Source organism: Microbacterium sp. NPDC058342 (assembly GCF_042723935.1).
Classification (GTDB): domain Bacteria; phylum Actinomycetota; class Actinomycetes; order Actinomycetales; family Microbacteriaceae; genus Microbacterium.
This window is the reverse complement of record NZ_JBHXID010000001.1, coordinates 229,432-342,003: the sequence shown is the minus strand read 5'-3', so window position 1 is coordinate 342,003 and position 112,572 is coordinate 229,432. Positions and strand designations below refer to the sequence as shown.

General features: G+C 69.5%; 104 protein-coding genes (2 of these 104 cut by a window edge). 40 read left to right on the top strand and 64 right to left on the bottom strand.

All coding sequences use genetic code 11. The features are described from left to right. Together ACFWHT_RS01550 and ACFWHT_RS01545 are read left to right on the top strand one after the other, a co-directional pair. Nucleotides 1-820, top strand: partial view of a glycoside hydrolase family 13 protein gene (locus ACFWHT_RS01550; protein ID WP_378824820.1) — the end only. The gene continues 842 nt to the left of window position 1, outside the view; only the last 820 of its 1,662 coding nucleotides appear in the window; its start codon lies beyond the left edge, outside the window; its stop codon occupies nt 818-820. 102 nt (nt 821-922) lie between these two features. Beyond that, on the top strand, nt 923-1,927 hold the full coding sequence (locus ACFWHT_RS01545; RefSeq protein ID WP_378824818.1) for a LacI family DNA-binding transcriptional regulator: 1,005 nt from the start codon (nt 923-925) through the stop codon (nt 1,925-1,927). Nucleotides 1,928-1,960: 33 nt separating this feature from the next. On the opposite strand, the gene ACFWHT_RS01540 is transcribed toward ACFWHT_RS01545, so the two are convergent. The 6 genes from ACFWHT_RS01540 to ACFWHT_RS01515 form a co-directional block, all read right to left on the bottom strand. Continuing rightward, on the bottom strand, nt 1,961-4,201 hold the full coding sequence (locus ACFWHT_RS01540) for a glycoside hydrolase family 3 N-terminal domain-containing protein (RefSeq protein ID WP_378824816.1): 2,241 nt from the start codon (nt 4,199-4,201) through the stop codon (nt 1,961-1,963). Beyond that, nucleotides 4,198-5,211, bottom strand: a complete 1,014-nt coding sequence (locus ACFWHT_RS01535) for an ABC transporter permease (RefSeq protein ID WP_378827852.1) — start codon at nt 5,209-5,211, stop codon at nt 4,198-4,200. The genes ACFWHT_RS01540 and ACFWHT_RS01535 overlap by 4 nt, the downstream gene beginning before the upstream one ends. Before the next feature lie 64 nt (nt 5,212-5,275). After that, nucleotides 5,276-6,346, bottom strand: a complete 1,071-nt coding sequence (locus ACFWHT_RS01530) for an ABC transporter permease (protein WP_378824814.1) — start codon at nt 6,344-6,346, stop codon at nt 5,276-5,278. Further along, nucleotides 6,343-7,167: an ABC transporter ATP-binding protein gene (locus ACFWHT_RS01525; protein ID WP_378824812.1), complete on the bottom strand. Its 825-nt coding sequence runs from the start codon at nt 7,165-7,167 to the stop codon at nt 6,343-6,345. The genes ACFWHT_RS01530 and ACFWHT_RS01525 overlap by 4 nt, the downstream gene beginning before the upstream one ends. After that, complete coding sequence (locus ACFWHT_RS01520) at nt 7,164-7,988, bottom strand: ABC transporter ATP-binding protein (protein WP_378824811.1); 825 nt, start codon at nt 7,986-7,988, stop codon at nt 7,164-7,166. The genes ACFWHT_RS01525 and ACFWHT_RS01520 overlap by 4 nt, the downstream gene beginning before the upstream one ends. Nucleotides 7,989-8,079: 91 nt before the next feature. Beyond that, nucleotides 8,080-9,747: an ABC transporter substrate-binding protein gene (locus ACFWHT_RS01515; RefSeq protein WP_378824809.1), complete on the bottom strand. Its 1,668-nt coding sequence runs from the start codon at nt 9,745-9,747 to the stop codon at nt 8,080-8,082. A gap of 164 nt (nt 9,748-9,911) precedes the next feature. Between ACFWHT_RS01515 and ACFWHT_RS01510 the strand changes: the two genes are divergently transcribed. Continuing rightward, nucleotides 9,912-10,556, top strand: a complete 645-nt coding sequence (locus ACFWHT_RS01510) for a TetR/AcrR family transcriptional regulator (protein WP_378827850.1) — start codon at nt 9,912-9,914, stop codon at nt 10,554-10,556. A gap of 3 nt (nt 10,557-10,559) precedes the next feature. On the opposite strand, the gene ACFWHT_RS01505 is transcribed toward ACFWHT_RS01510, so the two are convergent. The 3 genes from ACFWHT_RS01505 to ACFWHT_RS01495 all read right to left on the bottom strand — a co-directional run bounded on the left by ACFWHT_RS01505 (nt 10,560) and on the right by ACFWHT_RS01495 (nt 13,026). Continuing rightward, nucleotides 10,560-11,765: an MFS transporter gene (locus tag ACFWHT_RS01505; RefSeq protein WP_378824807.1), complete on the bottom strand. Its 1,206-nt coding sequence runs from the start codon at nt 11,763-11,765 to the stop codon at nt 10,560-10,562. Between the two features lie 123 nt (nt 11,766-11,888). Beyond that, nucleotides 11,889-12,092, bottom strand: a complete 204-nt coding sequence (locus tag ACFWHT_RS01500) for a cold-shock protein (RefSeq protein ID WP_378824805.1) — start codon at nt 12,090-12,092, stop codon at nt 11,889-11,891. Nucleotides 12,093-12,357: 265 nt separating this feature from the next. Beyond that, a complete protein-coding gene (locus tag ACFWHT_RS01495; protein WP_378824803.1) occupies nt 12,358-13,026 on the bottom strand; it encodes a GTP pyrophosphokinase family protein in 669 nt (222 codons plus the stop codon). Between the two features lie 110 nt (nt 13,027-13,136). Here ACFWHT_RS01495 and ACFWHT_RS01490 point away from each other — a divergent pair, with 110 nt between their 5' ends. Continuing rightward, the gene (locus tag ACFWHT_RS01490; protein ID WP_378824801.1) at nt 13,137-13,937 is read left to right on the top strand and encodes an SDR family NAD(P)-dependent oxidoreductase; all 801 of its coding nucleotides are present in this window, start codon (nt 13,137-13,139) and stop codon (nt 13,935-13,937) included. A 60-nt stretch (nt 13,938-13,997) separates the two neighbouring features. Beyond that, the gene (locus ACFWHT_RS01485) at nt 13,998-14,744 is read left to right on the top strand and encodes a FadR/GntR family transcriptional regulator (protein WP_378824798.1); all 747 of its coding nucleotides are present in this window, start codon (nt 13,998-14,000) and stop codon (nt 14,742-14,744) included. Nucleotides 14,745-14,778: 34 nt separating this feature from the next. On the opposite strand, the gene ACFWHT_RS01480 is transcribed toward ACFWHT_RS01485, so the two are convergent. The 10 genes from ACFWHT_RS01480 to ACFWHT_RS01435 all read right to left on the bottom strand — a co-directional run bounded on the left by ACFWHT_RS01480 (nt 14,779) and on the right by ACFWHT_RS01435 (nt 27,354). Further along, nucleotides 14,779-15,756 (bottom strand): sugar phosphate isomerase/epimerase family protein, encoded by a 978-nt coding sequence (locus ACFWHT_RS01480; protein WP_378824797.1) that lies wholly within the window; start codon nt 15,754-15,756, stop codon nt 14,779-14,781. 8 nt (nt 15,757-15,764) lie between these two features. Beyond that, the gene (locus tag ACFWHT_RS01475; protein ID WP_378824795.1) at nt 15,765-17,810 is read right to left on the bottom strand and encodes a hypothetical protein; all 2,046 of its coding nucleotides are present in this window, start codon (nt 17,808-17,810) and stop codon (nt 15,765-15,767) included. Continuing rightward, nucleotides 17,807-19,225 (bottom strand): sialate O-acetylesterase, encoded by a 1,419-nt coding sequence (locus tag ACFWHT_RS01470; protein ID WP_378824794.1) that lies wholly within the window; start codon nt 19,223-19,225, stop codon nt 17,807-17,809. The genes ACFWHT_RS01475 and ACFWHT_RS01470 overlap by 4 nt, the downstream gene beginning before the upstream one ends. Further along, nucleotides 19,222-20,148: an aldo/keto reductase gene (locus ACFWHT_RS01465; protein WP_378824792.1), complete on the bottom strand. Its 927-nt coding sequence runs from the start codon at nt 20,146-20,148 to the stop codon at nt 19,222-19,224. The genes ACFWHT_RS01470 and ACFWHT_RS01465 overlap by 4 nt, the downstream gene beginning before the upstream one ends. Then, entirely contained in the window at nt 20,148-21,044 is an 897-nt protein-coding gene (locus ACFWHT_RS01460; protein ID WP_378824791.1) for a dihydrodipicolinate synthase family protein, read from the bottom strand. The genes ACFWHT_RS01465 and ACFWHT_RS01460 overlap by 1 nt, the downstream gene beginning before the upstream one ends. After that, entirely contained in the window at nt 21,044-22,291 is a 1,248-nt protein-coding gene (locus ACFWHT_RS01455) for a DegT/DnrJ/EryC1/StrS family aminotransferase (RefSeq protein ID WP_378824789.1), read from the bottom strand. Before ACFWHT_RS01455 ends, ACFWHT_RS01460 begins: the two co-directional genes overlap by 1 nt. Before the next feature lie 31 nt (nt 22,292-22,322). Then, on the bottom strand, nt 22,323-23,519 hold the full coding sequence (locus tag ACFWHT_RS01450; RefSeq protein WP_378824787.1) for an exo-alpha-sialidase: 1,197 nt from the start codon (nt 23,517-23,519) through the stop codon (nt 22,323-22,325). Nucleotides 23,520-23,602: 83 nt separating this feature from the next. After that, on the bottom strand, nt 23,603-25,279 hold the full coding sequence (locus ACFWHT_RS01445) for a hypothetical protein (protein ID WP_378824785.1): 1,677 nt from the start codon (nt 25,277-25,279) through the stop codon (nt 23,603-23,605). A 96-nt stretch (nt 25,280-25,375) separates the two neighbouring features. Next, nucleotides 25,376-26,350 carry a carbohydrate ABC transporter permease gene (locus tag ACFWHT_RS01440; RefSeq protein ID WP_378824784.1) on the bottom strand — a complete coding sequence of 325 codons (975 nt, stop codon included), beginning with the start codon at nt 26,348-26,350 and terminating at the stop codon, nt 25,376-25,378. Continuing rightward, nucleotides 26,350-27,354 carry an ABC transporter permease gene (locus tag ACFWHT_RS01435; RefSeq protein WP_378824782.1) on the bottom strand — a complete coding sequence of 335 codons (1,005 nt, stop codon included), beginning with the start codon at nt 27,352-27,354 and terminating at the stop codon, nt 26,350-26,352. Before ACFWHT_RS01435 ends, ACFWHT_RS01440 begins: the two co-directional genes overlap by 1 nt. 155 nt (nt 27,355-27,509) lie before the next feature. On the opposite strand from ACFWHT_RS01435, the gene ACFWHT_RS01430 reads away from it, so the two are divergent. The 6 genes from ACFWHT_RS01430 to ACFWHT_RS01405 are packed head-to-tail and all read left to right on the top strand — an operon-like array spanning nt 27,510 to nt 35,640. After that, nucleotides 27,510-28,898, top strand: coding sequence for an L-fuculokinase (locus ACFWHT_RS01430; RefSeq protein WP_378824780.1), 1,389 nt, complete (start codon nt 27,510-27,512; stop codon nt 28,896-28,898). Beyond that, nucleotides 28,895-30,280 carry a hypothetical protein gene (locus tag ACFWHT_RS01425; RefSeq protein ID WP_378824779.1) on the top strand — a complete coding sequence of 462 codons (1,386 nt, stop codon included), beginning with the start codon at nt 28,895-28,897 and terminating at the stop codon, nt 30,278-30,280. The genes ACFWHT_RS01430 and ACFWHT_RS01425 overlap by 4 nt, the downstream gene beginning before the upstream one ends. A gap of 28 nt (nt 30,281-30,308) precedes the next feature. Beyond that, nucleotides 30,309-31,850, top strand: coding sequence for an aminotransferase class III-fold pyridoxal phosphate-dependent enzyme (locus tag ACFWHT_RS01420; protein ID WP_378824777.1), 1,542 nt, complete (start codon nt 30,309-30,311; stop codon nt 31,848-31,850). Next, nucleotides 31,847-33,631, top strand: coding sequence for a sialidase family protein (locus ACFWHT_RS01415; protein WP_378824775.1), 1,785 nt, complete (start codon nt 31,847-31,849; stop codon nt 33,629-33,631). Before ACFWHT_RS01420 ends, ACFWHT_RS01415 begins: the two co-directional genes overlap by 4 nt. Before the next feature lie 45 nt (nt 33,632-33,676). Beyond that, nucleotides 33,677-34,483, top strand: coding sequence for a class I fructose-bisphosphate aldolase (locus ACFWHT_RS01410; protein ID WP_378824773.1), 807 nt, complete (start codon nt 33,677-33,679; stop codon nt 34,481-34,483). Then, the gene (locus tag ACFWHT_RS01405; RefSeq protein WP_378824771.1) at nt 34,483-35,640 is read left to right on the top strand and encodes a Gfo/Idh/MocA family protein; all 1,158 of its coding nucleotides are present in this window, start codon (nt 34,483-34,485) and stop codon (nt 35,638-35,640) included. Before ACFWHT_RS01410 ends, ACFWHT_RS01405 begins: the two co-directional genes overlap by 1 nt. Here the strand turns inward: ACFWHT_RS01405 and ACFWHT_RS01400 are convergent. The 4 genes from ACFWHT_RS01400 to ACFWHT_RS01385 form a co-directional block, all read right to left on the bottom strand. Then, complete coding sequence (locus tag ACFWHT_RS01400) at nt 35,610-36,503, bottom strand: intradiol ring-cleavage dioxygenase (protein WP_378824769.1); 894 nt, start codon at nt 36,501-36,503, stop codon at nt 35,610-35,612. The genes ACFWHT_RS01405 and ACFWHT_RS01400 overlap by 31 nt on opposite strands. A gap of 121 nt (nt 36,504-36,624) precedes the next feature. Continuing rightward, nucleotides 36,625-38,700, bottom strand: a complete 2,076-nt coding sequence (locus ACFWHT_RS01395) for an iron ABC transporter permease (RefSeq protein WP_378824767.1) — start codon at nt 38,698-38,700, stop codon at nt 36,625-36,627. Beyond that, nucleotides 38,697-39,728: an iron-siderophore ABC transporter substrate-binding protein gene (locus tag ACFWHT_RS01390; protein ID WP_378824766.1), complete on the bottom strand. Its 1,032-nt coding sequence runs from the start codon at nt 39,726-39,728 to the stop codon at nt 38,697-38,699. Before ACFWHT_RS01390 ends, ACFWHT_RS01395 begins: the two co-directional genes overlap by 4 nt. Nucleotides 39,729-39,775: 47 nt before the next feature. Then, nucleotides 39,776-40,630 (bottom strand): ABC transporter ATP-binding protein, encoded by an 855-nt coding sequence (locus ACFWHT_RS01385; protein WP_378824763.1) that lies wholly within the window; start codon nt 40,628-40,630, stop codon nt 39,776-39,778. A 29-nt stretch (nt 40,631-40,659) separates the two neighbouring features. Between ACFWHT_RS01385 and ACFWHT_RS01380 the strand changes: the two genes are divergently transcribed. Beyond that, nucleotides 40,660-41,556, top strand: coding sequence for a siderophore-interacting protein (locus ACFWHT_RS01380; protein ID WP_378824762.1), 897 nt, complete (start codon nt 40,660-40,662; stop codon nt 41,554-41,556). A 62-nt stretch (nt 41,557-41,618) separates the two neighbouring features. Then, entirely contained in the window at nt 41,619-42,203 is a 585-nt protein-coding gene (locus ACFWHT_RS01375) for a GNAT family N-acetyltransferase (protein WP_378824760.1), read from the top strand. Nucleotides 42,204-42,613: 410 nt separating this feature from the next. Here ACFWHT_RS01375 and ACFWHT_RS01370 read toward each other — a convergent pair whose 3' ends face one another. The 9 genes from ACFWHT_RS01370 to ACFWHT_RS01330 all read right to left on the bottom strand — a co-directional run bounded on the left by ACFWHT_RS01370 (nt 42,614) and on the right by ACFWHT_RS01330 (nt 53,208). Then, nucleotides 42,614-44,974, bottom strand: coding sequence for a heavy metal translocating P-type ATPase (locus tag ACFWHT_RS01370; RefSeq protein WP_378824758.1), 2,361 nt, complete (start codon nt 44,972-44,974; stop codon nt 42,614-42,616). Continuing rightward, on the bottom strand, nt 44,971-45,183 hold the full coding sequence (locus ACFWHT_RS01365) for a heavy-metal-associated domain-containing protein (protein ID WP_378824757.1): 213 nt from the start codon (nt 45,181-45,183) through the stop codon (nt 44,971-44,973). Before ACFWHT_RS01365 ends, ACFWHT_RS01370 begins: the two co-directional genes overlap by 4 nt. A gap of 85 nt (nt 45,184-45,268) precedes the next feature. Next, nucleotides 45,269-46,549, bottom strand: coding sequence for an alpha-L-fucosidase (locus ACFWHT_RS01360; protein WP_378824755.1), 1,281 nt, complete (start codon nt 46,547-46,549; stop codon nt 45,269-45,271). Further along, on the bottom strand, nt 46,546-48,294 hold the full coding sequence (locus ACFWHT_RS01355; protein ID WP_378824752.1) for a beta-galactosidase family protein: 1,749 nt from the start codon (nt 48,292-48,294) through the stop codon (nt 46,546-46,548). The genes ACFWHT_RS01360 and ACFWHT_RS01355 overlap by 4 nt, the downstream gene beginning before the upstream one ends. An 80-nt stretch (nt 48,295-48,374) precedes the next feature. Next, nucleotides 48,375-49,301, bottom strand: coding sequence for a siderophore-interacting protein (locus ACFWHT_RS01350; protein WP_378824750.1), 927 nt, complete (start codon nt 49,299-49,301; stop codon nt 48,375-48,377). After that, the gene (locus ACFWHT_RS01345) at nt 49,291-50,091 is read right to left on the bottom strand and encodes an ABC transporter ATP-binding protein (protein WP_378824748.1); all 801 of its coding nucleotides are present in this window, start codon (nt 50,089-50,091) and stop codon (nt 49,291-49,293) included. Before ACFWHT_RS01345 ends, ACFWHT_RS01350 begins: the two co-directional genes overlap by 11 nt. Continuing rightward, the gene (locus tag ACFWHT_RS01340; RefSeq protein WP_378824745.1) at nt 50,088-51,155 is read right to left on the bottom strand and encodes a FecCD family ABC transporter permease; all 1,068 of its coding nucleotides are present in this window, start codon (nt 51,153-51,155) and stop codon (nt 50,088-50,090) included. Before ACFWHT_RS01340 ends, ACFWHT_RS01345 begins: the two co-directional genes overlap by 4 nt. Then, nucleotides 51,152-52,192 carry a FecCD family ABC transporter permease gene (locus ACFWHT_RS01335; protein ID WP_378824743.1) on the bottom strand — a complete coding sequence of 347 codons (1,041 nt, stop codon included), beginning with the start codon at nt 52,190-52,192 and terminating at the stop codon, nt 51,152-51,154. The genes ACFWHT_RS01340 and ACFWHT_RS01335 overlap by 4 nt, the downstream gene beginning before the upstream one ends. Beyond that, nucleotides 52,189-53,208: an iron-siderophore ABC transporter substrate-binding protein gene (locus tag ACFWHT_RS01330; RefSeq protein WP_378824741.1), complete on the bottom strand. Its 1,020-nt coding sequence runs from the start codon at nt 53,206-53,208 to the stop codon at nt 52,189-52,191. The genes ACFWHT_RS01335 and ACFWHT_RS01330 overlap by 4 nt, the downstream gene beginning before the upstream one ends. 115 nt (nt 53,209-53,323) lie before the next feature. Between ACFWHT_RS01330 and ACFWHT_RS01325 the strand changes: the two genes are divergently transcribed. Further along, complete coding sequence (locus ACFWHT_RS01325; protein ID WP_378824739.1) at nt 53,324-53,989, top strand: DNA alkylation repair protein; 666 nt, start codon at nt 53,324-53,326, stop codon at nt 53,987-53,989. A gap of 8 nt (nt 53,990-53,997) precedes the next feature. Here the strand turns inward: ACFWHT_RS01325 and ACFWHT_RS01320 are convergent, their stop codons facing one another. After that, nucleotides 53,998-55,056 carry a DUF998 domain-containing protein gene (locus ACFWHT_RS01320; RefSeq protein WP_378824738.1) on the bottom strand — a complete coding sequence of 353 codons (1,059 nt, stop codon included), beginning with the start codon at nt 55,054-55,056 and terminating at the stop codon, nt 53,998-54,000. A 199-nt stretch (nt 55,057-55,255) separates the two neighbouring features. Here ACFWHT_RS01320 and ACFWHT_RS01315 point away from each other — a divergent pair, with 199 nt between their 5' ends. After that, nucleotides 55,256-55,798: a purine-nucleoside phosphorylase gene (locus ACFWHT_RS01315; RefSeq protein ID WP_378824736.1), complete on the top strand. Its 543-nt coding sequence runs from the start codon at nt 55,256-55,258 to the stop codon at nt 55,796-55,798. A gap of 126 nt (nt 55,799-55,924) precedes the next feature. Next, nucleotides 55,925-56,962, top strand: coding sequence for an aromatic acid exporter family protein (locus ACFWHT_RS01310; protein ID WP_378824734.1), 1,038 nt, complete (start codon nt 55,925-55,927; stop codon nt 56,960-56,962). Nucleotides 56,963-57,014: 52 nt separating this feature from the next. Here ACFWHT_RS01310 and ACFWHT_RS01305 read toward each other — a convergent pair whose 3' ends face one another. The 5 genes from ACFWHT_RS01305 to ACFWHT_RS01285 form a co-directional block, all read right to left on the bottom strand. Next, nucleotides 57,015-58,400, bottom strand: a complete 1,386-nt coding sequence (locus ACFWHT_RS01305) for a tripartite tricarboxylate transporter permease (protein ID WP_378824732.1) — start codon at nt 58,398-58,400, stop codon at nt 57,015-57,017. Next, nucleotides 58,400-58,834, bottom strand: a complete 435-nt coding sequence (locus ACFWHT_RS01300) for a hypothetical protein (protein ID WP_378824730.1) — start codon at nt 58,832-58,834, stop codon at nt 58,400-58,402. Before ACFWHT_RS01300 ends, ACFWHT_RS01305 begins: the two co-directional genes overlap by 1 nt. A gap of 13 nt (nt 58,835-58,847) precedes the next feature. Next, on the bottom strand, nt 58,848-59,789 hold the full coding sequence (locus tag ACFWHT_RS01295) for a hydroxymethylglutaryl-CoA lyase (RefSeq protein ID WP_378824728.1): 942 nt from the start codon (nt 59,787-59,789) through the stop codon (nt 58,848-58,850). Next, complete coding sequence (locus ACFWHT_RS01290) at nt 59,786-61,063, bottom strand: hydroxymethylglutaryl-CoA reductase, degradative (RefSeq protein ID WP_378824727.1); 1,278 nt, start codon at nt 61,061-61,063, stop codon at nt 59,786-59,788. The genes ACFWHT_RS01295 and ACFWHT_RS01290 overlap by 4 nt, the downstream gene beginning before the upstream one ends. 155 nt (nt 61,064-61,218) lie before the next feature. Continuing rightward, nucleotides 61,219-63,006 (bottom strand): helix-turn-helix domain-containing protein, encoded by a 1,788-nt coding sequence (locus ACFWHT_RS01285; RefSeq protein WP_378824724.1) that lies wholly within the window; start codon nt 63,004-63,006, stop codon nt 61,219-61,221. Nucleotides 63,007-63,151: 145 nt separating this feature from the next. On the opposite strand from ACFWHT_RS01285, the gene ACFWHT_RS01280 reads away from it, so the two are divergent. Further along, on the top strand, nt 63,152-63,997 hold the full coding sequence (locus ACFWHT_RS01280; protein ID WP_378824722.1) for a hypothetical protein: 846 nt from the start codon (nt 63,152-63,154) through the stop codon (nt 63,995-63,997). Next, nucleotides 63,994-64,797: a hypothetical protein gene (locus ACFWHT_RS01275; protein ID WP_378824720.1), complete on the top strand. Its 804-nt coding sequence runs from the start codon at nt 63,994-63,996 to the stop codon at nt 64,795-64,797. Before ACFWHT_RS01280 ends, ACFWHT_RS01275 begins: the two co-directional genes overlap by 4 nt. A gap of 27 nt (nt 64,798-64,824) precedes the next feature. Here ACFWHT_RS01275 and ACFWHT_RS01270 read toward each other — a convergent pair whose 3' ends face one another. Beyond that, nucleotides 64,825-65,475, bottom strand: coding sequence for a TetR/AcrR family transcriptional regulator (locus tag ACFWHT_RS01270; protein ID WP_378824718.1), 651 nt, complete (start codon nt 65,473-65,475; stop codon nt 64,825-64,827). Nucleotides 65,476-65,531: 56 nt separating this feature from the next. On the opposite strand from ACFWHT_RS01270, the gene ACFWHT_RS01265 reads away from it, so the two are divergent. The 4 genes from ACFWHT_RS01265 (at nt 65,532) to ACFWHT_RS01250 (ending at nt 70,426) form a co-directional block, all read left to right on the top strand. Then, entirely contained in the window at nt 65,532-66,344 is an 813-nt protein-coding gene (locus ACFWHT_RS01265) for an SDR family NAD(P)-dependent oxidoreductase (RefSeq protein ID WP_378824717.1), read from the top strand. Nucleotides 66,345-66,387: 43 nt separating this feature from the next. Beyond that, nucleotides 66,388-66,861, top strand: a complete 474-nt coding sequence (locus ACFWHT_RS01260; RefSeq protein ID WP_378824715.1) for a DUF1772 domain-containing protein — start codon at nt 66,388-66,390, stop codon at nt 66,859-66,861. Between the two features lie 71 nt (nt 66,862-66,932). Next, nucleotides 66,933-69,416, top strand: a complete 2,484-nt coding sequence (locus ACFWHT_RS01255) for a DEAD/DEAH box helicase (RefSeq protein WP_378824713.1) — start codon at nt 66,933-66,935, stop codon at nt 69,414-69,416. 149 nt (nt 69,417-69,565) lie between these two features. Then, nucleotides 69,566-70,426 carry an alpha/beta fold hydrolase gene (locus ACFWHT_RS01250; protein WP_378824711.1) on the top strand — a complete coding sequence of 287 codons (861 nt, stop codon included), beginning with the start codon at nt 69,566-69,568 and terminating at the stop codon, nt 70,424-70,426. 120 nt (nt 70,427-70,546) lie between these two features. Here the strand turns inward: ACFWHT_RS01250 and ACFWHT_RS01245 are convergent, their stop codons facing one another. The 5 genes from ACFWHT_RS01245 to ACFWHT_RS01225 form a co-directional block, all read right to left on the bottom strand. After that, nucleotides 70,547-72,127 carry an ABC transporter substrate-binding protein gene (locus tag ACFWHT_RS01245; protein ID WP_378824708.1) on the bottom strand — a complete coding sequence of 527 codons (1,581 nt, stop codon included), beginning with the start codon at nt 72,125-72,127 and terminating at the stop codon, nt 70,547-70,549. Nucleotides 72,128-72,262: 135 nt separating this feature from the next. Beyond that, entirely contained in the window at nt 72,263-74,134 is a 1,872-nt protein-coding gene (locus ACFWHT_RS01240; protein WP_378824706.1) for a dipeptide ABC transporter ATP-binding protein, read from the bottom strand. After that, on the bottom strand, nt 74,131-74,994 hold the full coding sequence (locus ACFWHT_RS01235; protein WP_378824704.1) for an ABC transporter permease: 864 nt from the start codon (nt 74,992-74,994) through the stop codon (nt 74,131-74,133). The genes ACFWHT_RS01240 and ACFWHT_RS01235 overlap by 4 nt, the downstream gene beginning before the upstream one ends. Next, the gene (locus ACFWHT_RS01230) at nt 74,991-75,953 is read right to left on the bottom strand and encodes an ABC transporter permease (RefSeq protein ID WP_378824703.1); all 963 of its coding nucleotides are present in this window, start codon (nt 75,951-75,953) and stop codon (nt 74,991-74,993) included. The genes ACFWHT_RS01235 and ACFWHT_RS01230 overlap by 4 nt, the downstream gene beginning before the upstream one ends. Next, nucleotides 75,950-76,900: a N(4)-(beta-N-acetylglucosaminyl)-L-asparaginase gene (locus ACFWHT_RS01225; RefSeq protein WP_378824701.1), complete on the bottom strand. Its 951-nt coding sequence runs from the start codon at nt 76,898-76,900 to the stop codon at nt 75,950-75,952. Before ACFWHT_RS01225 ends, ACFWHT_RS01230 begins: the two co-directional genes overlap by 4 nt. 119 nt (nt 76,901-77,019) lie before the next feature. Between ACFWHT_RS01225 and ACFWHT_RS01220 the strand changes: the two genes are divergently transcribed. Continuing rightward, nucleotides 77,020-77,970: a LysR family transcriptional regulator gene (locus ACFWHT_RS01220; protein WP_378824699.1), complete on the top strand. Its 951-nt coding sequence runs from the start codon at nt 77,020-77,022 to the stop codon at nt 77,968-77,970. Here the strand turns inward: ACFWHT_RS01220 and ACFWHT_RS01215 are convergent. From ACFWHT_RS01215 to ACFWHT_RS01195, 5 genes are read right to left on the bottom strand one after another with little or no spacing between them, the layout of a single operon-like run. Next, nucleotides 77,945-79,843 (bottom strand): CocE/NonD family hydrolase, encoded by a 1,899-nt coding sequence (locus ACFWHT_RS01215; RefSeq protein WP_378824697.1) that lies wholly within the window; start codon nt 79,841-79,843, stop codon nt 77,945-77,947. The genes ACFWHT_RS01220 and ACFWHT_RS01215 overlap by 26 nt on opposite strands. 45 nt (nt 79,844-79,888) lie before the next feature. Next, nucleotides 79,889-81,370 carry an aminobutyraldehyde dehydrogenase gene (locus ACFWHT_RS01210; RefSeq protein ID WP_378824695.1) on the bottom strand — a complete coding sequence of 494 codons (1,482 nt, stop codon included), beginning with the start codon at nt 81,368-81,370 and terminating at the stop codon, nt 79,889-79,891. Beyond that, nucleotides 81,367-82,431, bottom strand: coding sequence for a proline racemase family protein (locus tag ACFWHT_RS01205; protein ID WP_378824693.1), 1,065 nt, complete (start codon nt 82,429-82,431; stop codon nt 81,367-81,369). Before ACFWHT_RS01205 ends, ACFWHT_RS01210 begins: the two co-directional genes overlap by 4 nt. Then, nucleotides 82,428-83,345, bottom strand: coding sequence for a dihydrodipicolinate synthase family protein (locus ACFWHT_RS01200; protein ID WP_378824691.1), 918 nt, complete (start codon nt 83,343-83,345; stop codon nt 82,428-82,430). The genes ACFWHT_RS01205 and ACFWHT_RS01200 overlap by 4 nt, the downstream gene beginning before the upstream one ends. A 25-nt stretch (nt 83,346-83,370) precedes the next feature. Beyond that, entirely contained in the window at nt 83,371-84,666 is a 1,296-nt protein-coding gene (locus ACFWHT_RS01195) for an NAD(P)/FAD-dependent oxidoreductase (protein WP_378824689.1), read from the bottom strand. Nucleotides 84,667-84,914: 248 nt separating this feature from the next. Between ACFWHT_RS01195 and ACFWHT_RS01190 the strand changes: the two genes are divergently transcribed. Together ACFWHT_RS01190 and ACFWHT_RS01185 are read left to right on the top strand one after the other, a co-directional pair. Further along, a complete protein-coding gene (locus ACFWHT_RS01190; RefSeq protein WP_378824687.1) occupies nt 84,915-85,355 on the top strand; it encodes a hypothetical protein in 441 nt (146 codons plus the stop codon). Beyond that, nucleotides 85,352-86,347, top strand: a complete 996-nt coding sequence (locus ACFWHT_RS01185; protein ID WP_378824685.1) for a cation diffusion facilitator family transporter — start codon at nt 85,352-85,354, stop codon at nt 86,345-86,347. Before ACFWHT_RS01190 ends, ACFWHT_RS01185 begins: the two co-directional genes overlap by 4 nt. On the opposite strand, the gene ACFWHT_RS01180 is transcribed toward ACFWHT_RS01185, so the two are convergent. From ACFWHT_RS01180 to ACFWHT_RS01170, 3 genes are read right to left on the bottom strand one after another with little or no spacing between them, the layout of a single operon-like run. Beyond that, complete coding sequence (locus ACFWHT_RS01180) at nt 86,344-87,330, bottom strand: D-alanine--D-alanine ligase (RefSeq protein ID WP_378824683.1); 987 nt, start codon at nt 87,328-87,330, stop codon at nt 86,344-86,346. The two genes, ACFWHT_RS01185 and ACFWHT_RS01180, sit on opposite strands and share 4 nt — an antisense overlap. Further along, a complete protein-coding gene (gene alr, locus ACFWHT_RS01175; protein ID WP_378824681.1) occupies nt 87,327-88,463 on the bottom strand; it encodes an alanine racemase in 1,137 nt (378 codons plus the stop codon). The genes ACFWHT_RS01180 and alr overlap by 4 nt, the downstream gene beginning before the upstream one ends. Before the next feature lie 8 nt (nt 88,464-88,471). Further along, nucleotides 88,472-89,113, bottom strand: coding sequence for a M15 family metallopeptidase (locus ACFWHT_RS01170; protein ID WP_378824679.1), 642 nt, complete (start codon nt 89,111-89,113; stop codon nt 88,472-88,474). An 88-nt stretch (nt 89,114-89,201) separates the two neighbouring features. On the opposite strand from ACFWHT_RS01170, the gene ACFWHT_RS01165 reads away from it, so the two are divergent. Both ACFWHT_RS01165 and ACFWHT_RS01160 read left to right on the top strand, forming a co-directional pair. Beyond that, nucleotides 89,202-89,867, top strand: a complete 666-nt coding sequence (locus tag ACFWHT_RS01165; RefSeq protein ID WP_378824677.1) for a response regulator transcription factor — start codon at nt 89,202-89,204, stop codon at nt 89,865-89,867. Then, nucleotides 89,864-91,027: a sensor histidine kinase gene (locus ACFWHT_RS01160; protein ID WP_378824675.1), complete on the top strand. Its 1,164-nt coding sequence runs from the start codon at nt 89,864-89,866 to the stop codon at nt 91,025-91,027. The genes ACFWHT_RS01165 and ACFWHT_RS01160 overlap by 4 nt, the downstream gene beginning before the upstream one ends. Before the next feature lie 158 nt (nt 91,028-91,185). On the opposite strand, the gene ACFWHT_RS01155 is transcribed toward ACFWHT_RS01160, so the two are convergent. Then, complete coding sequence (locus tag ACFWHT_RS01155; protein WP_378824673.1) at nt 91,186-92,682, bottom strand: SDR family NAD(P)-dependent oxidoreductase; 1,497 nt, start codon at nt 92,680-92,682, stop codon at nt 91,186-91,188. A 79-nt stretch (nt 92,683-92,761) separates the two neighbouring features. On the opposite strand from ACFWHT_RS01155, the gene ACFWHT_RS01150 reads away from it, so the two are divergent. From ACFWHT_RS01150 to ACFWHT_RS01140, 3 genes are read left to right on the top strand one after another with little or no spacing between them, the layout of a single operon-like run. Further along, a complete protein-coding gene (locus ACFWHT_RS01150) occupies nt 92,762-93,841 on the top strand; it encodes a M4 family metallopeptidase (RefSeq protein ID WP_378824670.1) in 1,080 nt (359 codons plus the stop codon). Next, nucleotides 93,816-94,190, top strand: a complete 375-nt coding sequence (locus ACFWHT_RS01145; protein WP_378824668.1) for a protealysin inhibitor emfourin — start codon at nt 93,816-93,818, stop codon at nt 94,188-94,190. The genes ACFWHT_RS01150 and ACFWHT_RS01145 overlap by 26 nt, the downstream gene beginning before the upstream one ends. 23 nt (nt 94,191-94,213) lie before the next feature. Continuing rightward, a complete protein-coding gene (locus ACFWHT_RS01140; protein ID WP_378824666.1) occupies nt 94,214-94,432 on the top strand; it encodes a hypothetical protein in 219 nt (72 codons plus the stop codon). Between the two features lie 27 nt (nt 94,433-94,459). Here ACFWHT_RS01140 and ACFWHT_RS01135 read toward each other — a convergent pair whose 3' ends face one another. Then, entirely contained in the window at nt 94,460-94,963 is a 504-nt protein-coding gene (locus ACFWHT_RS01135; protein ID WP_378824665.1) for a hypothetical protein, read from the bottom strand. A gap of 46 nt (nt 94,964-95,009) precedes the next feature. Then, nucleotides 95,010-96,059: a mechanosensitive ion channel family protein gene (locus ACFWHT_RS01130; protein WP_378824663.1), complete on the bottom strand. Its 1,050-nt coding sequence runs from the start codon at nt 96,057-96,059 to the stop codon at nt 95,010-95,012. A 96-nt stretch (nt 96,060-96,155) separates the two neighbouring features. On the opposite strand from ACFWHT_RS01130, the gene ACFWHT_RS01125 reads away from it, so the two are divergent. Continuing rightward, entirely contained in the window at nt 96,156-96,902 is a 747-nt protein-coding gene (locus ACFWHT_RS01125; RefSeq protein ID WP_378824662.1) for a ribonuclease H, read from the top strand. A 25-nt stretch (nt 96,903-96,927) separates the two neighbouring features. After that, the gene (locus ACFWHT_RS01120) at nt 96,928-97,227 is read left to right on the top strand and encodes a DUF503 domain-containing protein (protein ID WP_378824660.1); all 300 of its coding nucleotides are present in this window, start codon (nt 96,928-96,930) and stop codon (nt 97,225-97,227) included. Nucleotides 97,228-97,287: 60 nt separating this feature from the next. On the opposite strand, the gene ACFWHT_RS01115 is transcribed toward ACFWHT_RS01120, so the two are convergent. Both ACFWHT_RS01115 and ACFWHT_RS01110 read right to left on the bottom strand, forming a co-directional pair. Further along, the gene (locus tag ACFWHT_RS01115; RefSeq protein WP_378824658.1) at nt 97,288-98,268 is read right to left on the bottom strand and encodes an SRPBCC domain-containing protein; all 981 of its coding nucleotides are present in this window, start codon (nt 98,266-98,268) and stop codon (nt 97,288-97,290) included. A 1-nt stretch (nt 98,269) separates the two neighbouring features. Further along, nucleotides 98,270-98,641: an ArsR/SmtB family transcription factor gene (locus tag ACFWHT_RS01110; RefSeq protein WP_378824656.1), complete on the bottom strand. Its 372-nt coding sequence runs from the start codon at nt 98,639-98,641 to the stop codon at nt 98,270-98,272. Between ACFWHT_RS01110 and ACFWHT_RS01105 the strand changes: the two genes are divergently transcribed. Next, complete coding sequence (locus ACFWHT_RS01105; RefSeq protein WP_378824654.1) at nt 98,591-99,334, top strand: integrase core domain-containing protein; 744 nt, start codon at nt 98,591-98,593, stop codon at nt 99,332-99,334. The two genes, ACFWHT_RS01110 and ACFWHT_RS01105, sit on opposite strands and share 51 nt — an antisense overlap. A gap of 482 nt (nt 99,335-99,816) precedes the next feature. Beyond that, nucleotides 99,817-100,461: a GntR family transcriptional regulator gene (locus ACFWHT_RS01100; protein ID WP_378824652.1), complete on the top strand. Its 645-nt coding sequence runs from the start codon at nt 99,817-99,819 to the stop codon at nt 100,459-100,461. Between the two features lie 27 nt (nt 100,462-100,488). On the opposite strand, the gene ACFWHT_RS01095 is transcribed toward ACFWHT_RS01100, so the two are convergent. Genes ACFWHT_RS01095 through ACFWHT_RS01075 form a run of 5 tightly spaced genes read right to left on the bottom strand, consistent with a single transcriptional unit; the run spans nt 100,489 to nt 104,695 of the window. Next, nucleotides 100,489-101,343: an alpha/beta fold hydrolase gene (locus ACFWHT_RS01095; protein WP_378824650.1), complete on the bottom strand. Its 855-nt coding sequence runs from the start codon at nt 101,341-101,343 to the stop codon at nt 100,489-100,491. 10 nt (nt 101,344-101,353) lie between these two features. Next, nucleotides 101,354-102,148, bottom strand: a complete 795-nt coding sequence (locus tag ACFWHT_RS01090) for an ABC transporter permease (protein WP_378824648.1) — start codon at nt 102,146-102,148, stop codon at nt 101,354-101,356. Next, nucleotides 102,145-102,915, bottom strand: a complete 771-nt coding sequence (locus ACFWHT_RS01085) for an ABC transporter ATP-binding protein (RefSeq protein ID WP_378824647.1) — start codon at nt 102,913-102,915, stop codon at nt 102,145-102,147. The genes ACFWHT_RS01090 and ACFWHT_RS01085 overlap by 4 nt, the downstream gene beginning before the upstream one ends. A 12-nt stretch (nt 102,916-102,927) precedes the next feature. Next, the gene (locus ACFWHT_RS01080; protein ID WP_378824645.1) at nt 102,928-103,749 is read right to left on the bottom strand and encodes an ABC transporter permease; all 822 of its coding nucleotides are present in this window, start codon (nt 103,747-103,749) and stop codon (nt 102,928-102,930) included. 7 nt (nt 103,750-103,756) lie between these two features. Continuing rightward, entirely contained in the window at nt 103,757-104,695 is a 939-nt protein-coding gene (locus ACFWHT_RS01075; protein ID WP_378824643.1) for an ABC transporter substrate-binding protein, read from the bottom strand. A gap of 171 nt (nt 104,696-104,866) precedes the next feature. On the opposite strand from ACFWHT_RS01075, the gene ACFWHT_RS01070 reads away from it, so the two are divergent. The 4 genes from ACFWHT_RS01070 to ACFWHT_RS01055 all read left to right on the top strand — a co-directional run bounded on the left by ACFWHT_RS01070 (nt 104,867) and on the right by ACFWHT_RS01055 (nt 108,369). Next, on the top strand, nt 104,867-105,898 hold the full coding sequence (locus ACFWHT_RS01070; RefSeq protein ID WP_378824642.1) for an amidohydrolase family protein: 1,032 nt from the start codon (nt 104,867-104,869) through the stop codon (nt 105,896-105,898). Between the two features lie 17 nt (nt 105,899-105,915). Further along, entirely contained in the window at nt 105,916-106,608 is a 693-nt protein-coding gene (ligK, locus tag ACFWHT_RS01065; RefSeq protein ID WP_378824640.1) for a 4-carboxy-4-hydroxy-2-oxoadipate aldolase/oxaloacetate decarboxylase, read from the top strand. Further along, on the top strand, nt 106,608-107,552 hold the full coding sequence (locus ACFWHT_RS01060; RefSeq protein ID WP_378824639.1) for an amidohydrolase family protein: 945 nt from the start codon (nt 106,608-106,610) through the stop codon (nt 107,550-107,552). The genes ligK and ACFWHT_RS01060 overlap by 1 nt, the downstream gene beginning before the upstream one ends. An 82-nt stretch (nt 107,553-107,634) precedes the next feature. After that, the gene (locus ACFWHT_RS01055; RefSeq protein ID WP_378824637.1) at nt 107,635-108,369 is read left to right on the top strand and encodes a substrate-binding domain-containing protein; all 735 of its coding nucleotides are present in this window, start codon (nt 107,635-107,637) and stop codon (nt 108,367-108,369) included. A gap of 555 nt (nt 108,370-108,924) precedes the next feature. On the opposite strand, the gene ACFWHT_RS01050 is transcribed toward ACFWHT_RS01055, so the two are convergent. Both ACFWHT_RS01050 and ACFWHT_RS01045 read right to left on the bottom strand, forming a co-directional pair. Then, nucleotides 108,925-109,590: a response regulator gene (locus ACFWHT_RS01050; RefSeq protein WP_378824636.1), complete on the bottom strand. Its 666-nt coding sequence runs from the start codon at nt 109,588-109,590 to the stop codon at nt 108,925-108,927. Between the two features lie 11 nt (nt 109,591-109,601). Further along, nucleotides 109,602-110,780: a sensor histidine kinase gene (locus ACFWHT_RS01045; RefSeq protein ID WP_378824635.1), complete on the bottom strand. Its 1,179-nt coding sequence runs from the start codon at nt 110,778-110,780 to the stop codon at nt 109,602-109,604. 150 nt (nt 110,781-110,930) lie between these two features. Here ACFWHT_RS01045 and ACFWHT_RS01040 point away from each other — a divergent pair, with 150 nt between their 5' ends. Next, on the top strand, nt 110,931-111,650 hold the full coding sequence (locus ACFWHT_RS01040; RefSeq protein ID WP_378824633.1) for an ABC transporter ATP-binding protein: 720 nt from the start codon (nt 110,931-110,933) through the stop codon (nt 111,648-111,650). Further along, on the top strand, nt 111,647-112,572 hold the 5' portion of the coding sequence (locus ACFWHT_RS01035) for an ABC transporter permease (protein WP_378824631.1). It continues 376 nt past the right edge of the window; 926 of the gene's 1,302 nt are visible here — the first part of the coding sequence; its start codon is at nt 111,647-111,649; its stop codon lies off the right edge, out of view. Before ACFWHT_RS01040 ends, ACFWHT_RS01035 begins: the two co-directional genes overlap by 4 nt.

Here is a 112,572-nt window from a genome sequence, read left to right as displayed (position 1 = left end):
GACCCTGCAGAAGACCGCGTTGTGGGTGCGTCCCGACGAGATGCACCAGACCTTCAACTTCCCGTATCTGATGACGCCGTGGGATGCCGAGGCGCTGCGCACGGTCATCCGCGACTCGCTCGACGCCTTCGGCGGCGTCGGCGCCCCCAGCACGTGGGTGCTCTCCAACCACGACGTGATCCGGCACGCCTCGCGTCTGGCGCTGACCGCTGACAGCCCGCAGGGCGACGGCATCGGCCCGCGCTCGGCCGGCAAGCCCGACCAGGCCGTCGGCCTCTCCCGCGGCCGCGCGGCGACCACGGTCATGCTGTCCCTGCCCGGGTCTGCCTACGTCTACCAGGGCGAGGAGCTGGGCCTACCCGAGGCGATGGAGATCCCCGACGAGTTCCGGCAGGACCCGACCTGGTTCCGCACCAACGGCGAGCGCTACGGCCGGGACGGATGCCGTGTGCCGCTGCCGTGGACGGCATCCGGCCCGGCGTACGGCTTCAACGACACGGGTGCGTCGTGGCTGCCGCAGCCGGCCGAATGGGCGGCGTTCGCCCGTGACGCCGAGGAGGTCGACGCCGATTCGACGCTGAACCTGTACAAGGCGCTGCTGGCCGAGCGCAGCGCGCGGTCGCTGGGCACCGGCTCGCTGGTGTGGGAGGACATCCACCCGTCCGCCGTGGCGTTCCGACGTGGCGACCTGCACGTGGTGGCGAACCTGGGCGAGGAGCCGGTCGAGCTCGGCGACGACGTGTCGTTCGTCATCCGCTCGGAGCCCTTCGACGGCACCGCGCTGCCCCCCAACACGGCCGCCTGGTTCACCCGAGCCTGACGCGCAGGCCCCCACCGTGAGAGACCATGTTCCGGGCGAGGAATCACGCAGGACGCGGTTCCCGAAGCGGGATGTGATCTCTCACGGGGAGGGTTCGCCGGCATGGTGAGCATCGACGAGGTCGCGAAGCTCGCGGGGGTTTCGACCGCGACCGTCTCGCGTGCGCTGAGCGGACGCGGGCACGTGTCGCCCGCATCGCGCGAGCGCGTGCGCACCGCCGCGGAATCCCTCGGGTACGTCGTGTCCTCGCGCGCGTCGAGTCTGGCATCCGGTCGCACCCGCAACATCGGGGTGATCGTGCCGTTCCTGGACCGCTGGTTCTTCTCGACGGTGCTCTCGGGCGTCTCCAGCACGCTGATGCGGGCGGGCTACGACATCACGCTGTACAACATCACCGCCGACGCCGATGTGCGAAGAGAGGTGTTCGCCACCTTCCTGCGTCGTCAGCGCGTTGACGGCGTGATCGCCGTGTCGATCGAGCTCGGCGAGCACGAGACGCGGCTGCTGCTCGATCTGGGGCTCCCGGTGATCGCGATCGGCGGCCCGAACCCCGGGCTGCGCACACTGACCGTCGACCACTCGGCCGTCGCGCGCCTGGCGACGGAGCACCTGCTCGGGCTGGGACACCGCGACATCGCGCACATCGGAGCGAGCCCCGAGTTCGACCTGGACTTCCACATCCCCTCCCGGCGCCGGCTCGGCTTCGAGCACGCGCTGGCGGATGCCGGGATCACCCCCGCCGCGGCCTTCCTCGAGCCCGCGGACTTCACCGTCGACGGCGGGTTCCGCGCCGCCGAGCAGCTGCTGGGCCGGCCGGGTCCGCGACCCACGGCGATCTTCGCAGCGTCCGACGAGATGGCGATCGGGGCGATCCTCGCCGCCCGCGATCTGGGCTTCCGCGTGCCGCAGGACCTGTCGGTCGTCGGCATCGACGGCCACGAGCTGGGCGAGCTCTTCCAGCTCACCACGGTCGATCAGTTCCCGATCGCCCAGGGAGAGCGCGCCGCGCACGCGGTGCTGGCGCTGCTCGACGCGGAGCCGGAGGCGGCATTCACCTCCCCGCTCCCCTTCGAGCTGATCGTCCGCGGCACGACCGCCCCCGCCTGACCCCGGCCCGGTCGATCGCCGCACGGCATCGCGTCAGCGCACCTCGAACCCCGCGGCCAGCAGCGCCTCGTCGCGCGACGACGGGCCCACCAGCAGCTGGAACCGACCCGGCTCGACGACCCGCGCTCCCGCTGCATCCACGATCGTGCACGCAGCGACGGGCAGCTCGATGCGCACGCGCTCCGAGCCGCCCGGGGCGAGGTGCACCTGCGTGTGCGCCTTGAGCTCCTTGTCGGCCCAGCTCACGCTGGTGACCTCGTCGCGCACGTACACCTGCACCGTCTCCAGAGCCGGCCTGTCACCGGTGTTGACGACCGTCACGTGCGCCACAACCGTGCCGGATGCCGAGAGCGACGCCTGCTCGATGAGGAGGTCGCGGTACTCGACGGTGGTGTACGAACGTCCCTCGCCGAACGCCCAGGCCGGAGACTGGGTGAGGTCGGCGTAGCGGTCGCCGTGCTGTCCGCGGATCTGGTTGTAGTAGGTCGGCTGCTGGCCGGCGTGCCGGGCGAAGGAGATGGGCAGGCGTCCCGAGGGCTCCACGGCGCCGGTGAGGATCTCGGCGATCGCGCGGCCGCCCTGCATGCCGGGGTTGGCGACCCACAGCATCGCCGCGGCCTGCGCGACCGACGGCGGCAGCACCAGGGGCTTCGATGCCAGCAGCACCACGATCACCGGCGTTCCCGTGGCGATCAGCGCGTCGAGCAGCGCGATCTGCCCGCCGATGAGCTCGAGCGTGGCGGTCGAGCGTCCCTCTCCGTACAGGCCGATGCGGTCGCCCACCACCGCGACCACGACGTCGGAATCGCGGGCCGCGGCGACGGCCTCATCGATGCGGTCGGGCTCGGCGGGGCAGGCGCGGACCACGGGGGGCCGCGGCTGACCGTCGGGAAAGCTCGCGCCGAGCGGATCCTGCTCCAGGGTGCAGATGTCCGCGCCGCGGACGTGCGACACCTGCCAGGGGGCGATCTGCCGGATGCCGTCGAGCACGGTGGTGATCATCTCTGCCGGCTGACCGTCGAGCCAGCCCGCCTGCCCCGAACCGCCGGCCCAGTCGCCGAGCTGCTCCTGGGCGTCGTCGGCGAGAGGTCCGACCACCGCGATCCGCGTCTGCGCCGTGGGCGCCAGCGGCAGCACGCCGTCGTTCTCCAGCAGCACGACCGACCGCCGGGCGACCTCGAGGTTCAGCTCGGCGTGCGCGTCGGACCCGACGATGCTGTGCAGGTCCTCCCGCGGCAGACGGGCGTCTTCGAACAGGCCGAGCTCGAACTTCAGGGTGAGGATACGCTCGACCGCGCGGTCGAAGGCGTCCTCGGCGAGCATCCCCTGCGCGACGGCCTCGAGTGCACCCTCGAAGAACCCGGGTGTGGTCATGATCATGTCGTTGCCCGCGTGCACCGCGGCCGTCGCGGCGTGCGCGTAGTCGGGCTGCACGTGCTGCTCCCACACCATGCGACCCACGTTGTCCCAGTCGGTGATGAGGGTGCCGGTGTACCCCCATTCGCCGCGCAGCACGTCGTCGAGCAGCCACTCGTTGACCGTGATGGGCACGCCGTCCATCGTCTGGTAGCCGAGCATGAACGCACGGCAGCCCTCGCGGGCGACGCGCTCGAACGGGGGCAGGAACCAGGAGCGCAGCTTGCGGCGCGAGATGTCGGCCTCGCTGGCGTCACGGCCGCCCTGCGTCTCGGAGTAGCCGGCGAAGTGCTTGGCCGTGGCCAGGATGGCCGTGGGGTCGTCCAGACCGTCGCCCTGGTAGCCGCGCACCATCGCCGCGGCGAGCTCGCCGATGAGGTGCGGGTCCTCTCCCAGGCTCTCGTTCACGCGACCCCAGCGCAGGTCGCGGGCGATGCAGAGCACCGGCGAGAAGGTCCAGTGGATGCCGGTGGCGGCGACCTCGACGGCCGTGGCGCGGGCGACGCGCTCGAGAAGCGCCGGGTCCCACGAGGCCGCCATGCCGAGCTGGGTCGGATAGATCGTCGCGCCGGGCCAGAAGGAGTGTCCGTGGATGCAATCCTCGCCGACCAGGAGGGGGATGCGCAGCCGGGTCTGCGCCGTGAGGCCGTTCGCCCTCAGGATGCGCTCGGGCGAGGTGTGCAGGATCGAGCCCGCATGCCGGCGCAGGATGTGATCGTCGAGGTCGTCCCTCGCGTCGAGCTGCAGCATCTGGCCGACCTTCTCCTCCAGCGACATGCGCTGGAGGAGATCGGCGACGCGGTCGGCGGTCGGCAGGGAGGTGTCGAGGTAGGGCAGGGTCAGCGTCTCGGAGCTCATCTTCTCGTGTTCTTGTTCTCGTTCGTGGTCGTGCCGGGCCGCACCGCCGTGACGGCGTCGTTGACGTCGAGGCCCTTCTTGCGCATCGCCCGTGCGCGCTCGCCGGCCGATCGCAGCCGGGGATTGACGTATTCGTCGATGCCGAAGTTGATCAGCGCCAGCGCGACTCCGATGGCGGCGATGCAGAGGCCGGGCGGCAGGTACCACCACCACTGGTTCTGCGCGAAGGCGCCCTGCGCAGAGGCCCAGTTCAGGATCGTGCCCCAGTTGTAGGTGGTCACCGGGATGACGCCGATGTACGACAGGGTGGTCAGACCGAGGATGGCGGCCGTGACGGTGCCGACGAAGCTCGCGGCGATGAGCGCCATGAGGTTCGGCAGCATCTCCATCGTGATGATGCGGCGCAGCGGCTCCCCGTTGGCGCGGGCCGCCTGGATGAAGTCGCGGTTGCGCAGCGACATCGTCTGGGCGCGCAGCACGCGCGCACCCCAGGCCCATCCGGTCAGCCCCAGCACGGCCGCGATGAGCACCAGCGGCGGCTCCTCGAACAGCGAGGCCACGATGATGATCAGCGGCAGCCCGGGGATGACGAGGAACACGTTCGTGAGCGCGGAGAGCGCCTCGCTGCGCCAGCCCGACAGGTATCCCGCGATCACGCCGATGGTGATCGCGATCACCGTCGCGATGACCGCGGCCAGGAACCCGACGACGATGATGCCTCGAGTGCCGTGGATGACCTGGCTGAGCACGTCTTCGCCGATGTGCGTCGTTCCCAGCCAGTGCGCGGCGGAGGGCGGCTGCAGCCGTGCCGTGTTGTCGATCTTCGTCGGGGAGTAGGGCGCCAGCACGTCGGCGAAGATCGCCACGAGCACGAAGAACGCCAGCACGGCGAGGCCGGTGATCGACTTGCCGTTGCGGAACATCGCGAAGGCGCCGGCGAGGCGCGCGCCGAAGCCCTGGCGCCGGGGCGGGCGCTGGCTCGGAGTGCGCAGGGTCGCCGTCTCGGGCATCCCTGCCCGGCCGGCCGGCGCCTCGACGGCGGTGGTCGCGTCTGCAGAGGGGGAGAGTGTCATGTCAGGCCTCCGTCTGACGGGTGCGCGGGTCGAGGAACGCGTACGCGATGTCGGCGAGGATGTTGGCGACGAGCACCGAGAGGGTGATCACCAGGAACACGCCCTGCATGAGCGCGTAGTCCTTCGCGTTGGTCGCGTCGAGCAGCAGCTTGCCGACGCCGGGATAGCTGAACACCATCTCCATGACGATGGTGCCGCCCACGATGAAGCCGATCGACAGTGCGAAGCTCTGGATCTGCGGCAGCACCGCGTTGCGGGCGGCATACCGCCAGAGCACGCGACGATTGGGCATGCCCTTGGCCTGGGCGACCGTGATGTAGTCCTCGTCGAGCACGGTCAGCATCATGTTGCGCATGCCGAGCATCCATCCGCCCAGCGACGCGATCACGATCGTCGCGGCGGGCAGCGTGCCGTGATGGATCACCTGGCCGATGAACTCCGGATCCCAGCCGGGCTTCATCCCCACGCCGTACGCCTTGCCGATGGGGAACCAGCGCAGGTTCACCGAGAACACCGCGATGGCGAGAAGGCCGAGCCAGAAGTAGGGGATCGTGCTGAGGAACGTCGTGATGGGGATCAGTGCGTCCAGCCTGCCCCCGCGACGCCAGCCGACCATCGCACCGCCGATCGTGCCGATCGCGAAGGACACGATCGTGGCGAAGCCGACGAGTCCGACCGTCCACGGCAGGGCCTGGCTGATCACCTCGGTCACCGGACGCAGCCCGTGCAGCAGCGAGACGCCGAGGTCGCCGTGCAGCAGCAGCGCCCAGTAGTCGAGGTACTGCTCCCACAGGCTCTTGTCGGTGTCGAGCCCCAGCAGCGCGCGCAGCGCGTCGGCCGCCTCGGGGGAGACGTTCCGGTTCCGCGCGAGATACTGGCTGACCGCATCGCCCTTCATGAACCGCGGCAGGAAGAAGTTGATGGTCAGCGCCGCCCACAGCGTGAACAGGTAGAAGAGCGCACGGCCACCGAGGAACCGCCAGGGGATGCGGGAGCGCCCGGCGACGATCGTCGTCGCCGTGGTCCCCGCCTCGATCGCGTCGACGGGCGGGTGGGGTTCGACCGCGGTCATGATGCGTCTCCTGCCGTGATCGATGCGTCGCTTCGCGCCGTGCTCAGGAACCAGCGCTCGGGGTCGGGCGAGGCGGCGCGAAGCTCCCGCGTGTAGGGGTCCTGCGGGCGCAGGATCACCTCGTCCGCCGACCCGTGCTCGACCACGCGCCCCTGGTTGAGCACCATGATCTCGTCGCTGAAGTGCCGGGCCGTGGCCAGGTCGTGGGTGATGTACAGCACGCCGAGCCCCTCTTCGCGCTGCAGGTCGGCGAGCAGGTTCAGCACCCCCAGGCGGATCGAGACGTCGAGCATCGAGACCGGCTCGTCGGCGACGAGGATCGCGGGCCGCGAGGCGAGCGCGCGGGCGATCGCGACCCGCTGGCGCTGCCCGCCGGAGAGTTCGTGCGGTCGGCGATCGATCACGGCGTCGGCATCGAGGCGCACCCGCTCGAGCAGGCGGCGCACCTCGCCGTCGGTCTCGTCCGCCGGCACGACGCGGTCGAGCAGAAGCGGCCGCTCGAGGTGGTACCGGATGGAATGGTAGGGGTTCAGCGAGGCGAACGGGTCCTGGAACACCATGCGCAGCTGCTGCCGGTAACTGCGCAGCCCGCGTCCGCGACGCGGGATCGGCCTGCCGTCGAGCAGCACCTCGCCCGTGGTGGGGGTCTCGAGCTGGGTCAGGATCTTGGCGATGGTCGACTTGCCGCTGCCGGACTGTCCGACCAGGCCGATCGTCTGGCCGGAGCGCAGCGTGAAGCTCACGTCGTCCAGGGCGGTGATGCGCCCCGCGCCGCGCACGTTGTAGGTCTTGGTGAGGTGACGCACGTCGAGGATGCTCATCGCACCACCACTCCCCTCTCCCCGGTCAGGCGGGGGAAAGACGCCAGCAGGGTGCGGGTGTACTCGTCCTGCGGGGCGTTCCAGATGCGCTCGGCGGTGTCGATCTCGACGATCTCGCCCTCGCGCATGATGGCGATGCGGTCGCTGATCTCGAGCAGCAGCGGCAGGTCGTGGGTGATGAAGATCACCGAGAAGCCGAACTCCTCGCGCAGCTGCGAGATCTGTCGGAGGATCTCGCGCTGCACGAGCACGTCGAGCGCCGTGGTCGGCTCGTCCATCACCATCAGCTGGGGACGCAGGGCCAACGCCATCGCGATCATCACCCTCTGGCGCATGCCGCCGGAGAGCTCGTGGGGGAACGAGCGGCTGCGCTGCGCGCCCACCCTGACGATCTCGAGCAGCTCCGCGACGGCGGCCCGCCGCTCGCGCCTGCTCATGCGCGGCCTGTGCACCTCGAAGACGTCCTCGAGCTGGGAGCCGATGGTCGCGACCGGGTTCAGCGCGTTCATCGCACCCTGGAACACCATCGAGACCCGGTCCCACCGGAACCGGCGCATCTGCTCGGCGCCGAGCGCGCTGACGTCGATGTCGCCGTCCTGGGCATCGTGGAAGGTGACCGATCCGCCGGTGATCACGGCGGGCGCCCTGAGCAGGCGCTGGATGCCATAGGCGAGGGTCGTCTTGCCGCATCCGGATTCGCCGGCGAGACCGAGGATCTCGCCGCGGTGCAGCTGCAGGTCGACGTTCTTCACAGCCGCCACGGGCGGGTCTGTGTCGTACACGACCGAGAAGTCGCGGACGGTGAGGAGGGGATCTGCCATGGGTTCGCTTTCGTGCGGATGGAGGATGCCGGAGGGCGCTCCCGTCGCCGAGCGAGGCACAGCGAACTCGCTCGGCGACGGGACGCCGGTCTCAACCCGCCGGGGTCAGCTTCGTGAGGATCTGCACGATGCCGGGCTGGGTGGGGTCAGCCGAGGCGTACTGGTCGTCCTCGCTGGGCCAGCCCTCGTAGTTGCGGGTGTTGAACTCCCCCAGCAGCGGGTGCGCACCCAGCGGGATGGCGGGGACGTTCTCGGCGAACGCCTTCTGCAGCACCGCGGACGCCGCCGCGCGATCGTCGTCGGAGCCGGCGTTCGCGTAGGTGTTCAGCGCCTCGGTCACCGCCGGGTCCTCGAAGCGTCCGAAGTTGAACTGCGCCTTGTCGTCGACGATCCACTTCGGGTCCATCGTCGAGGTGTACAGGCCGTACACGTTGCCGGTGTCCTCGAGCCAGTGGATGATCGCCTGGAAGCTGCCCTCCTGGCGGGCGGCGTCCCAGCCGCCCCAGTCGGGCTGGTCCACCTTGACCTCGATGCCCAGTGCCTCGTCGAGCTCTTCGGCGATGAGCGCCTGCTCGGTGTTCCAGTCGCTCCACCCGGACGGGACGGAGATCGAGAACGAGACGGGCTCGCCGTCGGGATCCATGAGCTTGTCGCTCTTCCAGGTGTAGCCGGCGTCGGTGAGGATGTCCTTGGCCTTGTCGACGTCGACCGAGTAGTTCTGGTCCTTGTACTCGGGAAGGATCTCGTCCGAGAGCAGGGTGCCCAGGCCCGTCACGTTCCACACCGCCTCGCTGGCGCCCTCTCGCGCGATGTCGACGTAGGCCTGGCGGTCGATGGTCCATGCCAGCGCCTCGCGCAGCGCGGGGTCATTGAACGGCTTGGTCTGCAGGTTCATGAACAGCGTGCCCGCGCCCGCGGTCGGCGACACGAGGAACTGGTTGTGCTCATCCGCGGACAGGTAGCTCGACTCGATCTGCGGGATGAACGCCTGCGCCCAGTCGGCCTCGCCGGATGCGAGGGCGGTGGTCAGAGCCGCGTTGTCGCCGTACGAGACGTAGTGCAGCTCGGGCACGGCGAGCTCGCCGCCCCAGTAGTCCTCGTTGGCGGTGAGGGTGACCGACTCGGTGGTCCAGTTCGAGAGCACGTAGGGTCCGGTGCCGACGGCCATGCCCTCGCCGGTGAGGGGATCGGCGTTGGGATCCTCGATGCCCTCCCAGATGTGCTTCGGCACGATCGGGGTGTGCAGCACGCGCGCCTGCGCGGTGTACTTCGAGTCGGCGAACTTCAGCGTGACATTGTCGCCGTCCACGGTCGCGCCCTCGTAGCGCAGTCCCGAGGCGTCTGCGAGCTTGCCGTTCAGGTACATGTCGAAGGTGAAGACGATGTCTTCGGCGGTGAACTCCTCGCCGTCGCTCCAGGTGACTCCGCTGCGCGGGACGACGGTGAGCTCGGTGTAGTCGTCGTTCCACTCGACCGATTCGGCCAGCCACGGGGTGGTGCCGAGGTCGCCGGTCGGGTTGACCAGGGCGAGCGGCTCGAAGATGGCCTTGGCGTAGCCGTACTTCGATGCCGACGAGTCGCCGAGGAAGGGGTTGTGGGATTCCGTGGTGATCGCGCCGTCGGGCTTCGCGATCGTGAGGGCGGCGCCGGTGCCGGGGTCGGCTTCGGCCGGGTCGCCGCCGGCCGAGCATCCGGCCAGGGCGGTGGCGCCGACCGCCGCGATGGCGAGGGCACCGATCAGTGATCTTCTGAGCTTCATTGCTTCTCCTTGGGCACGGTCCTTGTGCGGGGGATGCCGGGCGTCGCCGCTCGGCCGAAGGAAACTTACTGTCGGGAAAGTAACCGTCTTGTGGAGCTTACTGACAGGTAAGTATCATGGCAAGCATCGTGATCATCACGAAAGGGAAACGAGAGAGCGGCCAGATGGCGAACAGCAGTGCGGCGACTCAGCATCGCCCTGCCACACTCGAGAAGCGCGAGCAGATCCTCAAGGCAGCGGTCGAGATCTTCGGCAACAAGGGCTCCACCAACGGCACACTGGCCGACGTCGCCGAGCAGGTCGGCATCACCCACGCCGGTGTGCTGCATCATTTCGGGTCCAAGCAGAAGCTCCTGCTCGAGGTGCTCGACTACCGCGACCAGGCCGACGTCGCGGAGCTCGCCGAGCGGCACATCCCCGGCGACCTCGACCTGTTCCTGCATCTGATCCGCACGGCGTATGCGAACGCCCGTCGCCCTGGAATCGTGCAGGCCTACGCCGTGCTGTCGGCCGAGTCGGTCACCGATGGTCATGCGGGGCGGGAGTACTTCGAGGAGAGATATACGACGTTGCGGCGCGAAGTCGCGACCGCGTTCCAGTCGCTCTGCGCCCGGGCCGGCGTCGACGACGCCGACGCCGCGGTGGCGCATGCGTCGGCGGCGATCCTGGCCGTCATGGACGGGCTTCAGCTGCAGTGGCTGCTGCACCCGGAGATCGTCGAGCTGGGAGAGGCGAGCGAGTTCGCGATCCGTGCGATCGTGAACGGCGTGCTCTCCCCCGGCCCCGACCTGGAGTCGTACCGCGCGTGAGGCTCAGACCGCGGCGGTGAGCTCGACCGCGCGCGGCGTGGCCCTGGCCACTCCGAGGTGCACGACCATCGTGACCGCCAGCACCACCGCCGAGGCGGGCAGCAGCCCGTCGGCGGGGATCCCCGCCACCAGGAGCGCGCCGCCCAGCATCCCGCCCAGCGCCGACCCCAGCTGCATGCCGCTCCCGTTCAGCGCGAGCACGAGCGCCATCGAGTCCGGCGCGAGTGCGCTCAGCCGCGACTGCAGCGCCACGCCGGATCCGCCGTTGAAGAACGCGCAGCCGAAGAACCAGGCGAAGGCGGCGAGCGCCCCGCCCAGGCCGGGCAGCAGCAGGCCCGCCGTGCCGAGGAGGGCCACGGCGATCAGCACCGCCACGATCAGGGTGACCACGTGCACCGGCGCGAAGCGGTCGATCACGCGGCCCGAGACGAGATTGCCGGCCAGGCTCACCACGCCGTAGCCGAACATCGCGCCGATCATCGCGAGACCGTCGCCGATGCGCGGACCGAAGATGAGGGTCGCGTACGTGAAGCACAGATAGCTGGCGCACATGATCCCCGTCGCCACGAGGATGCCACCGATCAGCGCCGGCTGACGCAGCGGTCGCAGCGTCTGCATCAGGGTGCGCGCCGGCAGGTGCAGACGCGGAACCTTCAGCAGGATCCCCACGAGGGCGATCACGCCGACACCCGCGACGAGGAACAGCGGCAGGCGCCAGTCGTCCTGCCCGATCACCAGGCCCAGCGGCACACCCAGCGCCGTCGCCGCGAGAAAGCCGCCGAGCACGAAGGACAGCGCCCGTCCGCGGCGCTCGACGGGAGACTTCGCCACGACGTAGGCGCTCACCACCGCGCTCAGCAGGGCGCCGCCCAGGGCCGAGATCACCCGGCCCGCCATCGCCCACGCGTAGTCGGGAGCGAGCGCGATGAGCAGGTTCCCGAGCACGAACACGGCGAGGGATGCGGCGATGACCGCCTTGCGCTCCCAGGCGCCGGTCACCGCGCTGAGCACCGGACCGGCCACCGCCGCCGTCAGCGCGAAGACGGCCACGAGCTGCCCGGCCGCGGCATCCGCCACGCCGAGATCTTCGGCGATCTGCGGGAGCAGTCCGGCGAGCACGTAGCCGTCGATGCCCATCGAGAAGGTCGCCAGGAACAGCCAGAGCAGCGCCCCGAAGCCGGCCGTCGTGGTCTCGTCTCTCGTGCGCACCAGCTCATCCAACCAGAGTTCGGGACCCGTGCGGACCGCGGCGGTCCGGCAGGACGAGCGGCCCCCGAAAAGACGGAACCGGCCGGAGCCCGAAGGCTCCGACCGGTTCCGGATGCGATGCGCTCAGAGCGGACGGATGTTCGCCGCCTGCATGCCCTTGGGGCCGCGCTCGGGGTCGAACTCGACCTTCTGGTTCTCGCTCAGCTCCTTGAAGCCCGATGCGGCGATCGCCGAGAAGTGCGCGAACAGGTCGTCCGAGCCGTCATCGGGAGCGATGAAGCCGAAGCCCTTCTCCGAGTTGAACCATTTCACAGTGCCCGTGGCCATGTGTTTCTTCTTTCATCTGTGTGGCCGCCCATGGCGGCCGTGGCGCCGCGCTGGAGCATCCGGCGGGCGAGTATGTGCGATGCCGGTCGCCATCGCACAGGTGCGGCGGGAGACGGGATCGGGAGGATCCTCGTCCGCGGCACTCACACGCGGGCTGAGGATCGGGGTGAAGGCCGCACACGACGAAGTCGCGGGCCGGTTGGGAGTGAAGCCTCCGGTGGAGGGACACGCAACGGTACCACGCGCCGCCTGGGAGTGCGCCCGTTCAGGCCTCGATCACGCGACGACCGCCCTGGTGCGCCTCGTGGTGCAGGCGCTCCATGCGCAGGTCGAGCTCGCCGGCCGCCTCTGCCGCCTCGGTGAGGCTCTGCACCAGGTGCCCGGGCACCTGGCCCGCGAACTTGTAGTGGATCTTGTGCTCGAGGCTGGCCCAGAAGTCCATCGCGATGGTGCGGAACTGCACCTCGACGGGCACCTGCACGGTGCCGGTGGAGAGGAACACGGGCACCTCGACGATGACGTGCAGGCTGCGGTAGCCGTTCGGCTTCGGCGCGGCGATGTAGTCCTTGACGAGCCGCACGGTGATGTCGTCCTGCTGGGTGAACAGCTCGAAGAGCCGGTACACGTCGCTGACGAAGCTGCAGGTGACGCGGACCCCGGCGATGTCGGTGATCTCGCTCCGGATGCTCTCGAAATCGGGCTCGATGCCCTTGCGGGCCACCTTCTCGACGATGCCGTCGGGGCTCTTCAACCGGCTCTTCACGTGCTCGATCGGGTTGTAGGCGTGGTTGTGCGTGAACTCGTCCTGCAGGATCGAGATCTTCGTCTCGACCTCCCGCATGCCGAACTCGTACTCCCTGAGGAACCGCTGGAACTGGTCCCTGAGCTGCTTCGCCTCGGCGATCGCGTCTCGGTCGACGGGCACGGTGGTCATGCTCCGACGCTATCCAGCCGTCATCGGAATCGGCTGGATGTTCACGTCGCATGCCACTGTTCGGCTATCCGTGTGGCTAGACTGATAAATCATATGTTTATGGAGGGGCAATGCTGATTGACCTGAGCGGGAAGGTCGCGATCGTCACGGGCGCCGGTCGTGGAATCGGTCGCGAGATCGCACGCACACTGGCCCGAGAAGGTGCGATCGTCGCCTCTGTGGACCTGAACGAGCACGAGCTCACCTCGCTCGGCACCGAACTCGACGCGCAAGCCGGAGAGCACCGCGAGTACGTGTGCGACGTGCGCGACGCGGCGACCGTGAACGCCGTGGTCGATTCGGTCGTCGCGACCTTCGGCCGGATCGACATCCTCGTCAACAACGCCGGCATCGCCGGCGACGCGCCCATCGAATCCTTGGCGGAGCACACCTGGGACGCCATCCACGACATCAACCTGAAGGGCACCTTCCTCTTCTCGAAGGCCGTCATCCCGGCGATGAAGGCCCAGAGGTCCGGGCGCATCATCAATGCCGCCTCCTTCGCGGCGATCGTGCCCATCTACGGCAGCTCGGCCTATGCGTCGTCCAAGGCCGCCGTCGCACAGCTCACCCGGGGCCTGGCCGGAGAACTCGGCCCCTGGAACATCACGGTGAACGCCTACGCTCCCGGCATGGTGCCCACGTCGATCAACGGCTTCACCGAGCGCCCCGAGGAGGAGCAGGCGCGGCTGCTCAGCACGCTGACCCTGCGACGGTGGGGCAGCACCGACGACGTCAGCGACCTCGTCTGCTTCCTGGCCTCGGAGCGCGCGTCGTACATCACCGGGACGCTCATCGACGTCAGCGGCGGGAAGCTGGCCACTCAGGTGCCGGGGCTCGCATATGAGGCGGCCGCGGCCGCCGAACAGTAAGGTTCAACCGTGAGCAAACCGCAGCAATCCCCTGGGTCGCGCGAACGCCGGGTCTCTCGCATGGGGTCCGGGCTTCACGGGCAGATCGTCAGCACGCTCGGCCAGGAGATCATCGACAGCGTCGCCCCCACGGGCACGCTGATGTACGCCGACGAGGTGGTGGAGCGGTTCGGCGTCTCCCGATCCGTGGTGCGGGAGGCCCTGCGCACGCTGGGATCCCTGGGGCTCGTCGAGCCGCGGCCGCAGGTGGGGACCCGAGTGCTCCCGCCCAGCTCCTGGGATCTCCTCAGTCCTCAGGTCGTGACGTGGCGAGCGCGGGGGAACCAGAGCGAGCACCAGATCCGTGAGCTTCTCGAGCTTCGACTCGGCGTCGAGTCGACCGCCGCTGAGCTCGCCGCGCAACGGGGCTCCGACGAGGACGCCGATCGACTCGTCGAGGTGGCACGGCTGCTGCGCTCCGCGTTCGAAGAGGGCGACAGTCGCCGGTTCTACGAGCACGACGCCGAGTTCCACAGCATCGTCCTCGCCGGAGCCGGGAACATCGTCATCGCCCAGCTGGCGGAGACCATCTCCGCGGCGTTCGACGCGCGGCGCGACGACAACCGTCCCGGCGCCCATGCCGTGAGCGCCGAAGCGGTCGTCCTCCACGAGCGCGTCGCCCAGGCGATCCGAGCCCGCGAGGGCGAGCGGGCCAGCCAGGCCGTCCGTGAGCTCGTGCGCTACTCCGTGCAGGAGCTGAACGATCGTCTGGAGCTCACCCGTCGCCTGGAGGCGGAGATCCAGATCGCACGCGAAGATCAGGGCTGAGCCGGCCGCCGCCATCAGCGGCGACCGGCCCGGATCACCCCAGCTGAGGCGTTCGCGCGAACGAGGGCAGGCCGCTCGCCGCGCGAGCCTCGTCCTGGGCGCGAACCGCGACGGCGGTCGATCCCCCGAAGTGGCGATCGCGCGCCTCGCGCAGGTACTCGACGGACTCGGCCATCTCCTCCATGCCGTTCACGCCGTCCTCGATGCTGATCCAGCCGTCGTAGCCGGCGTCGACGAGGGCGGTGAAGATGCGCGGGTAGTCGTTCAGGCCGCGGCCGATGACGCCGTGCTGCAGCAGCGGCGAGTAGCCGAGCGTGCCGTCGCTCTGGCGCAGGCTCTCGAGAGAGGCGCCGGGAGCGAGGAAGCGATCGGATGCCTGCATCGTGATCACCCGGTCGACGACCTGGTCGAGGAAGTCGGCGGAGTCGACGCCGGCGACCACCGCGTTCGAGGGGTCGTACTGCACGCCGAAGCTTGCGCGGTCCTGCACCCCGTCGAGGATCGCCAGGAACACCTCAGGCCGCTGCGCGAACTCGGGGTACGCCCATTCCGGCGCCTTGTAGTGGTTCTCGATGGCGAGCGACATCTCCAACTCCCGCGCGAGGGGCAGCAGTTCGTGGATCGCGCCGACGACGCGGTCGACGCCCTCCTCGACGCCGACCTCGGGATGCCGCTGTCCGCTGAGAACCCGCGCACTGACGCCGGGGCCGCCGAGCCGCCGCGCCACGTGCATCATCTCGACCTGCCGATCGAACTCGCGTCGCCGGGTGTCCGGATCCGGATGGACCAGGTCGGGCGAGAGGCACATCATCGGCATCTCGAAGCCGGCGTCCGCGAGAGCCGCGCCGACGTCGTCGACGAAGGCGTCGTCCGTGCGGAGGAACATCCCCCCGTACAGCTCGAGTCCCTCGGCGTTGAGCGGCCTCGCCTTGTCGATCCACTCGAAGATCGTCATGGTGTGATGAATGGCGAGGGCGTCGAGGTCGCCCTTCGGGAACACGCTGATGCGCATCTGGTCTCCTAGAGGACGGGTGTTGCGGGAGCGGGGGCGGTGCCGAGGTTCACGAGGACGGCCTCCCAGGACGGAAGGGCGACGTCGATCACGATCCTGTCGTCACCGTCCCGGTGCCATGCGGCGCGGCGGGCACCCTGCTCGTGGCTGGCATCGACGCTGACGGTCTGCACGTCGCGCGACGTGTCGATCACGATCCGGGGGCTGTCGTCGCTGGACGCGTTGACCAGATAGATCCACTCGTCTCCCCCGTACGCGTAGGGATGCACGAACGGCTGCCCCGGAAGCATCGGAAGGCTCGCGCGCGAGCGCAGGAAGCCCTGTACGAGTTCGGCACGTGCGGGGTTGAGCAGCATCCGGGGGATGTCGCTCGCGGCGGGCACCCAGCCGAACGGCAGGATCAGCACGCGGTCGTCGACGACGACCGCGCCTTCTGCGACCACGCGACGGTCGGAGGAGTGCAGCCGCGTCAGCGACTCGACGCGCGCGCCGGGCAGGTATCCGATGGCCGCCGCCGGCGGCGCGCTGATCATGGCCGACATGCGCGCGCCCTCGCGGTCGATCAGCCGCAGCCCAGGAACGGCCTGCTCGTACGCCACGTCGTCCTCATCGAGGCGACGCACGGACGAGACGCCGATCGCGTCACCGAGACCGAGATCGAGCGCCGTGTGGGCGGCTTCGGCGTCGAGGATGACCGCCGGGCGGGAGAGCAGTTCGCGCGCGGACGCGAGCGTCAGGTTGCGCAGGTACTGCCCGGAGATCGCGACGGCGTCGCCGGCCGCCACCGGGTCGGTGGCGAAGCGGAAGGGGATGCCGAGAGCGGGGAGCAGGCCCGCGAAGATCGTCTCGCGCGGGTACAGTTCCTCCAGGCCCTCGCCGGCGTCGGTGTGAAGCGTCCACGCCGATCGCTGATCGGTCATGACGGACACGCCGCCCGGGGGGAGCGCGAACACGCCGGCGGCGCGGGTGCGCAGCAGATAGTCCTTCACCTCCGCCAGCATCGGCTCGTACTCCTCGGTCTCGACGATGCCGTTCCCGTTCAGGTCGTAGAGGTCGATGGTCATCCCGGCGGGGTCGAGGGGCTGCGCGCTCAGCAGCTGGAAGCGCGTGAAGCGCACCGACGAGGAGTAGCGCGAGTAGGGAAAGTTCTCCAGCTCGGGATAGACGTCGACCTCGCGGCCGAGAAGCGCGGTGGTGTGCATGGACACCTGGTTGAACATCATCAGGTAGTCGGGCCCCGTGCGCTCGACATAGCTCGGCAGATGCACACGCAGGGCGGGGCGCCGTCCGTCGCCGGCGAAGGCGCCCAGCAGCGCCCCCCAGTCGCGCCCCTCGGCGGCATGCACCGCGGGGACCGAGCTCATCAGTGCGAGGCGGGGACCCGGAGCAGCGGCGCGCACGGCGCCCTCGAGCCCGCGGGCGACGTCGATGAGCACGTCGCGGCAGGCGTCGAGCCAGATGGAGCGGTACGGGTGCGGGGCACCGGGCCGCAGCAGTCCGGCGAGGAAGTCCTCTCGAGTGACCTCGTGGCCGGCGCGCTCGGAGTAGAGCGCGAGGTGACGGTCGCAGAAGCATCCGCCCCAGCGCAGCGGCGAGTGGTTGTGGAACCGGAAGTCGTCCTCGACCCACAACTGAGCCGGCGCGAGCGCGGCGTAGCGTGCGTACACGCCGCCGAGATACTCCCGCCACGCCTCGTCCAGCGGACACGCGCAGAGCGTCGAGGACCGGCCGTCGACGTCGACCATGAGGCCGAAGTCCTGATCGGCCCGCAGGCGCTTGCCGCCGTCGAAGTGCATGATGCTGTGCCACTGGTTGACGGAGGTGCTGATCCCCCGGTCGCGGACCAGCTCCTCCACGGCGCGGACCAGCGCGATGTACGCCTCCTGCTCCTGCGCGGACATGTGACCGGTGTTGATCTCCTGCACGTTGGCGAAGACCATGACGTCATCGATGCGCGCCGCGTCGACGAACGCGTCCAGGCGGCGCAGCTCCTCCTCGTCGTTGAAGCCGGGATCCGCGCAGAAGCGGAACATGTACTCGTACCCGCGGGTCATGAGGCGTCGTCCGGGATCGTCAGGCCGTGGAAGGCGAGCATCGGAGAGCGCATGCAGTCCGACGGCATCGCGGCCGGGCCGTTCATCCCGCCTCCGGCGTGCAGGAGCGCACCGGATCCGATCGCGCGGTCGAAGCGCAGGACGAAGGTGCTCCCCTCGACCGTGCAGTCCGCCGGGATCGTCTGGCCGCTGCCGTCCTCGACGACGAAGGGCAGGTTGGCGGGTGCGGCCTCGAACGCGTTGATCCAGTTCAGGACCGGCGCGACGGTGACGGCGACGGTCCGCTCGTCCCTGCGCTCCACGGCGACCGGCTCCGGGGCGCGCCAGTGCCGCGGGCGACCGTGCACCTCGCTGAGCAGCACGTCGGCGATGCGGTCGCCGAGCACCAGGTTCGCGCCGGCAGAGAGGTGGATGAAGTCGTACAGCGGCAGGTCGATCGCCGGCACGATGCTGACCCCCGGGATCGTGTGCGCGGCCTGGCGCTGCGCTTCGCGCATCATGTCCCACGAGCGGTCCTGGACGGGGTCGGCGGGGCTGAGGCAGCGAGCGAGCTGGACCGTGACCACGGGAAGATCCGGGCGGCCGAGCTCACGGCGCACGTGCGTCACGAAGCGCTCGAACCGGTCGCGGTACGTGCTCGCCGACTGCTCGACGGCATCGGCCTCGCCCTGGTACCAGAGCAGACCCGCCGGCACGACGCCCGCGGCGCGGAGCATCTCGAGCATGTTGCGGGTGAGTGTTCCGTTGTCGGCCGGATCCCACCACCGCAGGGGCGATCCGCCGTAGGCCGCCATCACGATGCCGATGGGATGGCCGAGCTCTCGCTGCAGTCGCTTCGCCACGTGCAGGAACGGCGAATGGCCGGGGTTGTGGTTCTCGAAGTGGCCCACGTGCACGGCGCGGGTCGTCTCGTTCAGCGGGTGGGATGCCAGCTGCCAGGTGCCGTCGTTGCGGAACTGGTGCACGCCCAGCGCAGGCCCGTCCTCGACCGGATCCTTCGCCCGGCCGGCCGCGTTGCTCTGCCCGGCGACGACGTAGACGTCGCCCACGCCGATGTGGTGGACCACGTCGCCGCGGGTGACCGCGAGGCCGTCCATGCCCTCGTACTCGAGAGTGGTCTCGATTCGGTACGGCCCGCCGGCGGGCACGTTTGTGAAAGTCACGGTCCAGGTGCCGTCATCGGCCGTCTGACACCACTGCCACGCCACGACGGAGGCACCGCTGGCCTCGGAGGCGATCCGCGCACGGATGCGCACCGCACCGTCACCGACGGGGAGCACGCGCATCGGCAGCTCGAAGGTGATCGCAGCGCGCTCGTAGCTGCCGCCGACGGTGAGATCGGCTGTGCCGTCCGCGCCGCGCGGGAAGATCTGCCAGTCCTGCGCGCCGGAGAGGATCGAGACGCCCGCGGTCATCGGATCACGACCTCGTCGTGCACGGCCGCGGCGATCTGCTCGAGCTGGTCGAGCCGGGTCGCACCGACGAGCGCGCTCACGACGGCGGGCATGCGCAGCACCTGGACGAAGGCGTACTGCGCCATCGTCAGGCCCTCGGCGTCCGCCGCCAGGGTGATCTCCTCGAGAGTGCGTGCGGCGCTCTCATCCAGTGTGCGGATCCACTCGGGCTTCTGCGCCGCGCGCGATCCGGCCGGCACGGCGCCGCCGCGGTACTTGCCGCTGAGCACACCGCCCTCGAGCACCTGGTACGGCAGCACCGCGATGCCCTCACGCGCGCACAGCGGCAGCAGCTCGGCCTCGGCGCTGCGGTCGAGCAGGTTGAGCTTGGGCTGCACGACGGCCGGGCGGGCGACGCCCACGGCGTCTGCCGCATCGATCACGGCGCGCAGTTCTGCCGCGGAATGGTTGCTCACCCCGTAGCTGCGGATGGTCCCGGCCCGCAGCTCCTCACCGAGCGCTGACACGATCTCGGTCGTCTCGACGACCGGATCCGGTCGGTGCAGATAATAGATGTCGACGTGGTCGGTGCCCAGCCGGGTCAGGCTGCGGCGCAGCTGCGTGCGGATCGCGGAGGGCGACGTGTTCTCGTCGTCGGGCCCGTCGCCGACCTTCATCCCCAGCTTCGTCGCGACCACATACGCACTGCGATCGTGCGCGATCGCCGCCCCCACGATCTCTTCGGCGACGCCTCCCGATGAACCGGCAGTCCGCGCGTACCCCTCGTACATGTTGGCGGTGTCGATCGAGGTGATCCCGAGATCTCGTGCGGCGTGCGTGAGACGCACCGCCTCGTCCTCGCCCACGGGCGTGCCGAAGGTCATCGTGCCCAGTGTGAGGGCCGAGAGCTCGATCCCGGTCGTCCCCAGCGGCGTCGTGCGCATCACATGCTCCGTTCGATGTCGAAGGGTCTCGCGTTCATCGCCGCGGCCTCGTCGAGCAGGCGACGAGAGACGTCCGCAGGCAGGTGTCCGGGCCGCCACCGATCGGGCGAGCGGAAGCACTTCTGAGCGTGACCCGCCACGTGCATCAGCTCGCTGAAGGTCTCGATGATGCCGTGCTCCCATCCGACCCGCAGGAAGCCGTCCAGTCGGCGTCGTGCGATGTCGGCATCCGCGAACCTTCCCTCGCGCACGGCCGCGAAAGCGGCCGCGTAGAAGTCGGGAAGCAGATTCGACCACGTCCCGATCGTGCCGTCGGCACCGGACGAGAGTCCCTGGACGAGCACCTCGTCGTATCCCGAGAAGACGCACGACGCGGGGAACGCGGACTTGATGCGGCTCATCAGGAAGAGGTTGAAGTCGCTCATCTTGATCCCGGCGACGCCGTCGATGGCGAGCAGATCGGCGAGCTGCTCGAAGGACGCCGTGACGCCCAGCGCGGGGATGTAGTAGACGACGACGGGGACGCCGGTGGCGGCGAGAGCCCGGTAGAAGTCCAGCACTTGCGGCCACGCGGCGTTCGGGGGGATCGCCGCCACGGCATCCGCCCCGACCGACGCGGCATGCTCGGCGAGCGCGACCGCATCACGCTGGAACGTCTGGCCCACGTGCACGACGGCGGAGCCGCCCGCCGCGCGCACCCGCGGAACGACCTCCGCCGCGATGTGCTCCCGCTCCGTGCGGCGCAGGCGCGAGCCGTCTCCGGTGCCGCCGCACAGGTAGAGCCCGTCGATGCCGCTGGCGAGGAGGCGATCCGCCTCCTTCGCCAGCGCGCTCCGATCGAGCTCGTCCTGTGCGTCGGCGGGGGACACGAGCGGCGTGATGACCCCCCGAAGCATCAGCCGGCCTTCAGATCCGCGATGGCCGCTTTCAGCGATGACGTCATGATCTCGATCTCCTCGTCGGTGATTCCGCACCACCAGGGGAAGGAGAACGAGTCGTCCCACCACTTCTCGAGGAAGGGCGTGTCCGCCTCGCCGTAGCCCATCTTCTGGAACAGGGGGAAGCGGTACAGCGGGTAGTACTGCACAATCGAGCGGATGCCGTACTTCGCGGTGAGGAGATCGAGGAGGTCGTTGCGGTCCTTGCCGAACGCACTGCCGTCGAAGTGCATCACGTACTGGTGCACCACGTACCTGCCGCCCTCGACGACCTGGGGGAACGTGATCTCCGGGGTGTCGGCGAGCGCCGCGCGGATCTTCAGATCCTGCTCGATGAGCAGCTCGTTGTTGGGCACGATGCTCTTGAGCTCCTCCGAGCCGAGGGCGCACTGCGCCTCGCCGAGGCAGAAGTTCTGCGGCCACTGCTCGTCGAGGAACGAGTCGACATTGCTCATCGCGGGCACCCAGTAGCGCTCCCGCGGACCCGGGATCGCTGCGAGCCCGTTGTGGCGGATGCCGGGGACTCGTGCGGCGATGTCCGCGTCCTTCACGGTGAGCATGCCGCCCTCGCCCAGGGTCGTCATCGTCTTCGCCGCGTGGAAGCTGAAGCATCCGAAGTCACCGAACGTGCCCACGTGCTGGCCGTCGATCGTGCAGTCCAGCGCCTGGGCGCAGTCCTCGATGACCTTCAGGCCGTGACGGTCGGCGATGTCCATGATGCGGCGCATGTCGGCGGGCAGGCCCAGCAGGTGCACGGCGACGATCGCCTTGGTGCGCGGGGTGATCTTGCGCTCGATGTCGTCGGGGTCGATCGTCCACGTCTCGGGGTGGATGTCGGCCCACACCAGGTCGGCTCCCAGGTCGCCGAAGGGGATCGCGCTCGCGCAGTAGGTGTAGCCCGGCACGATCACCTCGTCACCCGGGCCGACGCCGGAGAAGATCCCGGCCAGCTTGAGCGCGTTGGTGCAGTTCGAGACACCGAAGGCGAAGTTCGCCCCGGTGAACTCGGCGAAGTCCGCCTCGAACTTCTCCAGGTACGGCCCCTGCGTCTGCCCCTCGGCGTTGCGCATGACGTCGACGACGGCGGCGATCTCGGCCTCCGTGTAGGCGTGCTGACGCTGCGGGAAGGTGATGCGGTATCCGTCGACGAATCCGCGACCCGAGGGGTCGCTGAGCTTCTCGGTGGTCTCCATGGCGGTGGTCATTCGGGATCCTCTCGTGTATCTGGGCGGGATGTCAGAGACCGGCGGTCTCGATGACCTCGCACATGATGTCTTCCTTGTTCGCGTCGTACGCGACGATGAGCTTGTCGCCGTCGACGAGACAGCAGGGGTACTGGTGGCCGTTGATCTTCAGCAGGCCCTTCCGGCGCATCTCGACCGGGGAGTCGTTGATCATGTAGACCTTGTCGAACGTCAGCCCGTCATCGCTGAGCATGAGCGTGAGCGGCATGCGATCGAGCAGCGTCGGGATGGCGTTGTTCACCAGGTAGTAGCGGCCGTCGGTGAGCCGGCCGGCGTAGAGGCGGCTCATCGAGTCGGGGATGTCGGTGATCATCGGCTGCGTCCAGGTGCGTCCGCCGTCCTCCGAGAAGTTCACGTAGGCGTAGCAGGAGGCGCCCTCGTCTCGCCAGAACACGACGATCCGGCCGTCGTCGAGCTGGTACCAGGTGCTCTCGCCGTAGGGGAAGCTGGCCCCCTGCGGCGGCTCGACCCTGATGAACTCGGGCTCGGCGAGGATGTCGTCACCGGGCCAGAGAAGGATCGCGGGGACGCCGTCCATCGTGGTGCAGACGCAGAGCAGCCGCCCTTCGGCGGTGAGGCGAGGAGCCTCGAAGATCCACTTGATCGTCGAGCCGTACGAGAACGCCTTCTCGAACGAGATGCCGTCCGCCGAGCGGTAGACGTCCATGTAGGCGTTGTCGGGGCGGATGCGGCGCATGCCGGTGACGGTCTCGTCGTGCTCCGTCTCCTCGCTCATGATGACCACGTAGAGGAAGTCGTCGGTCGCGTGCATGGCGACGCAGTTGTTCGCCCACTGGCTCCCCTCCTCGACATCCAGCACGATGCGAGGGTCGCTCCAGTTCAGGGCATCGTCCGAGTCGGCGATGAGCACCTTCTGGCCGGCGTCCTCCTCGTTGCGGAAGCCGTTGGACCAGGCGTAGTAGTACCGACCGCGGAACTTCGCGATCTGGTTGTGGTGGTTGTAGGAGCCGTGGAACTCGTTGCCGTAGTACACGATCGCGCGGCGCGCATCCCGGATGTAGGGGATGATCGCCGGATCCGCGCCCTTGGTCCCGTGATCGCTGTCGGTCATCAGGCACTCGAAGAGCTGGAAGTTCCGACGCCAGTGATACTCGTTCAGCGCGTTCTTGACGTCGGGCGCGAGCATCTGGACGGTGGGTCGGTCGAGGATGACAGGGGATGTGGACACGGAAGTCTCCTGGTGTGGTGGGTGGATGCGGCGCTGCCGGTCCCGAAGGGACCCCGCCGGGACCGGCAGCACGGGTGGGGGTGTCAGAGCTTCTCGGCTGCGGCGATGGCGTCGTTCACCATCTGCTCGTAGTCCGCGGCGCCGGCGGCCTCGAACTCCTGGCGGTATTGCTCCCAGGTGGCGTCGATGTCCATCTGTCCACCGATCATCCCCGCGAGGTAGCGGTTGGAGATCTCCTTCAGCTTCGTCCGGATGGCCTCGGCCTTCTCGTCGAGCACGACGAGGTTGTAGTACGGGGGCAGCTTCTCGATCACGTCGTCGGCGTACCCGTCGATCGTCTCCTGTGCCGAGGCGGTGAGCGCCTTGTCCTCATCGCTCATCCACAGCTCGCTGTAGTCGACGGGGTTCGTCACCGACTCGTACCAGTCCTTCTCGGAGAACTCCGTCATGAACTCGGTCGCACTGAACAGGTACGAGAACCACACGTACTTGCCGCGGCCGTCGGAGACGCCGTACGCCTTGTTGACCGCGTCCCAGGCGCCCTCGACGTACTCGGGGGTGCCGTCCGATCCCGGCGTGTAGGTCTCTCCTTCGATGCCCTTGAACAGCAGGTTCTGCCCGTCGGCCGATGCGAGGTACTCGACCAGGTCGAGCACGCGCTGAGGGTTCTTGGTGCTGGCGGGGACGAAGTACTGCGCACCCATCCAGCTGAACGTGCTGTAGGCCTTTGCGCCCTCCATCGCCGTCCCGAGGGTCAGGTCCCCCGGCTCGGCGGTGTCGGGGTTCGCCTTCTGCCAGGCCGACTTGTAGAAGTCACGGAACTGACCCGCGTAGCCGAAGCCGAAGTTCGCGGCCCCGATCTTGCCGATGCCGAAGTCCGCGTAGGCGTCGTCGAAGTCGCCCTTGACGCCCACGCCCTTGCTGAGCGCGTCGGCGGCGTACATCGACGCCAGCTGCGTGACGACATCCTTGCTCTTGTCGGAGACGGTCATCAGCTTCCAGGTGTCGTCGCCGTCGGGCACCATGCCCGTCCACGCGTTCCCCGTCGGCGGGGCGATGGAGGTGCCCTGGGGGATGCCCATGGTGGCGTCGATCTCCGCCCAGTTGGTGAGCTTGTCGTTGCGCGGCCACCATCCCTGGTAGCCGGCCTCCGCGGCGGCCTTGGTGAAGGCCTCGAACTCGTCGGTGGTCGAGGGGATCCTGCCGCCGTTGACCTCGTCGAGGATGGACGTGTTGTAGACCGGTACGCCGTTGAAGGACGGCTGCGGCATCGACGCGATCGAGTAGATCGCGTAGGTCTTGTCCTCGTCGCCGGCGTACAGCTTGTTGTAGGCCTTCCACTCGTCGCTGGCGAACATCTTCGTCAGAGTGGGATACCGATCCGGGTCCGCCGAGACGACCTCGCCCAGATCGAGGACGGCACCGTCCTTGATCCACTTGGTGATCTTCTCGGTCTCGCCCCACGTCGGGAACAGATCGGGGCCCGTGCCGACGGCGAGCTCGGTGAGCATCCGATCATCGAAACCGTCGGTTCCGGTGTCGTACTTGAGCTCGATGTTGAGCTTCTCCTCGATCGCCTTCTTGATCGGATCGCTCTTCATGCCGGCGGCGTCGTCGGTGCTGTTGCCGAACTGCGCGAAGCGGATCTTCACGGTCTCGTTCGGGTCGTCAGAGCTGCCGGCGGTGCAGGCGCTCAGGCTGACGACGGCGATCGCGGTGGCGCCGACGGCGACCACCCTGCGGGTAAGGGAATGGTGCATCGCGTACCTCTTCTTCCTCGAAGCGTGGATGTCTTTCTCGCGCACAGCGGGTTGCGCTCTTCCAGTGTAGATCAGATAAATCTGATTAGTCCAGTCTCACTCCTTCACCGCGCCGATGAGGATGCCCTTCGCGAAGTGCTTCTGCAGGAAGGGGTAGACCATGAGGATCGGCAGCAGCGCGACGATGATGGTCGCCATGCGCAGCCCGATCGGCGGGATGGCCGGCATGCCGACCGCCATCGCCTCGTTGCGGACCTGGTTCATCATCGAGGGATCGACGAGAGTGCGTCGCAGGATCCAGGCGAACGGCTGGAGGTCGGGCTGGTTCGAGACGAACATCATGTAGCTGTAGTAGTCGTTCCAGTGGATGACGGCGATGAAGAGCCCCACCGCGGCGAGCATCGGGCGGGCCAGCGGCATGACGATCATGAAGAAGAGCCGCACCTCGTTGGCGCCGTCGATGCGGGCCGCCTCCTCCAGCTCCTTGGAGCTCGCGTAGGAGAAGTAGTTGCGCATGATGATGTAGTAGACGATGTTGAGCGCCCCCGGGATCACCATGACCCAGAAGGTGCGCAGCATCCCGATGTCGTTATAGAGCATGTACTCGGGGATGAGCCCGCCGGTGAAGAACAGGTTGAACACGACCAGCGCGTTGATGACCTTCATGCCCTTCACGTGCACCTTCGACACCGCGTAGGCCATCATCGACGTGATGAGCAGCGACAGCACGGTACCCAGCACGGTCTTGATCACCGAGATGAACAGGGACTGGGCGAACACGGGCGTCGAGAAGATCGCCTTGTAGTACTGGAAGTCGGGATCCGCCGGAGGCAGGAACATGATCTTGTCGCGGATGAAGTCGTCGTACGGCGTGATCGAGGCGACGAACACGTACCACATCGGATAGAAGCAGATGAGGGCGAACGTGACGGTGAGCAGCAGCACCAGCACGTCGAACCAGTTGAACCGGCGCCACCACGCGCGTTTGCGCGGCTTGCCGCCCAGCGCCTGCTCGCGGAGCAGACGGTTCGCCTTGCTGGAGCGCACGGTGCGGATGAGGGATGTAGTCATCAGAAGATTCCCATCACGTCGAGCTTCTTGACGATCTTGTTGGCGAACAGGACGACGATGAGGCCGGCGACATTGAACATGAGGTTCATCGCCGTGGAGACCTCGAAGTTCCCGCCTCCGCCGATGCTGTTGCGGTAGATGTAGGTCGACAGCACGTCACCGGTGGAGTAGACGAAGCTGGAATAGAGGTTGTACACCTGATCGAAGTTGGAGACGAACACGGTGGCCAGCTGCAGGATCAGGAGCACCACGACGCTGGGCATGATGCGAGGCAGGGTGATGTGCCACATCATCTGCAGCCGATTCGCCCCGTCGATCGCGGCGCTCTCGTAGAGGGCGGGGTTGATGCCCGCGATGGCGGCGAGGTAGATGATCGAGCTGTAGCCGGCGGTCTTGACGATGTTCGAGATGACGAGCACCGCCTGGAACAGCTCGGGCTCGCGGAGGAAGTCGATCTCCTTCAGCCCCAGACCGCCGAGGATGGCATTGACCACGCCTCCGTCGCTGGAGAGCGAGAGGAAGGCCATGACCAGTCCGGCGAAGACGACCCAGGACAGGAAGTACGGCAGGTACACGAGGGTCTGGACGGTGCTCTTGACCCAGCGCAGGCGCAGCTCGTTGATGAGCAGGGCCAGGAGGATGTTGAAGGTGAAGCCGAAGAGGATGTTCCAGACGTTGATCTCCAGCGTGTTGACCAGAGCGTTCCAGAACACCGCGTCGTTGAACATCGTGACGAAGTTGTCGATGCCGACCCAGGGACTGCCCCAGATGCCCTTGGAGACGCTGTAGTCCTTGAACGCCAACTGCAGACCGTACATCGGGCCGTAGTTGAAGACGATCATGCACAACAGGCCCGGCAGCACCAGAAGATACGTGAACCAGTGGAACCTGATGTACTTGATCGTCCGGACGAGCCAGGGGTCGAGCCTCGGGGCATCCGCCTCATCAGGACCACCTGAGTAGCGCGCCCTCGACTCGTGGGTCCTCACCGTACTGTCCAACATGTTGCTCCTCGCACCGTCGCGGGCTTTCTCGTCATCCTAGTAGTTCGTATGACTATTATGTTCTATGACGACAGATTGAGCCGGCGATGTTCCGACCCGGCTCCCATCCCACCGCGGCGCAGCGGAACATCTGACCAGGATCGAGGCGGGTGCGCATGGAAGCGATCATCACGATCGACATCGGCACGTCAGCCGTCAAGGTCGCCCTCTGGGAAGCGGTCGGCGACCTGATCGACACACGCGTCGCCGAGTATGCGCTCGATGCGGTAGACGGTCGCATCGAGGTCGAGCCGCAGGTCTACCTCGATGCCATCGCCGCCGCCGTCCGCGACCTCGTCGCCGCTCACCCGGCGTGGCCGATCCGTGCGATCTGCTGCACCACGCAGGGCGAGACGCTGATCCTGCTCGATGAGGAGGGCCGCCCCTGCGCGCCCGCGATCGTCTGGCTGGACGACCGCGCGGAGCTCGAGGCCCGGCAGCTGCAGCGAGAGCTCGGGCGCGAGCGCGTGCACGCCGTGACCGGCCTGCCCGGCTTCGACGGCACGCTTCCCCTCGCGAAGCTCATGCACCTCCGCACGCATGAGGCGGAGCGCTGGTCGCGCACGAGAAGCGTCGTGCTCGTCGAGGATTTCATCGTGCACTCGCTGACCGGCCGCCTGACGGCCGGTCGCAGCGTGCACTGCTCGACCGGCTGGTTCGACATCGCAGCCGACGAGCTCTGGGAGGACGCACTGGCCGCTGCGGGTCTCGACGCCTCGCTCTTCGGCGAGCGCGTCAGCCCTGGGGAGACCATCGGCGCCGTGACCGCCGACGCGGCCGACCGGCTCGGTCTGACGCCCGGCATACCCGTGATCGCGGGAGCGATGGATCAGGTGTGCGTCGCACTCGCCGCCGGCGTCGTCGAGCCGGGCATCGGCAGCCACACCGCGGGCACCGCACTGGTCGTGGCATCCGCCATCGCCGATCCGTCCCGCGCGATCGGCACCGACGTGACCGTGTACCGGCACGCCGTCCCCGGGATGAGCCTCGCGCTCGGCTTCCGGCCCACCGCCGGCATCGCCGTCACCTGGTTGCGCGAGATCCTCGCCCTCGGCGCCGGCGACGCGGGCTACGCCGCATTCGACGCCCTCGCGGCGCAGTCGGAGCCGGGATGCGGGGGCGTGCGCTTCCGGCCCGTCCTCAGTGGTCCGGGTGGGGGCTGGGACGGCATCACCCTCTCCACCACGCGTGCGCAGCTGGCGCGCTCCGTGTACGAGGCCCTCGCCGGCGAGGTCACCGGACTGCTCGCCGGGCTCGACGCCGTCGGCGCGCCGATCCGGACGCTGCGCGTCAGCGGCGGAGGCGCGCAGAGCGAGGTGTGGCTCGGCATCACCGCCGACCTCACGGATCGCCCACTCGAACGCCTGGCCGTCCCGCATGCCGCCTCGACGGGCGCCGCCATCATCGCCGCCTGGGGACTCGGTCTCCTGCCGCGCGGCTCCGCACCCCGCCCGGCGATCTCCGCCGAGCTCGCACCCGCCACGACCATCGAGGACAGACGATGACGCACAGCACACGACCCCGCATCGGCATCCTCGGACTGCTCCTGGATGCGTACAAGCCGCTGTTCCCCGGCATCCAGGAAGAACAGGAGGGGTTCGTCCGTCGCGTCCTGGACGAACTGGGGGACGACGTGGAGGCCGTCTTCCCCGGCGCGGCGACCTCGCGTCAGTCGATCGAGGAGACGGTCCGCGGCTTCGAGGCCGACGGCATGGACGGGATCGTCATCCTCATGCTCTCCTACGCACCGGCACAGCACGTCGTCCGCGCCGCGCGCGACACGACGCTTCCGATCGCCCTGGCCCTCGTTCAGCCCGACGAGCGGGTGGCCTTCGACATCGAGGAGCGCGCGCTCACCGTGAACCAGGGGATCCATGGTGCACAGGACGTGGCGAACACGCTGCGGCGATCGGGCGTGAGCATCGAGCACTTCGCCGGCCCGCGCTCCGCTCTCCCCGTGTTCGTGAGGGACTTCGGCGCCGTCGCGCGTGCACGCAGCCGGGCGCGCCGGATGCGCATCGGCGCGATCGGCGCTCTTCCCGGCATGGGCGACATCCTCATCGACGAGCTCGCCCTGATGCGCGATCTGGGACCGCACGTGACCCGCCACGCCGTCGGCGAGCTGCATCCGTTCCTCGCGAACCTGTCCGAGGAGGAGGTCGATGCGGTCGTCGAGCGCGACGGCGCCGCATTCGACGTCGACCCCGCTTTGGCCGGCGCGGATCACCGGGATGCCGTGCGCCTGCACCTCGCTCTGCGCGCGTGGCTCGAGCACAACGGCCTGCACGGCTACACCGCGCACTACGAGGACTTCGGCGCCGACGGCCGATTCCGGCAGCTGCCGCTCCTCGCGGCGTCGCATCTGCTCGCCGAAGGGTACGGATACGCCGCTGAGGGCGATGTCATGGCGGCCGTGCTGGTGACGACGTTCATCGATCTCTTCGGCGAGGCCGACTTCTCGGAGATGTACATGATGGACCTCGAGAACGACGCGATCCTGTTCTGCCATGCCGGCGAGGGCAACTGGCGGATGGCCGCGCAGCGGCCGCGCCTCATCGACCGCGTGCTCACCGAGGGCGGCCTGGAGAACCCGCCCACCCCGATCTTCACGCTGCGCCCCGGCCGCGCGACGGTGGCGTCGCTCGTGCACGACGGTGCCGACCGCTGGCGCCTGGTGTGCGCATCCGGCGACATGCTGGAGCGCGCGGATCTCACCCGGTGCGAGATGCCGTACTTCTTCTTCCGTCCGGATGCCGGTGCCGCGGCGACCGCCGAGGGCTGGTTGCGCGCGGGCGGTGCGCACCACCAGGCGGTCGTGCTCGGCGAGCAGCGCGCACGCCTGGAGATGTGGTGCCGCGTCAACGACGTCGAACTCGTCACCGTCTGACCCCTACGACCGCGACCCCGGAGACCCCATGATCACCTCGCCCCGCCGCTCCCTGAGAGACCTGCTCGGCTCGGACTACATCGATGCCGTCATCCGCACCGCTCACGCCGTGTCGGGCACCGAGGAGTCCGCGCTGGCCGCGCTCGCCGACGAGGCCGTGGACTTCTACCCGCCGGCGTTCGCCGAGCGCGCACGTGAGCTGGCGCGACGCACCGGCGACAGCCTCGTGCCGCCGTTCGCCGATGATCTCGAGGGCGCACCGACGGATTCCTATCGACGCGCGCAGAAGACGGCGGCCGCACCACTCGGCGGGCTGGGCCCCTGTCGCATCGGCTCGGACGGGCGCATCTACCTGGCGGCCAAGAGTGAGCACTACCACCTGTCGCTCGGCCATGCCTTCCCCGGGCATCGCCTGCTCGCCAACGCCGCGGCCCTCGGCATCCCGAACGCCACCCACAACAACACCCGCGGGCACGTCACCCGGCTCGCGGAGCGCGCCCTCGTCGCAGCGGCGAACGGCCTCGGCATCCAGGACGCGGCGGCCGTCGACGCAGTCCTCTCCGACCGGCGCCCGCAGGTGCTGAACCGGGTGATCAACCTCGAGACCGGGTCGCTCGCGGCGGAGGCGGCGCTGAAGATGATGCTCGCCGCGTTCTACGAGGCCGACGGGCCCGGGAGGGGCCGTGAGGACATCCCGGTGTTCCTGGTCATCGCCGACAACGACGGCGGACCGGCGGGCAACTATCACGGCACCACCATCGTCGCGCAGACTCTGCGGGGCATGTGGCCCGCATTCACCCGCGCGGCGGAGGAGGCGGGGCTGTACAAGGTCGTGGGCGTGCAGATGAACGACATCGACGACGTCCGCGACAAGGTCGCGCGGTACAGTCGCGACGGCTATGGCATCGCCGGTTTCTGCCACGAGATCGTCCTGATGAACTACGGCGGCATGCTGCTGGACGCGGACTTCCTGCGCGAGGCCCACCGCCTGGTGCAGGCGGCCGGAGGCCTGGTGCTGTGCGACGAGATCCAGTCGTGCGCCTGGTACCCCGAGGCGCTGCTCACCGCGCGACTCGGCCTGAACCCCGACCTCATCGCCGTCGGGAAGGGGTTTCCCGGCGGCGCGTATCCCGCGAGCCGGATCATCACCACGGCCGCGGCCGATCGGCTGAGCCAGTTCGGCGCGCTCGTGACGAACGGTCAGGAGGAGCTCGCGAGCCTCGCCTACCTCATCACGATGACCTTCCTCGCCGAGAACCGCGCGCATCTCGAGACGACCGGCGCCCATCTGCACGAAGGGCTCCGGGGACTGGTCGCGAAGCACGCCGATCTGGTCTCTGACGTCACCGGCGACGGACTGATGGCGGGCCTCGAGTTCCACTCCCCGCAGGCGGCGCTGCGGTTCTGCGCTGTGCTCGAATCGGCGCACGGCATCGACTCCAGCGTCCAGGCGTACAAACCCGCCGCGCCTCCCACCGCCCTGCTGAAGCTGCCCGTGATCGTGGACAGCGAGATCATCGACGTGATCGTCGATCGGATGGATGCCGTGCTGGAAGGCCTGCGGGCATGAGCGTCGTCTCCGTCCGTGCCGAGGACGTCGAACGCGTCGAGGTCTATGCGCCCGAACAGCGGCCGGGCTTCGTCGCCTGGGTGACCGGTTTCGACTACGGAGACGGACGTGTGGGCGTCTCGTTCAAGGAGACCGTCTCGGCGCCCGATCCCCGCTACGTCCCCCCGCTTCTCGAGATGGGCGAGGCCACCGGGGCGCCGGTGTCCTACGCCTCGATCGAATGCGGAAGCGCGACCGAGTTCTCGGAGCGGGTCTACCTCGTCTCGGACGACGCCGGGCGCACGTACCGCGAGACGGGTCGCTGCCATCTCGACGACGGCTCGTTCTGCAACGTCGGCTTTCCCGACGGCAGGATCATCGGCCTGGACGTGGGCAGGGTCAACGCCGAGCGCACGGGCTGGTGCGACTTCATCGACGTGCGCGAGAGCTCCGACGGAGGAAGCACCTGGACCGGGGTGACGAGACTCCTCGAGGGGACGGCGCCGTACCTCTGGCGCGTCCGCCGGCTGCGCGACGGGTCGATCATCGTGCTCGCCTCGCTCTACGGCACTCCGTGGGGCGGCGATCGCGAGCGCTCGACGCGCAACACGATGCTTCCGGGCGAGACCTACCTCAGCAAGATCCAGACGTTCTTCCTCACCTCTTCCGACGGCCGGACCTACAGCGCGCCGCACTATGTGCTCCCCGGCATCGGTGCCCACGAGTACGACGTCGTGGAGCTGGCCGACGGCGGGCTGCTGTTCATCGCCGGGGACGTGCAGGGCACCCCTGTCGGGCGTCAGATCGTGCGCCGGCACGGCGACGGCTTCATCAACGGCCCGATGCTGCCGATCCGCCGCGGTGCGCCGTCGGATCCGACCGCTGATCCGCAGGGCGGGCATGTTCCGGAGAGCATCGTCGCGCTTCCGGGCGACGTGCTGGTCGGGTCGCGACGCGGCAAGCCGTACTCGGCCTCGAACGACCTCGGCGAGAACTGGTTGCCGGTGGACGGCCTGCCCCCGAGCCTCTACCAGCCCTTCCTCATGACCATGCCCGACGGCCGGGTCGCCAACTACGGGCATCGCGGCGGCGACAGCGCGTTCGGTCAAGAGGACATGACCATCGCCGTCGACCTGTTCCGCATCAGCGACGGCCTGCCCGCTCCCCGGCGGCTGACGCTGGAACGGCTGATGTCGGCGGATCACGACCAGTATCTGAACGCGTTCTCGGCGCGGCTCTCCTCAGCCGAGGGCCCGTGCGCCGGGGTCGAGGTGACCTTCCGCTTCCTGCCCGTCTGGAACGCCGACGGCACCGCATCCACTCTTCCCCAGGACCGAGCGCCGGTCGTGAGAGCCGCGATGACGGATGCCGATGGCGTGGCGCGGGTCGACGCGTCGTTCTTCGACGGCATCGGCGACATCCACTTCTTCTACAACGTCGATGCGGTCGCCGAGCCGTCCGACGGCGGCGAGGTGCACAGCCCGATGATGTGCGTGGCCGCCCTCACCGCCCGGCGACGCACCCGGTTCCCCCACGACGCGTACTTCGCGGGCGGCGTGCTCTACGTTTCGCCGCAGCTGCAGGCCGACGCTCCCGATCTCATCGCCACCCTCCGCGCGCACGCAGGCACCGACGACCCGTACCTGCCGGACGGAGTCCTCGACGCCGTCATCGTCGAACGGCTGCTCAGCGCCGGAGTGCTCCGCCGCGAAGGCGAACGACTTCGCTGGCTCGCCAGCGTCCACGCACCACACCCCCTCGACGATGTCCAGGACGCCGGAACCGGCGACTGGTACGCCTGACCCGGAAGGATCACGATGATTCACGCCCCTGCTCGCCTTTCCCGCATGTTCGGCACCGATGGCCGCTGCCTCGACGTCGCCGTCGACCACGGCACCTTCGGCACCCACGGCTTCCTGTCGGGCATCGAGAACATCGACGCGACCGTCGCCACCCTCGTCGCCGCCGGCCCGGACGCCATCCAGCTCTCACCCGGGCAGGCCCCGGTGCTGCAGAACCGCGCGGGGCGCAAGCCGGCCCTGGTGGTTCGCACGGATGCCGGCAACTTCTACGGTCCGAAGCGGGACGACTATCTGTTCAGCCAGATGATCGAGGGCGCGTTCGAGCGCGCCGTGTACTACGACGCCGCGTGCATCGTGGTCAACTTCCTCGCCCTGCCGCACAAGCCCGAGCTCTTCCACCAGTCCGTGCAGAACGTCACCCGCGCGCGGGCATGGGCCGATCAGACCGGGATGCCGCTCATGGTCGAGCCCCTCGCGATGAAGCCGGACGACACCGGCTACGGCGTCGACGGCGACATCGAGAAGATCGTCACCCTCGTGCGCCAGGCCGTCGAGCTCGGTGCGGACATCATCAAGGCCGACCCGAGCGACGAGACGGCCGACTACGTGCACGCCGTCGAGGCGGCAGGCGGGCGCCCCCTGCTGGTGCGCGGCGGCGGGCGCGACGACACCCGCCGCGTGCTCGCCCGCACGCACGAGCTGATGCAGACCGGTGTCAGCGGGCTGGTCTACGGACGCAACATCCTGCAGCATCACGATCCGGTCGGCATGACCCGGGCCCTCATGGCCCTGACGCACACCGACGCGACCGCCGACGAGGCGTTCGCGCTGGTCGCTCCCGAGGAGGCGTGATGCCCCGACGCATTGCGATCATCGGTTACGGATCCCGCGGGCGCACACTGGCCCCGATCCTGCGCCGGCACGGCGCGACGATCGTCCTCGTCGTCGACGCGCAGCCGGAGGGACGCGAGCGTGCGCTCGCCGACGACCCGGACTGCCGTGTGTCCGCGGACCTGGCCGACGCGCTCGGGCCTGGGATCGACGCCGTGATGATCCTCACACCGGACCATCTGCACGAGGAGCAGGCGATCGCGGCGCTGGAGGCGGGAAAGGCGGTGTTCTGCGAGAAGCCGCTTGCCATCACGACGGCGGGCGCCGACCGCATCCTCGATGCCGCAGAGCGCACCGGCGGGCGACTGTACGTCGGCCACAACATGCGTCATATGCCGGTGATCCGCCAGATGCGCGAGCTCATCCGGTCCGGGAGCATCGGCGAGGTCAAGGCGATCTGGTGCCGGCACTTCGTCGGCAACGGCGGCGACTACTACTTCAAGGACTGGCACGCCGAACGCGCGAACACGACGGGTCTGCTCCTGCAGAAGGGCGCGCACGACATCGACGTCATCCACTGGCTCGCGGGAGGGTACACGCGCGTCGTCTCGGCGATGGGAGGTCTCACCGTGTACGGCGATGTGACCGCGCGCAGGGAGCGCGACGGGGAGATCGCCGCGGACTGGGTCGACGTGGCGAACTGGCCGCCCGCCGCTCAGACCGGACTGCACCCGGTCATCGACGTCGAGGACATCTCCATGGTGCACATGCAGCTCGACAACGGGGTGTACGCCAGCTACGAGCAGTGCCATTACACGCCCGACTACTGGCGGAACTACACCGTCATCGGCACGGCGGGCCGTCTGGAGAATCACGGCGACACGGCCGGTGGCGAGATCCGCGTGTGGAACACGCGGATCAGCGGCTTCGGCGAACCCGACGTCGTCGTGCCCATCTCCGGCGAGTCGTCGGCCGAGCACGGCGGTGCCGACCACTTCCTGATCCGCGAGTTCCTCGACTTCGCGGCGGACGGCATCGAGACCGAGACCTCGAGCGTCGCCGCACGAGAGGCCGTGGCGACCACGCATCTCGCGACCGTGTCGCTGCGGTCGGGGAGCACACCGCAGCCGGTGCCCGCCCACCGTGCTCACACCGCGATCGACAGCGCCGCCGTGTAGCCCTTCTCGACATCGCCGGTCACGGTCGCCAGCTGCAGGACGCCGCCGTCTTCGCCGAACACGTTGTCACCGGTGAGGGTGACCCGCGACGCGTTACGGACGCTGCTCTCGTAACCGCGGGTGGCGTACACCTTCGCGTTGGTCTCATCGGGGAGGGCGATCTGCGATGTCTTCACGATCGGCCCCGTCGCGACGGCGCTGTCGACGTCTTCGTAGACCTCGAAGTGGATGTGCGGCCACCGCCCCGAATAGCAGGCCGGGTAGATCGAGGTGAAGCGCACGGTGCCGGTGTCGTCGGTCTGCTGCACGCCGCGAAGGTAGTTCTCGTCCTTCACCCCGTCCGAGTACAGGGAGTAGTTGCCGTCGCGGTCGCAGTGCCAGAGATAGACCCCGGCTCCGGCCATGGCGCTGCCCGTGGCGGCATCGCGCACGGTCAGCACGATCTGCAGCGGCACACCCTCGGCGGTCGTCGTGGACGAGCCGAAGCTGGAGCGGATGTCGCCGCGCACGATGCCTGAGTCGTCGAGGACGTTCACGCCGTTGGAACCGTCGGCGGGGTACGGACCGGCCGTCTCGTCCGGCACCTCGCCGTCGAGCAGCTCGGAGTCGTCCTGCGCTGCCGGCGGGCCGCCCTGACCGCCGGGACCGCCGGGGCCGCCCTCGGCCGGCGGCTCCCCTCCGGCCGAACCGGATGCCGTGGGAGCGCACGCGGCGAGCAGGGTGGTCGCGGCGATGCCGCCGAAGATGCCGAGCACCCGCCGTCGGTCGATCAGAGTCCGGATGTCGTAGACCAGGCCGCGGTGGTCCTCGTCGATCTCGTTCCCGTTCGCGTCCATCCAGCGGGGGTCGGCTGCGGTGCTCATCGTTCGTCCTCTCGGCGGGCGCGGTGCCCATGCTGCAAGAGAACCAACGCACTCTGAGGCGATCACATGCGGCAGACGGGAGAAGGCGATGAGCATCCTCTGCGAATCCGATGAACGGATGCTACGCGTCGCGCGATCTCCACAGCAGCCACACGAAGTACGGCGCTCCGAGCAGGGCGACCACCAGTCCCGCCGGCAGCTGAGCCGGCGCGAGGACCGTCCTGCCCACGGCATCCGCCACGCCCACCAGCACGGCGCCCAGCACGACGGCCACCGGGATCACCCGGCCGTGGCGCGCTCCGACCAGGGCACGTGCGGCGTGCGGCGCGACGAGGCCGACGAACCCGACCACCCCGACCGCCGAGACGCTGAGGGCGGCGAGCACGGCGGCCGCGACGAGTAGCGCCAGGCGGGTGCGCTCGAGGCGGATGCCGACGAGCCGTGGCGTGTCCTCGTCCATCGCCAGGATGTCGAGATCGCGCCGCTGCGCGATCACGAACGGCAGCGCGATGAGCAGCACGAGCGCGAGCGGCACGACCTGCTCCCAGATGCGACCGTAGGTGGTGCCGGACAGCCACGTGTAGATCTTCGGGGTGTCCCACGGGTTGGAGCGCAGCAGCACGAACGTGGTCAGCGCGGTGCTCCCGTACCAGACGCCGATGCCGATCAGCACGAGCCGGTCGGCGCTGAGCCCGCCCCGCCACGCGAGTGCGTACACGAGCGCGAAGGCGAGCAGCGCGCCGACCACCGCGGCGGCGAGCATGCCGAACGTCGACGCGGCGGCGCTCGTGACGACGAGCACCGCACCCAGGCCCGCCCCACCCGTGATGCCGAGCAGTCCGGGCTCGGCGAGGGGGTTGCGGCTGACGGCCTGCGTGACCGTTCCCGCCAGGGCCAGCGAGGCGCCGGCGACGACCGCGGCGATCACACGGGGCGAGCGCTCGTCGAGTGCGAACGACACGAGCGGCGGCGCCTGCTGCTGCATCCACAGCAGGATGTCGCCGGTGAGCAGGGGCGTCGCGCCCACGAGCATCCCGACCAGGATGACGCCCGCGAGTGCCGCGAGGCCGATGACGAGCACGACGGCGAACCGGCGCGTGCTGCGCACGCCGAAGCGGATGCTCGGCGGCCGCCGGGTGGGCCCCGCATCGCGCAGGCGCCGTGCCATGACGATCAGCACCACGGCCCCGAGGATCGTCGTCGCCACTCCTGTGGGGACGACGATCGCGCCCTCTGCGCCGATCAGCGCGCGCAGCACCGCATCCGCGCCGATCACGACGATCGCGCCGATGAGCGCGGACGTGGGGATCAGCAGGGCGTGCCGCCCGAGCGCGGGGACCAGGCGCGAGAGCAGCCGGGCGAGCACAGGGGCGCAGAGTCCGACGAAGCCGATGGGTCCGGCGAGGGTCACCGCGGCCGCGGTCAGCACCACCGACAGGAGGATGCCGATGACACGCGTGGACCGGATCGGGACGCCCAGCGATGACGCGGTGTCGTCGCCCAGGGCCAGCACGTCCAGGCGCCGGGTGAGGGCGAGCGCCAGCCCGATCGCGACCGCGATGACCGGAGCCGCGCGCAGGAACGATTCGATGCTGAGTTGCGAAAGGCTGCCGCTCCCCCAGGCGAACAGTCCCTCGGTCTCCTCGTCGAACAGCACGAGCAGCGCGGAAGTGCCCGCCTGCAGGGCCAGCGCGAGTGCCGAGCCTGCGAGGACGAGCCGGGTCGTCGACGAGGCGGCCCCGCCGGCCAGGCCCAGCACGAGCGCGGCGGCGCCCAGCCCGCCCGCGAAGGCGACCAGGCCGGATGCCCAGAACGGGATGCTCAGGCCGAAGGCCGTGACCGCCGTGACCGCGAAGTACGCGCCCCCGGTGACGCCGAGGGTGTCGGGCGAGGCGAGCGGGTTGCGCGACAGCGACTGCATGAGCAGCCCTGCGACGCCCAGTGCCAGACCGACCGCGACACCGGCGGCGAGCCGCGGCAGGCGCGACCCGAACAGGATCTCGGGGTCGGCGAGCACCTGACCGCTCGTGCCCTGGGTGAGATGCCAGCCCGAGACGAGCACGAGCACGAGCAGCAGGCCGAGCAGCGCCGCGGCGGCGCGCACGGTGCTGCCCCCGCCGCGGCGAGCGACGACGGCATCCGAAGCGTTCATTCCGGGCGCCGAGTCGTGAGCCGAGCGGGTCGCGCGCGAGGTCACTTCGTGATGACGTCGACGTACGCGTCGATGATCTGCTCGGCCGAGCGCGGGCCTCCGAAGGTCCAGATACCGGCCGGGAAGGCGTGGATGCGGTCCTCCTTCACGGCGGGGATGGATGCCCAGGCGGGATTCTTCTCCGCGGCGGTGACGAAGCTCTCCGAGTCGGGGTCGGGCGTGCCCGTGTACAGCAGCATCGCGTCGCCGATCGTGGTCATCCCCTCGATGTCGGTCGAACCCAGCCCGTACGCCGCGTCGACCTCTCCGGTCCAGGCGTTCTTCAGACCGAGCTCCTCGCCGAGCTCGCCGATGAGCGAGCCCTGGCCGAACGGCCGCAGCGACACGTTGCCGCCGTCGACCCATCCGTCGAAGAACACGAAGGGCGCGTCCTGCAGCGAGGCGCCGGCGACGGCCTCCTTGCCCGCGTCGAGCTTCTGCTCGAACTCGTCCTTGACGACGTCGGCGCGCTCGGTGCGGCCGGTGGCCTCGGCGATCAGATCGAAGGTGCCGAGCATCTGCGCGATCGGGTCCTTCGCATCGGCGCCGAGCGTGGCGAGCACGGGCACGCCGTACTTCTCCAGCTGGCCGATGATCGCGTCGTCACGCGTGTACGCCTCGACGATGACGAGGTCGGGTTCCGTGGCGAACAGCGCGTCGAGGTTCGGCTCCTGGCGCGTGCCGACGTCCTTGACGTCGTCCGGGAGCTCCTCGGCGGTGTCCCACGTGCGATAGCCCTCGGCGTCGGCGACGGCGACAGGGGTGAGGCACAGCGAGAGCACGTCCTCGATCTGCTGCCACTCGAGCACGGCCACCTTCGCGGCCGGCTCGTCGAGCGTCACGGAGCGACCGAAGGCGTCGGTGAGCTCGACGGCACCGGTGGACGTCTTCGTGGTGTCGTCGGCGCAGCCGACCCCGCTCGCGGACGAGGTCGTCTGATCGGGCTTCGGCTCAGCCGACGACGTGGTGCCGCAGGCGGTGAGTGCGAGGGTGAGAGCGCCGAGGGTCGCGAGGGCGGCGAGGGGCTTGTTCATCAGAGGGCTCCGGTGTTGTCGGGACGTTTCGGGCGAGGGAGATCGGGTCAGGCGGAGAGAGCGGAGAGGGCGCGGACGCGCGCGTGGTGCCTGCCCCGCGGCGTCACCTGCACGCGACCGGTGCGCTCGTCGAGCTGGGCCTCGATCGGAAGCCCGTAGACCTCGGTGAGGTTCTCGGAGGTCAGCACGGCCTCCGGCATTCCGGAGGCGTGGACGCGGCCGCGGTGCATGAGCACGACCTCATCGGCGACGGATGCCGCGTGGCCGAGGTCGTGCAGAACCACGCCCACGGCCGTGCCGCGGTCGGCCAGGTCGCAGATCAGATCCAGGGTCTCGACCTGGTAGCGCAGGTCGAGGTGGTTGGTGGGCTCGTCGAGCAGCAGGATGCCTGTGCTCTGCGCGAGCGCCGTGGCGAGCCAGACCCGCTGCAGCTCGCCCCCGGAGAGCTCGTCGACCGCGCGGTGCACCATGGCATCCAGTCCGGTGAGCTCCAGGGCATGTGCGATCGCCTCACGATCGGCATCCGTCATCCCGCTGAAACGGCCACGATGGGGGTGCCGGCCGTAGGCGACGACGTCGCGCACCTCGAGGCCGGAGGGATGCGGGCGCGACTGCGAGAGCATGGCCACGGTGCGCGCGAACTCCTTCGCGGAGAGGGCCGCCGCGTCACGCTCGCCCTGCGCGTCGGCCACGCGCACGATCCCCTCGTCCACCCGGTGAAGGCGCGCCAGCGCGCGCAGCGCCGTGGACTTGCCGCTGCCGTTCGGGCCGATGAGCGCGGTCACTGTGCCGGGGCGCAGGTGAAGCGACACCTCGTGCACCACGCGCGTGCGGCCGTAGCTCAGCGCGAGGGACTCGCCATGCAACTCGTCGGCGCGGGGAGAATCGGTGATGGTCGTCACGTTAGGAAAGCCTAACCTAGGCTGTAGGGGTGAGTCACCACCCCTACCGAACGTTCCGCACCACCGTCGCGCGGATCACGGCGCTCTCGCCGAGTTTCACGCGCATCACGCTGGCCGGCGACGACCTCGCCCACTTCGGCACCGACGGGCTCGATCAGCGCATCAAGCTGATCATCCCGTTCGCCGACGGGACCATCACCGACGTGGGTCAGTTCGACGAGACGCAGAGCATGACCGACTGGTACCGGCGCTGGCGGGAACTGCCCGACGAGCTGCGCAACCCGATCCGCACCTACACGATCCGCTCACCGCGTCCGGGGGATCGGGAGATCGACGTCGACTTCGCGCTGCACGGCACGGAGGGGCCGGCGTCCGCATGGGCCGGCGGAGCAGGGGTGGGCGATCCGATGTTCGTCGTGGGACCCGACTCGCGCGCCGAGGCGCCGGGCGGCGGCATCGAGTGGAAGCCGGGAACCGCGACATCCGTGCTCATCGCCGGCGACGAGACCGCCATGCCGGCGATCTGCTCGATCGTCGAGTCGCTGCACGACGGAATCACCGGAGACGTCTGCATCGAGGTTCCGACCGAGAGCGACGCGCTGCCGCTGAGCGCACCGGACGGCGTGCGCGTGACCTGGCTCGCGCGGGGCGGCGCCGCCCACGGGGTCCGGCTCAGCGCCGCCGTGCACGCCTGGGGCCGCGAGCGCGCCGCAGCATCCGCTCCGGGCACCGCACTGGCCGAAACCGACCCCGACGTGCTCTGGGATGTTCCCGAGGCCGTCGGCAGCGGCGAGTACGCCTGGCTCGCCGGGGAGGCCGGCACGATCACGGCGTTGCGCCGCCACCTCGTGCGCGACCTCGGGATCGACCGCCGTTCGATCGCTTTCATGGGCTACTGGCGACAGGGGCGCGCCGAGGCGTCTTGACGTCGGGCCACGCGGACCCCTGTCGGGTGTGACCGCGCCGACCAGGGGTTTACGCTGGCGGGATGTCCCTGAGCGCTGCAGCCTGGCCGATCCGCACTGAACGTCTGGAGCTCCGCCCGCTCGAGATCGCCGATCTGGATGCCGTGTGGGCGTTCCGTCGGCTCCCCGAGGTGAGCGAGTGGCTCGGCCGCGCGCCGGCCACGCGCGAGGAGTTCCACGAGACGTATTCCGACTCCGAGCGGCGCGCGACGACCCTGGTGATCGTGCTGCCGGATGCCGACGGCGGGCCCGCGATCATCGGCGACCTGATGATCAGGATCGGCGACGGCTGGGCGCAGGCGGAGGTCGCCGAAGAGGCGCACGGAACCGAGGCCGAACTGGGCTGGGTGCTCGCCCCCGCATACACCGGGCGGGGCTACGCCCGCGAGGCGGTGAGCGCCGCGATCGACGTCTGCTTCGGCGCGCTCGGCCTGCGGCGAGTCCACGCGGGATGCTTCGCGGCCAACGAGCCGTCGTGGCGGCTGATGGAACGGCTGGGCATGCGGCGCGAGGAGTTCAGCCGGCGCACCGCACTGCACCGCTCCGGCGAATGGATGGACGGCATGAACTACGGCCTGCTGGCCGAGGAGTGGCCCGGGCGACGCTGACGCCCGGCGGGTGCCGAGGTCCCGCTCTCAGCATCCACCTCCCGTCCAGGTCGCAAAACGTCCCGTTCCCGGCAGCCGCCACCCGTCCAAGTCGCAAAAAGTCCCGCTCTGGGCGCCTCAGAGCGGGACGAACTGCGACCTGGCGGCGACGATCGAGCGGAAACCGGGACGAACTGCGACCCGAACATCTACGCGCGCGGAGCCTTTGACCCCCTCCCGGCGGGTCCGTGTCGACGTTCGCCGGCATCCGCCACCCGTCCAAGTCGCAAGACGTCCCGTTCTCGGCATCCGCCACCCGTCCAAGTCGCAAAAAGTCCCGCTCTGGGCGCCTCAGAGCGGGACGAACTGCGACCTGGCGACGACGATCGAGCGGAAACCGGGACGAACTGCGACCTGGAGCCCGTGTCGAGTCAGCGGAACGACCGCAGGCGCAGGCTGTTGCCGACGACGAACACGCTCGAGAACGCCATGGCCGCGCCGGCGAGCATCGGGTTGAGGAGGCCGAGTGCAGCGAGCGGGATCGCGGCGACGTTGTAGGCGAACGCCCAGAAGAGGTTGCCCTTGATCGTGCCGAGCGTTCGGCGGGAGAGCCGGATCGCGTCGGCCGCGGCGCGCAGATCGCCGCGCACCAGCGTGATGTCGGATGCCTCGATCGCGACGTCCGTGCCCGTTCCCATCGCCATGCCGAGGTCGGCCTGCGCGAGCGCCGGCGCGTCGTTGACACCGTCGCCGGCCATCGCCACGACGCGCCCCTCGGACTGCAGCCGGGCGACGACGGCGACTTTGTCGGCGGGGAGGACCTCGGCGATGACCTCATCGATGCCGACCTGCGCGGCGATGTGGCGAGCTGCAGCCTCGTTGTCGCCGGTGAGCAGGATGGGGGTGAGTCCGAGAGCCTTGAGCGACGCGACAGCCTCGGCGCTGGTGGGCTTGACCTCGTCGGCCACGACGATCAGCCCGCGCGCCTGGCCGTCCCAGGCCACGAGCACCGCGGTCTGACCCGCATCCTCGGCCCGGCTCTTCGCCGCCAGCAGCTCGGCCGACGGGTGGATGGCCCAGTCCTCCAGGAGCGACAGCCGTCCGACGAGCACGGCGTGCCCCTCGACGACGCCGCTGACACCGCGACCCGCGTCGTTCTTGAACGACGCGACGGCGGGCAGGCCCGTCGTCGTGGCGTGCGGCCCCGCCGATGTGGCGGAGATGGCCGCATCCGCGGGCTCGGATGCGGCAGAGTGCGCCACATTCTCAGCCGAGAGGGCGGCCGAGAGGGCAGCCGGGAGGGCACCGGCGCGGGCGGCGGATGCGATCGCCCGCGCGATCGGATGCTCGCTGGCGTGCTCCAGCGCACCGGCCATCCGCAGCGTCAGGGCGGTGTCCTCACCCTGCTCGGGAACCACCGAGGCCACGCGCATCCGGCCCTCGGTGACCGTACCGGTCTTGTCCAGGACGACGGTGTCGACGCGGCGGGTGGATTCGAGGACCTCCGGTCCCTTGATGAGGATGCCCAGTTGCGCGCCACGGCCGGTGCCGACGAGCAGGGCGGTCGGCGTCGCGAGGCCCAGCGCGCAGGGGCACGCGATGATCAGCACCGCCACCGCCGCGGTGAAGGCGGCGGATGCCGGGAATCCCGCGCCGAGCCATGCGCCCAGCGTGGCGATGGAGATGACGATGACGATCGGGACGAACACGCCGGAGATGCGATCGGCGAGGCGCTGCACCTCGGCCTTGCCGGTCTGCGCGTCTTCCACCAGCCGCGCCATCTGCGCGAGCTGCGTGTCGGAGCCGACACGGGTGGCCCGCACGACCAGACGCCCGCCGGCGTTCACGGTCGCGCCGGTGACCGCATCGCCCTCGCCGACCTCGACTGGGAGCGCCTCCCCCGTGATCATCGACTGGTCGACGGCCGACGACCCCGAGACCACCACTCCGTCGGTGGCGATCTTCTCGCCGGGGCGGACGACGAACTCGTCCGCGACGCGCAGCTCCGCGGTCGGGATGCGGGTCTCCCGCCCTTCGCGCAGCACAGCGACATCCTTCGCGCCGAGCTCCAGCAGGGCGTGCAGTGCGGCGCCAGCACGACGCTTCGCGCGCTTCTCGAAGTAGCGGCCCGCAAGCACGAACATCGTGACGCCGGCTGCGACCTCGAGGTAGATGTTCGCCGCACCGTCGCTCGGCGCGATCGTGAACGAGAAGCCGTGCGTCATCCCGCGCTCACCGGCGGTGCCGAGGAACAGCGCGTAGAGCGACCACAGGAACGCCGCCGAGGTGCCGAGGCTGATCAGCGTGTCCATGGTGGCTGCGCCGTGACGCAGGTTCACCCAGGCCGCCCGATGGAACGGCCATGCGGCCCACACGATCACGGGAGCGGCCAGGGTCAGAGACGCCCACTGCCAGTACGGGAACTGCAGCGCAGGGATCATGGCGAGCAGGATCACCGGGATCGACAGCACGGCCGATCCGATCAGGCGATGCCGCAGCGATCGCAGCTCGAGATCCTCACCGGCGTCGCCCTCGCCTGCCGGCGCCGCCGCGGGGGCGGGAAGGGCCGCGGAGTATCCGGCGTCCTCGACGGCGGCGATGAGCTCAGCAGGATCGACGACCGCAGCGGCCGTGACCTGCGCCTTCTCGGTCGCGTAGTTCACGGTGGCGGTGACGCCCTCGATCCGATTGAGCCGCTTCTCGATGCGCATGGCGCAGGATGCGCAGGTCATCCCGCGGATCTCGAGATCGATCCGGGACCCCTCTGCGCCGTCCCGCGCCGCGGCGTTCATCGGGTCGACACCGCCCGGTAGCCGGCCTCGTCGACGGCGGCGATCACGGCATCCGCGTCGACGGCGGACGCCGAGGTGACGACCAGTCGACCGGTCTCGGCGTTGACGTCGATGCTCTCGACGCCGGCGATCTTGCCGACCTCTTCCCGGACGGACATCTCGCAGTGCCCGCAGGTCATCCCGGTCACCTGGAATTCGATGGTGGTCATGGTGTCTCCTCTGCGCTTAATACCCCCTAGGGGTACTCCTGCAGAGTACTACACCGCATCCGCCCCGGCTATTCCCGATCGGTGGTCAGAGCGCCGGCCCCGGGTCAAGGTCGGGCGGGTCGGTCGGAGCCTCGTACCCTTCGGGAAGCTCCGGGCGGATGAGTGCGGGATCGTGCGGATAGACCGTCACAGCCTGCAGCTCGGCGTCCGCGTCGGCACGGATCTCGAACGTGGAGAGCCCGATCGGGGCGATCGAGTGGATGCGTCGCACGCCCACGGTGCCCGCGACGAGCAGCTCCCGCCCCTCGGCGACGACCGCGTGCCGGGTGATGCGCTGGCCGTTCTCGATGGCCTCGCGCAGTTCGATCTGCCCGACCTCGATCCGCTGAGGCAGTGCGACTCTCCACACACCGGGAGCGCGCCGCTCGAGCGTCGCGTGCACGGGGCCGGCGAAGCGGCGGTCGAGCTCGGCACGGAACTCGGCGACCCTCCGCACGTCCGCCGCGTCGATGCGGCCGGTCGTGTCCGGCGGCAGGTTCAGCAGGAGCCCCGCACCCATTCCGACGGACTGCAGGTGTATCGCCATCAGATGGGCGACGCTCTTGGGCTCGTCATCCGGATGCCAGAACCAGCCGCGCCGGATCGACACATCGCACTCCGGCGGTGCGTACACGTGCTCGGCGAGCGCGTCGCTGCCGGTGACGTACTGGTTCAGCGCCAGGCGGTCGGTGACGTACTCGACCGGATCGGATGCCAGGCCGTCCTCGTTCCCGACCCAGCGGATCGTCGGCGCACCCATGTTGAACACCATCGCGCCGGGCTGGTGCTCGTGCACGATGCGCATGTACGCGGCCCAGTCGTAGGTGCGCCCGTCGGAGCCGGCGCCGTCGAACCACACCTCGGTCAGGTCGCCGTACCCGGTCATCAGCTCCGTGAGCTGCGCGGCGTACAGCTCGTCGTAGGCATCGGGGTCGGGGTACTCGGGTGCGTGCCGGTCCCACGGCGAGAGGTAGACGCCGAAGCCGATGCCGCGCCGGCGACACGCGTCGGCGACCTCGGCGACCACGTCACCGCGCCCGTCGCGCCACGGTGAAGAGGCGACGGAGTAATCCGTGGTGCGGGTGGGCCACAGACAGAAGCCGTCGTGGTGCTTCGCCGTGAGCACGACGTACGCCGCGCCGAGCTCGACAGCGACGTCCACCCACTGCCCGGCGTCCAGATCCGAAGGATCGAAGATGGCGGGATCGAGCGTGCCGTCGCTCCATTCCACTCCCGCGAAGGTGTTCAGCCCGAAGTGCAGGAAGACGCCGACCCCGGCGCGCTGCCAGGCCAGCTGGGCGGGCGTCGGCCGCAGCATGCTGTTCATACGCCGATGAACTCCTCGACCTCGCCGTAATCGGGCTGCTCGCGGATCTCCACGCTCGCGCCGAGCCGGTCGGTGTCGAGCACGACGACCTCGTTCTCGCCCGCGCGCCAGAGCGGACCGGGGGCGTAGAGCGTGATCTGCGGTCCCCGGTCCCACCAGCGTCCGAGCAGGAAGCCGTTCAGCCACACCATGGCCTTCGCCGAACCCGGCAGCGCGATCCAGGCGTCCGCCGGTTCGTCGACGGTGAACGATGCGGTGGCCAGTCCGTCGTCCGCGCGTCCGGTGCGCACGACGTCGACGACGGGCACGTCGTCGCGCGGCAGCATCCGGTGCTCCCAGCCGTGCTGGAAGCGGCGGCCGACGAGCACTCCGTGCAGGATGCCCTTGTGCTCGCCGGTGAGCGGACTGTAGTTGATGCGCCCCAGGCTCTCGACGACGATCGTGAGCCTGCCGGCGCCGCCCTCTGCCGGAAGCGCCAGAGTGTGCTCGCCGTCGTGCTCCATCGTCCCCAGGCGCACGTCGTCGAGGAACACCGTCGCGCGGTCGCGCAGCCCGAGCAGCGTGAGCATGGCGTCGGCCTCGAACGCCACGGGCGACTCGTAGGCCACCAGTCCCTCTTCGGCGCCGAGCTGCTCGTAGCTGAGCGGCATCGGCGCGACGGCCGCCACGGGCTGCGCGCGCAAGGTCTCCAGCAGCGTGGCGACAGGTCTCAGCGCGGCGGATGCCGCCGGCTGACGCCGCGGGGCATCCGGGACCGGCGGCAGCTCGCCCTCGTGGAACGGGGCGAAGGCGGTGCGCAGCGCATGGAACTTGTCGCCCAGACTGCCGTCCTCGGCGATGGGCGCGTCGGAGTCGTAACTGGTGATGGTCGGCTGCAGCAGCGTGCCGTCGTGGTTGGCTCCCGCCCACAGTCCGAAGTTCGTGCCGCCGTGCGCCATGTACACGCTCACCGATCCGCCCGCCTCCAGCAGGGCGTTCACGGTGCCGATCATGCTGTCGGCCGAGCGGACGTGGTGCTTCTCACCCCAGTGATCGAACCAGCCGCCCCAGAGCTCGCTGCACATGAGGTGATGATCGTCGCGGCGCAGCTGCTGGGCGAGGGCGACGCCGGTGCCGAAGGTGAAGGTGCCCATGACCCCGGGGATGCTGCCGTTCGCGACCATGTCGGCCGTGGTGCCGTCGGCGGTGGTGAGCATCTCGACCATGCCGCGCTGGCGCAGGCCGTCGCGCTGATGGGCCAGGTACGCGGCGTCCGAGCCGTACGACCCGTACTCGTTCTCGACCTGGATCAGCCGGATGGGTCCGCCGTGCACGGCCTGCAGCGGCTCGAGCTGCGGGATGAGCGCGTCGTACCAGGCGTCGACCGCGGCGAGGAACACGGGGTCCGACGTGCGCAACGCGTGAGTGCGGCCCGAGAGCCAGAACGGGATGCCACCGTTCGACCACTCCGCGCAGATGTAGGGGCTGGGGCGCACGTACACGTCCAGGCCGACCTCGCCCGCGATTCGGATGAACCGCGCGACATCGCGCCAGCCGGTGAAGTCGAACTCGCCTTCGGTGCGCTCGTGGAAGTTCCAGGCGACATAGGTGTCCACGGTGTTCGCGCCCATCGCCGCCAGACGGCGCAGGCGGTCCTCCCACTGATCCGGGTGGATGCGGAAGTAGTGCATCGCGCCGGACAGGATGCGATGCCGCCGGCCATCGCGGAAGAGCAGGCCGTCGCGCCAGGTGAGGGAGGGGGACATCGGGCTCCGTCCGGATGATGACGACTCGCGTCAGGATGTTGACGTCACCATCCTGTCATCCCGCACGGCGTCGGCGCGGATCAGCCCTTCATGGCCACGCCGCGCCGCCAGTAGCCCATGAAGGCCACCTGCGCGCGCGAGACGCCGAGGTCCTTGACCAGGTGCCGGCGCAGCGTGGTGACCACGCCGCTCTCACCCGCGATCCAGTAGTAGCGCCCGTCCTCCGCATCCGCCGCGCCGATCTCCTCGCCCAGGCTCGAGTAGACCGGCGTCTCCCACAGCGGCGCCTCGGTGTCGGCATCCGTTACGACGATGTCCGTGCGATCGCCCAGGTAGTCCAGCACGGTGGGGATCAGCCTCAGCCCGTGCGCGACGCCGCCGCGGGGCAGCCAGTGCACCTCGACGCCGGCCGGCGCGTCGATGCTCAGCTGGTCGCGCGCATCGGGCACCTCGATGAAGGCGATGCCCCGGGCATCCGCCGGCGAATCCTCCAGAATCCGGGCGATCGCCGGGGCTGCGGTCTCGTCGCCGGCGAGCAGCAGACTCGACGCGGCGCCCGGCGCGAACTCAATCCCGCTGCGGTCCTCACGGCCGCGACGTGGCCCCACCAGCAGGATCTCGTCGCCCACCGCCGCTTCCGCCGCCCATCGCGATGCCGGTCCGGACAGCCCCGGCTCCAGGTGCAGCACGAAGTCGACCACGATCCGGTTCTCGCCGTCGGTGCGCAGCTCGCGCACCGAGTAGGTGCGCATCGAGCCGCGCTCGTCCTCCGGGACCGCCAGCCAGGAGCCGTACCAGTCGCCGGTGTCGGAGTCGACGTCCGGGACACGACCGGATGCGGGCGGGAAGACCAGCTTGATCCTGGCGTCGAAGAGCTCGCCGGTCTCGCCGATCTCGGCGAGCTGCTCACCACCGAAGGTGATGCGGGCGAAGCTGGGCGAGACCCGTTCCACCTCGCGCACGATCGCGCGTCCGATGAGGTACGAGGGGCGGGGGTCAGCGGACATGGTGCCTTCCGATCGGGGTGACCATCGGGGTGCCCGAGACGGGGTCGACGGTCACCTGGTTCGCCATCCCGAACACCTCGTGCACGAGATCGGCGGTGACGATGTCGGCCGGCGCGCCGACGGCGACCACCCGGCCCTGCTTCATGGCGACGAGCTCCTGGCTGTAGCGCGCGGCGAGGTTGAGGTCGTGCAGCACCATGACGATCGTGGTGCCGCGGCTGACACTCAGGTCGGTGAGCAGATCGAGCACCTCCACCTGGTGGGCGACGTCGAGGAACGTCGTCGGCTCGTCCAGCAGCAGGATGTCGGTCTCCTGCGCCAGCGCCATCGCGATCCAGACGCGCTGGCGCTGACCTCCGGAGAGCTCGTCGACGCTGCGGTCGGCGAGATCCGCGATGCCCGTGGCATCCAGCGCTTCGGCGACGACCGCGTAGTCGTGCGCCGTCCAGCGCGACAGCGTCCGCTGGTGCGGATGCCGGCCGCGGCCGACCAGATCGGCGACCGCGATGCCCTCGGGTGCCACGGGCGACTGCGGCAGCAGCCCGAGCACCCGCGCGATCTCCCGGGTGGAACGGCTGCGGATGGACGCGCCGTCGAGCACGACCTGGCCCGCCTCGGGGCGCAGCAGCCGCGCCAGTGCACGCAGCAGCGTGGACTTGCCGCATCCGTTGGCGCCGACGATCGAGGTGATCCGGCCCGGAGCGATCGCGAGGTCGAGGCCGTCCACGACCGTGCGGTCGCCGTAGCCGAGCGTGATGTTCTCGGCGGCGAGCTGGTGGCTGGTGGTCACAGCGAGGCCCCCTGGCGGTTGATGCGGCCGAGCAGATAGATGAGGTAGGGCGCGCCGAGCACGCCGGTGATCACGCCCACAGGGTAGCGGGCGTCGAAGACGTTCTGGCCGATCAGGTCGCCGGCGAGCACCAGCACGGCACCGACCAGGGCACTGGGTGTCAGCAGCGCGGCGCCGGGACCCGTGATCCGTGCCGCGATGGGACCGGCCATGAAGGCCACGAAGGCGATCGGTCCGGTCGCCGCGGTCGCGAACGCCAGCAGCACGACGGCGCCGACGATGAAGAGCATCCGCACGACGCCGACGCGCACTCCCAGTCCGGCGGCCGAGTCGTCGCCCAGGCGCAGCATCCCGAGCGATCGGCCCTGCACCAGCAGCACCGGCAGCACGATCAGCATCGCGATGAGCAGGGGGAGGGCCCGCTCCCAGGAGGCGTTGTTGAGGCTTCCGGTGAGCCATTGCATGGCGGTCTGTATGTCCCACTGGGCAGCGCGCGAGAGCAGATACGACACGACGCTCTGCAGCATGGCCGCGACGCCGATGCCGATGAGGATCAGCCGGGTGCCGGCGAAGCCGCCCTTGTTCGCGAGCAGGTAGATGGCCACCGCCGTCGCGAGAGCGCCGCCGAGGGCGAGCAGTCCGATGACGGGCCCGTCCAGCGACAGCCCGATGATGCCGATCACGGCGACGGCGCTCGCGCCTTCGGAGATGCCGATGATGTCGGGCGACGCCAGCGGGTTGCGCAGCATGGTCTGGAAGGTGACGCCCGCGACGCCGAACGCCGCACCGGCGAGAATCGCGAGCACGGTGCGCGGCAAACGCAGCTCGCCGACGGTGAACGACGCACCCGGAACGGTCTCGCCCAGGATGACCCGCACGACCTCGGCGGGCGTGTAGAACGTGTTGCCCGCCATGAGGGCGACGGATGCCAGGGCGAGCAGCAGCACGCCCAGCACGACGCTGGCCAGGGCGTGACGGCGCCGGCGCGCCCGGCGCCCGGCGGCCACCGCGGCGGCGCCGACAGGGACGACGGCGGCCTCGGCGCGGGGATCGGCGACGGTCACAGCTCACGCACCTTCTGCCTGCGCACGATCCAGATGAAGAACGGCGCCCCGATCACCGCGGTGACGATGCCCACCTGGATCTCCTCGTCGACGGCGATCACCCGGCCGACGACGTCGGCGGCCAGCAGCAGCGTGGCACCGGTCAGGGCGGAGAAGGGCAGCAGCCAGCGGTGGTCGGTGCCCACCAGCACCCGGCACAGATGCGGGACGACGAGCCCGACGAAGCCGATGGGTCCGGCGATCGCGGTGGCGGCGCCGGCCAGCACGACGGCGCCCAGAGCGGCGATCAGCCGGGTGCGGAACACGTTCTCGCCGAGGCCTGCCGCCATATCGTCGCCGAGGGCGAGGGAGTTCATGCCGCGCGCGCAGGCCAGGCAGACCAGGGCGCCGACGGCGAGCACCGGCGCGAGCACGGCGATCTTCACCCAATCGGCACCGCCGACACCGCCGACCTGCCAGGACTGCCACGCCTGCAGCAGATCCACGCGCGGAAGCATGATGGCGCTGATCAGGGAGCCGAAGGCGGCAGAGCTCGCGGCACCGGCGAGGGTCAGCTTGAGCGGGGTCGCGCCGCCCCGGCCCAGCGAGCCGACCGAGTACACGAACACGGCGGCGATCGCCGCGCCCGCGATGGCCACCGCGATCTGGCCCCAGGCCCCGGTGAGGCCGAAGAACGCCAGGCCGACGACCACCGCGAGGGAGGCGCCGTTGGTCACGCCCAGGATGCCGGGGTCGGCGATCGGGTTGCGGGTGACCGCTTGCATGGCCGCACCCGAGACGGCCAGGGCGGCGCCCACGAGCGCGGCGAGCACGGTGCGCGGCACGCGCTTGAGGACGGCCGCCTCGGCGAGGGTGTCGGCGTGACCGCTGAGTCCCGCGATGATGTCGGATGCGCTGACCGCGCGCACCCCGAACGAGACGGACAGGGCCGCCAGCACCACGACGGCGAGGCCGCCGGCGATCAGCCAGAGTGTGCGCACGCCCGCCGGGCGCCGCACGACGGCGGCGTCCGGTCGGGCGGGCGCGACGGCGCTCACTCGGAGAACGGTTCCGCCAGCACGGCGAAGTAGTCCTCCAGGCCCCACCCGATCGACAGCGGTGAGGGGTTGGCGGACGCCGCGAGCGGCGTGGCGTTCTGAAGGATCGCGACGTGACCCGCGGCGATGGCGGGAACCTTCGACAGCAGCGGATCGGCCTGCAGGGCGGCGAGCGTGGAATCGTCGCCGTAGGTGACGAACAGGTCCACGTCGTCGAGCTGGTCGGCCTGCTCGGCGCTGAGAGTCAGATAGAAGTCCGTGCTGTCGGCGTGCTGCTCGACGATCGCGGGCATCGGGATGCCGGCCTGCTGCAGGAACCCGGGCCGGGTGTCGTTGGCCGTGTAGTAGGTGATCTGGCTGAGGTCGCTGAGATCAAGCATGGTGAACAGCACCTTCTTGTCCTTCAGCACGCTGTGCTCGTCGAGCGCGGCAGCGGTCTTCGCATGCAGCTCGTCGAGAAGCTTCTCGCCCTCGTCGGCCCGGCCCATGGCGGCGGCGTTCATGGTGACCATGTCGTCGACCGTGGTGCCCCACGGATTCTTCGGGTAGGCCACGACCGGTGCGATCTTCGACAGGGTCTCGTACTCCTCCTCGGTCAGGCCCGAGTACGCGGCGAGGATGACGTCGGGGCGGGTGTCGCTGACCGCCTCGTAGTCGATGCCGTCGGTCTCGTCGAAGAGCACGGGGGTCTCGGCGCCCAGCTCTTCGAGCTCGTCCTCGACCCACGGGAGCACGCCGTCGCCGTCATCGTCGCCCCACGTGACCTTGCCCATGCCCACCGGCACCACGCCGAGCGCGAGCGCGACCTCGTGGTTGGCCCAGGCGACGGTCGCGATGCGCTCCGGCCGCGAGGGGATGACGGTCTCGCCGTAGACGTGCTCGATCGTGACGGGGAAGTCGGCGCCGGCATCCGCCGATCCGGGCTCGGCGTCTCCGGATGCGGAGGTCGAGCAGGCGGCCAGGCCGAGAGCCAGAGCGGCGACCGCGAGGGCGCCGAGAAGACGGGAGGTGCGCACGGGCGTTCCTTCACAGGAGAGGGGCGGGAGAACAGCGAAGGTAAGCCTACCCTAACGACTGGGCGGGAACCACAGCCCTCCCTCGGCCGGACGGCCGTTCATTACGCTGTGAGACATGCCGACGATGAACGCCGCCGAAGCGCTCGCCGAGCTCGCCGCACTCGAAGATCCGAAGATGCGGGCGGTCAACGAGCGGCACGGCGACGCACACGGCGTGAACCTGTCGCAGCTGCGCGCGCTCGCGAAACAAATCGGCACCTCGACCGACCTCGCGCGCGAGCTCTGGGATTCCGGGGACGTTCCCGGGCAGCTGCTGGGACTGCTCCTGGCCAAGCCGCGCGAGCTGGCGGACGACGAGATCGACCGGATGCTGCGCAGCACCCTCAGCGCGAAGGCGCACGACTGGCTCGTGAACTACATCGCGAAGAAGTCGCCGCGCGCCGAGGATCTGCGGCTGCGCTGGTTCGACGATGCGGATTCCGACGCACGGGCCGCCGCGTGGTCGCTGACGTCGGTGCGCGTGGCGAAGCGGTCCGACGGGCTGGACCTGGACGCCCTGCTGGATCGCATCGAGCAGGAGCTGCGCGATGCGCCCGCGCGCGAGCAGTGGGCCATGAACGAGACGCTCGCGCACATCGGCATCCATCATCCCGCCCTGCGCGAGCGCGCCATCGCGATCGGCGAGCGTCTGCAGGTGCTGGCCGACTACCCGGTGCCGCCGAACTGCACCTCGCCCTTCGCCCCCGCCTGGATCGCCGAGATGGTCCGCCGCCGGTCCTGACCCCGCCGTCAGCGCAGCGGCGAGCGCCGCGCCGATGGCCGCGAGACGTCGGGAGCGAGGATGCCGAGTAGGCGCACGAGCGTGGTGAGCCACAGCAGCACGAGGCCGACGATGACAGCCTCGAGCGCGGTGACCGAGAGCACGCGCGCCCCGAAGGCGAGAGCCACGACGATCACCACGCCGACGACCAGCGCGACCGTGAGCGCGCGCAGCATCCGCAGTTCCCCCATCAGCACCGTCGTGACGATCGTGGCCACCAGGATCAGAGCGAGCGTGGCGAACGCCGCGACCGCGTGCGGGATCGGCATCCGATCGAGCGGCAGCAGTCCGACGCCGGCGAGGGCGACCCCGGCTCCCGCCCAGGTGATCACGACGGCGGCGATGCCCCGCAGGGCGGCGTCGCCCAGCATCCGGTGCAGGTCGCGGCCGACGTAGGAGCCGGTCGTGGCGATGAGCAGTCCGGCGATGAGCACCGTGCCGTTGAACGCCCATCCGCCGACGCCGATGCCCAGCTCCGAGAAGCTGCGCTCCCACCAGCTCGCATCGGCCGCGGTGAGCATCGCGAACAGCGTCCCGATGACGAGGAAGGACACCAGCAGGCCGGCGACGTCGCGCGTTCCCAGCCGGATGCCGGCGCGGAACCCGAACCGGCCGCCAAATGCGGATGCCACGGCCGTGACCACGCCCCCGCCCACGGCCGGCAGCCGCAGGCCCTGCAGTCCGGCGGTGAGCACCTCGCCGGCCAGCAGCACGCCCAGCCCGACGACGCCGGCGAGCGCGACGGTCACCGCCACGGCGCTGACATCCGAGACGACGGCCTGCCAGCGGGGCATCGGCGCGGTCTCGCCCGCGCGGTGCACACGAGTGCTCACCACGAAGGCCGTCGCCGCGATCAGCCCGGCCACGAGGGCCACCGGGATGATCACCGAGCCGTCACCGCTGAACGGCCGGGCCGCGCCCCACAGCACGGCCGTCCCGGCCAGCATCCCGACGGCGAAGCAGAGGGCCGTCGCCCAGAGCTCGCGCGACTGCTCGCGCAGCATCCGCTCGACGTCCATGCCCCTCATCGAACCACCTCGCGCCGACATACGCTGGGACCATGAGCACGCACATCGCCGCCGAGCCCGGTCAGATCGCCCCCGTCGTCCTGTTCCCGGGAGATCCGCTGCGGGCGAGGTGGATCGCCAAGAACTTCCTCGAAGACGCCGAGCTGTACAGCGAGGTGCGCGGGATGCTGGGCTTCACGGGCACCTGCACGGACACCGCGTGTCCGTGCAGGGCTCGGGCATGGGTCAGCCGTCGATGTCGATCTACGCGAACGAGCTGTTCGACTCGTACGACGTGCAGACCATCGTGCGCGTCGGCTCCTGCGGCGGCCTGACCGAGCGGGTCGGCATGCGCGACATCATCATCGCGAACGGCGCCTGCACCGACTCGGGCATCAACCGCACCCGCTTCCACGGTCTGGACTACGCCCCCGTCGCGGACTTCTCGCTGCTGCGCGCGGCCGTCGAGGCATCCGAGGGCATGGAACTGGATGCGGCGGTGCACGTCGGGCTGCTGTACTCGAGCGACCAGTTCTACACGACCCGCCCCGAGCTGACCGAGCCGCTCGTCGCGCACGGCGCCCTCGCTGTGGAGATGGAGACCAGTGCCCTCTACACGCTCGCGGCGTACCGGCAGCGCCGCGCCCTGAGCATCTGCACGGTTTCGGATCATCTCGTCACGCACGAGGAGACCACGGCGCTCGAGCGCGAGCAGACCTTCGGCGACATGATCCGGATCGCGCTGCGCGCGGCGACGGCCTGAGGCATCCGCCCCCTGGCACCCGTTCGGGAGGAGAACTCTGCGTCGGGAGGAGACCCGCCGCGCGATGCTCCTCCCATCACGGAGTTCTCCTCCCGCGTCGATGCGGCCCCGGGCTACCGTGGACCCATGCGCTTCCCCGCCGCGATCCGCTCCGCACGCCGCGCCCCGCTGCTGCAGGTGCTGAAGTCGGCCGCGGCCACGATCGCGGCCTGGCTGATCGCGGGCTGGCTGATCCCGGGTCCGCTGCCGGTGTTCGCGGCCATCGCGGCGCTGCTCGTGGTGCAGCCGAGCGTGAACCAGTCGCTGTCGAAGGCGCTCGAGCGCAGCATCGGGGTGATCGCGGGCGTCGTGGTCGCCGTCCTGCTCAGCCTGCTGCTCGGCGCGCAGAGCTGGGTGGTGCTGGCCGCCGTGCTCGTCGCGCTGCTGATCGCGTGGGCGCTGCGCGCCTCGCCGGGCACCGGGAACCAGGTCGCGATCTCGGCCGTGCTCGTGCTGGCGCTCGGCTCGTCGAGCCCCGACTACGCACTCGATCGCGTCATCGAGACGCTGATCGGAGCGGCGATCGGCTTCGTCATCAACGTCGCGATCGTGCCGCCCGTGCTCACCGCTCCGGCCCGGCGGGACATCGGGATGCTGGGCCGCGAGCTCGCGGCATCCCTCGACCGTCTCGCCGAGGCCCTTCCGGTGACCAGGACAGGACCCCAGCTGCAGGAGCTGATGCTGCAGGCGCGGTTGCTGCGACCGATGAAGGACGCCGCGGAGGCATCCCTCGTCGCGGCCGAGGAGTCGCTGTCGCTCAACCCGCGTCGCGGACGTCACCGCGACGACCTGACCGAGCAGCGTGCACTGTTCGACCGGCTCTCGCCCGTGGTCACCCAGGTGATCGGGATGACCCGCGCCTACAACGATCACTACGAGGACTCCCTCGCCGACGATCCCACGGTGCACGCGATCGCCGAGCAGCTCCGTCGCGCGGGACACGACGTGCGCCTGGCCGTGCAGGCGTCCGGTCCCGCGACGGAGCCGGATGCGATGACCTCGGTGATCCCCGCGCTCACAGCGCCGCTGGTGGTGCGCCCTCCGGCATCCGATCACTGGATCCTCGTCGGATCGCTCATGGAGGATCTGCGCCGCATCCACGGCGAGCTGCGCGACGAGACCTGAGTCGATCAGGACGAGGGGCCGCCTGCACGACGGCAGGCGACCCCGAGGTCCGTCAGGCGAACAGCGCCGTGATCGCCGGCACCGTGAGCGCCGCGACGTAGTACCCCATGAACTGCACACCGGTGTGCATGTGGAACAGCTTGTTCAGCAGTCCACCCACCAGTCCGGTCGTGATGGCGACGAGGAGGGCGATCAAGCCGCCCTCGTACAGGCAGATCACGGCGATGAGGCCGGCGAAGGCGCCGATGATCGCCTCGTGCGAGACCTTCTTCATGATCCAGGATGCGGCGCGGTGCGCCTGGGTCATCGCGAACGGATAGGTGATGATCAGCGCGATGAGCACGGCGGCCAGGCCGAACACGAGGAACTGCCACGGCGCGAGCATGTCGTGCAGGTTGTGGCTCGTGCCCGCCTCGGCGTCGATCGTGTACACCGGCGGGGCGTTGAACAGCGGGTTCGCGGGTCCTGCCGCCATCGGCGACAGCGGCAGCCCGATCGCGATGAGCGGGATGAGCGTCTCGGCGATGTACGTCGACTCCGTCGTGCCGTTCTTCACCGCCATCATCGTCGTGAGACGGCGGTAGCCGTTCTTGATGCGTCCCCCGAACAGCTCGCCCATCAGCACGGTCATCGCGACCGGCGAGAAGACGAACGTGGCGCTGGAGACCACGGCGGCGCCGGCGGTGCCGCCCAGCTGCGCCCGATCGAGCACGCCGACCGGGTTCGGCATCCGCCCCTTCCATGTGCGCACGTCCGCCGCCAGCTCGAACGAGCGCGGTGCGTCACGCAGCAGCGATGCGCGACCGGCCGGGCTGGCCGCCAGGAACAGGTCCGCGATGAGCGGCCCGATCGCGATGCCGAGGAAGAAGCTGATCGACAGCCCCTTGCCCAGTGCACCCACCGCGAAGTTCTGCAGGCCGACGACGATGAGCACGAACGGGATGAGGGCGATCAGAGCCGCCCAGCGCCCCTTCGAAAGCACCGCGATGATCAGTGCGGCTGCGAGGAACAGCCATGGCGCCACCGCGCTGATCGCGTCGGAGAACGGGGTGAGCACCCAGGCGAAGAACACCGCCATGGGCACGGCGATGACCGCGGCCACCGCACCGCCCGAGATCGCCTTGCGCAGCGCGATGTGCGGCACGCCCAGCTCGCGCAGCATCTGCGCGTCGCGCAGCAGCGGCGCCGCCATCGTGTCGCCCGGGATGCCCAGCAGCGTCGTCGGGATGGCGTGCGTGATGTGCTTCGCGGCGATGGATGCCATGAAGAACGCGAACACCCCGGCCGGCGGGACGCCGAGCAGGATCACCAGCAGAGTGAGCGGAGCGATCGTGGCGGTCTCGTCGGTGCCCGACACCAGGCCGATGAGGGCGAAGACGACCGTGCCGATCAGCGCCATGCCGATCGCCCACAGCGTGGGCTCGAGAAGAGCATCCATCAGCGTTCGCCCCCTTCTGCGGCGGCGAGCCGGTTCTTTCGGTGCTGGGCCGCGAGGTCGTCGTACAGGCCGAGCTCCTTCACCTCGGCGAGCGCCGCGGGCGGCAGATCGTCGGGGTCGCCGAGCGGTCCGAGCTCGGCCTCGATGGCATCCATCGCCTCGGCGCGCGAACCGTTCGCCGACTCGCCGATCGTGACCACGCGCTTCGGCTTGAACAGGTTGGCGGCCACGACCGCCGCGATCACGCAGGCGGCGAGGCCGATCACCAGGGCGTACGAGCGCCCCAGGGCGTCACCGCCGGTGAGCCGGTCGAAGCCCCATTCTGCGATCAGGTACACGGGCACGGCGATGCCGACGCCCAATCCGATGGCGCCGAGCAGATGACGGCCGTCGACCGTATCGCCCCACACCTCCAGCAGTCTTCGCTGTTGCACGGGAAGTTCCTCTCTATCGGGTCAGCGCCGTTGCGACTCGGGATGCCGGGGTCTTGCCCAGCGCTCGGGTGAGCCAGATGCTCGTCTCGGTGAGGGCATCGAGGTCGATGCCGGTGCGGATGCCGAGGCCCTCCAGCATCCAGACGAGGTCGTCGGTGGCGAGGTTGCCGGTCGCGGACTTCGCGAAGGGGCATCCGCCGACACCGCCGGCGGCGGCGTCGAAGACGCGCACGCCCTCTTCGAGTCCTGCGTACACGTTCGCGACCGCCATGCCGTAGGTGTCGTGCATGTGCAGTGCGAGGGAGCCGGCCGGAACGCCCTCGGCGACGAGTGTGCGCACGACGGCGCGCACCTGGCCGGGGGTGGCGACGCCGATGGTGTCGCCGAGGGACAGCTGCTCGACGCCCCAGTCCCGCATGACGGACGCCACGCGCACCACCTCGGCCGTGTCGACCGCACCCTCCCACGGGTCGCCGAACACCATGGAGAGGTAACCGCGCACGCGCACGCCGTCAGCGACCGCACGGGCGACGACGGCGGCGGCCGCGTCCTCCATGCTCGCCCGGGACGCACCCAGGTTCTGCTGCGAGAACGACTCGGTCACGCTGAGGAACACCGCGATGTCGTCGGCGCCGGCGGTGCGAGCCAGCTCGTACCCGCGCAGATTGGGCACGAGCACGGGAGTGCGCGCGTCGACGTCGCCGACCCTCGTCAGCACCTCTGCGGAGTCGGCCATCTGCGGCACCCGGTCGGCGCGCACGAAGCTGCCCGCCTCGATGATGCGGGCCCCGGCGCCGGCCAGTCGCCGGATCAGCTCGACCTTCGTGTCGACGTCGAGCACCGTCTTCTCGGCCTGCAGGCCGTCGCGCGGCCCGACCTCCCAGATCTCGACGGCGTCGGTGTCGAGGGCGGCGGGCACGACCGTCGGCAGCCCGAGTTCACGCGCGGTCGTCATCGTGCCGCCCGCAGTTCGGCGAGCACGGCCTCGGCGACGTCGGCGCGAACGGCGCCGCGCTGCACGAGTGCCGCCGCGACGGCGTCGATCTCGTCGGCGTGCGCCCCGGCGGCCACGGCGACGTTGCGCGCGTGCAGGCCCATGTGACCGCGCTGGATGCCCTCGGCGGCGAGCGCGCGCACGGCGGCGACGTTCTGCGCCAGTCCGACCGCGCAGACGATCTCGCCGAGCTCGCGCGCGGTGGTGACCTCGGTCATGGCGACGGCGGCGCGGGCGGCGGGGTGCGACTTCGTCGCCCCTCCGACCAGGCCGACGGCCATCGGCAGCTCCAGGGTGGCGACGAGGTTGCCGGCGGCGTCCTGCTCGAACCGCGACAGCGAGCGGTACTGTCCGTCGCGGGCGGCGTAGGCGTGCGCGCCGGACTCGACGGCGCGGGTGTCGTTGCCGGTGGCGAGCACGACGGCCGAGATGCCGTTCATGATGCCCTTGTTGTGGGTGGCGGCACGGTAGGGGTCGTCGTGGGCGAGAGCGGCACCGGCGATCATGTTCGCCACGATCTCGGGGCCGCCGAGCTCGTCGGGATGGATGGCGATGCGGGCGCGGGTGATCCGCATGTCGGCGAGATTGGTGAGGATGCGCAGCAGAGGCCGTCCGTCCGCGATCTCGGCGAGCAGTGGCGCGACGGCCTCGGCCATGGTGTTGACGGCGTTCGCCCCCATGGCGTCGCCGACGTCGACGACCAGGTGCACGACGAGGTGGTCGTCGAGCAGGCCGTGCACGGTGCGCACCACCAGGTCGCGCGCTCCGCCGCCGATCTGCACGAGCTTGGGGTCCTGTGCGTCCGCGAGGGCGAGCACCTCGGCCTTGCGCTCGAGGATGCGAGCGCGGGCGCCGTGCGGGTCGGCGACGTCGAGCAGCTGGATCTGCGCCTGCATGATCGGCTCGGACGAGGTGGTGCGGATGCCGCCGAGGCGGCGTGACATGCGAGCGATGTTGGATGCCGCGGCGACGACCGACGGCTCTTCGGTCGCCATCGGCACGAGCACCTCGCGTCCGTTGACGATGACGTTCGTCGCGACGCCGACGGGGATGCCGATCTGGCCGATCACGTTCTCGACCATCCGGTCGGCCTGCTCCATCGTGAGTCCGGCCTCGGACTGCGGGTCGAGAGCGTCGAGCAGATCCGCTCGCGCTCCGATCGCCTCGGTGACCGCGGTTCGCCTGTCGGTGATGCTGAGGTTGCGCAATCCGCTGAGCCGGGATGTGGTGGCCACGTCGTCGTCCTTCCTGTGGCCGGAGCGGACGGGAGGGCGCCGCTGCCGGGGTCGTGCGGCGGCGACCGTTTCGGGTGGGCCGCCCGCCAGCTTGACAGCTAACCAGTCCGGACGCCCGGCGGACAGGTCCGTTCCGCACACTGTGAGGCGGTCGGCTATGTGCGATTCAGTTCGCGACGGGCCTGTTCGGCGCGTACGGCCATCTCGAGCCGGAAGCGGGCTTCGCCCGAGTCCAGGGCGGTGCCGAGCAGCTTCCGGATCCTGCCGACGCGCTGCTTGAGGGTGTTCACGTGCACGTGCAGCGTCCTGGCCGCCGCCGCCATCGACCACTGCGCGTCGAACAGGGCGACGAGCGTCTCGAACAGCGTGGTGCTCTTGGCCGCATCCCACCGGACGAGGGGCTGCAGCATCCGGTCGATGAACTGCGCCAGCCGGGTGCCGTCTCCGTCGAAGAGCAGCGCGTAGGGGGCGAGCGTCGCGGCGTCCAGCATCCCCGCGGTGATCCCGAGGCCGTGCGCCAACCGGGCCGCCTCCCAGGCGCCCGGCAATGCGTCGGCCGCCTCACCGAGGTCGTCGCCCGAGGTCGTGACCACGAGCACCGACTCGGCTCCTGCCGCTTCGCGGACGGCGCCGGCCGCCTGCTCGGACGGGCCGGGCGTGAGGACCGCGACTCCGTCGCCGTCCGCCGCGACGAGCCAGTCCGCCCGCAGACGAAGACGGCTCAGCAGGCGCGCGCGGGAGTCGGGCGCGCAGCGCACCGCGACGGCGGTCCAGGATCCGTCGACCGGATAGCCGCGGGCCGCCGCGCGCTTGAGTGCGGGTTCGCGGCGAACGGTGTCGGAGAGCAGCTCGGTCGCGAGCTCACCGCGCACCCGCTCCTCGGCGTCGGCGAGCGCGTCACGGCGCAGCAGCACGAGAGCTGCCGTCAGCGCCGAGCGCTCGACGGTGCGCCGTTCCACCGGCGTCAGGGCCGTCGGCCCGCGCTCGACCACGAGAGCACCCGGCGTCTCGGTCGCGTCGATGACGGGGGCGACCAGTTCGATCGGACCGTCCTCGAGCACCACCGCCCGGCCGCTCTCCCCGGCGTCCTGGACCGCGCGTCCGACCGCTCCTCGTGCACTCTGGCCCTCCTGGAACGTCACCCGCCGCCCGAGGGCGTCCGACAGGGCCCCCACGATGGCGTCGGCGTCGTGGCCGATCACGGCCAGCCGGGTGAGCTCGGCGTGGAGCCCCGCCGCCCATTCGGCCTGCTGCTGACGGAACGCGGCGTCGGCGGTCGCCGCCGTGGCGTCCGCCAGCAGCCGCGCCAGGTGCAGCACGAGCGCGGCGTGCCCGGCGAAGGCCGAGAGGAGGGAGATCTCCTCGGGCCGGTGCACTCGCGCCTCGCGGCTCGCAGTGAACAGCACCCCGAGCACTTCGCCCTTGACCACGAGGGGCGCGCCCAGCATGGCCCGGAGCTGCTCCTCGCGCACGATCGCGTCGACGACCGGGTCGTGGGGCACCGAGGTGATCGACGCGTAATCCTGGACCCACTGCGGATGCCGGGTGCGAACCGCACGACTGGCGAGACCGACGCCCGCGGGCACGACCATGCCGAGGAAGCGCGACGAGATGGTGCCGCTGGCCGCGCGCACGTGCAGCTCGTCGTGCTCGGGGTCGTACACCGAGAGGTAGGCGACATCTCCATCGATCAGCTCGTGTGCGCGCTCGACGATGCGCTGCAGCATGAGATCCGCGTCGGGCTCGGCCAGCAGCTCCCGGGTCGACGACATCATCACGCGCAGCTCGGCGCTGCGGGTGCGCAGCGCCTCGACGCGGTGGCCCAGCTCGACGAGCACGTCGGCGGCACCCGGGTCGTGTGCGAGGGCGGCCCGCATCCGTTCGGGGTCGACGTCCGCGCCGTCGCTGATGGCGCGGAGCACGGCCGCCAGTTCCGAGGTCATGCTCCCCATTCTCGCCCCGCCCCGCCCCGCCCCGTGCGCCCGCGCAGGCGCACCGCTGCGCCGTCCCGGTGATCCGCGTGGGTACATCAGCCCATCGGCGCTGGGACGGCGGCTGGGTAGGCTCACCGGCAGGAGGGAGGCCGAGATGTCGATACCGGAGGTTCCGCGCCGCGATCCGCAGGACGCACCGCCCGCCCCGCCCGCACCCGGGCCGGCGGGCGGCCGGCCCCTGCTGGTGGCGCTGGCGATCACCTGCGCCGTGCTCATGCTCGCGACGATCGGCTTCGGCGTGGGCGCGCTCGTGCTGTCGGCCGTCTCGGCGACCGCTGCTCCCGAACCGACGCCGACGGCGACGGCGTCCACGCCGGAGGCCGAGCCCGACCGCGTCGTGCAGGGGCGGGAGGTGTCGGTCGTCTCGGACGTGGAGTTCGGGTACTTCTTCATGTCGAGCACGGATGCCCAGGGCTTCACCTCGCTGTACTCGCAGATCCGCAACGACGACGAGAAGCGGGCCTTCACCGCGTTCTTCGACGTCAGCCTCTACGACGAGGACCACGTCCTGCTGAGCCGATGGACGAACAACGAGTACGTCCTGCCCGGTCAGACCACCCTCTTCAGCAGCGTGCTCAGGGAGAACATGCTGGGTGTCGCCTCGATCTCGGTCGAGCAGCTCAGCCTGGAATACGCGCCGCCGATCACGACCGGCACGCTCACCCTGGACGAGGTCCGCGGCGGCGACGGCGGTGTGATCGAGGGCTCGTTCACCTCGTCGCTCGGCGCGGAGGCCGACTTCTCGACGGTGTACCTGATCGGCACGGTCGGCGACGAGGTCTTCGCCGTCTGCTGGGACTTCTGGGACCTGCCCGCCACCGGCGGCTTCCGGGCCCGCTGCACCCTGGAGCCCACCTCCCGCGACACCCCGGAGCCGATCGGCACGTTCCCGGACGACGCGGTGTTCACCGCCTACTACACCCTGGACACACCGCTGTGAGCGCGCTGCCATCGAGACGCGGGCCCCTGATCGCCCTGTGCGTCGCCGCCGTGGTGCTGCTCGGCACGGCGGTGACGACGGGAGCGATCCTGTTCGGCATGCTGGGCCGGCACACAGCCCCGGCCGCGCCCGGCGCATCGCCAACACCCTCCGCCACTGCGACCGCCGAGGCGAAGACCGTGCACGACATCCCGATCACCGTCGCCGAGACGGCGCTCGAGTTCGGAGACTGGGTGGCGACGCCCTGGGTCGACGGCGAGACGACGCTGTACGCGCCGGTCGGCAACGCCTCGGATTCGCAGGCTGTCAGCGCGTTCTACGACGTCACGGCGTACGACCAGGACGGACGCGTCCTGGATCGTGCGATCGGCAGCGCGGACCTGTTGCCCGGCGGCGAGGGGATCCTGGACGTGATCAACCTGCGAGCGGATGCGGCCGAGGTGGCATCGATCCTCGTCGAGCAGACGCACATCAGCGCCGAGGCCTCGCCGTACTCGGGCTCGGTCGGCACCGCCGAGCTGACCGTCGACCGGGAGTTCGGCGAGGTCGAGTTCGTGCTGCCCTCCACGCTGGATCCGGTGCCGGACTGGCCGTGGGCCGACGTCGCCGCGTTCGTCGGTGACGAGATGGTGGGGGTGTGCGACGCGACCATCGACCTGAAGGGCTCCGCCTTCGCCGGGCGATGCTACCTGCGGCCCACCGCGCAGGGGGTGGCAGCGGAGCCGCCGGAGGACTTCGTCTCGCTTCCGGAGGATGCCGAGGTGCGTGTCTTCCTGAGGCCTGAGCTCGATCTGCAGTGAGGCGAGCGCACCGGCGCGCGGCGGCGGTCAGCCGATTCCGCGCAGCACCGCGTCGACGGCGAAGGCGAGCTCGGCGCGCGCGTCGGCGACGTTCTGCTGCTCGACCCCGCCCAGCCGCGGAAAGCGCTCGGCGACCGCCTCTCCGAGCCACGCCGGGGGCGGGGCGCCGGTGAGCCCTCTCTCCAGGGCGGCGTAGGTGCGGATCAGGCTGTCGAGCAGGAGCGCGATCCGCAGCGGCTCAGCCGGGGCATCCGCGGCGATCGCCGCGACCAGGGCGTCGATCCAGGCGTAGGCGGAGGGCTGAGTGGGCATTCCGGCCGGCGCGACGTCGGAGAGCCAGGGATGCCGCGCATAGCGCTTTGCGAGCAGCTCCGTCCAGGTGCGACACCGGCTGCGCCAATCCGGTCCCGTGATGCCGGGAGGAGGGCCGACGGCGACATCCACCATGAGATCGATGAGCGTGGACTTCGCGTCGACGTAGCGGTAGAGCGCGGTCGTGGTCATCTCGAGCCGTGCCGCGACGCGCGCGAGGGAGACCGCGTCGAGCCCGGATTCGTCGGCGAGCGCGACGCCGGCCTCGGCGACCTGGCGCAGGCTCCACCGCGCCTTCGGTCCGCGTGCGGCCGGGGCCTCGACCCCCCAGAGCTGCCGAAGCGCGCGATCCCCTTGACTGTGCATGACGTTCACTGTAACGTACCCGATCAGTGAATATCATTCACAGTGAAGGAGCAGACATGACGAACGTCCTCATCACCGGTGCATCGTCCGGTATCGGAGCCCGCGCCGCGGAGATCCTCGCCGGCAGGGGGATGACCGTCCACGGTGCGGCGCGCGGCACCACCGCGATCGGAAGGATCGCCGGGGTCGTCCCCGTGCAGCTGGATCTCACCGACCAGGACTCGATCCGCCGGGCAGTCGCCGATGCCACCGCCTCGGGCCCGATCGATGTCCTCATCAACTGTGCGGGGTACGGCGAGTTCGGCAGCGTCGAGGAGACATCTCTGGCCGACGCGCGCGCACAGCTCGAGGTGAACGTGCTCGGGGCGGTCGGGCTGATCCAGGCCGTGCTGCCCGGTATGCGCGAGGCCGGCCGGGGCCGGATCGTGAACGTGTCGTCGCTCGCCGGCGAGTTCGCGGCACCTCTGGGCGGCTGGTATCACGCGTCGAAGTTCGCCCTCGAGGCGCTGTCGGATTCGCTGCGCGGCGAGGTCGCGCGGTTCGGCGTCGACGTCACCCTGGTGCAGCCGAGCTACGTCGCCACCGACTGGCACGACAACGCGATGGAGCGCCTGGAGCAGACCTCGGCGCACGGTCCCTACGCCGCGATGGCCGCGGCCATGCGCCGGTACTTCGCCGGCCCGGGCGTTGCCAGGCAGATGTCCAGCGTCGACGCCGTCGCCGAGCTCGTGGCGAAGGCGGCGACGACGTCGCGACCTCGCACGCGCTACCGGATCGGCCCCGGCGCGAACATCGCCGTGGCCCTCGCGACCCTGCTGCCCGACCGCGCGTTCGACGCCATGACCCGCAAGCAGTTCGGCTACGCCTGAGCCGCATCGCCCCACAGAACAGACCGAAGAGGAAGAAGAGACCATGGACATCGCCATCGCCGCATCCGCCACCATCGCCCTGCTGGGCATCGGCGTCATCTTCGGCGCCGACGTGCTCGCCGCCGTCGTGCTCCGACCCGTCTACGCGAGCGTCGACGAGCACACCCTCGTGCAGGCCGTCGGCCGAGGGCATCACTTCGGCGACCGGAGGCTGCCGGTCGCCGGCATCCTCGGCGTCGTCTGCACCGCGATCACCGCGGCGCTCGCCTTGATCGCCGGGATGCTGCTGCCGGGCATCCTCGCCGCGGTCGCCCTGCTGCTGCTGCTGATCTGGCTTCTGCTGTTCGCGCGCATCTCGAAGCCGATCAATGCGCGGCTGAGCGCCGCCGCGCTCGCCCACGAGGTCCCCGCGGACGCCCGCGCGCTCCAGGACCGCTGGGAGTCGATCATCACGCTGCGCGCCGTCATCCAGGGCGCCGCAGTCGTTCTGCTCTGCGCGGTGCTCGCGCTGAGCTGACCCGCCGCGCCCGCCCGTCGGCCGGCCGGGTGGGCGCGGCATCGCGGACGGGGTGAAAGGATCGAAGCATCATGCTTCTCGATCCCGCCTCCGTCCGCGACGCCGATGCGGATGCCGTGTACACGGCCTTCGTCGAGTGGGCGGAGTCCACGGGCTTCAGCCTCTACCCCGCCCAGGACGAGGCGATCATCGAGATCGTCTCGGGCCAGAACCTCATCCTCAGCACCCCCACCGGCACCGGCAAGTCGCTCGTCGCCGTCGGGGCGCACTTCGCCGCCCTCGCCGACGGCCGGCGCACCTTCTACACGGCACCCATCAAGGCCCTGGTCAGCGAGAAGTTCTTCAGCCTGGTCGACGTGTTCGGCGCGGCGAACGTGGGGATGGTCACCGGCGACTCCTCGGTGAACGCCGACGCGCCGATCATCTGCTGCACGGCCGAGATCCTCGCGAACCTCGCGCTGCGCGAGGGTGCGGATGCCGACGTCGGTCAGGTCGTCATGGACGAATTCCACTTCTACGGCGATCCCGACCGCGGCTGGGCGTGGCAGGTGCCGCTGCTGACGCTGCCGCAGGCGCAGTTCGTGCTGATGTCGGCGACCCTCGGCGACGTCACGGAGCTGGCATCCGACCTCACTCGCCGCACCGCCCGCGAGACGGCCGTGGTCACCGGGGTGGAGCGACCCGTTCCGCTGCACTTCTTCTATGAGACCACCCCGATCCACGAGACCATCGAGGACCTGCTGCACACCGATCGGGCGCCGGTGTACATCGTGCACTTCTCCCAGGCCGCGGCCATGGAGCGGGCGCAGGCCCTCGCCAGCGCCAAGGTGGCCACGCGCGAGCAGCGAGACGCCATCGCCGAGCTGATCGGCGGATTCCGGTTCACCACGGCGTTCGGGAAGACCCTCTCCCGTCTGCTGCGACTCGGCATCGGTGTGCACCACGCCGGCATGCTGCCGAAGTACCGGCGGCTGGTCGAGCAGCTCGCGCAGCGCGGCATGCTGCGGGTGATCTGCGGAACCGACACCCTCGGCGTCGGCATCAACGTGCCGATCCGCACCGTGTTGCTCACGGCGCTGACCAAGTTCGACGGGCAGCGGATGCGGCAGCTGAACGCACGCGAGTTCCATCAGATCGCCGGCCGTGCGGGGCGGGCCGGCTTCGACACGGCGGGCACCGTGGTCGCGCAGGCACCGGAGCACGAGACGGAGAACCTCGCCGCGATCCGCAAGGCCGGCGACGACCCGAAGAAGAAGCGCAAGATCATCCGCAAGAAGGCCCCCGACGGGTTCGTGTCGTGGGGTGAGCCGTCGTTCCGCAAGCTGATCGACTCGGAGCCCGAGACCCTCACCTCCCACATGCAGATCACCAGCGCGATGATGCTGAACGTCATCGCGCGCGGCGGCGACGTCTTCGCGAACATGCGCGCACTGGTGTACGACAACCACGAGCCCCGGCAGAGGCAGCGGATGCTGGCGCTGAGAGCGCTCGGCATCTTTCGGACCCTGCTCGAATCGGGCGTGGTCGAGGTCGGCCCGGACGGCGTGCGCCTGACGGTGGACCTGCAGCCGAACTTCGCGCTGAACCAGCCGCTCTCCCCCTTCGCGCTGGCGGCGTTCGAGCTGCTCGACCCGGACTCGCCGCAGTTCGCGCTCGACATGATCTCCATCGTCGAGTCGACGCTCGACGACCCCCGCGCGATCCTGTCACAGCAGGAGTTCATCGCCCGTGGAGAGGCGGTGGCGGCGATGAAGGCCGAGGGCATCGAGTACGACGAGCGCATGGAGCTGCTCGAGCAGATCACCTGGCCCAAGCCGCTGGAGGAACTGCTGGGCGTCGCGTTCCAGACCTTCAGCGCCGCACAGCCGTGGATCCGCGACTTCGAGCTGCACCCGAAGTCCGTGGTGCGCGACATGTACGAGCGGGCCATGTCGTTCGGGGAGTACGTCGCCTTCTACAAGACCGCGCGCTCCGAGGGCGTGGTGCTCCGCTATCTCTCGGATGCCTACCGCGCGGCGTCGCAGACCATCCCCGAGCACCTCAAGACCGAAGAGCTGCGCGATCTCATCGAGTGGCTCGGCGAGCTCGTGCGTCAGGTCGACTCGAGTCTGCTCGACGAGTGGCAGTCGCTGGTCAGCGGACTGCCGGCCGGTCCGGAGGAAGAGCCGGTCGTGCCGCCCGCGCCCAAGAGGGTGACGACGAACGTGCGGGCGTTCCGCATCCTCGTGCGCAATGAGCTGTTCCGTCGGGTGCAGCTGGCCGCGCGGGAGGACGTCGAGGCTCTCGCCGAGCTGGATGCGGGCCTCGGCGCCGACGGCTGGGACGCCGCGCTCGACGCGTACTTCGCCGAGCACGACGAGATCGGCACGGGCCCCGACGCCCGCAGTTCGGCGCTGCTGATCATCGAAGAGGGTGCGGCGGAGTGGACCGTGCGCCAGATCCTCGACGACCCGGCCGGCGACCACGACTGGCGCATCTCCGCGACGGTCGAGCTCGCGGCATCCGACGAAGCTGGCGAGGCCGTCATCCACGTCACCGGCGTCGGCCGGCTCTGACCGCGTCCCCAAGCGCGGCCTTTCGCACACCAAAGCAGGCGGTCCTACCCGGTCGATCCCGACACGACGAGACTGGACGGAGGGCGCCGAGCGGCGACCTCCGTCGCGCGCGACCCGCGCATCGCGCGCGGTCTTCGGAAGGAGAGCGCATGCCAGACCCCGACGAACTCCGCGACCATGTCGTCCGCCTGCCGGACGGACGGGACGTCCACTACGTCACGGGTGGGCGTTCCGGCCCCCTGGTGGTCCTCGAGTCGGGGCTGGGCAATCCCGCGGCGACCTGGGTCAGTACGCAGAGAGCGCTGTCGGCGAGCTGTCGGACGCTCTCGTACGACCGCGCCGGCCTCGGGCGCAGCACGCCGTCGGCGGCTCCGCGGACCCTCGCGAACCTCGCCGGCGAGACGAGGATGCTGCTCGACGCAATCGGCATCGCCGGACCGGTGGTCTTCGCCGGCCACAGCTGGGGCGGGCAGCTGCTCCGGGTGCTCGTCGACGACACCCCTCGGATCGCGCGGGGCATCATGCTCATCGACCCGACGGTGTCGGCGGTCATGACGGATGAGCTTCTGCGCGAGATCACCGAGCTCTACCGGCGCATGGCCGAGCGCGTGCGGCGCGGCGGGCGTGACGCCCTCGTGGCGGAGCACAGCGCCCGCTGGCATCCGCCGATGACGGCCGAGGACATTCGGTCGGCGACCGCAGACCTCCTCACCGACGAGAACCTCGCCACCAGCCTGCGCGAGATCGAGGAGATGGCCGGGCTCCGGGACCGCCTCCGGCGCATCGAGGCGGAGCCGTCGCCCGTGCCGCTGCGGTATCTCGCCGGTACCGCGGATGCGCAGGGCGACCCGCAGCGCCGCCTTCTCGTCGACGAGTGCGCGCGGATCGCCGCGATCACCCCGGGCGGACGGTCTGTGGAGATCGACGACGCACGGCACTCGGTTCCGCAGGAGAGCCCGCGGCGCACCGCGCAGGAGATCCGCCTCTTCACCGAGATGCTCACCGCGTGAGCGCGGACTGAACGGAGCGGCCAGCGCCTCACGGGCGCAGCACGCCGCTCCACCCGGCCGCAGACGCGAAGAAACCCGGCCGGCCTCAGGGGGCCGTCCGGGTTCTTCACATCGTGCGTGCTACTTCGGCGAGATCTGCGTGATGAACGGCGTGTGGTCCGTCGAGTAGGCGTTGAACTCCGGCCACTCGAATCCGTCCGAGAGCGCGATGTTGATGTCTCCTGCGAACAGGGGCACGTAGGGCATGTCATCGGCGACGATCCGCAGCAGATCCGAGTAGGCCGCGAATCGCTCCGCGGGATCGACCGTGGCATCCGCCTTCTTGATGAGGGCATCCACTTCGGGGTTCACGTAGTCGGCGAAGTTGTTCTGTCCGACATCCGTCGCCGCACTGTCCAGTGCCAGTCGCGGCATGCCTCCCGCGTCGGGCGTGTTGTTGTTGAAGTACGTGTACCAGAGCGGCGTGGCCGTGTGCGGCTTCGAGAAGCTCGCCCGGTACTCCGCGTCGGAGAGCACCTTCACGTCGATGTCGATGCCGATCTCCTTGAGCTGCCCGGCGATGGCCTGCGAGGCCTCGGCGAAGCCGCCCCGAGCCGCCGTCTGCAGCTCGGCCTGGAATCCGTCCGGGTACTCGGACTTCTCCAGCTCGGCCTTCGCCTTGTCGAGGTCGAAGCTGTAGCTCGGCAGGGACGCCATCAGTTCGTCGACCTCTTCCTGCGAGGCGATCGAGAGCAGCTGGGTGGGCGGGATGATCGTGGAATCCGGCTCGGCGGTGCCGCCCATCACCTTGACCAGATCCTCCTTGTTGATGGCGTAGGCCACGGCGCGCCGCACATGCACGTCGTCCCAGGGAGCGACCGTGTTGTTCATGATGAAGAGGCCCTGACGCGTCCCCGGGACGCTCGTCGCCTCGACGTCGGCGGTGGTCTCGAAGGAGCGCACGTCCACCGGGAAGGCCAGGTCGATCTCGCCCGTGCGGAAGGCCAGGGCGGCGCTGTTCTCGTCGGAGAACGAGGTCAGCGTGATCTTGTCGATCTCGGGTTCCTCGCCCCAGTACTCCTCGTTCGCGCTGAACGTCACAACGCCGTTGGTCGCGTCGAGCTTGTCGATGACGTACGGTCCGGTGCCGATGACGCCGACACCGGGCATGCCGAAGTCGTCGGGATGCTCGGCCTGGTGCTCGGAGTCGAAGATGTAGCCGTTCATCGCGAGCACGTACTGGAAGCTGACCGTCGGCGCGTTCAGCGTGATGACCACCGTGCGGTCGTCCGTCGCCTCGATGTCCGCGATCGCCGCGTATCGCCACGACTCGGAGAACTCGGGGTTGCGCTCATGGTCGAGCGACGCGACGACGTCTGCCGCCGTGAGCGGCTTGCCGTTCGAGAACGTCACGTCGTCACGGAGCGTGTACACGTAGGTGACGTCGTCGGGCTGCTCGACGGACTCGGCCAGGTTCGGCTCGACCTCTCCCGTCGGCGACAGCTTCATGAGGTAGTCCTGCACGTAGCTGTTGACCTGGTCGGCCATGCCTCGGCCCGGATCGATGTTCGACACGTCGAGGCCGATGGCTCCGACGTTGAACTCGACGGTCGACGCATCGCCGGAATTCGTCCCGCCGGCCGAGCAGCCTGCGGTGATCAGCACCGCCGACAGCGCGACGGCCATCGTGCGGATCCGGGCTCCGGTTCGCGATCGCTTCATTGCGTTTCAATGTCTCTCTGTGATTGCGCGGGGTGAGTGCGCGGGGTGATTGCCGGGTGTGTGCAACGGTGTCACGCCGCCGGTCGGCGAGGTAGCCGAACCTGCTTTGCGAAGCTCAAACTCAAACCATTGCCTTCACGCGAAGTCCAACGATGCGCTGTCGGGTTGCGCGCCGGCATTGCCGAGCCAGCCCTCCTCCGCACGCGGCACGGAGTCCATCAGCGCGCGGGTGTACGGATGCCGAGGACTGCCGAGAACGGCATCCACCTCACCCGATTCGACCACCTGACCCCGGCGCATGACGTACACGCGGTCCACGACCTGGCGCACGATCGACAGATCGTGCGTGATGAACAGGTAGCCGATCCCCTGCTCCTCACGGATGGAGGAGAACAGATTGAGCACCTGCGCCTGCACCGACACGTCGAGTGCGGCGACGGGCTCGTCGCAGATGAGGAACTGCGGGCGCACGGCCAGCGCCCGCGCGATCGCGACCCGCTGGTGCTGACCGCCGGACAGCGCGACCGGCTTGCGTTGTGCGTAACCGGCATCCAGGCCCACCGACTCGAGCAGCTCGCCCACGCGGGCGCCGACGTTGCGCAGGGAGGGATCGTGGATCCGCACCGCCTCGGCCAGGCTGGAGCCGATCGCACGCGTCGGGTTCAGCGACGAGTACGCGTCCTGGAAGATCATCTGGACCGTGCCGCGCAAACGGGTGCGGTCGCGCCTGCTGAGCCTCGACCAGTCCGACGCGTCCACGCCCGCGATCTCGACGGTCCCTGCGCTCAGGCTGTCGAGCCCGGCTATCGCGCGCCCGAGGGTCGTCTTCCCCGACCCGGATTCGCCGACCAGCCCGACCCCTTCACCTTCTGCGAGCGAGATCGACACCGAGTCCAGGGCCACGACCGTGCCCTTGCCGCTGGAGAACTCCTTCCTCGCCTCGGTCACCCGCACCAGGGTGGGTGCCGAGGAGGCGACGGGGACGTCCACGGCTTCCGCCGCAGCGGACTCGCGCACATCCTTCAGTTCGTCGGCGATCTCCTCGATGCGCACGCATCGACTCGTGCGTCCGGCCCCGACCTCCCGCAGGGCCGGTCGACCGGACCGGCACGCGTCGGTGACCCATGCGCACCGGGTCGCGAACGGACAGCTGTCGGCGACATCCGCCGCCGCCGGGACGGAACCCGGGATGGCCACCAGCTCCGCGACCCGCCGATCGGCCGGAGGCTCGGACAGGAGCAGCCCCTGCGTGTACGGGTGCAGCGGTTCGAGCTCGAGGTCGGCGGCCCTCGCCGTCTCGACCATGACGCCCGCGTACATCACATGCACTCGCTCGCACATCGAGAACGCGATCCGCAGATCGTGGGTGATGAGGATGAGCCCCATCCCCCGGGTGACCTGAAGCTGCTTGATCAGCGCGAGGATCTCGCGCTGCGTCGTCACATCGAGAGCCGTGGTCGGTTCGTCCGCGATCAGCAGATCGGGTTCCCTGGCGAGCGCCGCCGCGATCGCGACGCGCTGGCGCATGCCGCCGGACAGCTGGAACGGAAACCTGTCCGCGACCGACTCGTCGGTGATGCCCACCTCGGCGAGCCGACGCAGCACCTCCCGACGACGTTCGCCGCGGCTCATGCGCCGCCGGTCCTCATCCCGCAGCGACTCCTCGATGATCCGGCCGCACCGCGACACCGGATTCAGCATCGTGAACGGGTTCTGCATGATGAGCCCGATGCGACGGCCGCGCACGCCCTGCCAGGAGCGCTCGGAGAGGCCGAGAAGGTCGACGTCGTCGAAATCGGCGGTCCCCGCGGCGCGCAGCCCGCGAGGCAGAAGCCCGACCAGCGCCTTCACCGTCATGGACTTGCCGCTGCCGGATTCGCCGACGATCGCCACGCTCTCCCCGGGTCGGACCGTGAGAGCGGCCTCGTCGACGATCATCCCCGAGTCGGCCCGCTCACCCGCCCAGACGCGCAGATCCTCGACGAACAGTCCCTCGCGCTCGGTCATCGTCCTGCTCCTCGTTGTGAAAGACGTTCGTAAGTCCAGTCGCCGACGACGCTGACAGCGGTCGCTGTCGCGACGATCATCACGGCCGGCGCCAGCACGGCCACGGGGTTCACGAACAGCAGGTTGCGGCTCTCGCTGACCATGAGACCCCAGTCGGGCGTTCCCGCCGCGACGCCGAGTCCGAGAAAGGAGAGTCCCGCGAGGGCCACCAGAGACCCGGCGAACGACAGCCCGAGGTTCGCGATCGAGATCGGCGCGATGTTGGGCCAGATGTGGCCGAGCATGATCTTGAAGTCCGAGACCCCGATCGATCGCGCCGCCTCGACGTACGGCCTCGGCGTCTGCTCGAGAGTGGCCCCCCTCACGATGCGCGCGTCGGAGGGCACCGAGAGGATGACGAGAAGCAGCACGGACATCCAGTAGCCGCCCCCGAAGGTGCCGGCGAAGACGATGATGACGAGGATGCTCGGCAGCGAGAACATCAGGTCGACCCAGCGCATGATGAGCGAGTCGATGCGGCCGCCGCGGTAGCCGGCGATCAGCCCCAGCACGTTCCCGAGGATCGCCGCACCGAGCGCGACCACGAGCGGACCGACCACAGCGCTCGCCGTGCCGGCGATCACGCGCGAGAAGACGTCGCGACCGAGGACGTCGGTGCCGAGGAGGTGGGCGGCGGACGGCCCGGTGGGCCCGAGTGCCAGATCCTGCCTGTGGGGATCGATCGGTGCGATGAGCTCTCCGAAGCACGCCAGGACCACGATCACGGCGACGATGACCATGCTGATCACCGCGATCGCGCTCGGTCGGCTGCGCGGGCTGGACTTCCTCTTCACCAGCACGGCTGTCAGGGAGGACATCATGCGAGCACCGACCTCTGCACTCGGGGGTCGACCGCGATGTACGCGAGGTCGGCGATGAGGTTGAACAGCATGACCACGACGGCGACGAAGATCGTCACGCCCTGGATCATCGGCAGGTCCTGCGAGTTCGCGGCATTCACGATCAGGTCTCCGATGCCGGAGATCGAGAAGGTGACCTCGACGAAGACGGCGCCCACGAGGAGATGCGCGAACAGCATCGCGCTGATGCCCAGGATCGGGATCAGCGCATTGCGGATCACATACCCGAACATCACGCTCGCACGGCTCAGGCCGCGAGCGCGGGCGAAGGCGACATAGTCCTGATCGAGCACGGCGATCACGGCGGCCCTGGTGTTCTTGACGATGAAGGCGCTTCCGACGATGGCCAGCGCCACAGCGGGCAGCGTCAGGTGCCACAGCCGGTCGAGGAAGCCTTCACCCGCACCGAAGGCGGGGAACCAGCCGAGCGCGACGGAGAAGATGTAGAGCACGAACACACCGCTGACGAACGCCGGCGTGCTCAGCCCGACCACGGTCAGCGACACGAGACCGCGGTCGAGGCCCGACCTCTGGTGATACGCCGTCAGCACGCCGACCGCGAGGCCGATCACCACCATGAGGATGAATGCGTAGACGGCGAGGAACACGGTGACCGGAAGCCGGGCGGCGATCTCGTCGATGACCGGCAGCGTCGAGTTGATCGAGGTGCCGAAGTCGAGCTGCAGCGCACCCTGGAGCCAGTACCAGAACTGCACGAGGAAGGGCTGGTCGAGGTGATACTTGGCCTCGAGGAGCGCCACGGTCTCGGGCGTTCTCGGCCGATCGCCGAGGAGGGTGTCGATCGCGGAGCCGGGCGCCAGGTACACCAGCGAGAACACGAGGAAGGAGACGAGCAGGACCAGGACGACGAGGGCGAGCAGCCTCCGCGCGATGAAGGAGAGGACGGGGAGGGCCTTCATCGGCCCACCTCGACACCGGGCCAGCGGACGGGGATGCTCAGGGCGCGCACGGGCGCGTCGTCGCCTTCGCGCATGCTCACCCACGCGAGCTCCGAGCTCGTGGTCAACGACGCGACCTCGCCTTCCCGGGTGATCGCGACCATGTTCATCACCGCGGTCTGCGGGAACTCCAGTGCGATCGGGAGAAGGTCCGAGATCGCCTGGTCGCCCGCTTCGCGCAGGGGCACGCCCGCCGCCAGACGCGAGATCAGGTCGCGCACGAGTCCGCCGCGGATCGAGATCTCACCGAGACCCGTGCATCCGGCCGCGCCGTAACGGTTGTCGGCATAGATGCCCGCTCCGACGACCGGGGAGTCGCCCACCCGGCCAGGGTGCTTCCAGGCCCAGCCACTGGTGCTGACGCCGGCGGCGAGGTCTCCGTTCTTGTCGCGCGCGACGACGTTGACGGTGCCCTTGACGTGCTCGGGGTCGGCCGCGAGTGCGGTGAGCTGCGCGAGCGGGCCGCGGAAGAGCTCGAGCTTGCCGGGCAGCCGGCCGTCGATGCCGTCCTTCCAGATGCGCCGCGTCTCGTCGGTCAGAAGATCTTCGCTGTGCATGCCGATCTCGTCGGCGAACCGGGCGGCCCCCGCACCGACGAGCAGATTGTGCGGCAGCCGCTCCATCACCGCCTTCGCCACCGAGATGGGATGCCGGTAGCCCTCCAGCGCCCCGACCGCGCCCACGCGGCGGTTCGCGCCGTCCATGATCGCGGCGTCGAGCTGCACGTCACCGAGGAGGTTCGGGTAACCGGCGTAGCCCACGGAGTGGTCGGCCTCATTGTCCTCCACCAGGCGGATGGCGGCCTCGACGGCGTCGACCGCCCGGCCTCCGCGGCTCAGGATCTCCCACGCGGCGGGCAGACCGATCTCGGCATTATGACTTCCAGCGACAACCGCTTCGTATTGCACTTCAACTCCCGGGTAGCCGGCGAGGGCCCTGTCGCCGACATCGCCGATCTGCCGATACTCGCACAGGGCTTCCTATCGATGGTAGCTTTGTTTTCCTTGCAAAAACCCAAGGAGGGGTTTTGACTCTGCGACAACTGCTGTACTTCCTCGGAGCGGCCGAGCTCGGCTCCTTCACGGCCGTGGCGGCGCGGATGCTCGTGACCCAGCCGGCCGTCGCCGAGCAGATCCGTCAGCTGGAACGGTTCCTCGAGATCGATCTGTTCGTGCGCCTGGGACGGGGCATCCGCCTCACGCCGGCGGGCGAGGAGTTCCTCGTGCACGCACGACGGGTCATCGCCGCGGCCGAGGAGGCGGAGAGCAGCATGGCCGGCATGCGCAAGCTCCTCGGCGGCACCGTCACGTTCGGATCGTTCGGCGCCCCGGCGCATTACGGATTCGCCGAACTCGTCCGCGAGTTCGCCGTGGCGCATCCCGCCGTCCGGTTGCGCATCAAGGGACGCAACTCCTCCGAGGTCGCCGACGCGGTGCGCGCGGGCGACGTCGAGGCGGCGCTGGTGGTGCTGCCCATCAACGACGAGGGCATCGACATCGAGCCGATCGCCCGCGATGAGGTCCTGTACGCGAGCGCCGACACCGAACTCACACGAGCGCCGGTCTCCGTCCCGGCGTTCGCGGCGGCGCCGCTCGTGCTGTACGAAGCGCAGTACGGCGACCTCGATCCGACGCGACGCCAGTTCGCCGAGCGCTCGCAGGAGGAGGGCATCCGGCTGGAGCCGCACTTCGAGGTCGAGCACCTCGAGACCGCGCTGCGGCTGGCCTCCGGCGGAATGGCCAACACCTACGTGCCGCGAGCCGTCACCCGGTCCCCGGGGTTCCCCGACAACCTGCACACGTGTTCGTTCGACCCGCCGATCTACGACACCTTCGCCATCATCAAGCGCCGTGCGGTCAGACTCTCGCCCGCGACCCACGAGCTCGTCCGTCTCGTGGTGCGGCACATGCGCAGGGCCGCCACGCCCATCCGACGCGCCGCACCGGAGGCCGTCAGTCCGGCAGCACCGGAAGAGTGATCGCGGAGCCGGAGGACGGCCCGTGGTGCACGGTGTTGCGCGCCACGACCGCCTCCGTCTCGTCGAAGTTCGCGCCGCCGGTGTTGAGGTTCCGCTCGTAGGCCGGGAAGCTGCTCGATGAGATCTCGAGGCGGATGCGATGACCGCGGAGGAACCTGTTGCCGGTGACCATATCGGGGATCACGATCCGGTACACCTTTCCCTCCTCGGCGGTTCGCGGCTCGTCGAACCCGTCGCGGTAGCGCAGGCGCAGTCCGTCATGAGCGAGGTTGATCGCCGTGCCGTCCGGATGCACGTCGACGAGACGCACGATGAAGTCGGTGTCCTTCGCCGACGTGGACACGTGCAGCACCACCTCGATCGGGCCGACGACGGTGACGTCGCGCTCCAGCGGGGCGGTGCTGTAGACCAGCACGTCCCGACGGATCGAGATCGGCCGCTGGTCCTTCGCGGCATGGAAGCCGAGTTCGTCGCCCAGGGTGGGCGTCGGGTTCAGGGGGTCGTAGACGAAGCTGTCGGCGGCGTCCTCGTCCGGAGCCTGCAGGGACAGGCCACCCGCCTCGTTGCGCTGCCAGGCATCGGCATCCGCCGTGAGGTGGAAGGTGACGGGCACGGCACGCGGATGCGGCCAGGAGTCGGCGCTGATCCATCCCTGGTTCATCACGAACAGCTGCACGCGCGGCATGTCGGTGATCCCGTTCTCCTGCCCGCGCAGCCACTTGTCGAACCACGCGAGGTACAGCTTGGGATAACCGTGATCGACGCCGCGGTATCGCACGTCGCCGAGGTGGAGATCACCGAACACGAACGAACCCATGTCGGGCGCCGGGGTCGCCTCCATCTCCGTGGTCGTCATCCCCGCGAACATCGCCTTGGCCCGAGCCTTGGTGATGCGGTAGGGCAGCTCCTGCCAGATGGAGCAGTGCGGTCCCCCACCCATGATCAGGTACTGATCCGGCGCGCCCGTCTGCTGCAGGTGGGAGAACAGCCGCGTCGTCTCACCTGCCGCGAGGTCGTGCCAGCTGTTGATGTGCAGCGCGGGCACCCGGGGTCGATCCTCGGCGCCGACGAACTCGACGTCGTCCCATTCCGGATCCGCCGGGGTGAGGGTCATGTACCGGTCGAAGGGCGTGAACGGGCCGCCTGCGGCGCGCAGCACATCCTTGCTCGGAAGGTGCCGCAGCACCTCGGGGGAGTCCGGACGCCAGCCCTTGCGCATCGACAGCGAGAACAGGCTGCGCATGCGCTGCCGCTGCTCCTGCGTGGTGTCCGCGGGAAGAAGTGGTCGCTCCGTCGGCACGAAGCGGCCGTACCAGTGCGCCCAGTTCGACAGCATCGGGATGCCGCCGCGGTAGAAGGCGCCGCGGGTGTGGTTTCCGGGCACGTCTCCCACCGCCGTGCCGGACGCTCCCGCGACCATCGCGACGTGTCCCGGGTTGTTGCCCGCCGCCATCGGCCACTGATGCTCGGCCGAGCTCGAGCATCCGATCGTGCCGACCCTGCCGTTCGACCACGGCTGCTGCACGATCCAGTCCACGGTGTCGGAGCCGTCCGTGCTCGCGCCCTCGAGATAGTCGTCGAAGACGCCCTCGGAGAACAGCAGTCCCCGCTCGTTCTGCACGACGACCGCATAGCCCTGCTGCACGAAGTACTCGACCCATTTGGTGCGCACCGCGCCCTCGCCGATGTCCTTGTCGTACGGGGTCTTGATGAGCACCGCGGCCAGCGGCCCCGTCGCCCCCGACGGCAGATACACGTCGGTCGACAGCCGGATGCCGTCCCGCATGGGGACGAAGATCTCCTTCTCCACGTCGAAGTCTGAGTGCAGCGGCTCGGGCAGCCCGCTCAGCCAGTACGTCTCGTCCAGTCCCACGTCTTGTTCCTCTCTTGCCGGCGTCGCCCGCTCGGGGAGACTACATCACCCGCGCGCGGCGAAGACCGTCCGGTGCCAGGGCCGTCTCGCCTCGCCGGTCGTGTCGATCGCGACGTGCTTGACGGAGGTGTACTCCTCGAGCGAGTACACCGACATGTCCTTGCCGAACCCGGACTGCTTCACCCCGCCATGCGGCATGTCGCTGACGATCGTGATGTGGTCGTTGATCCACACGCAGCCGGAGCGGATCGAGCGGGCTGCGCGCATCGCGCGCGCGACGTCGCCCGTCCACACCGAGGCCGCCAGGCCGTAGATCGTGTCGTTGGCGAGCGCGATCGCCTCGTGCTCGTCGTCGAACGGCGTCACCGTGAGCACGGGGCCGAAGATCTCCTCCCGGAAGACCTCGTCCTGCGGCGAGACGTCCGCGATCAGCGCCGGGCGCAGATACCAGCCGTCACCGGCCGGCAGCTCGCCGCCGAACACGCGGTGCCCGGGGCGGGCCCGCTCGACGAAGCCGTGCACACGATCGCGATGGCTCCGCGAGATCAGCGGACCCTGATCGGTGTCCGGGTCGTCCGGTGCCCCGAGCCGCACGTCGGCGTAGAGCTCCGCGACGCCGGAGATGAACGCCTCGTACAGCGACCGGTGCACGATCGCCCGGGTGGCGGCCGTGCAGTCCTGGCCGCTGTTGATGAGACTGCCCGCGACGGCGCCGTGCACGGCGGCTTCCAGATCGGCATCGTCGAAGACGACGAGCGGAGCCTTTCCGCCCAGCTCCAGATGCACGCGCGTGGCACGATCCACCGCCGCCCGCTGCACGAGCCGGCCCACGGCCGTCGATCCGGTGAACGAGAGCATGTCCGTGTGCGCGCTGCCGAGAAGTGCCGCCCCCGTGACCGCACCCGGCCCGCTCACGACGTTCACCACGCCAGGAGGCAGCCCGGCGTCGGTGAGCAGCTCGGCGAAGAGCACCGTCGTCATCGGCGTGAGCTCCGACGGCTTGATCACCACGGCATTGCCTGCCGCGATCGCGGGAAGGATCTTCCACGCCGCCATCTGCAGCGGGTAGTTCCACGGAGAGATCGATCCGACGACGCCGAGCGGCTCGCGTCGTACCAGCGAGGTCGTGCCCGGGGCGTACTCGGCCGCGGCACGACCGTCGAGCTGTCGCGCCGCACCGGCGAAGAACTCGACGTTGTCGATCGTGCCGGCCACATCGAACTCCGTGGCCAGGCGGATCGGCTTGCCGGCGTTGCGGCTCTCCACCGCGGCGAACTCGTCCGCGCGGTCGGACAGCATCCTGGCCGCTCTGTTCAGGACGCCGCTGCGCTCAGCCGGCGTGGCGGCACCCCAGCCCAGTGAGGCCTCCCGGGCGGCGATCATCGCGCGCTCCACATCGCCCGCCTCCGCGATCCGGTAGTCGATGAGCCTGCGACCGGAGGAGGGATCGACGACGGTGAACTCGTCCCGCCCGGTTCCCTCGCCGCGCCGACCGCCGATGAACTGCATTCCCTGTGCGGCGGTCATGCCGTCTCCGACGACCAGATGTCGGCGACCGTGAAGCCGGTGGGGAAGAGATCCGCGTCGTCGAGCGTCCACTGCGCGCGTCCCGTGATCCAGGCGCGGCCCGTCACCGTCGGGAGGACGGCGGGGTTTCCCGCGATCCGCGTCTCGCCCGTGAGACGCCCGACGAACTCGCTTCCGATGATGCTGCGGTGGCGGAACTCCTCCCCGATCTCCAGCTGGCCCCTCGCGTGCAGGGCGGCCATCCTGGCGCTGGTTCCCGTGCCGCAGGGCGAGCGATCGAGGGCGCCGGTCCAGGTCGCGGGATCGTCGCGGCGCAGCGGTCCGTTCGTCACGATGACGGTGTTGCGGTCGTCGTGACCCGGACGACGGTCACCGGAATGCAGCATGACGAGATCCACGCTGTCGATCTCCGGATTGTCGGGGTGACTCACCGAGACCTGCTCGCGGGCTGCGAGCTTGATCATCGCGCCGAGGCGAGCGAGCTCCCGCCCGTTCTCGGGCTTGAGCTCGATGCCGCACTCCGACGCCGCCACCTGGGCGAAGAACTGCCCCCCGAAGACGATGTCCGCGGCGATGAGCCCGATTCCCGGCACCTGCAGCGGCACGTCCAGGTTGACCACATACGCCGGCACGTTGACGACGCTGACGGTGACGACCTTGCCGTTGGAGACCTCGGCGACCGCGCGCACGGTTCCCACGGCCGTGTCGATGACCACTTCGGTGACCGGCTCGCGCAGCGGCACCACGCCGGCCTCCAGCACCGCGGTGACGGCGCACATCGTGTTGCTGCCGGACATCGGGGTGAAGCCGCCCTGCTCGAGGACGACGATGCCGAAGTCGGCGCCGGGGTTCACGGCGCTGAGGACGAACACGCCGCACAGCGCGGGGTAGCCTCGCGGCTCGTGCAGCAGCAGCCTGCGCAGGTCGTCGAGGTGCGTCCTGCAGTAGGCGAGGCGCTCCGCCATCGTGGAGCCCTGCACGAGGGCATCCGCGTTGAGCACCACCCGCCCGGGCTCGCCCTCGGCATGGACCTCGATCGTGTCGATGGCCAGGGTCGTCATGCGCTCACGCCGCGACGCGCACCGACGGCGTCGAGAAGCTCCGCGAGTCTCTGCCTCTGCTCCTGCGTGAGTGCGAGCACGGGAGCGCGCGCGGGGCCGGCCGGCTGCCCGATGAGCTCGAGACCCGCCTTGACGCCGGCGACGTAGTTCACCGATTCGAGGAAGGCGCTCAGCGCCCACAGCGGCGGCCACAGCGTGCGGGCCTCGTCGAGGTCCTTGCGCACGGCGAGGGCTTCCCAGAGCGCGACGGCCTGCTCCGGCGCGATACCGGCGAGGCCCCACACGGAGGCCTGCGCGCCGGACGCGATCCCGAAGAAGGTCAGCGTGTCCCAGCCGTTGAACGCGGTGATCCGGTCGGCGTGCCCGGCGAGCAGCGCGGCCAGCTCGACGGCGTCTCCGGAGGTGTCCTTGAGGTAGTCGACGCCGGGGATGTCACCGAGCTCGGCGATCTGCGAGGCGTCCAGCCGGATGCCAGTCGCACCGGGGACGTTGTAGTAGACGATCGGGATCGAGATGCTCTCGGCGACGTCGCGCACGAAGCGGCTGAGCGCCGGGAAGTCCAGCGGATCGTAGAACGGCGGGACGAGCATGATCGCGTCGGCTCCGACGGCCTCCGCATGCTGGGCGAGTTCGATCGCCTTCGGCGTCGACAGGGCTCCCACTCCCGAGACGACGGGCACGCGCCCGGCGGCGGCCCGCACGTACGCCTCCGTCACGCTCTTGTGCTCGTCGATGCTGAGCGAGGTGAACTCGCCCGTGGTGCCCGTCGGCACGAGGCCGTGAATGCCGGCCTGCACGAGGCGGTCCACCTGCGTGGCGATTTGCTCCTCGTCGACGGCGGCGCCGTCCGGGGTGAACGGGGTGCAGACGGCGGCAAGGATTCCTCGCAGCGTGACGTCGCGGCGTTCGGTCATGATGTCCTCTCGGTTCGAGGGTCGGTCAGTGTGTCGGCTGGGGAGCGAGCGCGCCGGCGCGGATGCCGCGGAAGCGGCTCGCCGCGAACGGCGCCAGGCGCGGTGAGCTCGTGCCCTGCAGGATGAGCTGCGTCATCGCCATCGCGGCGCCGGGGGCGAGGGTGACGCCGAGCATCCCGTGTCCTGTGGAGACGTAGGCGTTGGACAGATCGCCGAGCGCACCCATGATCGGTATCCCGTCGGGGGTCATCGGTCGCATCCCCGCCTGCGGACGGATGGCGCCGCTCGGGGGCTCCCAGTCGCGGAAGTACCTGGCCGGTGCACGCAGGATCGCCTCGACGCGCACCCCGTTGATGTCCTCATCGAGTCCGCCGAACTCCATGGTTCCCGCGACCCGCAGGTTGCGTCCGAGGGGGGTGACCGCAACCTTCGCATCGGACAGGTTGGTGGCGCTGCGCAGCGAGAGCGGCGCCACGTCGACGCTGTATCCCTTGCCCGGTCGTACGGGAAGCGGCACGCCGAACTGTCGGGAGAGGGGACCCGTCCAGGCGCCGGCGGCGAGCAGATAGGCGTCACCGCGGTGGGTGCCTGCGGCGGTGCTGACGCTCGTGATGCGCGTCCCGGCGCGCTGCACATCGGCGACACCGGCGTTCTCGACCAGCGTCACGCCCATCTCCGTCAGCCTGCGGTGCAGTGCGTCGACAAGCGCTCGCGGATCGACGTGCCGCTCCTTCGGGAAGAACAGCCCTCCCTGCACCGCGTCGGACAGGTGCGGCTCGTGCTCGCGGACCGCGTCGCCCTCCAGCACCGTCGGCTCCAGGCCGAACCGCTCGACGAGATCGAGGTGCGTGAGGTGATGGTCCAGGCCGGAGCGCTCGAGAAACGCCATCAGCAGCCCCTGGGAGTGCATCTCGAAGTCCATGCCGTCGGCGCGGTAGTCGTCGAAGGACTCGATCGTGCCCTCGGCGAGCTCGAGGTGGGCGGCGAATCCGGCCCGCTGAGCGCGGGCGTTCGACGCACGCCACAGGCCGAACATGAAGGAGAGGAACCGGGGATGCAGTGAAGGACGGATGTACAGCGGGCTGTCGGGGCGCAGCATCCACTTCATGCTCGTCAGGACCACGCCGGGACCGGGAACCGGTGCAGCCTCCGCGGGCACGATCCAGCCCGCGTTGACCTCCGAGGCTCCGCGGCCGGTGCGACGGGCGTCGAGCACGGTCACCTGTGCCCCTTCGCGAGCCAGGTGATACGCGGTGGTCAGCCCGATGACTCCGCCCCCGATGACAACGATGTGCATGCGTTCCTCTTGGTCGTGGGGCACCGTCGGCGATGTCCCACTGAGAATCTGTCATGCACGGATTCAATAAGGTAGCTTGGGTTTCCTTTGCGATACCCAATCTGATCTTTGATAACTGACGAGGCGAAGACATGATGGCATAGTCCACGCCGTTTGGCATCGCCTTTCCGCCCGGCTCGCTCGACTGGGAGAGTGAACGGGTGAACAGAACTGTCGAAGCACTCCCCCCTGATCGCACGTCTTCGAGGCGGCGCCTCCTGTGCGGGTCGGTGGTGCTGGCGTTGACCGCCTCGCTCGTCGGCTGCGGCATCAGCGTTCCGAGCGACCCGAACGGCACCCTGGAGACCGTGACAGACGGCGAACTGAGGGTGGGGATGAGCGCTGAGCCCGGCCTGGTGAACGTCTCGGGTGCTGAGCCGTCCGGCGTCCTCGTGGATCTGGCCGAGACGTACGCCGAAACCCTGAACGCGGTCCCGCGGTGGACGGTGGGCAGCGAGGAGACGCTCGTGGGCCTGCTGGAGGACGGTGACCTCGATCTCGTCATCGGCGGCTTCACAGACCAGACCCCGTGGACCGAGCACGCCGGCGTCACCCGCGGGTACCGCAACATCGAAGGGGCTCGAGGACGCTCCTTGGTGATGCTGGTGCCGCTCGGAGAGAACGCGTTCCTCTCCGACGTGGAGTCGTTCCTCGACGAGGAGGTCGGTTCATGAGTTCGAGTCACCAGTTCGGGCGGGCGGACCTCCCCCCGGAACAGACTGACGCGCTGAAGAAGGCCGTGCGGTGGGAATGGTTCACCATCGCCTACACGACCGTCACGATCACCGTGGTGGCATTCGTCATCGGCAACTCGCAGGCGATGCGGACCGCATGGATCGAGGACATGCTGTCCCTCATCCCCCAGTTCGCCTTCCTCATCGCCCTGATCTTCGTCCGCCGCAAGCCCACCGTGAACAAGCCGTACGGGATGCACCGCGCCATGGGTGTCGGACACCTCGTCGCCGGCGTCGCCCTCCTCGCCATCGGCCTCAACCTCGCCTTCGAAGCAGTCACCGGCCTCGTCAAAGCCGAACACCCCACCATCGGCACCGTACAGCTGTTCGGCCATACCGTCTGGCTGGGATGGCTCATGGTCGCCATCATGACGGTGATCGTGATCGGCCCGGTGTTCTTCTACGGGCCGGCGAAGGCAAAGCTCGCCCCGCTCCTGCACAGCAAGCTCCTGTACGCCGACGCGGATATGGCGAAAGCCGACTGGCAGACCAACGCCGCCTCGATCGTCGGCGTCCTCGGTGTGGGCGCCGGCATCTGGTGGCTCGACGGCGCCGCTGCACTGTTCATCTCCCTCGGCATCATCTGGGACGGCTTCAAGAACACGAAGAGCGCCGTGGTCGACCTCATGGACCAGCGCGCCCGCACCTACGACGACAAGCATCCCCATCCCCTCGCGAGTGACGTCACCACCTACCTCCGTTCACTCCCCTGGGTGACGGACGCGGCAGTGAGAATGCGGGACCAGGGGCAGGTGTTCCACATCGAAGCGTTCGTCATCCCGCGCAAGCGCAAAGTGTCGATCCACGACATCAACGAAGCTTCCGAAGGCATCGCGAACTTGGACTGGAAGGTCCAGGACATCGTCATCATCCCTTCAGAGACGCTGCCCACGGAAGCGGATGTCGCACGCGGTCACACGACCCATGCCTAGCCGCGGGGATGCTCCCGCGCCGCCAGCGCTGCGCGCACCAGACGCCCGGCGAGCTCCTCGTAGCCGACGCCGGCCGCGGCGAACATCCGCGGCACCTGCGACCGCTCGGTCATGCCCGGCATGGTGTTCACCTCGTTGAGCACCGGCCCGGCATCCGTGAGGAAGAAGTCGACCCGCGCGACGCCCGCGCACCCGAGCGCATCGAACATGCGCAGGGCGGCGGCGGTCACCAGAGCGCGGTCGTGCCGGGTGATGTCGGCCGGGGTCGTGAAGCGGGCGGAGCCGTCGTACTTCGCCGCCGTGTCGAACAGCGCAGGCCCGGCCGCGGATCCCGTGTGGATCTCCAGCGGCGGCGCCGCCCAGCGGATGCCCCCGGCCTCACGCAGCACGGCGACGTCGATCTCCCGTCCGCGGACGACCTCCTCGAGAAGGATCCGATCGTCGAAGCGAGCGGCCAGGCGCAGGGCGTCCTGCAGATGCTCCCCGTCGGTCACCAGGCTCACGCCGTAGCTCGAACCCGCCGCGACCGGCTTGACGACCACCGGCGCTTCGAACTCCACGTCGCCGATGTCGGCGCGACCGACGAGTCGTCCGCGTGCGGTGCGGATGCCCACCGCCTCGGCCACGAGCTTCGTCGCCCACTTGTCCATCCCGATCGCCCCGGCGCGCAGCGCCGAGCCGACCACGGGGACAGCGGCCAGGGCGCACAGTGCGGCGAGCGCACCGTCCTCGCCGAGCGGGCCGTGCACGGCGGGGAAGACGACCTCCGCCCGCTCGATCGCCTCGAGCGCGCCGCGCATCGACAGCGCCGCGGTCGCGCCCAGGGCGCGTCCGGCGCTGTGCCAGCATCCGTCCGGAGCGATCGTCAGCTCCTCCACCGCGAAACCGGTGCGCCGCAGTGCGGATGCCACGCCGGCGGCGCTCGCCAGCGACACCTCGTGCTCGGCGCTCTGGCCGCCCCCGACGACCAGCACCCGGCTCATGCCACGCCCCTTGCGACGCGACCGCCGATGCCGGTGACGATCGTGTGCGGGATCGTGCCCGCCCAGCCCGCCCAGTCCTGCACGGTGGGCGCCGCGTGGTCCGGCCCGAACACGGTAGCCACGCTGCCGCGGGGGTACGAGGTGGCGCCCGTGTCGACGACGATCTGATCCATGGACACGCGTCCGACGATGCGGTGCCGGCGACCGCCGATCGCGACGCAGGCCTCGCGGGACAGCTCCCGCGGGATGCCGTCGGCATAGCCCACCCCGACCACCGAGAGGCGCGTGGCGCGATCGGCGACATGCGTGCCGGCGTAGCCGACCGGCGTTCCGGCGGCGACCTCGGCGCTGTGCACGACCGGTGCGGTGAACCGTCCCGCTGCCGCCAGCTCGACCGTGCCCGAGGGGTCGATGCCGACCAGTCCCGCCCCGACGCGCGTCAGGTCGAATCGGGTGGCGGGGTCGGTCAGCGCCGCGGCCGTGGCGCCGAGGTGGGTCACCAGTGGCGCGAATCCGGCGCGCAGCGCGGTGTCGCGGGCGTGGCGCATCCGCAGGATCCACGGCAGGTTCGCGTGCGGGTCGGCGAGATCGGCGTCGGGCAGGTGGCCCATGATCCCGACGACCTCGATGCGTCCGGCATCCCTGCCCCGCCGGGCGACGCGCAGCAGCTCGGGCAGATCCTGTACGGGGCAGCCGCCACGCGACATCCCGGTGTCGAGATGAAGGTGCACGCGCACCGCGCCGGGACTGACGCGAATCAGCTCCGCCAGCTCGTCGACCGAGCCGACGGCCACGTCCACGCAGCAGGCCGCGGCCGCTTCGGCGTCGATTCCCGCCGGATGCAACCAGGCGAGGATCGGCACCTGAGCACCGACCTCGCGCAGCCGCACGCCCTCGGCCACGTCCGTGACGCCCAGCCACTCCGCCCCGGCGTCGAGGGCGGCGGATGCCACGGCGAGCGCGCCATGGCCGTACCCGTCGGCCTTCACGACCGCCATGACGGGGCCGCCCGTGCGCATCCGGCGCAGGTTCTCCGCCACGGCTTGCGGGATCAGCTCCAGCGTCGGGCCGGTGAAGCGCGTACCGGCGGGCGTCCCGGTCCCGGGGATCCGCCGGCGTCGGTCGATCGTCATCGTCACGGTCATCGCCGCCGTTCGGTGGGGTCCCGGTACACCCGGGGGCAACCGTCGCGCACGGCGTCCGGCCGCAGCTCGAAGTGCCAGGGCTCGTTGGCGTAGATCCGGCACAGGCCGAATCCGGCGCCGTGGTTCCCCAGCCAGTCGGCGGCCTGCCACGGGCCGATGTCCACGGCGTCGCCGGAGACATGCTCCGACGTGTCGGCGGGGGCGACCCAGCGCGCCGCCTCCTGTGCCGAGCCGTGCTCGTGCACGGCATCGCTCAGCAGCCGGTCCTGGTACTCCGGCGAACGCCATCCGCTGTTCACCCGAAGCTCCACGCCGTCCGCCGAAGCCTCGTCCGTCGCGCGGCGCAGCGCGTCGCGCAACGCCCCGTCGAGATTCGTCACCGCGGGCACGTCGTCGAACACGCTCACGCGCTGCCCGTGCGAGATCTGCCCGTCGGCGGCGGTGATCGTCCCGTCATGACCCGGCGACGAGGGGTCGACGGCACCCGATTCGAGCACGGGCGACGGCTGGCTCGAGACGGCCGATGCCGCCGAGAGCGACTGCTGCACGGCCAGGCCTGCCGCGAGCATCCCGACCACCAGAGTTGCGATCGTCGCGGCCCTGCGCCGGCGACGGGACGTGGAGAGCGTGGTGTTCATGCCATCCAGTCGACCGGTGCGCGCGTTGCCGGGGCGTATGGGATTCCCGATACGTTTCCGATATGCGCGGATGCGTAGGATTCTGCACATGCGCGTGCTGATCGTCGAGGACGAGCCCTACCTCGCGGAGGCCATCCGCGATGGGCTGCGGCTCGAGGCGATCGCGTCGGACATCGCCGCCGACGGCGACACCGCTCTCGAACTGCTGAGCATCAACTCGTACGATCTGGCCGTGCTCGACCGTGACATCCCGGGGCCGTCCGGCGACGAGGTGGCCGCCTGGATCGTGGCGTCGGGCAGCGGCATCCCGATCATGATGCTCACCGCCGCCGACCGGATCGACGACAAGGTCTCGGGGTTCGAGCTGGGCGCCGACGACTACCTCACCAAGCCCTTCGAACTGCGCGAGCTGGTGATGCGACTGCGCGCCCTCGATCGGCGCAGGGCGCACGCCCGGCCGCCGGTGCGCGAGCTCGCCGGCCTGCGGCTGGATCCGTTCCGGCGCGAGGTGTTCCGCGACGGGAAGTACGTCGCCCTCACCCGCAAGCAGTTCGCGGTGCTGGAGGTGCTCGTCGGGGCCGAGGGCGGCGTCGTCAGCGCGGAGGAGCTGCTCGAGCGGGCATGGGACGAGAACGCCGACCCGTTCACCAATGCGGTGCGGATCACCGTCTCCGCACTGCGCAAGCGTCTCGGTGAGCCCTGGGTGATCGCGACGGTTCCCGGGGTGGGCTACCGGATCGACGCGGGACCATGACCGGATCCGCGCCTCCTCGCCGGCGCCGGGGCGTCAGCGCCCGGATGAAGCTGACGTTCAGCTACGCGGGCGCGTTCGGCATGGCCGGTGCGCTGATCGTGGCCGGGGGCTGGGCGCTCGTGCTGCTGCGCAAGCTCATCCCGCCGATCGACGAGCTCCTGCACGCCGCGATCCCCTCGCAGCTGCGGCAGTTCCTGCTGGACTTCCTCGTGCCCGGATCGGTCGTGGTGCTCATCGTGCTGATCGGCATCGGCTTCGCGGTGGGCTGGTTCGTCGCCGGTCGGATGCTGGCGCCGCTCACCCGCATCAGCGAGGCCGCACGGCTGGCATCCCAGGGGTCCCTGTCGCACCGCGTCGCCCTGGAGGGGCGAAGCGACGAGTTCCGCGACCTGGCCGACGTGTTCGACACCATGCTGGAGCAGCTCGAGGCGCACGTCGCCGAACAGCAGCGCTTCGCGGCGAACGCGTCGCACGAGCTGCGCACCCCGCTGGCGATCATGCGCACGCAGCTGGAGGTCGCCCGGGCCGATCCCGACCGCGACGTCGATGCGCTCCTGGCACGCCTGGAGCAGGTGAACGGCCGGGCGATCGAGCTGACCGAGGCGCTGCTGCTGCTGGCACGCGCGGACGCCCAGGTGTTCGAGCGAGAGCGGGTCGACCTGTCGCTGCTGGCCGAGGAGGCGATCGAGACGCTGCTCCCGCTCGCCGAGCGACGGGGCATCACGATCGAGTCGAAGGGCGACCCCGGACACGTGATCGGCTCGCCCGCCCTGCTTCTTCAGCTCATCGTCAACCTGCTGCACAACGCGATCGTGCACAATGCCGCACCCTCAGCGAAAAGTGCGGGCGGGGCCATCGGACTGCGCGTCTCGACGACCGAGGGCGCGGTCGTGCTGGCCGTCGCGAACACCGGTCCGATGATCCCGGATGCCCTGCTCGCCACTCTCGCGGAACCGTTCCAGCGCGGGGCGGGTCGCAGCCGCCGCACCGACACCGCACCCCTGGACGGCGCCCTCGGCGACACCGGTGAGCAGCGGGGCCTGGGTCTCGGACTCGCGATCGTGCAGAGCATCGTGCGCGCACACGGAGCCACCCTTCGCCTGACGGCGCGCTCCGAGGGAGGCCTGCTCGTGGAGGTGTGGTTCCGCCGGGCGCGGTGACCGCGCATCCGTGGCTCATGTCCCACAAGGTGCGGGTCCGGCCCGTCCGCACCCGCCCGTTTCGCGACGCGCGCACCACCGTGTCCCACAAACCACGGGTCACGCCCGTCTGCACCCGCCGGTTCTGCGACACGCGACGGGGACACAAGCCACCCCATTCACCAGGGGCTGGGCGCGTAGTCCTTCAGGAAGACTCCGAACAGATCCACCCCGGCCTCACCCTGCACGATGGGGTCGTACACGCGGGCGGCGCCGTCGACCAGGTCGAGGGGTGCGTGGAAGCCCTCCTCCGCCAGGCGGACCTTGGTGTGGTGCGGACGCTCGTCGGTGATCCATCCGGTGTCGACGGCCGTCATCAGGATCCCGTCGGTGTCGAGCATCTCGCCGGCGCTGGTGCGGGTGAGCATGTTCAGCGCCGCCTTGGCCATGTTGGTGTGCGGATGCCCCGGACCCTTGTACCGGCGCGAGAACTGCCCTTCCATCGCCGAGACGTTCACGATGTACTTCCGGTGGGCGCTCGATGCCGCCATGGCGGGGCGCAGCCGGCTGATCAGCAGGAACGGCGCCGTGGTGTTGCACAGCTGCACCTCGAGCATCTCGAGCGGGTCGACCTGGTCGACCGACTGCACCCAGCTGTTCACATGATCGATGTCGGGCACCAGCCCGCCGGCGTCGATCGCCGTGCCGTCGGCGTGCTTCTCCAGCGACGACGACCCCGGCGCCATGGCGAGGCGTGCGAGATCCTCGGCGGTGAGCGCCTGGCCGCCCTGCTCGGCGACCGTGCCGCCGAGGGCGGCGACCGACAGCAGCGGGTGCGCGTCGACCGAGGCCTGCAGCGCCTGCGGGTGCGGGTCGGCGGTGTGCCCGAAGGTCTCCATCTCGGGCAGCGGGCCGTCGGGCAGCGGCTGCAGCTCGGCATCCGCCAGCAAGGAGTACGCACCCGGCGAGCGCCGCACGGTCTGCGCGGCGTTGTTGATGAGGATGTCGAGCGGCCCCTGCGCCGCGACGGAGTCGGCCAGACCGATCACCTGCGCCGGATCGCGCAGGTCGATGCCGACCACCCGCAGGCGGTGCAGCCACTCGGCGGAGTCCGGCAGCGACGAGAAGCGGCGCACGGCGTCGCGCGGGAAGCGCGTGGTCAGGGTGAGGTGCGCGCCGTCGCGCAGCAGGCGCAGGGCGATGTGCATGCCGATCTTGGCTCGCCCGCCGGTGAGCAGTGCGCGCCGACCGGTCAGGTCGGTGCGCGCGTTGCGCTTGCCGTGGCTGAACCGCGCACACTCGGGGCAGAGCTGGTGATAGAACGCGTCGACGATCGTGTACGGCTTCTTGCAGATGTAGCAGTTGCGGGGCTTGAGCAGCTCGCCGGCGATCGGGGCGTCCACGACGCTGGTGGTCAGCTCGATGCCGCGCGTCTCGTCGTCGATCCGGTCGGCCGCGCCCGTCGCCGTGCGGGCCACGACCGCCTTGTCGGCGTCGGCGATGGCATCGCGGATCTCCTTGCGCCGAGCGCGCTTGACGGCCTTGAACATGTTGGCGGTCGCACGGCGGACGGCGAGGTAGTCCGGATGCTGCTGATCGACGCGGTCGAGCTCGGCCAGCACGCGGAGGGTGGTGGCGAGATCGTCGGGGTCGATCCCGGAGGGCGCGTCGGTCATTGAACCGATTCTACGTGGCGAAGCTGGGCGGCCACGGGTCGCCGGTGCCCTTGTCCGACGCTCGGCGTAGGGTCGGGGCATGAGCACCGGAGAAGCTGCGACCACCCCCATCCACCAGGGCATCGTGCCCGGCTACCTGCTGGCGCGACTGGCCGAGTCCGACCGGTACTCGCATGCCGCGCGGGCGGCGAAGCAGACCCTGATCGCCGGCCGGCCGACGTTCCACTCGACCCTCGAGCTCTCGATCGATGCCGACGGCGCCCTCGTCGCCGAGGTCACGGCCGCCCCCACCCGCACGATCTTCGATGCCCAGAACACCGAGAGGCTTCCGGGCGTGATCGTGCGCGGCGAGGACGACGAGCCGGTCGCCGACGCCTCGGTCAATGAGGCCTTCGACGGTCTCGGCGCCACGTTCCGCATGCTGCTCGAGGCGTTCGAGCGGGACTCGCTCGACGGTGCAGGCGCGGCCCTGAACGCCACGGTGCACTACGGCGAGGACTACGACAACGCCTTCTGGGACGGCTCGCGCATGGTGTTCGGCGATGGAGACGGCGAGGTGTTCACGGGCTTCACCCGTTCGGTGTCGGTGATCGGGCACGAGCTGGGGCACGGGGTGATCCAGAGCACCGCCGGCCTGGTCTACCAGGGGCAGTCCGGAGCCCTGAACGAGTCGATCGCCGACGTGCTGGGGGTGCTCACCGAGCAGCACCTGCTGGGTCAGACCGCCGGCCAGGCCACGTGGCTGGTCGGCGAGGGGATCTTCACGGATGCGGTTCAAGGCAGGGCACTGCGTTCGATGCTCGAACCGGGCACCGCGTACGACGACGACGAGCTCGGCAAGGACCCGCAGCCCGGGCACATGCGCGACTACGTGACGACCGACGAGGACAACGGCGGCGTGCACATCAACTCGGGCATCCCGAACCGCGCGTTCGCGCTGGCCGCGACGACGCTCGGCGGGAGCGCCTGGGAGGGCGCGGGCCTGGCGTGGTACCGCGCCCTGACGGGTGGCCTGTCGTCCACCGCCGGATTCACCGCCTTCGCCGAGCAGACCGTCACCGCGGCGGCCTCGATCGGGACTAGCGTGGAATCGGCGGTCCGCGACGCGTGGGTCGCCGTCGGAGTGATCGAGGATGCGCGAGTACGAACCCCCAGGTGACGGGCCGGATGCCCGCGATGATGCGAACAGCGGGCGCATCATCGTCGCCGTGGTGCGCACCGGTGGCCTCGCCGGCCTGAGGCGGCGCTGGCGCGTGGAGCCCGCGCCCGAGCAGACGCCGCAGTGGGCGGCGCTGGTCGATCGGTGTCCGTGGGACGATCGCCTGGACCCCGAGGGCGCGGCGGGTGCGGACCGGTATGTGTGGAGCATCCATGCGGTCGTCCGCGATGAGCAGCGCGAGCAGGTGATCCCCGACACGCTCCTGCAGGGCGCATGGCGTGAGCTGGTGGATGCCGTGCGCGACGCCGATGCAGCCGGCGCGGCACAGGATCGCACCGCCCCGAGCTGATCGTCCGGGGTGACAATGGACCCATGGGACTGTTCACGCAGAAGCAGCAGGAGCCGGGCGCCTGGGCGGCCCTGCCCGGCGAGCCGCTCGACGAGCAGGCGGCCGAGCGCCTCGATGACGCCCCGTCGATGGACCTGATGGACGTGGGTCTGAGCGCCAGGTACACGAGCATGGTGTTCCCGGTCGCGGCGCCCGCGCCCGAGGCCGAGGACACGTCGGAGTCGGGCGAGCCCGAGGACTGATCGCCGGGCCCCCGCGAGCCCGTCGGCTCAGGATGCCCGGCTGCGGCCGGCCGCGACGAGGGCGGCCACGCTGTAGCGGCCGGTGTCGACCGAGAGCCTGACGCCTTCGGTCGACTGGACCACGGCCCGCTCGCGCCCGGCGATCCGGGTGAGACGGAACGAGGCGATGTCGCGATGGGCGATCCGCTTCTCCCGCCCGAGTATCGTCCGGAAGCGCACGGCATCCGGCTCCGCCTCGAGATACCAGTTGCGATAGGCGAGCAGAACGCAGATCCCGGCGAGGAACACGATCACCGACGCGATCCGGGCGGGCAGCAGCTCCGCCGTGTACCGGGAGGCGAAGGCGGCGACACCCAAGATGAAGCCGGCGACGAGCAGCACCGCGCCGGCGAGCGGGACCAGCAGCGGCATCCGCTGTCGTCTTGACACCGCCCTGGCGGGCGCGACCCGGCGGAAGAACCTCGCGACGATCACCGCGATCAGTGCGACCACGATGAGGACGATCACGGCCTTGACGGCGAACCCGGACATCCCTCGACGATACCTACTGCGGCGCGCTGCCGGGCGCCGCTGTCGGTTAGCGCGCGTTCTGCTCCATCAGCACGCGCGTGCGGGGAAGAGCCTCGGGATGCTCCTGCTGCAGCCAGGTCATCATCTGCTCGCGCACATCGCAGCGCAGCGTCCACTGGTCGTCGGAGTCCTTCGCCGAGATGACGAACCGCACGGTCACGAACCCGCCCTCGGACCCGGTCACCTTGACGTTCGCGGTGCGACGGTCCCAGGCATCCGACGCTTCGATGATCTCGGTGAACCGGGCGCGCACGGCATCCATCGGCACCCGCCAGTCGAGGTCCATGTAGACGGTGCCGAGCACCTGATCCGACTTGCGCGTCCAGGTCTCGAATGGGGTGGAGGTGAAGTAGCTGCAGGGCAGCACGAGGCGGCGCTCGTCCCAGATGTACACGACCACGTACGACAGGTTGATCTCGCCGATGCGCCCCCACTCGCCCTCGATGACGACCACATCGCCTACGCGGATGGCGTCGGTGAAGGCGATCTGGATGCCGGCGATGAGATTGCCGAGGATCGACTGCGCCGCCAGCCCGGCGATGATGCTGACGATGCCCGCCGAGGCGAGCACGCTCGCGCCGACCGCGCGCATCTCGGGGAATGTGAACAGCACGGTGCCGAGGGCGAGGACGGCGATGATGACCAGCGACAGCCGGTGGATGACCACGAGCTGGGTGCGGCGACGTCGCGCGGCGGCTCCGTCGGCGAGGCTGTTCTCCTTCGCCATGAGCTGTTCGAAGCCGAACGAGGCCAGGGACGCCAGCAGCCAGGCCCCGGCGATGATCGTGAGGATGAGGAACACTCGCGAGATGCCGGGCCACCAGCCCAGCACCGGGGCGAGCGAGATCGCGCAGCCGATCCAGACGGCCACCACGCCGACGACCACCCCCCACGGCGCGCGCACCCGCCGATCGAGCTCGAGCGCCCAGGGCGCTGCGCGCCCGACGAGTGCGGCCACGAGGTGGGTGACGACGATGACGACCAGTGCGGCGATCAGCGCGATGCCGATGGCCACGACAGGACCGATCCAGGACTCCCAATCGATGCTGAATGCCATCCGTTCAGCGTACGGGGGCGCTCGGGCGGGCGACACCCGTAGGGGGCTCGGCTGCGACCGACGCCGGCCGCATCACGCACGCCGTACGGTGGAGGGATGACGATCACGGCCGCCGCAGACGGCTCCGCCCTGGGCAACCCCGGCCCCAACGGCTGGGCCTGGTATATCGACGACGAGCGCTGGGCGGCCGGCGGCTCGCCGCACGGCACGAACAACCAGGGTGAGCTGCGGGCCGTGCTCGAGCTGCTGCGTGCCACCGCCGGCGTCGACGAGAAGCTGCTCATCGAGTGCGACAGCCGCTACGTGATCGACTCAGTGACCAAGTGGATGCCCGGGTGGAAGCGCCGCGGATGGCGCAAGTCCGACGGCGGGCCCGTGCTGAACCGGGAGCTGCTCGAGGGCATCGACGAGGCCATGCGCGGGCGCGACGTCGAGTTCTCGTGGGTGAAGGGGCATGCCGGGCACCCGCTGAACGAGGCCGCCGACGAGCGTGCGAACGCCGCGGCGAAGGCCTACCAGCAGAAGCAGGAGCCGCGGCGTGGCCCCGGATTCACCTCGGCCATCGACGGCGGGGCCGTGCTGGCCGGGGCGATGGCGGTCGCCGCCGAGGCGGCCCCGCCCGCGCCGTCACAGGCATCGGATGCGGGTCGGGCGCAGACGGCGAGCACCGCCACGCCGCTCTGGGCGGAGGCATCCGATCTGCTCGACGGTCTCGATGCGCAGGACGCCCCGTCACCGCTCGAGCTGACGCTCGCCCTCACCGGTGCCGAGCACGCCCGGCTGCGTGATCGAGCGGATGCGCAGGGCGTGTCCCTCGCCGAGGCGCTGCGCCGGCTGATCTGACTCCGCGGAATGCCAGACTGACGCCATGTGGATCGGATGGATCGAGTTCGACATCCTGCTCGGCGACGTGCATTCCCTCAAAGCGAAGCGCAGCGTGATCAGGCCGATCATCGCCGAGCTGTCCCGACGCACCGAGGTCGCCGTCGCCGAGGTCGGCGCGCAGGACCTGCACCGTCGTACGACGATCGGCGTCTCCGCCGTCGCCACGCATGTCGGTCACGTGCGAGAGGTGCTCGATCAGGCGGAGCGGTTGCTGGCTGAGCAGCATCCCGAGATCACCCTGCTGTCCGCCCGGCGCGGCCTGCACTCCAGCGGCGACGACTGACGGACGGCGAAGACCGGCCGACCCGCGACGGGATCGGCCGGTCTCTCCGCAGTCGTGACCTCAGACGGTGAGCACCGCCGACTCGAGACGCTTGTACGACTCCTCCATGCCGTCGGCCATGCCGGTGGCGAGGATCATGTCGCGGGTCTCCTGATCGGGGAACTCCATGAGCACCGTGATGAGGGTCGCGCCGTCCTCTTCGTAGAAGCTCACGTCGTTCAGGATGTCGGGGCCGTCGGTGCCCTGCATCCGCTCGAGCTGCACCGCGCGGCGCGGGGCGTCGACCAGGAGCATCTCGCCCTCGAAGCCGAACGGCTCGCCTTCGGTGTCGCCGACGGGAGCCCACGAGTTGCGGTAGCGATCGCCGGCGCTGAGGCCGACCTCGCACTCGGTCATCTCCCACCCGTCGGGACCGAGCATCCACCGCTTGATCAGCTCGGGCTCGGTGTAGGCGCGCCAGACGAGGTCGCGCGACCCCTCCACCAGACGGGTGATGCGCACGTGGGTGTCGTCGAGCAGCTCGACCTCCGTCCCCTTGCCCTGCGAGTAGTCGCGCAGATCCTGCAGCACGGCGTCGAGCTGCGACATCGCCATGCGGGTGCCCTCGACGGCGCCCATCGCGACCACCTGCTCGAGCGCCTCGAGCGAGACGAAGTGGCTGGTGTTGCGCATCCGGGTCCCGTCGGCGGTCGATTCGAAGGTGAACTCCATGCGCATGCTCGGCAGATCGGCGTTCGGCACGCCGTCCTCGTCGCTGAAGCCGTCGAGCACCTCGAACCGGCTCGGCCGATCGATGGCCAGGAACTCCCAGTACCCCGAGGACTTCTCGCCGCGCGGGCCGTTCATCGTGTAGGTCGCGCGACCGCCGACCTCGTGGTTCCACGAGGTGAAGGTGGCGGGCCAGCCCGGAGGGCCCCAGAAGCGACCGAGCTGCTCGGGGTCGCTGTAGACGCCCCAGACGCGTTCGATCGGAGCGGCGAGGTCGGCGATGACGGTCATCGTCAGATTCTCGTGGTCGGTGATGATGTCGGTGACGGGCATGTCAGTCTCCTTCTCTGGGTCCTGCGTTGTCGGATGCCGGCGCTTCGGCCAGCAGGTTGTCGAGTCGGGCGATGCGTGCTCGCCAGAGCTCTTCGTATCGGGCGAGGAGCGCCCGCGCACGGGCGATCATCTCGGGGTTCGCGCGGACGAGCCGCTCGCGTCCCTCGGCGCGCTTGACGATGAGCCGCGCCTCTTCGAGCACGGCCACATGCTTCTGAACCGCGGCGAACGACATGTCGTAGTCGCGGGCCAGCACGGAGACGGACTGCTCGCGTTCGACGGTGCGGCGCAGGATGTCACGCCGGGTCGCCGTCGCCAGTGCATGGAACACACGGTCGATCTCCGCTTCGCTGAGTTCTGTTTGTACAACCATTTGGTTGTACGTTACGGCGAGCGGATGCCCCTGTCAAGAGGTCTCGCGGCGTCCGCCAGGCACTATCGGAGTACGCACCAGGCGGCCACGCGCCCGGTGCGCCGCTCGGGGTCGCTCGCAGCGTTGGCGCGTTCGCCGGCACGAGCCACTGGTCTACACGACCCGGTTCGCACACGGCAGAGGCGCCGAAACGGCTTCGAGAACCTCCCGCCACGACTGGAGATCACCCAGAAGAACAGCCGTCCCGCACATACACCGACTCAAGGCAAGATCGAACGCTTCCACCAGACCTTGAAACGCTGGCTGGCCACCCGAGAACCCGCCGCAACACTTCAGACGCTGAAGGACCAACTGAACGCGTTCCAGCGCGTCTACACGAACAACGCCCGCACCGGGCCCTGCGGCGACGCACCCCGCCGAGACCTATGCCGCTCTTCCGAAGGCCACCCCGGTCAGCGCCGCCGACAACAGCACTGGCGAATCCGATTCGATACCGTCGACCCCATCCGGCAAGACCACCCTCCGCTACGCCGGGAAACTCCGCCACCTCGGCATCGGAAGACCCCACGCCGGTACCCCGATCACACTCCTCACCACCGGAGCGGACACGATGATCATCCACCGCAACACCGGCGAGGTCCTCGCCGAACACACCCTGACCCCGATCGCGACTATCAACCCCGCAAACGATGAAATCCGAAGAGGGGCTTCACGTCCCATTCCGCGACCGGCGCCCCATCCATCAGCAGACTCACCAACCTACCTGGGCATCACACCTATCCCTCCGGTCGTCGCCTGCTCGACGCCGGAGTGCGGGCCGCACTCGTGACCGACTGCCTTCCCGGTTCGGCCTACGCGTCATCGATGCCGTTCTGCGCCGTCGCAGTCCGGGAGATCGACTTCACACCGAGCGAGGCACTTCGCGCCGCCACCCGGAGGCGGTCCCGACGCGCTCCGTCGGGACGACCTGGAACATCTTCGACTGGGTGCGACGGGCGGCATGGTGCTCCTGGATGCGCCGTGCACCTCGCGAACCGCCCCGTGCCCCCTGGAGGCGGCGGTCTACGGGGGTCCCGAGCCCGTCGTAGACGACCGCTACGCGTCGCTTTCTCGCAATACCCGCCCACATCCGCTATATTGTCAACAATTCTGCTCGCTCCGAAGGAGGGTGCGTGGTGCCCGACAAACCCGATGTGCGAAGTCTGCTTCGGGACGCGATCCTCCGCGGTGCGTACGCGCCCCGTCAGCGTCTGATCGAGGCGGATCTCGCGGAGGAATACGGCGCCAGCCGCTTCACGCTGCGCAATGCGCTGATCCAGTTGGAGTCCGAAGGTCTGGTTGAGCTCCAGCCCAACCGCGGGGCGCGCGTGCGGGAGATCACTGTCGAAGAAGCGATCGACATCACCGAGATCCGACAGGTCGTGGAGAGCCTGGTGGCTGCGCGCGCCGCCGAGAAGATCACTGACGAGCAGGCGGCATTCCTGAAGCAACTTGGTGCAGACATGACCGCGGCCGTCGAGCAGAACGAACTCATGCGGTACTCGGAGTTGAACCTGACACTGCATGCCACGCTGCGCGATGTCGCGGACCATTCCGCTTCGCGGCGCGTGCTGGAACAGCTTCACAACCAGATGGTGCGGCAGCAGTTCCGCCTGTACCTCGTTCCCGGGCGTCCCAGCACGTCCTTGCCCGAGCATCTCGCCATCATCGACAGCGTCTGCGCACGCGACACTGCGGCCGCTGCGGCGGCGATGGCGGCCCATGTGGGCAGCGTTATCACCACCCTCCGGACCTTCGCCGAAGCACCTGTGATGCTCTGACGCGGAGTGCTGTCGAGTCGCTGACGGTCAGCGGGTTCGGCTGACGAACTTCTCCACCGACCGCGCAAACGCGCGCTCGGCACCCAGGTAGTGGTGATCGGTCTCAGAGAGCTCGGTCCAGGACCCGCGGGGATGGCCTTCTGCGAGCGTGCGCCACTGCGAGGCGCGGGACTCCTGCGCCCCCCACACGAACTCCACCGGGGCGTCGACCCCGGACAGTGCCCGCGCGAAGTGATCTGGCGACTCCCGCTCACGCTGAAGAAGCGAATCTGCGGAGATGGCGCCGTACCATGCCGGAAGCGGGATGAGCTGGTTACCGTGCCCGGACGCCTGCATCGCGCGGGCCTGGGCCCTGACGCGCTCGCGTTCCTCCTCGTCGGGGAACCATCGATGCAGCGACATCCGGTTCGACGTCAGGGCCGAACACAGGACGAGCCCGGCCAGAGGAACATCGGCGCCACGGCGGGCAGCGTAATCGACGGCGTAGAACGCTCCTGAGGAGTGGCCGACGAAGTAGACACGCCGCGCTCCGGCGGCGAGTACGTATTCGACGGCGATTTCCAAGTCGCGCCAGCCGGTATTGAGGTCTTCCCATGCGCCACCGGACACGGCGATGTCGCCGCCGGTGGGGAAGTCCTCCGCGGGAAGATCGCCGCGGGAGTAACCGATGTCGTGCGAGCGCATATTCAGGCTGTAGCTGACCGGCATCCCCGGTCCCAGCCTCGGGGCCAGCGACCGGAATGGCAGGGAGTAGAAGTTTCCGCCCTTGCCGTGCAGGTGGATGATGGCCGCGGAGCGATCCTGCTCCTCGCCCAAGAGCTCGGCCATCTCGATCTCGTGTCCGTCGACGGACAGCGGCCGAAGCAGAAGAGGAATGTTCACGGTGCGGTCCTCAGCGGAGGTACTTTTCGTAGTTCGGGGTGAGCAGCCGCTCGAGGAAGTATTGCAGGACGCCGCAGACCACCAGGATCAAGATCACCAGGGCGAACGCGCGGGCGTTCTGGAACGTGTCGGACGCGCGCTGCAGCTCGAACCCAAGCCCGGACGTGGAGCCCAGGAGCTCGGCCAGGATGACCGAGATCAGAACAAGCGAGAAGCCGATGCGCATCCCCGCGCGGATCATCGGCAGAGCTGCGCTCAGACGTACGTGCAGGTCGGTGGCCAGTGGTCGCGCTCCGAAGGCGCGCGCGACCCGGAGATAGTTCTTGTCAACGTGCGCAAGGCCGCGCACGGTGTTGTACGCGATGGGGATGGCGCCCACCAAGCCCGCGTACACGACCTTCGAGCCGGGCCCCACTCCCAGCCCGAGCAGGAAGATCGGATACAGCAGCACAAAGGGGAACATGTAGACCCAGCCGAGCATCGACTCGAACACCCGGGCGACGAAACGCACTCGACCAAGCAGAAACCCGACGATCAAACCGATCGCGGAGGCAAGCAGGAGCGCTCCGATGATCTCCATGATCGTGATGCCGACCGCGGCGTAGAAGTCGGGGCTGACCAGGAGGACGCCGATCTCCGCGATCGAGTCGACGATGTCCGGAAGGATGAGGGGCGACACACCGAATGCGGTGTTCCCGAGCACCCAGGCGACGACGATGACGACGACCGGAAGCGCGCGAAGCCCCGCGAGTTTCCATTGGTAAGCGCTGCGGGAACGGCGCTGCGTCGTAATGGCGGCGGTCATTTGATGCCCGGATTCTCGATCTGATCGAACAGGTGCACCCGCAGCTCCTGGAACCGATCCGAGGTGAGGAAGTCGAGGCCACGGGGGCGAGGGGCATCGACTGAGATGATCTCCTTGATCGTCCCGGGCCGCGGAGACATGATGACGATCCGATCCGCCCAATAGATGGCCTCTTCGAGGCTGTGAGTGATGAGCACGACGCCCTGGCCGGTTTCGTATAGGATCTGCGAAATATCCCGGCCCAGGGTGCGACGAGTCTGTTCGTCGAGAGCGCCGAAGGGCTCGTCCATGAGGAGGGTCCGCGGCTGCATGACGAGAGCACGAGCCAGAGCCACGCGCTGCTGCATGCCGCCGGAGAGCTGTGCCGGATATGCATCGGCGAAATCACCGAGGCCGACGAACGCCAACTGCGTGCGGGCCCGCTCCCGAGCCTCCTTCTTCGACGTTCCCTGGAAGCGCAGTACGATGGCGACGTTGTCCAGGATCGTCTTCCAGGGGAAGAGGCTGTAATCCTGGAAGACGAAGGCCGCCTGGTGCGGATCGGGCTCGCGCAGGAGAGCATCGCCCTGGTGAACGGTACCGGCCGACGGTGCGATAAGTCCCCCCAGGCAGTGCAGCAGCGTCGATTTACCGCATCCACTGGGTCCGATGATGGTGACGCACTCCCCGGCGCGAACTTCAAGGTGGATGTCGGTGCAGGCGGTGAGACGGCCGTCTGCCGTGTCGTATGCGACGCTCACGTCGGACGCGATCAGCGATTGGTTCATTTCGGGTTCCCTTTATGCCTGAAGAGTGCGCCAGCGAGTCAGTCGTCGTTCGGCGCGAGCCCATAGGGTTCCGACGATGATGATGCTGATGGAGACCAGGAAGATCAGCGCCAAGGCCTGATCTGTCCTGAAGGTGTTGCTGAAGGTTCTTACGAGCGCTCCGACTCCGACCGTTCCTGCGAATAGTTGCGCGACGACGACGCCTTCGAAGGCGTTGCGCAATCCGTGCCAGAGGGCAGTGAAGATGCCGGGGGTCGCCGCGGGAAGGACGATGTGGATGAGCCGCCCGCGGGTGGGCGCGCCGTACGCCCGCGCGACGCGGAAGTAGCGCGGCTGCACGAGTTCCATCGCCGCGGCCATGTTGACGGTCACGTACACGGCCGCGAGGATCGCGCCGAACGCGATCGCTGCTTCCGGACGCAACCCGAAGAGGATCATCAGCATCGGCAGGAACACCGACTTCGGTGCGCTGAGGATGAGCATGACGACCGGCATGTACGCCTCTTTGAGGATGGGCCGGCTCGCGATCCCGATTCCGAGCAGGATCCCGATGACCGATCCGATGACGAATGCGACGAGAACCGCGACGACGGTCGCCCCGAGCGCGTCCAGGGTGAGCGCTTGGCTCAGCTGGCCAATCATCGCGGTGACGATCGCGCTCGGGCGCGAGACATACAGCTCGTTGATCCAGCCGTTCGCGGCGCCGAGCTCCCACAGCCCCAGGAGCGCGAGGATCACGGCTGCGCGGACGAGGGCGACGAAGAACCCGCTCTTCCTCGCGTCCCCGGTCGGCGTCTTCCGCCGGAAGGTCTTCGTGTCGATGGTGAGGGTCACGGAGTGATCACTTCAGCAGATCTTGCCAGTAGACGAAGTGCTCGTCCGCGTCGACGACGTTGCCGGTCGCGAACTCGGCGGCTTCTTCCAGGCCGCGCAGGTTTTCGGCGGTAACTTTCCCGTCGGTTGAGAGCTCGGGAACATCCTGCTCCACGGTGCGCTCGGCGGCGGACTGACCGACGCCCCACCCGACCATGACTTCGACGGCCGATTCCGGCTCCTGCTGGACGCGCTCGATAGTCGAGAAGTAGTTCTCGAAGAAGACGCGCAGCGCCTCAGGACGCTCTTCGATGACATTGTTCATGACGACGAAGCCTTGGAAGAGGTTTGGGCCCACGACCTCTGCGGTGGGACCGAGCACGCGCGCGATTCCCTTCTCCTCGAGGTCGAAGCCGGTGTCGGCGCTCCAGGTAAATGCGTCGATGGCGCCGGACTGCAAGGCGGCGGTGATCGCCTGGAGGTTGCCGAGCGGCGTGATGGTGTAGTCGGACTCGCTCCATCCTTCGGCCTCGGCAAGTTTGTGCGTGGCGTAGTGACCAGCCGAACCTGTGCCCGAGATGCCGAAGTTCGCGCCCTTGAGATCCGCGAACGTGTCGCCCGGGTAGTCGGCGCGGACGATCACCAGTTGCGGCCAGGGCTTGTAGGTTCCCGCTACGAATGTCGCGTCCAGACCCTCGCCGATATTGGCAAGCCCTCGAATGCCGTCGGTCATGGCGATATCGGCCTGACCGCCCGCAAGGAACTGTCCCGAGTTGGGGGAGGTGCCATCGACGACCTCGACCTTCAGGCCGGTGCCTTCCCACGTGCCCAGGGTGTCAGCGGCCTGCACGCCGATGAACTGCAGGGAGTTCGGCACGGTGGTTACCACGCGGAGTGTCCCGAGGTCGTCGTCGGCGTCCGACGGTTCCGCTGTGCCGGAGGAGCATCCGACGAGCGCTGCGACCATGCCTGAAAGAGCGAGGAGCGCTACGCCCACTCGTATTGATCTCATCGGGAAATCTCCTTTGGTTTACCGGACCTTCGATCGGTGCGGACGCGCCGATGATAACAACATTGTTGACATTATCGGGTGCAGAACTCGAAAATGGCAAGACCTGAGCGATAAGGAACCTGAAGCGTGATCATTGACATCCACGGCCACTACACGACGGCACCGCCACCGCTGGGCGCGTGGCGTGACTTGCAGATCTCTTTCACTCGGGGAGAGGGTCCGGCGCCTGGCCCGTCGAGCCTACGGATCAGCGACGACGACATCCGCGAGACCATCGAGTCCAATCAGCTGCGATTGATGAACGACCGCAGCAGCGACGTCACCGTCTTTAGCCCGCGGGCATCGTTCATGGCCCACCACATCGGTGATTTCTCGGCCAGCGAGACCTGGGCACGCCTCTGCAACGACCTCGTGGCCCGGGTAGCCGGTCTGTTCCCCGACCGCTTCCTCATGGGCGCGATGCTGCCGCAGTCCCCCGGTGTCGACCCCGCGACGACCATCCCCGAGTTGACGAGGGCGGTGGAGGAACTCGGGGCCGTCACCGTCAATCTCAACCCTGACCCGTCCGGCGGTGCCTGGTCCGCCCCGACGCTGACCGATCGCTCCTGGTACCCGATCTACGAGAAGCTCGTCGAATACGAGATCCCCGCTATGGTGCACGTGAGCACGACGTGTCGTCCGGACGTGTTCCACACGACCGGCGACCACTACGTCAACGCTGACACCACGGCCTTCATGCAGCTGGTCAGGGGCGACCTGTTCCGCGACTTCCCCGACCTGAAACTCGTGATCCCGCACGGTGGCGGTGCGGTGCCCTATCACTGGGGCCGGTTCCGCGGCCTGGCTATGGCCCTCGGCAAACCTGAGCTGGAAGAGCACCTCTTGAACAACGTCTACTTCGACACCTGCGTCTACCATCAGGCGGGCATCGACCTGCTGGCCGACGTCATTCCGACGAAGAACATCCTGTTCGCCAGCGAGATGATCGGCGCCGTACGCGATGTCGATCCGCGCACGGGCCACTACTTCGATGACACCAAACGCTACGTGGACGCGACACCTCACCTGTCCAGCGCCGAGCGGGAGCTGGTGTTCGAGGGCAACGTCCGCCGCGTCTACCCCCGCCTCGATCGGGCGTTGGCGGCGCGAGGGCTGTGAGAGAGAGAGAGAAGAACATGCGTCTGAACGACCTCGGCATCGTGCGCACCGACATCCAGCGCCCCGACCCCGACGACGTCGCACGTCTGTCGGAGTTCGGCGTTGCCACCATTCACGAGGCCATGGGGCGGGTTGGGCTCATGCGTCCGTACATCCGCCCCGCCTACATCGGAGCTGCTGTGTGCGGCCCGGCCGTGACGGTGCTGCTGCAGCCCGGAGACAACTGGATGTTCCACGTCGCCGCAGAGCAGGTGCAAGCCGGCGACGTCATCGTCGCCGGCTGCACCACCGAGAGCGAAGACGGGTTCTTCGGCGAGTTGCTGGCCACCTCATTGGCCGCACGCGGCTGTAGGGGTCTGGTCATCGACGGAGGTGTCCGGGACGTGGCGGACCTCGAGAGGATGGACTTTCCGGTCTTCTCGCGTGCGATCAACGCCAAGGGCACCGTCAAGGCCACCCTCGGCTCGGTCAACGTCCCCGTTGTCGTCGCTAACGCCGTGGTCAACCCGGGTGATGTGGTCGTGGCCGATGTGGATGGGGTCGTCGTCGTTCCCCGCGCGCTCGTGGGCGCTGTCGCGGATGCCAGCCGCACGCGCGAAGACAACGAGGAGAGCAAACGGCAAAAGTTCCGCGAGGGGGTGCTCGGGCTCGACCTCTATGGAATGCGGGAGCCGCTTGCTGCCGTCGGCCTCGAGTACGTGGAGGAGTGATGGCGCACGGTGACACCATCGGCGGCTTCGAAAAAACGCCGGGCTGGCTGGACTGGTACGAAGGGCCCTCGACGCCGACCTTCCGGTTGCCGGCGGGTGCCGTCGACGCGCACTGCCACGTTTTCGGCCCCGGGGTGGAGTTCCCGTACGCTCCTGAGCGCAAGTACACACCATGCGACGCGTCTGCCCAGCAGCTGTTCTCACTGCGCGACCATCTCGGGTTTGAACGTAACGTTATCGTCCAGGCGACCTGCCACGGCGCCGACAATCGGGCCCTGCTCGACGCGCTGCGGCGCAGCGGTGGGCGCGCCCGGGGTGTCGCGACTGTGCGGCGCGACGTCACCGAGGACGAACTGAAGGAGTTGCACGCCGCCGGTGTCCGGGGCGTCCGGTTCAATTTCGTCAAGCGGCTCGTCGACCGCCCCCCCACGGAATCGCTCGAGGAGATCGTCGCGAAGATCGCTCCGCTCGGGTGGCACGTTGTCATCTACTTCGAGGCCGAGGACCTGCCCGAGCTGTACGATTTCTTCTCGAACATCCCGACCGACGTCGTCGTCGACCACATGGGCCGACCCGACGTCACGAAGTCCCCCGACGGGCCGGAGTTCGCGTTGTTCCTGCAGTTCATGCGCGGGAACGCGAACGTGTGGACAAAAGTCTCGTGCCCTGAGCGACTCAGCGTCACCGGGCCGCGCGCTCTTCCCGAAGATGTCGCACGCAGTCAGCGGCTCGCGTACACGGATGTCGTGCCGTTTGCCCGCCGAGTGGTCGAAGAGTTCCCCGACCGTGTGCTGTGGGGAACGGATTGGCCCCATCCGAACCTGAAAGACCACATGCCCGACGACGGGCTGCTGGTCGATTACATCCCCCAGATCGCGACCACGCCCGAGTTGCAGCGCAAGCTCCTCGTCGACAACCCGCACCGCCTCTACTGGAGGGACTGACCATGGCACCGCATGGCCGCCGCGGGTGGAGCGACAGCGACGCCGATACCTACGAGCATGCCTCGTGAGGGGGCTTTCGTCGATGGCGACTCGGCACGTGCTGGGCGATCTGACGGTGGCGGCTCACGGTGCCGGCCTGCCGCGCCTGGACGTCGAGTCTGTCGGGGGAGTGGACGCGGCCAAGCGCATCGCAGCGGGTGAGCCGTTCGACCTCGTCTTCCTCGCCGACGGTGCGCTGGCGAAGCTGGCCGCCGCGGGTCACGTGGAAGTCTCGACCGTGACGCCGCTCATGCTTTCGCCGGTGGCGATCGCGGTGCCATCCGGCTGCGGCGAACAGAGCGGTGGACCGCAACTCCCGGCCTTCGCTGACGCTGCGCAGGTGCGAGCAGCGCTGCGCGCCGCGTCCCGGGTCGGCTACTCCACGGGCCCCAGCGGGACGGCTCTCGTGAACATGATCGACGAGTGGGGCATGACCGGCGAAGTCGGTGATCGCCTCGTGCAGGCATCCCCGGGCATCCCCGTCGCGAAGCTGCTCGCCGAGGGGCAGGTAGACCTCGGCTTCCAGCAACTCAGCGAGCTCACCAGGCAGCCCGGGGTGCGTGTTCTCGGCGTGATGCCGGACGAATGCGCGATCGTCACCGTCTTCTCCGGAGCTATAGCTTCTGCCTCCGGCGAGAAGGCTACCGCCGCCTTGGCGTTGCGATTCTTCGCTTCTGAGGCTGCGGCGCCGATCAAGGCGCAGCACGCCTTCGGTGACCCCGCGCTGACGACCGGCTACGGCATCCGAGCTCGTCGTAGTCGATACGACCGCCCGTGAACGTCAGGGCGCTGTGGATATGCGACAGTTGGCGTTCGAACGGATCCGAGTCGAACACCGTCAGATCGGCGAAGCGACCGGTCTTCAGAGCGCCCGCCCGAGCCGTGTCGCACGAAGAGGCCGTCCACGTCCGAAAGCGAACGTCGCCCGCCGCGCCACCGTGTGATCGGCTGCGGGCGGCCGGTTCCTCGGTCAGCTGAGCCAGTACAGCGACCCCCGAGCTCGACCGTATCGACGAATCCGGACATTCCCGCGGTGACACTTCTCCGACGGGCGTGAGCGATCACGGCGCTTCGCTCCAGCCCGGTGTGCCATCGAGCCGAGGCCAATCGAGCCCACCACGGGGTGGCCCCGGGGGCACGCAGCACTCAGCCGCGCACACGAATTCCGAGCGGTCGTCAGTTCCACACGAGGCCGGCCCAAGGGTGACGTCACCCTCAACCACCTCATATGCGGGTGCGGATTTCGTTCCGCTACCGACATTTTCTCTTCGGAAACCGCATCGGGTCCCTCGTACGAACTGTCCCGGGCGATGACCGCGCACCCGACCGTCACTCAGTGGCTGTCGGCGCCGGGTTCGAGCAGTCGGGTCTCGTAGGCGTAGATGACGCACTGAGCGCGATCATGAGCACCGATCTTCGCCATGATGCGTTTGACGTGCGTCTTCGCCGTGTGAGCGGAGATGTAGAGCTCTGACGCGATCTCGTCGTTGGAGAATCCGCGGGCGACGAGCACGAGGATCTCCCGTTCGCGCGGCGTGAGCACCCCCGGATCGGTTGCCGGAATCCGGCTCGGCGGTCGGGCGGCGTCGGCGTGGAGGTACTTGCCGATGAGGCTGCGGGTGGCGGATGCCGACAGCAGCGCGTCACCGGCGTGAACGGCTCGAATCGCGCGGGCGATCTCGCCGGGGTCCGATCCCTTCCCGATGAAGCCGCTCGCACCGGCTCGCAGCGCCGCGACGACGTACTCATCCTCCTCGAACGTGGTGAGAACGAGCACTCGAACCGCGGCGAGGGCGGGGTCGGCGCAGATCGCCGCTGTGGCCTCGATGCCGTCCATATGCGGCATCCGGATATCCATCAGCACGACGTCGGGATGCGTGTCACGCGCAAGCGCGACGGCCCTGTGCCCGTCTTCCGCCTCGCCGACGATCTCGATGTCGGGCTCCGAGCGCAGCAGCTGGGCGACGCCGGTGCGGATCAGAGCCTGGTCGTCGGCCATCCCGACGCGGATCACGTGAGCCCTGCCGACGTGTCCGGGGCGAGCGGCAGGATGGCTTCGACACGGAAGAGGCCTGCGTCGAGGTCCGCGTTCAGCGTGCCACCGACAGCCGCGACCCGCTCGCGGATGCCGACCAGCCCGTGCCCGGAGGGTGCATCGGGGCCGGGCGCGCTCGAGGCGGGATTGGTGACGACCAGTTGCAGTCGTGCCTCGTCGCGCTGAATCCAGACATGTGCCCGCGGGGCGGATCCGTGCTTGTGGGCGTTGGTCAGCGCCTCCTGGATGAGGCGGTAACCGGCGAGATCGACGGCGGGCGGAAGATCGACCGATTCGCCGTCGAGGCGCAGGGTGACGTGCAGGCCGGATGCCTCGAACTCGTCCACGAGCGCGCTCACCTGGGCGAGGCCCGGCGCCGGCGCCAGCGGCTGGGGCTCACCCGGTGCGCGCAGTGTCGCGAGGAGATCACCGATCTCACCGAGGACGCGACGGGCGGCGGTACCCACCGTCGCCATGGCGGACTTCGCCGTCTCGGGATCATCGTCGATCGTGCGGTTCGCGACACCTGCGTGCAGGTTGATCACCGAGATCTGGTGGGCGACGGCGTCGTGGAGGTCACGGGCGATACGAAGCCGGTCTTCGGCGACGCGGCGGGAGGCTTCGGCTTCACGGGTCTGCTCGGCTTGGATGGCGCGCTGGGTGATCTGGTCGATGTACGCACGGCGGGTGCGGGCGGCGTCGCCCGCCGCGGCGAAGAAGCCGACCATGACCACGACGAGCACCGTCAACGGGTGCAGCATCTCCCATTCGCGCAGCACCGATGCGGGGATCAGCACAGCCAGGACGCCCAGCACGGCGAAGAGTGTGGTCCGCCGGGTGTTCCGGATGGCGACGGTGAAGATGGCGATGCCGGTCGGCAGCGCTGAGAACGGCGTGAGCACGAGAGTCAGGGATGCCAGCACGAAGCACAGCACGCACACGGCGAGCACCGCCCACGGGAACCGCCGGCGTACGAACATGAGCGCGACGGGCAGCCCGGCGACGACGCAGCCGATCAGGGCGATTTGGTCCGCGAAGCGGATGAGGGGCCCGAACGTCGTCAGGAAGACCGCTCCAGCGGCGATGAGGTCGCGTGCCCAACCCGGTGGTCGGGCGCGCACAGGCACCGGATCCGGCGTCTGCGCGTTGCTCACGCTCACCATTATCGGGCGGTCTGAGGTGGTCCCGGGAGCCCGGCCGGGGAGATACCCCCGCTGGGGTACGGGGTTGCCCCCTGGGGGCGACGCGCGCCCAGCGGTTCCCGCGGGAGCCTGGTCCGACACCGAATCACGAGGAGGCTCGACGTGACCCAGCCTGCATCGGTCCAGGACCGCGGCACCCCCATCATCTCCGTGCGCGACTTGCGCAAGACGTACGGGCACGGCGCCGGCCGGTTCGAGGCGCTGCGCGGGGTGAGCCTGGACATCCGCGAGGGCGAGAGCCTCGCGATCGTCGGCAAGAGCGGCTCCGGCAAGTCGACGCTGATGCATGTTCTCGCACTGCTGGATCAGCCGACTGACGGCTCCGTGATGCTCGACAGTCAGGACACGAAGCGTCTGCGGGGCAGACAGCTGAACCGAGCGCGGAACAAGACGTTCGGGTTCGTGTTCCAGCAGTTCTTCCTGACCGCGAGTCAGACCGCTCTGGAGAACGTGGTTCTGCCGCTGAAGATCGCCGGCGTCGGCCGGCGGGCGCGGCACGAGCGGGGTATGGCGGCGCTCGAGCAGCTCGAGCTGGACGACAAGGCGAAGAACAAGGCGGTGAACCTGTCCGGGGGTCAGAAGCAGCGGGTCGTGATCGCTCGCGCCCTGGTGAACACCCCGCGGATCATCTTCGCCGACGAGCCCACCGGGAACTTGGACAGTAACACGGGCCGGACCGTCGAGGACATCCTCTTCACGCTGAATCGAGAGCGGGGCATCACCCTCGTCATCGTCACGCACGACGACGAGCTCGCCCGCCGCTGCGACCGTCGCATCCACATCCGCGACGGTGTGATCGTCGACGAGGAGGTGGCGGCATGAAGACCGGAGATCTGATCGGCACCGCGATCGCGAACACGTTGCGCTCCAGGGCGCGCACGACCCTGACCGTGCTGGCGATCTTCGTCGGCGCGTTCACGCTCACCCTCACCAGCGGCCTGGGCACCGGCATCAACCGGTACATCACCGACACGGTCTCGGGGATCGGCGCGAGCGACGTGATGACGATCACCAAGACCAGCGATACCGCATCCGACCCGACCGACACGAGCCCCCGCGAATACGACCCCGACTCGGTGACGACCGGCGAAGGACCGGCGATGAGCTCGGTGACTCTGATGACCGACGACGACATCACCACGGTCGGCGACGTCGACGGCGTGCTCCGAATCGAGCCCGTCACGTCCGTGCAGCTGGACTACATCCAGCGAGACGAAGGGACCCGGTACGTCGCCGGCCTCGGCGGCATCATCCCGGGGCAGACCATGCAGCTGGCGGCCGGCGCGGAGCCGGATGACGACAGCCCCGACCTGCAGACCACGATCCCCGTCAGCTACGTCGAGCCGCTCGGCTTCGACAGCGCCGACGCGGCGGTCGGTCAGACTCTGACCGTCGCACTGACCGACGGGACCTTCGAGCAGCGCACCGTGCAGGCAGAGATCGTCGGTGTCGCCGAGGATGCTCTCGCCGCTCCCGGCGGGGCGAGTCTGATCGCCAACCACGCGCTGGAGGACGAGCTGTACCAGCTGCAGAGCACCGGGCTCCCTGCCGACCAGCTGGACCGGTGGGCGCAAGCGACCGCCTGGTTCGACGCCGACCTCACCCCGGATCAGATCGACGCCCTCAAGCAGAGACTCGCAGACGCCGGCTTCAGCGGCACCACCACCGCCGATCAGCTCGGCGCGTTCACCACCGTGATCGACACCATCGTGCTGGTGCTGAACGTCTTCGCCGCGATCGCACT

Bases quoted from the DNA above. Each gene is read 5' to 3' on its own strand.
- ACFWHT_RS01435 (WP_378824782.1), bottom strand. From the start codon at position 27,354: ATGTTGGACAGTACGGTGAGGACCCACGAGTCGAGGGCGCGCTACTCA.
- ACFWHT_RS01455 (WP_378824789.1), bottom strand. From the start codon at position 22,291: ATGACCACCGCCATGGAGACCACCGAGAAGCTCAGCGACCCCTCGGGT.
- ACFWHT_RS01115 (WP_378824658.1), bottom strand. From the start codon at position 98,268: ATGCCCGTCACCGACATCATCACCGACCACGAGAATCTGACGATGACC.
- ACFWHT_RS01495 (WP_378824803.1), bottom strand. From the start codon at position 13,026: ATGACCACCGTGCCCGTCGACCGAGACGCGATCGCCGAGGCGAAGCAG.
- ACFWHT_RS01355 (WP_378824752.1), bottom strand. From the start codon at position 48,294: ATGTCCCCCTCCCTCACCTGGCGCGACGGCCTGCTCTTCCGCGATGGC.
- ACFWHT_RS01125 (WP_378824662.1), top strand. From the start codon at position 96,156: ATGACGATCACGGCCGCCGCAGACGGCTCCGCCCTGGGCAACCCCGGC.
- ACFWHT_RS01465 (WP_378824792.1), bottom strand. From the start codon at position 20,148: ATGCGCACGACGCCGCTGGGGACGACCGGGATCGAGCTCTCGGCCCTC.
- ACFWHT_RS01185 (WP_378824685.1), top strand. From the start codon at position 85,352: ATGAGTTCGAGTCACCAGTTCGGGCGGGCGGACCTCCCCCCGGAACAG.
- ACFWHT_RS01255 (WP_378824713.1), top strand. From the start codon at position 66,933: ATGCTTCTCGATCCCGCCTCCGTCCGCGACGCCGATGCGGATGCCGTG.
- ACFWHT_RS01145 (WP_378824668.1), top strand. From the start codon at position 93,816: ATGCGCGAGTACGAACCCCCAGGTGACGGGCCGGATGCCCGCGATGAT.
- ACFWHT_RS01365 (WP_378824757.1), bottom strand. From the start codon at position 45,183: ATGACCACCATCGAATTCCAGGTGACCGGGATGACCTGCGGGCACTGC.
- ACFWHT_RS01540 (WP_378824816.1), bottom strand. From the start codon at position 4,201: ATGAGCTCCGAGACGCTGACCCTGCCCTACCTCGACACCTCCCTGCCG.
- ACFWHT_RS01525 (WP_378824812.1), bottom strand. From the start codon at position 7,167: ATGAGCATCCTCGACGTGCGTCACCTCACCAAGACCTACAACGTGCGC.
- ACFWHT_RS01150 (WP_378824670.1), top strand. From the start codon at position 92,762: ATGAGCACCGGAGAAGCTGCGACCACCCCCATCCACCAGGGCATCGTG.
- ACFWHT_RS01310 (WP_378824734.1), top strand. From the start codon at position 55,925: ATGCGCTTCCCCGCCGCGATCCGCTCCGCACGCCGCGCCCCGCTGCTG.
- ACFWHT_RS01425 (WP_378824779.1), top strand. From the start codon at position 28,895: ATGACGCACAGCACACGACCCCGCATCGGCATCCTCGGACTGCTCCTG.
- ACFWHT_RS01545 (WP_378824818.1), top strand. From the start codon at position 923: ATGGTGAGCATCGACGAGGTCGCGAAGCTCGCGGGGGTTTCGACCGCG.
- ACFWHT_RS01415 (WP_378824775.1), top strand. From the start codon at position 31,847: ATGAGCGTCGTCTCCGTCCGTGCCGAGGACGTCGAACGCGTCGAGGTC.
- ACFWHT_RS01375 (WP_378824760.1), top strand. From the start codon at position 41,619: ATGTCCCTGAGCGCTGCAGCCTGGCCGATCCGCACTGAACGTCTGGAG.
- ACFWHT_RS01250 (WP_378824711.1), top strand. From the start codon at position 69,566: ATGCCAGACCCCGACGAACTCCGCGACCATGTCGTCCGCCTGCCGGAC.
- ACFWHT_RS01130 (WP_378824663.1), bottom strand. From the start codon at position 96,059: ATGGCATTCAGCATCGATTGGGAGTCCTGGATCGGTCCTGTCGTGGCC.
- ACFWHT_RS01530 (WP_378824814.1), bottom strand. From the start codon at position 6,346: ATGACCGCGGTCGAACCCCACCCGCCCGTCGACGCGATCGAGGCGGGG.
- ACFWHT_RS01055 (WP_378824637.1), top strand. From the start codon at position 107,635: ATGGCGACTCGGCACGTGCTGGGCGATCTGACGGTGGCGGCTCACGGT.
- ACFWHT_RS01325 (WP_378824739.1), top strand. From the start codon at position 53,324: ATGCCGACGATGAACGCCGCCGAAGCGCTCGCCGAGCTCGCCGCACTC.
- ACFWHT_RS01370 (WP_378824758.1), bottom strand. From the start codon at position 44,974: ATGAACGCCGCGGCGCGGGACGGCGCAGAGGGGTCCCGGATCGATCTC.
- ACFWHT_RS01180 (WP_378824683.1), bottom strand. From the start codon at position 87,330: ATGAGCCGGGTGCTGGTCGTCGGGGGCGGCCAGAGCGCCGAGCACGAG.
- ACFWHT_RS01510 (WP_378827850.1), top strand. From the start codon at position 9,912: ATGGCGAACAGCAGTGCGGCGACTCAGCATCGCCCTGCCACACTCGAG.
- ACFWHT_RS01405 (WP_378824771.1), top strand. From the start codon at position 34,483: ATGCCCCGACGCATTGCGATCATCGGTTACGGATCCCGCGGGCGCACA.
- ACFWHT_RS01480 (WP_378824797.1), bottom strand. From the start codon at position 15,756: ATGCGCATCAGCGTGTTCCCGAAGGGCGACCTCGACGCCCTCGCCATT.
- ACFWHT_RS01320 (WP_378824738.1), bottom strand. From the start codon at position 55,056: ATGAGGGGCATGGACGTCGAGCGGATGCTGCGCGAGCAGTCGCGCGAG.
- ACFWHT_RS01280 (WP_378824722.1), top strand. From the start codon at position 63,152: ATGTCGATACCGGAGGTTCCGCGCCGCGATCCGCAGGACGCACCGCCC.
- alr (WP_378824681.1), bottom strand. From the start codon at position 88,463: ATGACGATCGACCGACGCCGGCGGATCCCCGGGACCGGGACGCCCGCC.
- ACFWHT_RS01485 (WP_378824798.1), top strand. From the start codon at position 13,998: ATGGGGTCCGGGCTTCACGGGCAGATCGTCAGCACGCTCGGCCAGGAG.
- ACFWHT_RS01270 (WP_378824718.1), bottom strand. From the start codon at position 65,475: ATGCACAGTCAAGGGGATCGCGCGCTTCGGCAGCTCTGGGGGGTCGAG.
- ACFWHT_RS01460 (WP_378824791.1), bottom strand. From the start codon at position 21,044: ATGCTTCGGGGGGTCATCACGCCGCTCGTGTCCCCCGCCGACGCACAG.
- ACFWHT_RS01350 (WP_378824750.1), bottom strand. From the start codon at position 49,301: ATGTCCGCTGACCCCCGCCCCTCGTACCTCATCGGACGCGCGATCGTG.
- ACFWHT_RS01105 (WP_378824654.1), top strand. From the start codon at position 98,591: ATGGAACACACGGTCGATCTCCGCTTCGCTGAGTTCTGTTTGTACAAC.
- ACFWHT_RS01120 (WP_378824660.1), top strand. From the start codon at position 96,928: ATGTGGATCGGATGGATCGAGTTCGACATCCTGCTCGGCGACGTGCAT.
- ACFWHT_RS01110 (WP_378824656.1), bottom strand. From the start codon at position 98,641: ATGGTTGTACAAACAGAACTCAGCGAAGCGGAGATCGACCGTGTGTTC.
- ACFWHT_RS01440 (WP_378824784.1), bottom strand. From the start codon at position 26,350: ATGACTACATCCCTCATCCGCACCGTGCGCTCCAGCAAGGCGAACCGT.
- ACFWHT_RS01170 (WP_378824679.1), bottom strand. From the start codon at position 89,113: ATGAACACCACGCTCTCCACGTCCCGTCGCCGGCGCAGGGCCGCGACG.
- ACFWHT_RS01235 (WP_378824704.1), bottom strand. From the start codon at position 74,994: ATGATGTCCTCCCTGACAGCCGTGCTGGTGAAGAGGAAGTCCAGCCCG.
- ACFWHT_RS01520 (WP_378824811.1), bottom strand. From the start codon at position 7,988: ATGGCAGATCCCCTCCTCACCGTCCGCGACTTCTCGGTCGTGTACGAC.
- ACFWHT_RS01515 (WP_378824809.1), bottom strand. From the start codon at position 9,747: ATGAAGCTCAGAAGATCACTGATCGGTGCCCTCGCCATCGCGGCGGTC.
- ACFWHT_RS01420 (WP_378824777.1), top strand. From the start codon at position 30,309: ATGATCACCTCGCCCCGCCGCTCCCTGAGAGACCTGCTCGGCTCGGAC.
- ACFWHT_RS01085 (WP_378824647.1), bottom strand. From the start codon at position 102,915: ATGAACCAATCGCTGATCGCGTCCGACGTGAGCGTCGCATACGACACG.
- ACFWHT_RS01430 (WP_378824780.1), top strand. From the start codon at position 27,510: ATGGAAGCGATCATCACGATCGACATCGGCACGTCAGCCGTCAAGGTC.
- ACFWHT_RS01205 (WP_378824693.1), bottom strand. From the start codon at position 82,431: ATGACGACCCTGGCCATCGACACGATCGAGGTCCATGCCGAGGGCGAG.
- ACFWHT_RS01160 (WP_378824675.1), top strand. From the start codon at position 89,864: ATGACCGGATCCGCGCCTCCTCGCCGGCGCCGGGGCGTCAGCGCCCGG.
- ACFWHT_RS01490 (WP_378824801.1), top strand. From the start codon at position 13,137: ATGCTGATTGACCTGAGCGGGAAGGTCGCGATCGTCACGGGCGCCGGT.
- ACFWHT_RS01140 (WP_378824666.1), top strand. From the start codon at position 94,214: ATGGGACTGTTCACGCAGAAGCAGCAGGAGCCGGGCGCCTGGGCGGCC.
- ACFWHT_RS01400 (WP_378824769.1), bottom strand. From the start codon at position 36,503: ATGAGCACCGCAGCCGACCCCCGCTGGATGGACGCGAACGGGAACGAG.
- ACFWHT_RS01475 (WP_378824795.1), bottom strand. From the start codon at position 17,810: ATGACCCGCGGGTACGAGTACATGTTCCGCTTCTGCGCGGATCCCGGC.
- ACFWHT_RS01295 (WP_378824728.1), bottom strand. From the start codon at position 59,789: ATGACGACCGCGCGTGAACTCGGGCTGCCGACGGTCGTGCCCGCCGCC.
- ACFWHT_RS01265 (WP_378824717.1), top strand. From the start codon at position 65,532: ATGACGAACGTCCTCATCACCGGTGCATCGTCCGGTATCGGAGCCCGC.
- ACFWHT_RS01165 (WP_378824677.1), top strand. From the start codon at position 89,202: ATGCGCGTGCTGATCGTCGAGGACGAGCCCTACCTCGCGGAGGCCATC.
- ACFWHT_RS01210 (WP_378824695.1), bottom strand. From the start codon at position 81,370: ATGACCGCCGCACAGGGAATGCAGTTCATCGGCGGTCGGCGCGGCGAG.
- ACFWHT_RS01410 (WP_378824773.1), top strand. From the start codon at position 33,677: ATGTTCGGCACCGATGGCCGCTGCCTCGACGTCGCCGTCGACCACGGC.
- ACFWHT_RS01200 (WP_378824691.1), bottom strand. From the start codon at position 83,345: ATGACCGAACGCCGCGACGTCACGCTGCGAGGAATCCTTGCCGCCGTC.
- ACFWHT_RS01090 (WP_378824648.1), bottom strand. From the start codon at position 102,148: ATGACCGCCGCCATTACGACGCAGCGCCGTTCCCGCAGCGCTTACCAA.
- ACFWHT_RS01060 (WP_378824639.1), top strand. From the start codon at position 106,608: ATGGCGCACGGTGACACCATCGGCGGCTTCGAAAAAACGCCGGGCTGG.
- ACFWHT_RS01360 (WP_378824755.1), bottom strand. From the start codon at position 46,549: ATGAACAGCATGCTGCGGCCGACGCCCGCCCAGCTGGCCTGGCAGCGC.
- ligK (WP_378824640.1), top strand. From the start codon at position 105,916: ATGCGTCTGAACGACCTCGGCATCGTGCGCACCGACATCCAGCGCCCC.
- ACFWHT_RS01245 (WP_378824708.1), bottom strand. From the start codon at position 72,127: ATGAAGCGATCGCGAACCGGAGCCCGGATCCGCACGATGGCCGTCGCG.
- ACFWHT_RS01305 (WP_378824732.1), bottom strand. From the start codon at position 58,400: ATGGATGCTCTTCTCGAGCCCACGCTGTGGGCGATCGGCATGGCGCTG.
- ACFWHT_RS01445 (WP_378824785.1), bottom strand. From the start codon at position 25,279: ATGCACCATTCCCTTACCCGCAGGGTGGTCGCCGTCGGCGCCACCGCG.
- ACFWHT_RS01050 (WP_378824636.1), bottom strand. From the start codon at position 109,590: ATGGCCGACGACCAGGCTCTGATCCGCACCGGCGTCGCCCAGCTGCTG.
- ACFWHT_RS01285 (WP_378824724.1), bottom strand. From the start codon at position 63,006: ATGACCTCGGAACTGGCGGCCGTGCTCCGCGCCATCAGCGACGGCGCG.
- ACFWHT_RS01260 (WP_378824715.1), top strand. From the start codon at position 66,388: ATGGACATCGCCATCGCCGCATCCGCCACCATCGCCCTGCTGGGCATC.
- ACFWHT_RS01500 (WP_378824805.1), bottom strand. From the start codon at position 12,092: ATGGCCACGGGCACTGTGAAATGGTTCAACTCGGAGAAGGGCTTCGGC.
- ACFWHT_RS01075 (WP_378824643.1), bottom strand. From the start codon at position 104,695: ATGGTCGCAGCGCTCGTCGGATGCTCCTCCGGCACAGCGGAACCGTCG.
- ACFWHT_RS01470 (WP_378824794.1), bottom strand. From the start codon at position 19,225: ATGACCGCGGGCGTCTCGATCCTCTCCGGCGCGCAGGACTGGCAGATC.
- ACFWHT_RS01390 (WP_378824766.1), bottom strand. From the start codon at position 39,728: ATGAACAAGCCCCTCGCCGCCCTCGCGACCCTCGGCGCTCTCACCCTC.
- ACFWHT_RS01155 (WP_378824673.1), bottom strand. From the start codon at position 92,682: ATGACCGACGCGCCCTCCGGGATCGACCCCGACGATCTCGCCACCACC.
- ACFWHT_RS01230 (WP_378824703.1), bottom strand. From the start codon at position 75,953: ATGAAGGCCCTCCCCGTCCTCTCCTTCATCGCGCGGAGGCTGCTCGCC.
- ACFWHT_RS01240 (WP_378824706.1), bottom strand. From the start codon at position 74,134: ATGACCGAGCGCGAGGGACTGTTCGTCGAGGATCTGCGCGTCTGGGCG.
- ACFWHT_RS01535 (WP_378827852.1), bottom strand. From the start codon at position 5,211: ATGCCCGAGACGGCGACCCTGCGCACTCCGAGCCAGCGCCCGCCCCGG.
- ACFWHT_RS01135 (WP_378824665.1), bottom strand. From the start codon at position 94,963: ATGTCCGGGTTCGCCGTCAAGGCCGTGATCGTCCTCATCGTGGTCGCA.